We start from the raw sequence: 113397 nt of genomic DNA, 5'->3' as shown, positions 1-113397 counted from the left end.
GACCTGGTGGTCGAAGCGGTAGTCGAAAATCCGAAGGTCAAACAGGCTGTTCTGGCGGAAGTGGAAAACCACGTTCGCGAAGACGCCATTCTGGCTTCCAACACCTCGACCATTTCCATCAGCCTGTTGGCCAAGGCCCTTAAGCGTCCGGAAAACTTCGTCGGCATGCACTTCTTCAACCCGGTGCACATGATGCCGCTGGTTGAAGTGATTCGTGGCGAAAAGTCCAGCGACCTGGCTGTTGCAACTACCGTTGCTTACGCCAAGAAAATGGGCAAAAACCCGATCGTGGTCAACGACTGCCCGGGCTTCCTGGTCAACCGCGTGCTGTTCCCTTACTTCGGCGGTTTCGCCCGACTGGTCAGTGCCGGTGTCGACTTCGTACGTATCGACAAGGTCATGGAAAAATTCGGCTGGCCAATGGGCCCGGCGTACCTGATGGACGTGGTCGGCATCGACACCGGCCACCATGGTCGCGACGTTATGGCTGAAGGCTTTCCGGATCGCATGAAAGACGATCGTCGTTCAGCGATTGACGCTCTGTACGAGGCCAAGCGCCTGGGTCAGAAGAACGGCAAGGGCTTCTACGCCTACGAAGAAGACAAGCGCGGCAAGCAGAAGAAAGTCGTTGATTCGAGTGTGCTTGAAGTCCTCAAGCCTATCGTTTACGAACAACGCGACGTGACCGATGAAGACATCATCAACTGGATGATGATCCCGTTGTGTCTTGAAACCGTGCGTTGCCTGGAAGACGGCATTGTTGAAACCGCAGCCGAAGCCGACATGGGCCTGGTCTATGGCATCGGCTTCCCGCTGTTCCGTGGCGGCGCCCTGCGTTACATCGATTCGATCGGTGTTGCAGAGTTTGTAGCACTGGCTGATCAGTACGCTGAACTGGGCGCGCTGTACCACCCGACTGCGAAGCTGCGTGAGATGGCCAAAAACGGCCAGAGCTTCTTCGGTTAAGCGCCCCATTAGAGTGAGAGTGAAATTATGAGCTTGAATCCTAGAGACGTGGTGATTGTAGACTTCGGTCGCACCCCGATGGGCCGCTCCAAGGGTGGCATGCACCGCAACACCCGTGCCGAAGACATGTCTGCGCACCTGATCAGCAAAGTGCTGGAGCGCAACAACAAGGTTGACCCGGGCGAAGTGGAAGACGTGATCTGGGGCTGTGTGAACCAGACCCTGGAACAAGGCTGGAACATCGCGCGCATGGCGTCGCTGATGACTCAGATCCCGCACACCTCCGCAGCACAGACCGTGAGCCGCCTGTGCGGCTCGTCCATGAGCGCCCTGCACACTGCTGCGCAAGCGATCATGACCGGTAATGGTGACGTATTCGTGGTCGGTGGCGTCGAGCACATGGGGCACGTGAGCATGATGCACGGCGTCGACCCTAACCCGCACATGTCGCTGTACGCGGCAAAAGCCTCGGGCATGATGGGTTTGACCGCTGAAATGCTGGGCAAGATGCATGGCATCACCCGTGAGCAGCAGGATGCATTTGCTGTGCGTTCTCACCAGCTCGCGCACAAGGCGACGATTGAAGGCAAGTTCAAGGACGAAATCATCCCGATGCAGGGGTATGACGAAAATGGCTTCCTGAAGATGTTCGACTACGACGAAACCATTCGTCCGGAAACGACCCTGGAAAGCCTGGCAGCACTCAAGCCTGCGTTCAACCCGAAGGGGGGCACTGTGACAGCGGGTACTTCCTCGCAAATCACCGATGGTGCGTCATGCATGATCGTGATGTCTGCCCAGCGCGCAAAAGACCTGGGTCTTGAGCCGTTGGCAGTGATTCGTTCGATGGCGGTCGCGGGTGTGGATCCTGCAATCATGGGCTATGGTCCAGTACCGGCTACGCAAAAAGCGTTGAAGCGTGCAGGGTTGAATATGGCCGATATCGACTTCATTGAGCTCAACGAAGCTTTCGCCGCACAGGCCCTGCCAGTGCTGAAAGATTTGAAAGTGCTCGACAAGATGAATGAGAAGGTTAACCTGCACGGCGGTGCCATCGCACTGGGTCACCCATTTGGATGCTCAGGTGCTCGTATCTCCGGCACGTTGCTCAATGTAATGAAGCAAAATGGCGGCACTTTTGGGTTGTCCACCATGTGCATTGGTCTTGGCCAGGGCATTGCCACCGTCTTCGAACGCGTCTAAGCGTTGCGTTGATGGAAGCCGGGGCCTTGTGCCCCGGTTTTTGTTTTTAAGCGTGTTTATTTTTTTATTTTGCAGAGGGTCCGTAACATGCCGCTACAACCTGGGCTCTATCAGCACTACAAAGGTCCTCAATATCGGGTATTCAGTGTGGCTCGCCACTCTGAAACCGAAGAGGATGTGGTGTTCTACCAAGCCCTGTATGGCGATTACGGCTTTTGGGTGCGCCCGCTGAGCATGTTCCTGGAGTCAGTCATCGTTGAGGGCGAACACGTCCCGCGATTTGCCTTGATTCAGGCCGAACCCAGCCTTTTTTCCCGGCTATAAGGCAAGGTCGTGCAGAACCCTGTGCTTGACCTCACCTTGTAGCCACTATATATAGCGGTGCCGCGTCAGGCGCGAACCGCCTTTCACTTCTAGAATTCAGGAATTTTCTGATCCATGGGCAAATCGCTGGTCATTGTGGAATCCCCGGCTAAGGCCAAGACCATCAACAAGTACTTGGGTAACGAGTACGTGGTGAAGTCGAGTATCGGCCATATCCGAGACCTGCCCACCAGCGGTTCGGCTAGCGCCAGCAAAGAACCGGCTGCCAAGCGTGGCAAGGCAGCGGCAGGCGAAGCGCCGGCCCTGTCGCCAAAAGAGAAGGCTCAAAAGCAGCTGATCTCGCGCATGGGCGTCGATCCCGAACATGGCTGGAAAGCCAAGTACGAGATCCTGCCCGGCAAGGAAAAGGTCATCGAAGAGCTGCGCCGGCTTGCCAAGGATGCTGACACCATCTATCTCGCAACCGACTTGGATCGCGAGGGAGAAGCCATTGCCTGGCACCTGCGCGAAGCCATCGGCGGTGATGACAGCCGCTACAAGCGCGTGGTGTTCAACGAAATCACCAAGAAGGCGATTCAGGAAGCTTTCTCCAGGCCTGGCGAACTGGATATCAACCGCGTCAACGCCCAGCAGGCGCGTCGTTTCCTCGATCGCGTGGTGGGCTACATGGTTTCGCCACTGCTGTGGGCAAAAGTTGCCCGTGGCCTGTCGGCAGGCCGTGTGCAATCAGTAGCCGTAAAGCTGGTGGTTGAGCGTGAGCGCGAAATTCGTGCCTTTAACCCTGAAGAGTACTGGGAAATTCACGCCGACCTTGGCACTGCCAAGGGCGCCAAAGTGCGTTTCGACGTCGCCCGTGAAAAAGGCGAGGCGTTCAAGCCGCTGAACGAAGCTCAGGCCATGGCTGCGCTGGAGAAGCTCAAGGCTTCCAATTACAGCATCGTCAAGCGTGAAGACAAACCGACCAGCAGCAAGCCGTCGGCGCCATTCATTACCTCCACCCTGCAACAGGCCGCGAGCAATCGCCTGGGGTACGGGGTGAAGAAAACCATGATGATGGCTCAGCGCTTGTATGAAGCGGGCTACATCACGTACATGCGTACCGACTCCACCAATCTGTCGGCCGATGCCGTCGAGATGGCGCGCACCTACATTGAAGGTGAGTTCGGCGCAGACTACCTGCCGCCGGCCCCGAACGTGTATAGCAGCAAGGAGGGTGCACAGGAGGCTCACGAAGCGATTCGTCCTTCAGATGTAAACATGCACCCAAGCAAGCTGTCGGGCATGGAGCGCGACGCTGAGCGCCTTTATGAGCTTATCTGGCGCCAGTTCGTGGCTTGTCAGATGCTGCCTGCCAAATACCTGTCGACCACCGTCAGCGTCGCGGCTGGCGATTTTGAGCTGCGAGCCAAGGGCCGCATCCTGAAATTCGACGGTTACACCCGCGTGATGCCACAAATTGCCAAGCCGGGCGACGACGACGTACTGCCAGATATGGCACAGGGCGATGTGCTGAAACTGATCGAGCTTGATCCAAGCCAGCATTTCACCAAGCCACCTGCGCGTTACTCCGAAGCCAGCCTGGTAAAAGAGATGGAAAAGCGCGGTATTGGTCGCCCATCGACCTATGCAGCGATCATTTCGACTATTCAGGATCGTGGTTACGTGGCGCTGCATAACCGCCGCTTCTACTCCGAAAAAATGGGCGATATCGTCACCGAGCGCTTGTCCGAGAGTTTCTCTGATCTGATGGACTACGGCTTCACTGCCGGCATGGAAGAGAACCTCGATGACGTGGCGCAAGGCGAGCGTGACTGGAAAAACGTGCTGGACGAGTTCTACGGCGACTTCAAGAAAAAGCTCGAAGTAGCCGCTGCGCCGGATGGCGGGATGCGTGCCAATCAGCCTGTGATGACTGATATTCCGTGTAAAGAATGTGGTCGTCCAATGCAGATTCGCACGGCTTCGACTGGCGTGTTCCTGGGGTGCTCGGGTTACAGCCTGCCGCCTAAAGAGCGTTGCAAGGCCACGGTCAATCTGGTGCCAGGCGACGAAATCGCAGCGGACGATGAAGGCGAGTCCGAATCGCTGGTGTTGTTGGGCAAGCACCGTTGCCCGATTTGCAGCACGGCCATGGATGCTTACCTGCTGGATGAGAAGCACAAGCTGCACATCTGCGGTAACAATCCGGATTGCGTCGGCTATGAAATTGAAGAAGGCAACTACCGTATCAAGGGCTATGAAGGTCCGAGCCTGGAGTGCGACAAGTGCGGCAGCGAGATGCAGCTAAAAACCGGCCGCTTCGGCAAGTTCTTCGGTTGCACCAACGCCGAGTGTAAAAACACCCGTAAATTGCTGAAGAGTGGTGAAGCCGCACCGCCGAAAATGGACCCGGTGAAAATGCCGGAGCTTAAATGCGAGAAGGTTAACGACACGTATATCCTGCGTGACGGTGCTTCAGGGTTGTTCCTGGCCGCGAGCCAATTTCCGAAAAACCGTGAGACCCGTGCTCCGTTGGTGATCGAAATTGTGCCGCACAAGGACGAGATCGATCCCAAGTATCACTTCCTGTGTGAAGCGCCGAAGAAAGACCCTGATGGGCGTCCTGCGGTGATTCGCTACAGTCGCAAAACCAAAGAGCAGTACGTGCAGACTGAAGTTGAAGGCAAGCCGACTGGCTGGCGTGCGTTCTACGACGGTAAGAGCTGGAAGGTTGAAGACAAGCGTAAAGAAAAAGACGCTTGATCTGAACTGAACGCTGAATAAAAAACCGCGCAAGGGTTATGCCTTGCGCGGTTTTTTTTGGCAGAAGCGCCCGTGAATATTCTTTTACGGATTGAACGGGGGGAGGGCCATTCCTCGTAGCAGCTGCCGAAGGAACGAGGCTGCGTTCGGCGACGAAGTCGTCGTCTAACCAGATGCCGCTGTCCACCTGAAAGACCGCATGCTCCAGTTTTGCGACCGCTTCGCGCTCGAACGCAGCCTTCGTTCCTCGGCAGCTGCTACGAGACATATGTGCGACGCTTGCGCCAGCACCGCCTGATCCCTGAGACTGCACAAACTGCCATCACTCATTTGCTGTGGAGCGCCCGCATGGCTCACGAACTTTATACCCGCACCAATCAGAAGATCTATTTCGCTGGCCTGGCCCTTGAGGCCATGAACATGGCGGCTGACGGTCGTGCCATGAATGCTCAGGCGTTGGTTCAGGCTGAGCGCGAATCCGCGGTCTTTCATTTGTATGGGGCGCTGCTTGGCTTGTGTCACGAGATAGCAGGCTTTTATCGGTTGTCACAGGCCAGTGCGCCTCGAGTCGAGTTGCTGCTCACCCAGCAAGTGCTGGACGAGAAGGCCATTCCTGAGTTGGCAGAGTTGGTTGAGCTGGCGCAGGCGCCGCAGACATGGCTGGCGCAACTGGTTGCGACCCACGCGGCCCTGTATCAGCCGCTACAGGCGCCAAAAAAGATTAAGGCGGATGTGTTCCAGCCCTTGATCGTTGCGGTCAATCTGGAGGATGAGGCAACCCAGGAGTTGAGTCGCGACACACTGGAAGAGTGGCGTCAGAACTTGAAAAGGCTGGCCATTCGGTTCCGTGATGGACTCAATGAGTGCTAAGGGTCTAAACCGAAACGGTACAGTCATTCATCAGTCTGTCAGCGAAAGCGCTACAGATCCTGGGAAATTTCCACGGGATGGCTGATATACTCCCGCGCTTTCGTGGAGAACAAATTTATATGCCAACGTCTTTTCTAGAAATTGTCGAGTTGCCAGACGGCCGTATCGAGTTGCGCCGAGCTGAGGACGAAGGGACTTTGGTAACGCTGAATTTTTCTGAAGATGCCAAGGCCTTTCTTCAGGGGCAACACGTAGAGGTGGCGAAAGCCATGCTTAGCGTTGGCGTACAAATGGCGGGCCGACTGGCCGAAGGCGAGCTCGAAAAAGACGATGGGCCACGCATTCTTCACTAAGCGCCCCTGACTGCTGCGCCACAGCCAGGCGAGTGCGTTCTGCACTGGCCCTGTGGCGGCATCAACGGTTTAACCCAAGCGAATATTCAAGCTCTGCCCGTTGCCGGTGCGTGCTGCGCTGATCAGTTGATGGCGCGCAGCGCTGGTCAGTGGGTTGATCCAGCTCACCACGGTGTGGCTACGTCCCAGCCGCAGCGCTTCGCAGGTCAGTTGCAAGGCGCTTTTATTGCCGTTGGGTTGCAGCAAAAGAATACGTTCGCGATTCAATCCTGCGTCGCGTAACCAGCTTTGGGTCAGGCTCGCAGGCGGTGCAATCAGCGTCAGCCAACGGGCATTTTGATGCTCGCTCAGTTCGCGCAGCATAGGAGCAAGCAGGTTCAGGCAGTTTCCGGCGGCACCGCGTAGCGACAGTTCGCTGAACACTTCAGGCTCGGCGCTCCAGGGGGAATCGAGCACGTCCTTGATCGCGGGTGTCATGGGTTGTGCCATGAACGCCTCGAACAGGGTGAGTTGTGCTGGCAGCGGTGTATGTGGGAACTGCATGAAGCCTCCTTTAGCGGCGAATGACGCCGACACTCAAGCCTTCAATGACCAGTTCCTGGTCTTTGAGGTTGACTTCAATCGGGGCGAATTCAGGGTTCTCGGCGATTAGCCATACCTTGTTGCCTTCACGCTTGAAGCGTTTGACTGTCACTTCGTCGTCGATACGGGCCACGACAATCTGGCCGTTACGGGCTTCGCGACAGGTATGCACAGCAAGTAAATCGCCATCAAAGATGCCGACATCCTTCATGCTCATGCCTTGTACCCGCAGCAAGTAGTCGGCTCGAGGGTGGAAGAAGGTCGGGTTGATGTTGCATGACTCTTCGACGTGCTCCAGCGCAAGAATCGGGGCGCCAGCAGCCACTCGGCCAATAATGGGCAGGGTTGATTCGTCAGACTTGGCTTCGAAGCCAGGAATGCGAATGCCGCGCGAGGCGCCGGGGGTCATCTCGATCGCACCCTTGCGGGCAAGAGCCTTGAGGTGTTCTTCGGCGGCATTGGGGGATTTGAAGCCCAGCTCCTGTGCGATCTCGGCACGGGTGGGCGGGTATCCGTTGTCATCCAGGCATCGCTTGATGAAGGCCAGGATCTCAGCTTGGCGTGGCGTCAGTTTTAGCATGTTGATCGCTCTGTCTTTTTATACAGTGACTGGGATTATATACAGTGAAGGCTTATTGGCAATCATCCATTTCCAGCAGTCCGCTGGACGGTCATTAACACGTTGGGCGGCCCGTACTTTATCAGGTGGGGCCTTGCTGGCCGAGGCTGTGGTTAAATGCAGAACTGCTCGGTCCTAAAGCGAATACGTGATCTTGACTTTTTACAAGCTGAAACGTATGTTTCAAACAAGTGTTTAAATGTTTGTCAGGCGGAGTAGTCATGGCACAGTCGGAAACCGTTGAACGTATCCTTGATGCTGCCGAGCAGCTGTTCGCGGAAAAAGGGTTTGCCGAAACCTCATTGCGGCTGATTACCAGCAAAGCCGGGGTTAATCTTGCGGCGGTCAATTACCATTTTGGTTCTAAAAAGGCGCTGATTCAGGCTGTGTTTTCGCGCTTTCTGGGGCCTTTTTGCGCCAACCTGGATCGCGAACTCGAGCGTCGCCAGGCCAAACCCGAGAACCGTCCCAGCCTTGAAGAGTTACTGGAAATGCTGGTCGAGCAGGCGCTGGTGATTCAGCCGCGCAGTGGTAATGACCTGTCGATTTTCATGCGCTTGCTGGGGTTGGCATTCAGTCAGAGCCAAGGTCACTTGCGTCGCTATCTTGAAGACATGTACGGCAAGGTTTTCCGCCGCTATATGTTGCTGGTCAACGAAGCGGCCCCGCAAATCCCGCCTCTCGAGTTGTTCTGGCGTGTGCACTTCATGTTGGGTGCTGCGGCCTTCAGCATGTCCGGGATCAAGGCGCTACGTGCCATCGCCGAGACTGATTTCGGTGTCAATACCTCGATCGAGCAGGTGATGCGCCTGATGGTGCCATTTCTCGCGGCAGGCATGCGTGCGCAAAGCGGCGTCACTGATTCTGCAATGGCCAGTGCCCAGCTTCGTCCGCGCAGTAAAACCCCTGCGGTGACCGCCAAGGTTTGACCTGCTGCGGGTGTGCGCGGCTGCTTTGTTCCGCTAAGCTAGTTGCCATGCCCAGCCCTGACTTATTCCCGTCTGTCGATTCGTCGCCGCCTCTCTGGAGTGCGGCGCGCAGGCGCATGCCTGAGGATCCGGGCGGGGTAATGAACGCTCTCTTTTTAAAGGATTTCCCATGAGTTCTGCCTTGCAAGGCTCCTTGATGGTGGACGTCGCCGGTACTTGGCTGACGGCTGAAGATCGGCAATTACTTCGCCAGCCTGAAGTGGGCGGGTTGATCATCTTTGCACGCAATATCGAGCACCCGCGCCAGGTGCGTGAGTTGAGCGCCTCGATTCGTGCGCTGCGTCCCGACCTGCTGTTGGCGGTCGATCAGGAAGGCGGCCGGGTTCAGCGTCTACGTCAGGGTTTCGTGCGTCTGCCAGCGATGCGTGCCATTGCCGACAACCCCAACGCCGAGTACTTGGCTGAGCAGTGTGGATGGATCATGGCCACTGAAGTACTGGCCGTAGGGCTGGACTTGAGCTTTGCCCCGGTACTGGATCTGGACTACCAGCGCAGTGCTGTGGTCGGCAGTCGTTCGTTCGAGGGCGACCCTGAGCGCGCAGCCACATTGGCCGGGGCTTTTATTCGCGGAATGAACGACGCAGGCATGGCGGCGACCGGTAAGCACTTCCCGGGTCACGGATGGGCCGAGGCTGATTCCCACGTTGCCATTCCTACTGATGAGCGCAGCCTTGAGCAGATTCGCGCCCATGACCTCGTGCCATTTGCCCGCTTGAGCAAGCATCTGGCTGCCGTCATGCCGGCGCACGTGATTTATCCGCAAGTGGACAGCCAACCAGCCGGATTCTCACGTCGCTGGTTGCAAGATATTTTGCGCGGCGAGCTTCAGTTTGACGGCGTGATCTTCAGTGACGACCTGTCGATGGCCGGTGCGCATGTGGTGGGTGATGCCGCTAGCCGCATTGAAGCTGCATTGTCAGCCGGTTGCGACATGGGGCTGGTGTGCAACGACCGCGCTGCAGCAGAGCTAGCACTCAGCGCCGCTCAGCGATTGAAGGTCAGCCCTTCGCCAAGGATTGCGCGCATGCGCGGTCAGGCCTGGGCGAGCACCGATTATCGTCAGAGTCCGCGCTGGCTGGTGGCGATGGGTGCGCTCAAGGATGCTCAATTAATAGATTGAGCACATCGATGCCGCTTTGACGCTTGGCGAAGCAGAAAGACCGTATCGCCTGAATCGCAGGCATGCCAGCTCCCACAGAAATCGAGCCCGACCTCAGATTTCGCAAGTACCCCAACGCCCGTGGGAGCGGGCTTGCTCGCGATGGCATCAGCGCGAAAGACCGCGCTGCCTGAGTGGCAGCCAAGCCAGCTCCTGCGGTTAATCAAGAATTTGGATGTCTCAGCGCTTCTCTGTTTTGGGCGGCAGCGGCGCAAACAGCGCATCGATGTCGTCGTCCTGAAGCTTCCAGTCGCCAGCGACTCGTCCGTCAAGAACGCCTGCTGCCAAATCCGACTTTTCCTGCTGCAAGTGCTGGATTTTCTCTTCCACGGTGCCGCGGGCAATCATCTTGTACACAAACACCGGTTTTTCCTGGCCAATGCGGTAGGCGCGGTCAGTGGCCTGGTTTTCAGCCGCCGGGTTCCACCACGGGTCGTAGTGAATCACTGTGTCGGCCTCGGTGAGGTTCAAGCCGACACCACCCGCCTTGAGGCTGATGAGAAATATCTGCAGCGTGCCGCTCTGGAAGTCTTTGACCGGGGTGCGCCGGTCACGGGTTTGCCCCGTCAGGATGGCGTAACGAACCTTGCGTTTTTTCAGTTCGATTTCGATCAGGCTGAGCATCGAGGTGAACTGTGAAAACAGCAAGATGCGTCGACCTTCGGCAAACAGTTCTTCGAGCATCAGCATCAAGCTGTCGAGCTTGCCGGAAGTACTGCCCTTTTTCGGCGGGGTGTCGCTGACCAGGCGCAGGTCGCAGCACACCTGACGCAGTTTTAGCAGCGCCTCAAGGATAATAATCTGGCTGCGCCCGACACCTTTACGGGTGATTTCGTCGCGCACTTTTTTGTCCATCGCAAGGCGCATGGTTTCGTATACATCGCGCTGCGCCTCGTTAAGCTCAACCCAATGAATGATCTCGGTCTTGGGTGGTAGTTCGGTAGCGACCTGTTCCTTGGTGCGGCGCAGTAAAAACGGCTTGATGCGTGCATTGAGGTGCTGCAGGCGCTCGTTGCTGCCCTGGCGCTCGATGGGGATGCGGTAATCGCGGTTAAAGGTTTTAACGTCGCCCAACCAGCCAGGGAGCAGGAAGTGAAACAGTGACCACAGTTCTCCCAGGTGGTTTTCCAGGGGGGTGCCGCTCAGGCACAGGCGTTGCCGCGCAATCAGTTCGCACGCAGCCTGGGTAGCCTTGCTGCCAGGGTTCTTGATGTACTGCGCTTCGTCCAGTACCAGCAGGTGCAAGGGCTGTTTGACCAGATGCTCGATGTCCTTGGGCAACAGGGCATAGGTGGTCAGGATTACGTCGTAGTCAGCGAGGTGTGCAAAGTGTTTTTTGCGGGTGGCGCCAAACAACGCCAGCACCTTGAGCTGCGGGGTGAAGTGCGCAGCCTCGTCCAGCCAGTTGGGGATCAGGCTGGTGGGCATCACCACCATGGCCGGGAGATCCAGGCGGCCGGCATTCTTTTCGCACAAAATATGCGCCAGTGTCTGCAGGGTTTTACCCAGTCCCATGTCGTCGGCCAGTACGCCGCCCACCTCGAGCTGGCGTAACGACTGCATCCAGCTCAGGCCTTCAAGCTGGTAGGGGCGCAGGTTGGCATTGAGCCCTTCAGGGGCCTCTACGCTAAAGTCTTTGATGTCGCGCAGGCGCTGGGCAAAGCCGCGAATCTGCTCGCCACCTTCCCAGCGCAAGGGCAGGGCATCGAGTGCGTTGAGGCGCGGTGCATCAGCGCTTTTGATTCGCAGCGAGGTGGCATCCGGCTCGCCCAGGTAGAACTCGTCCAGAGTAGCCAGTACCGGTTTAAGCCGTCCGTAAGGCAGGGCAACCTGCAGCGGGCCATGGTTGCTGGCAGGGTTGGCCGGGATATTCACCAGAATCAGTTCGTCATCCCGGCGTCGGGCGAGTTTCTCGGGATTGAGGATATCGCTGTGGGAGCGCATCAGGTTCAGCAGTATCGGTAGCAGGCTCAAGTGCCGGCCGTTGACGATAATCCCCAGCTCCAGGTCGAACCAGTCGCGCTCAGGCGCCTCATCGACATTGGCATACCAGTCTTCGACCGGGGTCAGGTCAAAGCCGAAACCCTCATCGATCTGCAGCTCCCAGCCTTGTTCGCGCAGGCCTTGCATCTGGTTAAGAGTGAAATTCAGCCAGGCACTGTCATTGACCAGTTCAAACAACTCGCCCGCGCTTTCGGGCAGCGCTTTGCTCTGACGGGTGGCAATTTTGAAGCCAAGGCTGCGCAATTGCTCGCGATAGAGGTTTTCCAGGTCTGGATGGCGCTTGATCCGCAGGGTCTGCTGTTCCTGGCGCAGCAGGATGTCGGTGTTTTTTTGCCCGCTGACGTACTGGTCCAGGTAGTTGAACGACAGTGCGGCGCGGTGCTGGATGTAGCGTTGCATCTTGCCGTTGCGCGGCTCGAAGGCGCTGAACTCGGCGCTGGCCAGCCACAGGCGTGGCACCGGCTTTACATCGTCGACTTGAAGTTCTGGCAAGTTGTTGGGGCGACGTGAGTCGAGTACGGCCTGGAGCTTTTCCAGAAGCTCGGCATCTTGAGCGGCGGCGGGGTAGTTCAAGGTTTCTTCAATCTTCAGTAAGACGGCAGCGGTGTGCTTGCAATGGGTGCGTACCGGACAGGTGCAGGTGGCGTCCACCAAAAGCAATGTGCCTTTGGCGGATTCACGCAGGTGTATGGTCTGACGGTAGGTGTTTTCGCCTGAGCCCTGGCAGCTGGCGGTGATCATGCTGTCGCCGATCTGGACGATCCTGACGCGGTTTTCCTTCGCGTAGCGGCGGCCACGCTCAAGGCTTTGCTCTTTGAAGCGGCTGGTCCAGGTCGGTGCGAGCGGCTTGGTCAGCCGGGGTTTCTGGCTCAGGGTCATGGGTAGTTCATTTAGGAAGACTTCGGCGTCAGACGCTCAAACAGCGCCTCAATGTTATTGAAGCGTTCTTCCGGGCGTTCCATTGGCACCATGAACTTGAACAGGGTTGCACCTTCGAATTTGTAGCGGTTGGGTTGGCCTTGGATCAGTTTGATCAGCACCATCGGATCAACCGGTGTGTCTGCTGCAAATTCGATTCGCCCGCCTTGTGGGCCAGCATCGACCTTTTTGATTCCCAACTGCTCGGCCTGCAATTTGAGCAGGGTGATGCGTACCAGGTTCTTGGTGGGTTCTGGAAGCAGGCCAAAGCGGTCGATCATCTCGACTTGCAAGTCCTTGAGGCCTTCTTCGTCGGTGGCCGAGGCAATGCGCTTGTAGAGAATCAGGCGGGTATGCACATCTGGCAGATACGCCTCGGGAATCAGTGCGGGCACCCGCAAGTTGATTTCCGGACCTCCACCCAACGGTTGGTCGAGGTTCGGTTGCTCGCCCTTGCGAATCGACTTGACCGCCCGTTCGAGCATTTCCATGTACAGGGTAAACCCAACGGCCTGGATCTGGCCGCTTTGGCCGTCACCCAGCAGCTCACCTGCACCACGGATCTCGAGGTCGTTGGTGGCCAGGACAAAGCCTGCCCCCAGATCCTGGGTGTTGGCGATGGCTTCGAGACGTTTTTGCGCATCCCCTGTGATTTGCTGGCGAGGGGGGGTTAGCAAGTAAGCGTAAGCCTGGTGGTGACTGCGCCCCACGCGGCCGCGCAGCTGGTGCAATTGTGCCAGGCCGAATTTGTCGGCGCGCTCGATGATGATGGTGTTGGCGCTCGGCACGTCGATGCCGGTCTCGATAATGGTCGAGGCGATCAGCACGTTGAATCGCTTGTGATAGAAGTCGCTCATCACCTGTTCGAGTTCGCGTTCGCGCATCTGCCCGTGGCCGATGCCGATCCGCGCCTCCGGTACCAGTTCGGCCAGGTCTGCGGCGCATTTTTCGATGGTTTTAACATCGTTGTGCAGGTAGTAAACCTGCCCGCCGCGCAGCAGTTCACGCAGCAACGCCTCTTTAACCGTGCTTTTGTTCTGCTCCATGACGAAGGTGCGCACCGACAACCGGCGTGCCGGTGGCGTGGCGATGATCGACAGGTCGCGCATGCCCGACACCGCCATGTTCAACGTGCGCGGGATAGGCGTTGCGGTAAGGGTCAGAATATCGACTTCACTGCGCAGGGCCTTGAGCTGTTCTTTCTGGCGAACCCCGAAGCGGTGCTCTTCGTCGATGATCACCAGGCCAAGGTTTTTGATTTTGACGTCGTCTTGCAGCAACTTGTGGGTGCCGATCACGATGTCGATCTTGCCTTCGGCCAGGTCGGCCACGGCGGCATTGATCTCTTTGGCCGACTTGAAGCGGCTCATCACCTCAACGGTTACCGGCCAGTCGGCAAAACGGTCGCGGAAGCTGTTGTAGTGCTGTTGGGCGAGCAGGGTGGTGGGGACCAGAATTGCGACCTGACGACCGCCATGCACGGCAATGAAGGCTGCGCGCATGGCCACTTCGGTTTTGCCGAAGCCCACGTCGCCACACACCAGGCGGTCCATCGGCTTGGGCGACAGCATGTCGGCGCGCACGGCTTCGATGGTGGTTTGCTGGTCCGGGGTTTCTTCAAACGGGAAGCCGGCACTGAAGGTCGCGTAATCGGCTTTCGGGTCCGCAAATGCATGACCTTCGCGGGCGGCGCGGCGAGCGTAGATATCGAGCAGTTCGGCGGCCACATCACGCACTTGCTCGGCAGCTTTGCGCTTGGCCTTTTGCCAGGTTTCCGAACCAAGGCGGTGCAGCGGTGCCAGTTCATCATCGCTGCCGGTGTAGCGGGCGATGAGATGCAGATTGGCCACCGGTACATAAAGCTTGGCGCCCTCGGCGTATTCAAGGGTCAGGAATTCGGCCACCTGATTGTCGACTTCCAGCGTCGCCAGGCCCTGATAGCGACCGACACCGTGGTCAATGTGGACAACGGGTGCGCCTTCGCGCAATTCGGTGAGGTTCTTGATGACGGCATCGTTGTTGGCATCGGCGCGTTTCTCACGACGCCTGCGCTGCATCACCCGCTGGCCGAACAACGGGCTTTCGGCAATCAGTGCCAGTGCCGGGTCGTCCAGCAACAGGCCTTCGTCCAGCGGGGCAATGGTGATTGCCAGGCGATGTTTGCTGGTGACGAAATCGGGCCAGCTATCGACGGTTTTTGGGCGCAGTTTCAGGCGCTCAAGCAACTCGAGGAGCACTTCGCGGCGACCGGCCGATTCGGCGGTAAACAGCACACGGCCATCAAACTGCTCAAGAAACCCGGACAAGGCAGCCAGTGGCTGATTGGCCTTGGCTTCAATTGCCAGGTTGGGCAGCGGTTGTGCGGGGAAGCGTTCACGACTGCTGCCGGTATCTACGTCATCTTGGCTTGCGACCACGCGCGGCCAGCTTTTCAGGCGGGCGAAACAGTCTTCAACCGGCAGAAACAGCTCGGCTGGCGGTAACAGCGGGCGCGAGGGGTCGACGCGGCGTTCTTCGTAACGATTGCGCACGTCAGACCAGAAGTTCTCGGCCGCCTGCTCAATACCTGGCAGCGAGAACACCTGGGTGTCGGCCGGCAGATAATCGAACAGGGTCGAGGTTTCATCGAAAAACAGCGGCAGGTAGTACTCGATGCCTGCAGGTGTAATTCCGCTGGTCAGATCCTGAAAGATCGGGCACCGACGGAAGTCGACATCAAAGCGTTCCCGGAAGCGGGCCTTGAAGCGGGTTACGGCGTCTTTTTGTAACGGGAACTCGCGAGCGGGCAGCAGCCTTACCGATTCGACCTTGTCGATCGAGCGCTGGTTTTCCGGGTCGAAGGTGCGCAGGGTCTCGATTTCGTCGTCGAACAGGTCGATCCGGTACGGCAGCTTGCTGCCCATCGGGAACAGGTCGATCAGGGCGCCGCGCACCGCAAACTCACCATGCTCGTAGACGGTGTCAACGCAGCGATAACCACTGGCCTCAAGCCGGGTGCGCATCTGGTCGACGTCCAGCTTCTGGCCGATATCCAGCACCAGGCTGCTGCCGAGCAAAAATTTGGTCGGTGCAAGGCGATGTAGGGCGGTGGTAATCGGCACTACCAAAACGCCATGACTCAGCTCCGGTAGCCGGTACAGGCTGGCGATACGCTGGGAGATGATGTCCTGGTGCGGCGAGAACAGATCGTAGGGCAGGGTTTCCCAGTCGGGAAAGTGCAGCACCGGTAACTGGGGCGCGAAAAACCTCAGCTCTTGCTCAAGGCGTTCGGCGCTTTGGCTGTCGGCGGTCAGGAGCAGGGTGAAGCGCTTGGCGGCGCTGGCGGCCTCGGCAATTGCAAGGCTCAGGGCGGCACCGGGCAAGTTGCTCCAGTGCTGTTTACCTGCCGTAGCAGGGAGTTTCGGTAGACGCAGGACGGGCACGGAAGGTTGAGCTCCAAGCGTTGCGACAAAGTCGGCAATTGTAACGGGCCTAGGGGCTGGCTGTCAGTTGCCGTCTTTAACAGCATTGAAATCAGCGTGAGTAATCGAACATGGGGGGGCCAGAGGGGCAGCTCAAGGGCTGCAGACCCATAAAAAGGCCAGTGTTAAAAAAATATTCGCCTATATTTACGGGTGCTTAATCGTTTCAGTAGCTGCGTGTGACAGGCGTGCATTGCCCCTGCATGGGTGCAGCGGCATAATGTAGCCCCTTTTTTCAGCCCCTACATGTGGAAGGTTCCCGTGACTCAGAAGCCCGACCAGTGTCTTGGTGAATGGATCGACCGTGAAGCACTCGCAGAAGCGATGATTCCGCTTATCGGTCAGCTATACCGCAATAACAATGTGGTTAGCTCGATCTATGGCCGCAGCCTGATCAACCGTTCAGTCATTGCGATTCTCAAAGCTCACCGTTTTGCTCGCCATCGTCAGTCCGATGATATCGAATTGTCCGTGCACGAAACTTTCCCTCTGCTCAAGGCAATGAGCGAGCTCAAGCTCGGCGCTGCCTCGGTAGACCTGGGCAAGCTGGCCGTCAAGTTCAAGGCCGAAGGCAATGGCCGCACGGCTGAGCAGTTTGTACGCGAAGAGTTGGCCGATGTAGTGGGTCAGCAAAACGCTTCTGCACGCAAAGGCACTGACGTTGTTCTGTACGGCTTCGGTCGTATCGGTCGTCTGCTGGCACGCATCCTGATCGAGAAAACCGGTGGTGGCGACGGTCTGCGTCTGCGTGCCATCGTTGTGCGCAAAGGCGCCGACAACGATCTGGTCAAGCGTGCAAGCCTGCTGCGTCGTGACTCGGTACATGGCCCGTTCGATGGCACCATCGTTGTCGATGAAGCCAACAACACCATCACCGCCAACGGCAACCTGATTCAGGTGATCTACGCGAAGAACCCTACCGAGGTGGATTACACCCAGTACGGCATTCAGAACGCGCTGCTGGTGGACAACACCGGTGTATGGCGTGACGCAGATGGCCTGGGCCAGCACTTGCAGTGCCCAGGTATCGACCGCGTTGTCTTGACCGCACCGGGCAAGGGCAAGCTGAAGAACATCGTTCACGGCATCAACCACGGCGAAATCACTGCTGACGACAAGATCGTTTCGGCGGCATCCTGCACCACCAACGCCATCGTGCCGGTGCTCAAGGCTGTCAACGACAAGTTCGGCATCGTCAACGGTCACGTTGAAACGGTTCACTCGTACACCAACGACCAGAACCTGATCGACAACTTCCACAAGGGCGATCGCCGTGGTCGCAGCGCTGCGCTGAACATGGTTATCACCGAGACCGGTGCTGCTACCGCTGCTGCCAAGGCCCTGCCTGAGCTGGCCGGCAAGCTGACCGGTAACGCGATCCGCGTTCCGACGCCAAACGTGTCGATGGCCATCCTCAATCTGAACCTTGAGAAGCCGGCTACCCGTGAAGAAATGAACGAGTACCTGCGCCACATGGCGTTGCACTCCGATCTGCACAAGCAAATCGACTACGTGAGCTCGCAGGAAGTGGTTTCCACTGACTTCGTAGGTTCGCGTCACGCTGGTGTTGTGGATGCTGAAGCCACTATCTGCAATGACAACCGCGTTGTGCTGTACGTTTGGTACGACAACGAATTCGGTTACAGCTGCCAGGTAGTACGCGTGATGGAAGATATGGCCGGGGTTAACCCGCCAGCGTTCCCACGCTAAGCAAGCGCCGCAATTGAAAACGCCCCGACTGGTTCGGGGCGTTTTTGTTTGCGCGAATATTCACGTCCCGTAGCAGCTGAGGAGCGGAGCGAGGCTGCGTCCGGCGGCAAAGCCGTCGCAAGATCGTAAACCGCGGTGTGCCAGTTACTACTGGTACTCAGGGTTTACGACGGCTTCGCCGCCGGACGCAGCCTCGTTCCTTCGGCAGCTGCTACGGCTTTTGTGTCAGGCGTTACTCGGTATTGCCGATTGCGCCGTACGCAACTGGTGCTGATTGCCACGGAACAACACCACGGTTGCAATCAACCCCAGCACTGCCGCACCGGTCAGCCACAGGCCGGGAGCGGCCTTGTTGTCCAGTACGTGGATCAGGTAGGTGCAGGCCGCCGGGGTAAAGCCGCCGAAGGTCGCAGTCGCCAGGCTGTAAGCCAGTGAAAACCCGGTGGTGCGCACTTCAATCGGCATGATTTCGGTCAGGGCAACCACCATTGCACCGTTGTACGAGCCATACAGGAAGGACAACCACAGCTCTACAATCAGCAGGTGGCTAAAGCTTGGGTTGGCCACCAGCCATGACAGTGCAGGATAGGCCGTCAGGATCGCAAGGATGGTTGCGCCCAGCAGCAGCGGCTTGCGCCCAATCTTGTCTGACAGCGCGCCCATGACCGGCAGCCAGAAGAAGTTCGACAGGCCAATGCACACCGTCACCAGCAAGGCTTCAAGGTCGGTGAGGTGCAGCTCTGCCTTGCCGAATGTCGGGGTGTAGGCGGTGATCAGATAGAACGACACGGTCGTCATTACGACCAGCGCCATGCCACCCAGTACCAGACCAAAATTCAGCCTGATAGAGCGCATGATTTCCCCCAGGGTAGGGTGATGTTTGCGAGCTTCGAACTCAGGGGTTTCTTCCATTGAACGACGGATTACAAAAATCACCGGGACGATCATGCAACCCAGCAGAAACGGGATGCGCCAGCCCCATTCACCCATCTCTTCGGGGCTCAGCCAGTGGTTTAGGCCAACCCCGAGCAAACCGGCAAATACCACTGCCGCCTGCTGGCTTGCAGATTGCCAGCTGACGAAGAAGCCTTTGCGCCCCGGTGTGGCAATTTCAGCCAGGTACACCGACACGCCGCCCAGTTCCACGCCAGCCGAAAAGCCTTGCAGCAAGCGACCGAGCAATACCAGCAGAGGAGCCGCCACACCCAGGGTGGCGTAGCCCGGCACGCAGGCAATCAGCACGGTGCCCATGGCCATCAGTGCGAGGGTAATGATCAGCCCTTTGCGGCGGCCATGACGGTCGATGTAGGCGCCGAGGAAAATCGCACCCAGTGGGCGCATCAGGAAGCCAGCACCGAAAGTCGCCAGGGCGAGCATCAGTGAGGCAAAAGCGCTATCGCTTGGAAAGAAGGTTTTGGCAATGGCCGTGGCGTAAAAGCCAAAGACCATGAAGTCGAACATCTCTAGGAAGTTACCGCTGACAACGCGAAAAATCGCCTTGCCTTTGCCCGTACTGGAGGCCATCTGAAATCACCCGCTATTATCTGTTTTTATGCGCAATCCGTGTTTTTACTCGTCCTCACTGCAAGTTCAAGGCGTACGCCATTGTGCAAAACAGTTTTGTAACCATATGTGTATCAAAATATGTAGGCAACATTTGTCGTCGCTACACGAGCGGGCTAGGGCTGTTGCGCCAGTAAAGCGAGGCGAAGGTTGTCGGGCAAACCTTCGGGTGCGAGCCAGATTCCCAGATAGGCTTTGGCCAGTTCATGGTTTTGGCTGTTGAAAATAACGGCGCCATTACGTTCGACGTTAAGTCCACGGCGGGGGTTGTAGTCCAGGGCATAGCGATCGCCGCGCTTGATATTGCCAAAGCTGGCCTGCAGTTTTTTTAGCCCGGCATCGAGGCTGGCCAGGGTGGCGGCGGGGTGTTGGCGCTCGAGGATAGTGGAGGATGCCTTAGTGATATCGCTGTGATCCAGATCGCGTAAATAGAACAGCTCAAGGCGCAAGTCGCGCTGTTCGTTGAAGGCCTGTTGCGGGCTTGTGTCGGGTTTAGTGAACAGCGCGGCGGCGTAAATGTCGGCCCACAGATAGGTCAGTACGATCTGGCCTTTACGCTCCATCACCTGCGAGTCATCTCGCCATTGGGTGGGGAAGTTAGCTTCTTTCAATCGTTCAGCCTGGTCTGCCAGGCTGCTGGCGCTGTACATCAGTAAAAGTACGATCAACATCTGGCGCATGATGGATGGGCTCTGATCGGTGGGTTGATAGAGGTTATGCCAGTTTTACGATTAATGCGGTTTTGCCCGACCCGTAGCCGTTAGTCACCCTGCGCAAATCGATGTAGTGAATGCAAAAATAGGCAACGACCAGACCAAGGGTTAATGTTCGCGGCGTTCAGGCTTCTATAGACTGTGCCCCACGTTTTGATCCTTCATGGCGCTGGCCGCGACATGATTTAGCCGCAGGTGCCCATAGGGGTGCCACGGCCTGTTCTGAGGAGTACGCATGGCTGTCTACAACTACGACGTAGTGGTACTGGGTTCCGGCCCGGCAGGAGAAGGTGCGGCAATGAACGCCGCAAAAGCAGGGCGCAAGGTAGCGATGGTCGATAGCCGACGTCAGGTCGGCGGCAACTGCACGCACTTGGGCACTATCCCGTCCAAAGCCCTGCGTCACTCGGTTCGCCAGATCATGCAGTTCAACACCAATCCGATGTTTCGGGCCATTGGCGAACCGCGCTGGTTCTCGTTTCCGGACGTACTGAAAAGCGCCGAAAAAGTCATCTCCAAGCAGGTCGCCTCGCGCACCGGCTACTACGCCCGCAATCGCGTAGACCTGTTCTTCGGCACCGGCAGTTTCACCGACGAGCAAACCATCGAAGTGGTCTGCGCCAATGGCGTAGTCGAAACCCTGATGGCCAAGCAAATCATCGTTGCCACCGGCTCGCGTCCTTATCGCCCGGCCGATATCGATTTCAGCCACTCCCGTATCTACGATAGCGACACCATCCTGAGCCTGGGCCACACCCCGCGTAAGCTGATTGTTTACGGTGCCGGCGTGATCGGTTGTGAATACGCGTCGATTTTCAGTGGTCTGGGTGTGTTGGTCGAGTTGGTGGATAACCGCGAACAACTGCTGAGCTTCCTCGACTCCGAGATCTCCCAGGCGTTGAGCTACCACTTCAGCAACAACAACATCACCGTGCGCCACAACGAAGAGTACGAGCGTGTTGAAGGTGTCGAAAACGGCGTGATCCTGCACCTCAAGTCGGGCAAGAAGATCAAGGCCGATGCCTTGCTCTGGTGTAACGGCCGTACCGGCAACACCGACCAGCTGGGGTTGGAAAACATTGGCATCAAGGCCAACGGCCGTGGCCAGATCACGGTTGATGAGAACTACCGCACCACCGTGCCCAACATTTTTGCCGCGGGCGATGTGATCGGCTGGCCAAGCCTGGCCAGTGCTGCGCACGACCAGGGTCGTTCGGCTGCGGGTAGCATCGTGGATAACGGCAGCTGGCGTTTTGTCAATGATGTACCCACCGGGATTTACACCATTCCGGAGATCAGCTCGATCGGCAAGAACGAGCAGGAGCTGACCCAGGCCAAGGTGCCGTACGAAGTGGGCAAGGCTTTCTTCAAGAGCATGGCGCGGGCACAGATTGCCGGTGAGCCTCAGGGCATGCTGAAAATCCTGTTCCACCGTGAAACCCTGGAAGTACTGGGTGTTCACTGCTTCGGCTACCAGGCTTCAGAGATCGTGCATATCGGTCAGGCGATCATGAACCAGCCGGGTGAACTCAACACCCTTAAGTACTTTGTGAACACCACGTTCAACTACCCGACCATGGCCGAAGCCTATCGGGTAGCTGCTTATGATGGCCTCAACCGGCTTTTTTAAGCGGCTCCGGCCGGTGGCCTGAGCCGGCCGGGGAGACCGATTTCAGCCATTCCCAAGGGTGGCAGTGGCCAAACCGGGAAAGTCTGTAATCAGGCTATCTACGCCGAAGTCGGCGAGCCTGCGCATCAGCGCAGGTTCGTTGACTGTCCACACCGACACATGCAAACCCTGGCGCTGCGCCTTCTCAAGGCGTTCAGGCGTACAGAGTGTCCAATTGAGCGCCAATATCTCGCAGCCATAACTCTGGGCGACCTTGATCGGGTCGAGCCATGCGTATTCGGCTACCAGTCCGCGTGACAGGTCCGGGGTCAATTCCAGAGCGGCCTTGAGAACTTCCCGCGAGCTTGATGTGACGGTGACTTTGTCCATGAGGCCGTGACGTACCGCCATTTCACGAATCGCCAGCACGGTAGTTGCTGCGCGGGTGCGTGAGGCGCTTTTGACTTCCAGTTGCCAGTGTTCGAAATCGCACTTTTCAAACAGCTCTTCAAGACGCGGGATCGGGCACGGGTGCATCCAGCCCGGGCCGCCCTTGCGTGCGTCATAGGTCGCGAGGTCGGCGGCAGTGTGTTCGATCACCTTGCCGCGCCGGTCGGTGGTGCGCTTTAGAGTGGGGTCGTGGATAACCATCAACTCGCCATCTTTGGACAAGTGCAGGTCGAGTTCACAGCGACGGACACCATGCTTGAGGCATTGCTCAAAGCTGGCAAGAGTGTTTTCCGGTGCTTCGCCCTTGGCGCCGCGATGGCCATAAATCAGAGTCACAATTGCTCCTTGTAAAGAGTGCTCACGGCCTGGTGCTTATTCGGCCGCAGATTCGTTTTGTTCGCGGGCCAGGCGCCGTGCCTGAGCCTGTTTTTGCAAAATATAGCGCGCCAGAAGCTGGCGCTGGGTATCGGTGATGGATTCAAATTCGGCGATGATTGTGTAGCGGTCACCCTGTGCCCGGCAATCGATGACGCGGGCTCGCAGCAGCAAGCCCAGGGCTTGCGGCATCAGAACCAGCTTGATCGAAAGGTGATTGCCCGCCGGGCAGGCCAGCGGATGATGAAACTCGATATCACCTTCGGACAGTTTGACCGGCTGCAGTTCGCCGATCTTGCCCATTACGGTTTGCGCGACAATCTGGCTGAGCAGTTCGACACGTTTGTTCAGGGTTTTAAGGTAGCTGGAAAGTGTACGGTCACGTTCGCTGATCTGGCGCAGCAGGTGTTGGGACTCAAATTCGCTCAGGTGCAATTCACTGAGCAAATTGAACAATGGCGACGCATCCTGCAACACTTCGCTGCTCGCAGCTTCGAGGGCTGACAGCGGGGTTATTTCCAGTGCGATCATATCCTCGATACGGTAGTATTCGCGGCGATCTGCGTCATTTAATGTCGACATGGCGAACCCGTGATGGCGGCTGTGGTCTGAGTGTAAAGCTGCTTATCAGGCCCCGCCACAAGGACGTCTTCTTTTCCCTCGAACAAGCCCCGACATGTTCAGACCTCTCTCTTTATTTATCGGCACGCGTTATACCCGTGCAAAGCGCCGCAATCATTTTGTGTCGTTCATTTCTCTGACTTCAATGATCGGACTCGCCCTCGGCGTGGTCGTGATGATTGTGGTGTTGTCGGTGATGAACGGCTTCGATCATGAGATGCGCACCCGCGTGCTGGGCATGGTGCCCCACGCGACTATCGTCGGCGATCAACCGATCAGCGACTGGCAAAGCCTGGCCGCCAGGGTCAAGCAAAACCCGAAAGTGGAGGCCGTGGCGCCTTTCACCCAGATGCAGGGGCTGCTGACCAACGACGGCAATGTGCAGAAGGTACTGCTCAATGCCATCGATCCGGCGCAGGAGCACAATGTCTCGATCATTGATCAGTTCATGCAGCAGGGGCAGCTCGATTCGCTGACCCCCGGCAGCTTTGGCATCATCATCGGCGACAAGGCCGCGAAAAAGCTCGGTGTGGCCATTGGCGACAAGCTGACCTTTGTCGCGCCGGAAGTCACCGTGACCCCGGCTGGCATGTTCCCGCGGATGAAGCGATTCACCGTGCAGGGCATTTTTCATGTCGGCGCCGGTGAGATCGACGGCTACCTTGGCATCACCAATTTGCAGGATCTGGCACGCTTGCAACGCTGGAAGCCCGATCAGGTGCAAGGGCTGCGGTTGAAGTTCGATGACCTGTTCGAGGCGCCACGCACCGCGTGGGAAATCGCCCAGCAGCTGGGCGAAAGTCAGTATTACGCCCGTGACTGGACCCGTACCCACGGCAATCTGTACCAGGCCATCCGCATGGAAAAAGCCATGATCGGCCTGCTGCTGTTGCTGATCGTGGCCGTGGCCGCCTTCAACATCATTTCCACGCTGGTGATGGTGGTCAATGACAAGAAGGGCGATATCGCGATCCTGCGCACCCTGGGTGCGACACCGGGCACGATCATGGCCACCTTTATGGTGCAAGGCACTGTGATCGGTGTGGTCGGAACCGCGATCGGTGCGGTGGTCGGCATGCTTGCGGCGCTCAACGTCAGTGCGGCAATCTCCGCGCTCGAAGGCCTGATCGGGCACAAGTTTCTCAATGCCGACGTGTATTTCATCGACTACCTGCCGTCGCAATTGCAGGCGCAGGACGTGTTGATGGTGTGCGGTGCGGCATTGGTTCTGAGTTTCCTCGCGACCTTGTACCCGGCCTGGCGTGCTGCGCGCACCCAGCCTGCGCAGGCGCTTCGTTATGAGTGAGTTGGGCATGAAAGAACAAGCAGTGTTGAGTTGCCGCGACCTTGGCAAGTCCTACGAGGAAGGCCCTGAGTCGGTGGTTGTACTGTCGGGCCTGCAGCTTGAGCTGCACCCCGGTGAGCGTGTAGCGATTGTCGGCACCTCGGGCTCGGGCAAGAGTACGTTGCTCAATATGCTCGGCGGCCTCGATACCCCGACCACCGGCAGCGTCTGGCTGGCAGGTGAAGAGCTGTCGGCGCTGGGCGAAAAGGCCCGAGGCCTGTTGCGTAATCGTTCGCTGGGTTTCGTTTATCAGTTCCACCACTTGCTGCCTGAGTTCACCGCTCTGGAAAACGTCTGCATGCCATTGTTGATCGGCAAGACGGCGATCCCCGAGGCGCGCGAACGTGCGACAGCACTGTTGACCCGTGTTGGCCTGGGTCATCGACTGGAGCACAAGCCATCGGAACTGTCGGGTGGCGAGCGTCAGCGTGTGGCGATTGCCCGCGCACTGGTCAACAAGCCGGGACTGGTGATGCTCGATGAGCCTACGGGCAACCTTGACTCCCACACCGCCCAGGGTATCCAGGACCTGATGCTGGAACTCAGCACTTCGATGCGCACTGCGTTCCTGGTGGTGACTCACGACATGAATCTGGCCCGCCAGATGGACCGCGTGTTGCACCTGCAGGACGGTCGTCTGACCCCGATCTGATCGGCCAGAACCCGACGCCTGCAAGCGGGTGTCGGGTATTCAATTTTTATACGGTGCCCGCGAATGTTCAGACCGTTATCGATTTTTATCGGCACGCGCTATACCCGCGCCAAGCGCCGCAATCGTTTTGTTTCGTTTATCTCCATGACTTCGATGATCGGCCTCGCCCTGGGCGTGCTGGCGATGATCGTGGTGTTATCGGTGATGAACGGTTTTCAGCGCGAAATGAGTAACCGCATCCTTGGCATGGTGCCGCACGCGACCATCGTTGGCGTAAAGCCGATTGATGACTGGCGCCCGGTGGCCGATGCCGCGATGAAGAACCCCGAGGTCACGGCGGCCGTACCTTTTACCGAATTAGACGGCATGCTGTCCTTTAAGGGTTCGATGCAGCCGATCCAGATCAGCGGCATCGACCCGGCGCAGGAAGGCAAGGTCTCGATCGTGACCCAGCATATTGCGCAGGGCAGTCTTGAAGACCTGAAGCCTGGTGAGTTTGGCGTGGTGCTGGGCGACCTCACCGCTCGGCGTTTTCGCCTGACTGTGGGCGACAAAATCACCTTGATCGTGCCTGAAGCCAGTACCGCGCCAGGCGGGATTACCCCGCGTTTGCAGCGCTTGAATGTGGTGGGCATCTTCAAGGTAGGGGCCGAGCTGGATGGCACCATGGGCTTGATCCATATGGCAGATGCTGCAGCCATCCAGCATTGGGAGCCCAATCAGGTGCAAAGCGTGCGCCTGGCGGTCAAGGACTTGTACGCGGCACCGCAGGTATCACAGCAAGTCGCTGGGGGCTTGGGGGCCGCTTACAAGGCAGATGACTGGACCCATACCCAGGGCAGTCTGTTCAGTGCCATGAAAATGGAAAAAACCATGATCGGCCTGTTGCTGCTGATGATCGTTGCCGTTGCTGCGTTCAACATCATTGCCACGCTGATCATGGTGGTGAACGACAAGGGCGCGGACATCGCGATCCTGCGCACCATCGGTGCTACACCGCGTCAGATCATGGCCATTTTCATGGTGCAGGGCACGGTGATCGGTATCGTCGGAACCTTGATCGGCGGAGTGCTTGGGGTGATAGCAGCGTTGAATGTCAGCGAACTGGTGGGCTGGATGGAGCGGGTTTCCGGGCAGCATATCTTCAGTTCCGACGTGTACTTCGTCAGTAACCTGCCGTCTGAGTTGCAAGGCGGCGATGTCGCGCTGATCTGTGGTGCGGGCTTTGTGTTGAGCTTTCTGGCGACGCTGTATCCTGCGTACCGGGCGGCCAAAATCCAGCCGGCCCATGCTTTGCGCTATTCCTGACAGGTGGGAGCGGGCTTGCTCGCGATGCAAGCTGCGCGGTGTTTAAGTCACACCGCGTCGATGCCATCGCGAGCAAGCCCGCTCCCACAGTTAAGTAAACCGGTCAGACAGGCAACTCAATCACAAACCGCGTCATCCCTTCCTGCGACTCACACCTGATCTGCCCGCCGTGGGCGCGAATGATCGATTGGGTGATCGCCAGTCCCAACCCTGCATGCTCGCTACTGCCTTCACGGCGGGCAGGGTCTGCCCGATAAAACCGGTCAAACAAACGCGGCAGCAGTTCTGCAGGAATCCCCGGCCCAGTGTTCTCAATGCTGATGCGCACACTGCTGGGCACAGCCTCAATCAGTACCTTGATCGCACCGCCTCCCGGCGTATAGCGCAGTGCGTTGTCCAGCAGGTTGGACAGGGCGCGCCGCAACATGCTGCGGTCGCCTGCAATGTGCGCGTTGCCCTGGCGGGTCAGTTCGATCTGAGAGTCTTCTGCCAATAGTGCGTAAAACTCCAGCAACGCATCCACTTCATTGCCAAGGTCCAACGGTTCGCGGCGGGGTGTGAGCAAGCCATGATCGGCCTTGGCCAGGTACAACATGTCGTTGACCAACTGCGCCATCCATTGCAGCTCCTCAAGGTTGCTGTGCAGTGCCTCGCGATACTCTTCAATGTTTCTTGGGCGGGTGAGGGTGACTTGGGTGTGGGTCAGCAAGTTGGACAGTGGTGTGCGCAACTCATGCGCAATATCGGCGGAGAACGCCGACAATCGTTGAAATGAACCGTCCAGACGCTCCAGCATGGCGTTGAAAGCTATTGCCAGGTCTGCCAGCTCAGCCGGCATCTGCTCCTGGGGCAGGCGAGCGTTAAGTGAGTCGGCCGAAACGCTGGCTGCAATCGCACTCATGCGGCGCAAGGGGCGCAAGCCGCTACGGGCCGCCCACGCACCGAGAATTGCCGTGGCCAGCGCTGAGAGGCCGACGGTCATCCAGATCAGGCGCTGCATGCGTTGAAGAAAGTGCTGGTGGTGAGTGATGTCCAGTAGCAGCGTCAGATGTGGAGTGTTTGGGGTGTCGTTTTGTGGCACCAGCACACGGTAATCGGTGCCATTAATTTGCAGGCTGCCCAACCCGGGCTGGGTCGCAAGTTCCAGCGGCAGGCGCGGTGAGCTGTCAAACCACAGGTGCCCGTCTTGACCGCGAACCCTCACTGCAAGGTCCGGCTGGTGGGCCAGGTCCTGCAGCAGTGCCGGTAGGCGCTGGGTGAAGCGTTCCAGGGTGTCCGCCCCTTGCAGTGTACTGCGCAGGACCGCCAGGCGGCTTTCCATCAGTTGCTGATCAAGTTCAACGAAGTGCACTTCACTGGCCCGTCCGAACAGCACCCCGGCAAACAGCGACACCACCGCGGTACAGCCAGCAAATAACAGCGCCAGGCGGCTGCTCAGTGACAGGTTGCGCATCAACTGCTGCGCTCTTCGAGTACGTAGCCCATGCCCCGTACGGTATGGATCAGCTTTTGCTCATGGGTGTCGTCGATTTTCAGGCGCAGGCGGCGAATCGCGACTTCGATGACGTTGGTGTCGCTGTCAAAGTTCATGTCCCACACCTGTGAAGCGATCAGGGATTTAGGCAGGACTTCGCCCTGGCGACGCAACAGCAACTCCAGCAGGGAGAACTCCTTGGCGGTCAGGTCTATGCGCTGGCTGTTGCGCTCTGCGCGACGGCGGATAAGGTCCAGACGCAAGTCGGCCAGCTGCAGGCTGGTCTCCTGGGGAGCGTTACTGCCGCGGCGCAACAGGCTGCGCACCCGTGCCAGCAATTCAGAAAATGCAAATGGCTTGACCAGGTAGTCGTCAGCCCCAAGCTCCAGTCCGTGAACCCGGTCGTCGACAGCATCCCGTGCGGTCAAAAATAAAACGGGCAAGGTCAGGCCGGCACTGCGCACTGCTTGCAGGATCTGCCAGCCATCGCGGCCCGGCAGCATGACATCGAGAATCAGCAGCGAGTAATCGCCGGTCAATGCCAGGTGTTGTCCGGTAATGCCGTCGGCGGCCAGTTCGGTGGTAAACCCGGCCTCGCTCAAGCCCTGGCGCAAGTACTGTCCGGTTTTGACCTGGTCTTCGACAATCAGCAGTTTCATGGTCGACTCATCGTAAAAATTAACCTCAGACTTATACCTTGGTGCTCGTTATGTAGGTTCAAGCTGACAAATTTGTAATCTTACGGACAGTTGAATGCCAGTACCGGGATATTAAAGTGGCGGTAAGCCTCACCTATGGTTTCTGGGAGTAAGTATGACTGTACGTAACCGTTTGTCGCTCGCGGGCTGTTTGTTGGCCCTGAGCTTGCCAGTCATGGCATCACCTGCAGATCACGCTGAGTTTGGCCAGCCAGCGCCTGCCGCCAGTGCTACCCGCACGGTTGAGATCAACATGACCGATATCGCGTTCGCGCCCACATCCCTGGACGTGAAAGCCGGTGAGACCGTTCGTTTTGTACTGGTCAACAAAGGGCAGTTACTGCATGAGTTCAATCTGGGTGATGCGGCGATGCACGCGGCGCATCAGAAGGAAATGCTCCAGATGCAGCAAAGCGGCATGCTCACCCCAACGGGTATGGGGCGAGGGGGCATGGATCACTCATCCATGGGCCACGGCTCGATGGACATGCCCGGCATGAAGCATGATGACCCCAACAGTGTGCTGGTCGAGCCGGGTAAAACCGCTGAACTGACCTGGACCTTCGCCCGGGCCGACAACCTGGAATTCGCCTGTAACGTGCCCGGTCACTACCAGGCGGGCATGGTCGGCAAGGTCAACGTTGCGCCTTAAAACGTTCTGATCGTCAGTGAGCGCTGAAAGCCTGGCTCAAACCCGATAGAATTACCGGGTTTTTCTAGCCAGGTTTTTGTCATGCATCCCGCCGCCGAACATTCCCCGCTGGGCAAGTCCAGTGAATACATCAGCACCTACACCCCGTCCTTGCTGTTCCCTATCCCGCGTGCGGCGAAATGGGCCGAGCTGGGACTGAGCGCCGAAACCCTGCCTTATGTCGGCGTGGATTTCTGGACCTGCTTCGAACTGTCGTGGCTGTTGCCATCGGGCAAGCCGGTTGTAGCCATTGGCGAGTTCTGCTTTGCCGCCGATTCGCCGAATATCGTCGAGTCCAAGTCCTTCAAGTTGTACTTGAACTCGTTGAATCAGAGCGTTTTTGCGGATACACCAAGCCTTGAAGCGACATTGCAGGCGGATTTGTCAGCAGCATCCGGCAAACCTGTGAGCGTGCGTGTGCGCAGCCTGAATGATGTTCAGGCTGATGGCGTAGGCGTTTTGCCAGGCGTATGCATTGATGACCTGGATATCACCGTCAGCGATTACGAGCAGCCGCGTCCTGAATTGCTCAAGTGCGATGACTCACAGATTGTTGAAGAGAGCGTCTACAGCCACTTGCTCAAATCCAACTGCCCGGTTACCAGCCAACCTGACTGGGGCACGGTAGTGGTGGAGTACCGTGGCGCAGCGCTGGATCACGCCAGTTTGCTGGCGTACCTGGTGAGCTTTCGCCAGCATTCGGATTTTCACGAGCAATGTGTGGAGCGGATCTTTCTCGACTTGCAGCGTTTACTCAAGCCCGAGACGCTGACCGTGTATGCGCGCTACGTGCGCCGTGGCGGGCTGGATATCAACCCGTACCGCAGCACCGAAGCAGTCGAGTTCCAGAATGTGCGGCTGGTGCGTCAGTAACAGCAAATCCTGTAGATACTCTGTTGTAGGTCAGGCCCTATTGTGGGAGCGAGCCTGCTCGCTCCCACAGTTGCCGTTTTCCTGTAGCCGCTGCCGCAGGGTGGCGTAGCTACCCTGTTTTGAAGGCCCTTCGGGCCTTATCGCAGCCTTCGGCAGCGGCTACACAGCAGTTGGGACTTCAGCGCTGATTCAGCGCCTTGGCCTGTTCCAGCACCGCCTCGACATGGCCCGGTACTTTTACGCCGCGCCACTCCTGACGCAACACGCCGTCCTTGTCGATCAGGAATGTGCTGCGATCAACGCCCATGTACTCCTTGCCGTACAGCTTTTTCAGCTTGATCACATCAAACAGCTGACACAGGGCCTCGTCCTTGTCGCTCAGCAACTCAAACGGAAAACCTTGCTTGGCCTTGAAGTTCTCATGGGACTTGAGGCTGTCGCGGGACACACCAAATACTTCGGTGTTGGCCGCCTGAAACTCAGCGTAATGGTCGCGAAAACCCTGGCCTTCAGTGGTACAGCCCGGGGTGCTGTCCTTTGGGTAGAAGTAAATCACCACCTGCTTGCCTTTGAGTCCCGACAACGTGACGGTTTGCTCGCTGGTAGCCGGGATCTGGAAGTCGTCTACGGGTTGGTCAATTGCAACGGCCATTGAGTCGGTTTCCTTACATCGGGTTCTGTGGGCGCCACGGTTCGATCAGGGCATCCAGGTTCAGCGCATCGGCGAAGTCCAGGAACTGATCGCGCAGCCAGCTGATTTGTATGCCGGCCGGCAAGGTCACGGTGAACGTGGCATTAAGCATGGTGCCGCCGGTTTGTGGGGCCTGATAGGTGTCGCATGTCAGGTTTTCCAGCTCTACGTTGTGGTCCATGAAGAACTGGCACAGCTCGTTGATGATGTCCGAGCGGTAGGCCGAGCTCACATAGGCTACATAGGGCAGTGCTTGCGGGCGGGTTTCGAGGGCGGCACTGCGCACGACATTCACACTGAAAGCATGTTTTTTGGCGAGGGTGGGCAAGCCGGCTTCAAGGCGCGCCAGGGCGTCCCAGCTGCCTGTTATTTCCAGGATCAGCGCACTGCATTCGCCGTGGCGAGTCAGGCGCGAAGTTACGACGGCGCAGCGATTTTCATGGCTGGCGCGACACAGGACGTTAGTCAGCTCCATTGGGTTGGCGCCAAGGGCACTGATGACAAGGAATTGTTCGCGGACTGTGGGGGTGGACATGCAGCCTTCCTAAAACGATGAGCGGTCAGTACGGTCGATAGCGAGCGAGTTGAATATCAGGCAACACGTCAGCGCCAGAGGCCCGCCAATACAGCGTTACAGGCGGTTTGCAGGCTCTGCAAACCGCGCTTGGCGGCGTTTGGGCGGGGCTTTGGGCGCTTGCTGAAGGCCTGTGAAACAGACTTGCGCGCACATCAGTACCAATCAAAGGCTGAAGGGTAGCGAAAAGCAACGCTAAGGGGAATGCTCATCGGGCGCGCTGTTGCTTGTGCAAGGGTCATGGCGCCAGTACCATTACGGCTCTCTTTTTCCGGCAGGAGCGGTTGCATGATTGCGGGCAGTATGGTGGCACTGGTCACACCCATGGATGCACAAGGTCGTCTTGATTGGGACGCTCTGAGCAAACTGGTGGACTTTCACCTGCAAGAGGGCACCAACGCCATTGTTGCCGTTGGCACCACAGGTGAATCGGCAACTCTGGATGTGAACGAACACATCGAAGTGATTCGTCACGTTGTCAAACAGGTTGCAGGGCGTATCCCGGTGATCGCCGGTACGGGCGCCAACTCGACGCGTGAAGCGATCGAGCTGACCACCAATGCGAAGGCCGCTGGCGCCGATGCATGTCTGCTGGTGACTCCGTATTACAACAAGCCGACCCAGGAAGGCTTGTATCAGCACTTCAAGGCCATCGCCGAAGCGGTCGATATCCCGCAGATCCTTTACAACGTCCCGGGCCGTACTGCCTGCGACATGCTGCCGGCAACCGTTGTGCGCCTGTCGACTGTGCCGAACATCATCGGCATCAAGGAAGCCACCGGCGATCTGTCCCGCGTACCGGCCATCCTGTCAGGTGTCAGCAGTGACTTCCTGGTGTACTCCGGTGACGACGCGACTGCAGTCGAGCTGATCCTGCTCGGCGGCAAAGGCAATATCTCGGTGACCGCCAACGTTGCCCCGCGAGACATGAGCGACCTGTGCGCCGCTGCGATGCGTGGCGATGCCGTCACTGCCCGCGCGCTTCACGAAAAGCTGATGCCGCTCAATAAAACCCTGTTTATCGAATCCAACCCTATCCCCGTGAAATGGGCGCTGCATGAGATGGGCTTGATGTCGGACGGTATCCGTCTGCCTCTCACCTGGCTCAGCGAGCCTTGCCACGAACCACTGCGTCAGGCAATGCGCCAGTCCGGTGTCTTGGTTTAATTGAGGAAGCACTACGCATGAAGCGATTGGCCGGACTTTCCGCACTAGCCGTGATTATTTCCAGCACCAGCGGTTGCGGTTGGCTGTGGGGTCAAGATGGGTATTTCCGTGACCGTGGCAGCGATTACCTGGAAGCGCGTCAAACCCCTCCCATGCAGTTGCCACCAGGTGTCCATACTGACAAACGCCTAGTACCGCTGTTGCCGATCCCGAGCAACGTGCCTGACGACAACGTCAAGGGCGAGTTTGAGGTGCCGCGTCCACAACCATTGGCTGTGGCCGCCAATGCCAGTGACTTCAGCCTTCAAAAAAGCGGCGACAGCCGTTGGGTGATGGCGCAACGCTCCCCGTCAGAAGTCTGGCCGGTGGCAATGCAGTTCTTCCAGGACAACGGTTTCAGCATTGATGAACAGCGCCCGCAAACCGGGGAGTTCACAACGACCTGGCAGCGTGCTGACGAGCTTTCGGCTCCGATGGCCCGCCACGTTGGCAGCAGCGGCCTGGCCGCCGACAGCGAGACCCGCCTGCGGGTTCGCATCGAGCCGGGTGTTCAGCGCAACACCAGTGAAATCTATGTCGTCAGTGCCAACCGTCCTGCAGGCAGCACTGCCAACGTCGACTTCGCCGCCCGCTCTGTCAACACCGGTCTGGATGCAGCCCTGGTTGATGAAATGCTGATCAGCATGAACCGTGATGCCGAGAAGGGCGGTTCGGTTTCGCTGCTCGCAGCGCGTGATTTCGACACCCCGGCGCGCGTCAGTCTGAACGAAGACGGCAGCGGCAACCCGGTACTGACGCTGACCGAAGACCTCGATCGTGCCTGGTCCAGTGTGGGTCGTGCGCTTGAACAAGGCGAATGGCGCGTTGAAGACATCAACCGTACCTTGGGCCTGTACTACATCAACCTCGCCGAAAAAGCCGAGAAGAAGGACGAGAAACCTGGTTTCTTCTCCGGTCTCTTCGGCAGCAAACCGGACAAGGAAGAAGTTGAAGCCCGCGCCCAGCGCTATCAGGTACGCCTGAGCAAGGTCGGTGACAGCGTGCAAGTGACTGTCGAAGAAAACATCAACACCGTTGCCTCGCCAGAAGTGGCGCGCAAAGTGTTGGGCGTCATCCAAGACAACCTGGGCTGATTCCATGCGCTTTGCCGTTCTCGGCAGTGGTAGCCAAGGGAATGGCACGCTGATAACCAGCGACAAGACTTATGTACTGGTCGATTGCGGTTTCTCCTTGCGAGAAACCGAGCGTCGCTTGGCCAGGTTGGGCGTTAGCCCGCACCAGCTGAGCGCGATTCTGGTAACCCACGAACATGCCGACCACGTGCATGGCGTGGGTTTGCTGTCTCGGCGCTACAATTTGCCGGTGTACATGAGTCGGGGCACTCATCGCGGGATGCGCAAGCCCCTGGAGCCGGCCGGATACGTTGCCGGTGGCCAGACATTGCAAGTCGGGGCGTTGACTATCAGTGTGACCCTTGTGGCCCATGATGCTCAGGAACCCACCCAATACGTGTTCAGTGACGGCAAACGGCGGTTTGGCTTGCTGACCGACCTGGGCTCGTACTGCGCGGGTGTGCTGGACAGCTACCGCAACCTGGATGCACTGATGATCGAGGCAAACCATTGCCGCGACCTGCTTGCCCGTGGTCACTACCCTGCTTTTCTCAAGCAGCGGGTAGGGGGCCAGGAAGGACATTTGAACAACCATCAGGCTGCAAGCCTGGTGGCCGAGTTGGGCTGGCAAGATCTGCAACACCTTGTACTGGCACACCTCAGCAGCAAGAACAACCTGCCGCAGCTGGCCCGGCAATGTTTTGTCGACACCCTTGGGTGCGACCCGGACTGGCTGCAACTGGCCGATCAAGATTCAGGGCTCGACTGGCGCACAATCGCCTAGCCCACCTACTTAGCATGCGGAGCCCATCATGGAAAAACGTGAAGAACTCTATCGCGGTAAAGCGAAATCGGTTTACAAGACCGACGACGAAAACCGCTTGATCCTGCTGTTTCGCAACGACACCTCGGCGTTCGACGGCAAGCGTATTGAACAGCTTGATCGCAAAGGTATGGTGAACAACAAGTTCAACGCCTTCATCATGCAGAAACTCGAAGAAGCCGGCGTGCCGACCCAATTCGACAAACTGCTGGGTGACAACGAGTGCCTGGTTAAAAAGCTCGACATGATCCCTGTCGAATGCGTTGTGCGTAACTACGCGGCAGGCAGCCTGGTCAAGCGCCTGGGTGTCGAAGAGGGCATGAAGCTCAACCCGTACACCTTTGAACTGTTCCTCAAGGACGACGCCAAGGGCGACCCGTTCATCAACGAATCCCACGTCGTGGCATTCGGTTGGGGCACTGCCGAGCAACTGGTTCGCATGAAAGAACTGTCGCTCAAGGTCAACGATGTACTGAACAAATTGTTCGACGACGCTGGCTTGCTGCTGGTGGATTTCAAGCTTGAATTCGGCGTATTCCATGACGGCTCGATCGTTCTGGGTGACGAGTTCAGCCCGGACGGCTGCCGTCTGTGGGACAAGGCCACTGGCAAGAAAATGGACAAGGACCGCTTCCGTCAGGGTCTGGGCGACGTCATTGAAGCCTACGAAGAAGTTGCCAACCGCCTCGGCGTCCCGCTTTAAGCTGTAAAGGCGCGCAAGCAACTGATAGCACGCGGTTTTTTTGAAAAAAGGCTTTGCCATAATCAGAAACCGCGTTATGATGCGCGCCGTTGGAGAGATGCCAGAGTGGCCGAATGGGACGGATTCGAAATCCGTTGTACTGGCGACAGTACCTAGGGTTCGAATCCCTATCTCTCCGCCATTATTACGAAAGCCCCGCAGATGAAGGTCTGCGGGGCTTTTTCGTATCCGGCATTTGACCACTCCTATCCCCTCGGAAATCCGCTTGGCACTTTCCGATCAGTCTTGCGGGTTGGTAGGTGAAAAATCCTCGGGGTAGCGCCAGAGTTAAGCTTGTAGCCGTGATATTAAGCGGTATCCACTTCATTAAAAATGAAATCCCCGCCAGTTTAATTTCGGCACAACGGTCAACTGGCGATTGGCTGATTTGGTTCTTTGGCGAAGCTCCAACGCTCAATTCGACGTTGTTGTAGATTGGGGTGCTCCGAGGGAACGCTGCGCAGAGTCGGCTGCAACGATTGATGCATTGGCGTAACGGATGACTTGCGAACAGGGAACAAGTAATGCTCAACAGTTCTAAAGGAATGTATTTCAGCCTGTCCTCAGACGACTATGGGATGCATTACTTTCCTGTCGAACCTCACAGTGATCTAACCCAATGGCTTACCTGGCACGTCGTCGAATCAAACAAGTGAGTGGTTTTGTGCGTGACGGCGGATATTCCCCGCCAACTGCCTCTGCATAGAAACCATTCTCAGAGCGTCCCACTCGCCCGTTACTCATTGGGCGAGCGGTACCGAGGTGTGCCTCACGGCATCTGCGGCAATTCCTGCGCCCGCAGATCGAACACCAACACTTCGGCGTCACTGCCATTGCTCAAGGTCAACCGTTGCTCCTTGCGTACTCGCACGCCGTCACCTTCCTGCAGGGCCATGCCGTTGAGTTCGACGCTGCCACGTGCCACATGCACATAGGCGTAGCGGTCGGCGGCAAGTTCCAGCGTGGCGCTTTCGTTGCCGTCTATCAGGGCAGCGTACACCCGGGCATTCTGGCGTACGTGGAGCGAACCATCGGCGCCATCGGGCGAGATGATCAGTTGCAGTCGCCCGCGTTTCTTCTGCGTGTCGAAATGCTCTTGCTGATAGCGGGGTTTGGCGCCAGCCACCTCAGGCACGATCCAGATTTGTAAAAAGTGCACAGGCTCACTGTGCGAGTGGTTGTACTCGCTGTGTGCCACGCCGCTGCCGGCGCTCATCAATTGCACGTCACCCGGGCGGATTACCGAGCCGGTGCCCAGAGTGTCCTTATGCTCCAGCGCACCGTCGAGCACGTAGGAGAAAATTTCCATGTCGCGATGGGGGTGCTGGCCGAAGCCTTTACCCGCTGCCACGCGGTCGTCGTTGATCACCAGCAGGTCGGAGAACCCTTGCTCATCCAGGTTGCGATAGTTGGCAAATGAGAAGGTGTGGAAGGATTTCAACCAGCCATGGTTGGCGGCGCCGCGATCAGATGCTTTGCGAAGGGTAAGCATGATGACATCTCCTGTGTGGACGTTGATTCGTCCGAATGGAGAGAAGCTTAATGGTTGATCTTGGATGAATTAAGTAGATGGAAACTGAAACACTGTCTCTTCACGGTTGACAATTTTTTCGGATTTATCACGTATTATTTTCCTGCGTTCGCTCCTGATCTGCGCTTAAACATCAGGCGGTAAGCAGCGCAACATTGGTAAGCCCACAGGGAAATTCGTTCATGCAACTGCTCACAGTGATACCTGACCTATGAAAACCGTGGCCATCGTGTTGTTTCCAGATTTCCTGCTATTGGACATGGCGGGTCCCATGGAGGTGTTCTCCATTGCCAACCGCTATCTACCGCCGGATCAGCAGTATGTGTTGACCACTCTGGGGGCCGAGCCAGGTTTGATGCGCGCCTCGAACGGCGTGTGTCTGCAGGCAGATCTGCCCATAGATCAGGCCAGCGGGCACTATGATTTGCTGCTGGTGCCCGGTGGTCCGGGGGCCTACAACCACAAGCCGCTGGCTTTGCTGGAGTGGCTAAAGGGCGCCGTCACACGGGCCGGGCAATTCGGTTCGATCTGCACCGGGGCATTCGTGTTGGGCTTCGCCGGTTTGCTCGATGGCTACCGCGTCACTACCCATTGGCATTACACCGAGCGGCTGATCAAAGCCTTCCCGAAGGCCGATGTCGAGATCGATCAGATTTTCGTGCAGGACCGTAATCTCATTACGTCTGGCGGCGTCACGGCCGGTATTGATCTTGCGCTGTCGGTGGTCGCCAATGACCACGGCAAAAAAATTGCCCTGGACGTGGCCAAAGTCCTGCTGGTGGTCATGAAACGTCAGGGCGGCCAGGCGCAGTTCAGTCCACTGATGGCCTCGGTTGGGCCCCAGGAAACCCCCATAACCCGGGTTCAGAACCATATTCTCGAACACCTCGATCACGCCTTCAGTATCGACTCCATGGCCAGGATGGCCAGTATGAGTCCGAGGCACTTTGCCCGGGTGTTTGCCCGGGAGGTCAACATGACACCTATGGAATTTCTCCAGGGTGCGCGTATCGATCGAGCGAGAAACTTATTGGAAACCAGTGAGTTGCCACTAAAGACCGTGGCCTTCAAAAGTGGCTTTGGCAGCGTCAGGCACATGCGTTTCCTGTTCACTGAAAAACTCGGCTTGACCCCCGCGCAGTACCGGGAACAGTTCAGCTAACCTCAATTGTCCGTGGTGCGCACCGATATGGCCGTAACGCTCCTACCAGAGCAGTTGTGCTGTCATCGATGCCTGCCAAGATAGATGAGAACTCTTTGCACTTGCACAAGGATGACCGCCCCATGAGCACTTTCACCACCCGTGATGGCACCGAGATCTACTACAAGGACTGGGGCACGGGGCAGCCCGTGGTTTTCAGCCATGGTTGGCCGCTGAACGCCGATAGTTGGGAATCACAGATGCTGTTCCTGGCGTCCAAGGGCTATCGGGTCATTGCCCATGATCGCCGCGGTCATGGCCGTTCCAGCCAGCCGTGGGCAGGCAACGACATGGACACCTACGCCGATGACCTGGCGCAGTTGATCGAGCTGCTGGACCTGCAAGATGCCGTGCTGTTCGGCTTTTCTACCGGCGGCGGTGAAGTGGCGCGCTATATCGGCCGCCACGGTACGGGGCGGGTGGCGAAGGCAGGGCTGATTTCGTCGGTGCCGCCCTTGATGCTCAAGACCGAGGCCAACCCCGGCGGCCTGCCGCTTGAGGTCTTTGACGGTATTCGCAAGGCATCGCTGGCGGACCGCTCACAGTTGTACATCGACCTCGCCAGCGGTCCTTTCTTTGGTTTCAACAAGCCGGGGGCCAAACCCTCCCAGGGCATGATCGACTGGTTCTGGATGCAGGGCATGACCAGCGGCCACAAAAACGCCTACGACTGTATCAAGGCGTTTTCGGAAACCGACTTCACCGAAGACCTGAAGAAATTCGACATTCCGACCCTGGTGGTCCACGGCGATGCCGACCAGGTGGTGCCGATCGAAGCCGCCGGCATCGCGGCGGCGGAATTGGTCAAAGGTTCTACGCTCAAGGTCTACCCCGGTGCGCCCCACGGCCTGACTGACACCCACAAGGATCAGCTCAACACCGATCTGTTGGCGTTCCTCAAGACCTGAACGCAGTGCTTCACTGAAACCCTGTCGCTGTCCGCCGTGGGAGCGAGCCTGCTGGCTCCCGCGGTGGAAGTCTCGCCAGGGAATATTTGTCTGGATGTGGTTGGAGCTTTTTGTGATGTCTGAATCCACTGAGATCGACCCGCCAGCCCGGGGAGTCGATGAGGTTGTGACCCTGGTGGTCAAGCATCGGGTCAAGGCCGGTTTTGAAGTGCCCTACAACGAATGGCTGCGCAAGATTGTGCGGATCGCCGGGCAGTGGGACGGACATCTGGGCGTTGACGTCGTACCTGGCAAGAGTGCTGGCCTGGACACCTACACCTGTGTGCTGCGTTTTTGCTCCACCGATGCCATGCAGCGCTGGCTGGACTCGCCGCAACGACGTGAACTGGTCAACGAAGCCACGCCCATGCTGGCGGACGGCGACCAGACCGAGGTCAACCCGGCCAACGAGTTCTGGTTTGCGCCTCACACAGAATCCCGCCCGCCGCCGCCCCGCTGGAAGCAGGCCGTGCTGACGCTGATGGTGATATTCCCGCATACGTTGCTGGTGCCGCTGCTCTGGAAGCCCTTGCTGGGTTTGAGCCCCTTTTTCTCCCATTACGTGGTTGCCACCTTTGTGATCACGCTGACCATCGTGGTCTCGGTGGTCTATCTGTTTATGCCAATGGCGACGCGTGTATTCGCGCCCTGGCTGACTGCCCCCACTGAGCCCAAGGAAACGCGATGAACGCCGATCTGATCTTATTCAATGGCCGATTTCATACTGTCGATCGCGACAACCCGCAGGCCAGCGCCGTTGCCATTCGCGAGGGCCGCTTTGTGGCGGTCGGCACCGATGCTCAGGCGATGGCCCTGCGTGGTACGGACACGCGGGTTATTGACCTCAAAGGTCGCTGTGTCATTCCGGGTCTCAATGACTCGCACCTGCACCTGATCCGTGGCGGGCTGAACTACAACCTCGAACTGCGCTGGGAAGGTGTGCCCTCGCTGGCCGATGCGTTGCGCATGCTCAAGGAACAGGCCGAGCGCACACCAACGCCGCAATGGGTGCGCGTGGTGGGCGGCTGGAACGAGTTCCAGTTCGCCGAAAAACGCATGCCCACCCTGGAAGAACTCAACCAGGCGGCCCCGGACACCCCGGTCTTTGTTCTGCACCTGTATGACCGGGCCTTGCTCAATCGGGCCGCGCTGCGAGTGGCAGGTTATACCCGTGATACCCCGAACCCGCCGGGTGGCGAGATCGTACGCGATGCCAACGGCAATCCGACCGGCATGCTGGTGGCGCGGCCCAACGCGATGATTCTCTACTCGACCCTCGCCAAGGGGCCGAAGCTGCCGTTGGAGTATCAAGTCAACTCCACCCGCCAATTCATGCGCGAACTCAACCGCCTGGGCCTCACCAGTGCAATTGATGCCGGCGGGGGTTTCCAGAACTATCCCGACGATTATCAGGTCATCGAACAGCTGGCCAAAGATCAGCAGTTGACCATCCGTATCGCTTACAACCTGTTTACGCAAAAACCCAAGGAAGAACTGACTGACTTCAAGAACTGGACCAGTAGCGTGAAGCTGCACCAGGGCGATGACTTTCTGCGGCACAACGGTGCGGGAGAAATGCTGGTGTTCTCGGCAGCGGACTTCGAGGACTTCCTTGAGCCGCGCCCCGACTTGCCGCACACCATGGAAGACGAACTGGAGCCGGTGGTGCGCCATCTGGTGGAGCAGCGCTGGCCGTTCCGCCTGCACGCCACGTACAACGAGTCCATCAGTCGCATGCTCGACGTGTTTGAGAAGGTCAATCGCGATATCCCGTTCAATGGCTTGCCGTGGTTTTTCGACCATGCCGAAACCATCACACCCCATAACATCGAGCGGGTGAGGGCGCTGGGCGGCGGCATTGCGATTCAGGATCGCATGGCGTTCCAGGGCGAGTATTTCGTCGAGCGTTACGGCGCCAAAGCGGCCGAAGCCACGCCACCCATCAAACGCATGCTGGCCGAAGGCGTGCCGGTGGGGGCGGGGACCGATGCCACCCGCGTATCCAGCTACAACCCGTGGACTTCGCTGTACTGGATGGTCAGCGGTCGCACCGTCGGTGGCCTGGAGTTGCACCCCGAAGGCCTGCCCCGGCTGACCGCACTGGAGCTGTTCACCCACGGCAGCGCCTGGTTTTCATCCGAGCAGGGCAAGAAGGGGCAGATCAAGGTTGGTCAACTGGCCGACGTCGCTGCCCTTAGCGCGGATTTTTTCAGCGTCGACGAAGAAGCCATCAAATGGATCGAGTCGGTGTTGACCGTAGTGGGCGGCAAGGTGGTGTACGCCGCCGGCGACTTCGAAAAGCTTGGACCGGCCCGTGTACCGGTGTTGCCCGACTGGTCGCCGGTGGTGACAGTTCCTGGGCACTGGCGCCCGGGTGCGCCGTTGCAGGCTCAGGTTCACCTCTGCAGCGGGCCGTGCGCGGTGCATGCCCATGGCCATGAAAAAGCACGTTTGTCGAATGCACCGGTCAGCGACTTTGCCGGTTTTTGGGGCGCCTTTGGCTGCTCGTGTTTCGCATTTTGATCCTGTAACACCTATCTCTCGAGGAGTTTCACATGAGCAATGTTCCGTACAAGCGCCTGAACAAAGATGATGCTGTGGTGTTGCTGGTTGACCATCAAACCGGTCTGATCTCGCTGGTCCAGGATTTCTCGCCGAACGAATTCAAGAACAACGTGCTGGCGCTGGGGGATGTGGCCAAGTTTTTCAAACTGCCAACCATCCTCACCACCAGTTTTGAAAACGGTCCCAATGGCCCGATGGTGCCGGAGCTCAAGGAACAGTTCCCGGACGCCCCGTACATCCCGCGTCCGGGCCAGATCAACGCCTGGGACAACGAAGATTTCGTCAAGGCGGTCAAGGCGACCGGGCGCAAGCAGCTGATCATTGCGGGCGTGGTGACGGATGTATGTGTGACCTTCCCGACACTGTCGGCGCTGGCTGAAGGTTTTGACGTGTTTGTGGTGACAGATGCCTCGGGCACCTTCAACGAAACCGTGCAACAGGCCGCCTGGGCGCGGATGACGGCAGCGGGTGCACAGTTGATGAACTGGTTCTCGGTGGCGTGCGAGCTGCAAGGGGATTGGCGCAATGACATGGAAGGCCTGGCCAACCTGCTGTCGCCACGCATCCCCAACTACCGCAACTTGATGAACAGCTATTCGGTATTGACCGCCAAGTAATCTCCCTGGATGGATCAACCCCCGTAGCAGCTGCCTCGTTCCTTCGGCAGCTGCTACGGGGCGAGTGGTATCCGCTCAGCGCCTGTGCAACCAACTCAAAAAACCGCCTTTGATGGCCGGTGCCGGCGCGGCCATCAGCGCCATCCGGCTACTTTGTTCACGCACGGCCTGCAACCTGTTCAACGCCCGTCCTACCTCTGTGCGCTGCGCCATGCATTCGCGGGTCACCGACTTGTCGAGCCGATAAATGATGCTCGAAGTCAGCGTGGTAAAGGTCGCCTGGGACGGCGAATCCGTGAGGATGCTTTCTTCGCCCATGATCTCACCGGGCCCCATGCGTCCGGCTTCGACAGGCCCTGCTTCGTCGGGTACGGTCACGCTGACCACGCCGGTGGCGATGACCATCAGGCTGTCCGGCACCTCATCCAGAGCCAGCACCACCTGACCGGCCGCGTATTGCTGGGCAACCATGGAGTGGGCGATCTGGTCCCGTTCTTCTTCACTCAGCGAGCGGAAGATTTTCACCTCGTCGAGCAATGCCCGTGCCCGGCCCGCGGGTTCGATCACCGCATCAGGCTGGCGCGAAATACCCGCTGCCTCCAGATGCCGATGCGCCAGGTCGAACAGCTGGTTGCGCACCTCACTTTTTTTAGCCAGCTCGGCAATAAACCCGCTGGCCACGTATTCGGACATGGTCTCGCCTGCCTCCTTGAGCACCGCTTTGGGCGCAGGGTTAAGCAGCAGGCTGCTGCTGCCCTGCAACGTACGCTCCAACGCATCGAGCACTCGGCGCGGGCGGACATGGTTGGGCACCTGGATGCTAATCGACACGCCGTGCAGATGGGTGGGGCGACTCAGGTTGACGATCTTGGCCTTGGCCGCTACCGAGTTCGGCACGACCGCCGTGCTGCCCGCGCTGGTCAGCAGATGGGTGGCGCGCCAGTCGATATCCAGCACCTTGCCTTCGACACCATCGATCACTATCCAGTCATCCACCTGATACGGCTTGGTGGTGTTGAGCACGATGCCGGAAAACACGTCGCTCAAGGTGCTCTGCAATGCCAAACCAACCACAATCGCTACCACCCCGGAGGTCGCCAGCAAGCCTTTGACCGGCAACTCCAGTACGTAACCGGCGGCCGCCACGATGGCCGCCAGAAACACCAGTGCGCCGATCACATCCTGCAGCAGGCGGCCGCTGTGACCGATGCGGCGCATCAGCACCAGGCCAATCACTTCGGTAAGCACCCGCGCCGCGTACAGCCACCACACAATTCCCAGCGCAGTAGCCCCTAATAACGCCACCCGGTCATCGCTAAACAGCGGTGCCTGCAACGGGCTGATCCCTGCGTTGATGATGATCGTGCTGAAGACCGCAAACAGCGCCAGACGCACACCCACCCGCGTGACACGCTGCCTGAACGGCGCCAGATGCCAGAGTGCGGCATCGATCACCAGCAGTACGGCAGCCCAGGACAATGGGTGATCGAGGAGAAAGGACATGGGCAAACTCCGAAATGATTAAGGCAAATGAGTGGGAGCGAGCTTGCTCGCGAAGGCTCTAAAACTGAAGGGCTTCACGAGCAGGCTCGCTCCCACGAATACACCTGCAGCGAACAGAGAATAGACGGGTGTTGAAAAGGGAAAAAGCCGCTATAAAGGGTTTAACTGTCCACCAGGTCATGACAATGAACCCGTTCGAAGATATGCGTATTTTTTGCCAAGTCATGGACTCTGGCAGCTTCACGGCGGCGGCCGACCAATTGGGGCTGTCCAAGCAATTCGTGAGTCGGCGGCTGATGCAACTGGAGGCGCGGCTTGGGGTGCGTCTGCTCAACCGTTCCACCCGGCGACTGGATGTCACGCCGCTGGGGCAAACGTATTACGAGTCGGCCATGCGCTTGCTCAACGACGTCGAGCACATGGAGCAGGGCATCGCCGGGCAGACCAGCGAGCCACGGGGCACCCTGCGCGTCAGTGCTCCGTTGTCCTTCGCCATGGCGCATCTGGGCTGCCTGCTGCCGTTGTTTTTGCAGCGCTACAGCGGCGTGACCGTTGAAGTGGACCTCAGCGACCGGCCGGTGGACTTGCTCAGCGAAGGCTATGACCTGGCTTTGCGCATTGGCGTGCTTGAAGACTCCACCCTGATTGCCCGCCGTATCGCCAGCATCGAGCGGGTGTACTGTGCCAGCCCTGCCTACCTGGCCGAACGCGGCACACCGCTCAAACCCCAGGACCTGCACGAGCATGATTGCCTGCCCTATGGCCATGGCCGGCAAGTGCAGTGGCGCTTCGAAGGGCAGGGCAAGCCCCTGACCATCAACGTCAGCGGGCGCATGCGGGTCAATAATGGTGAGGTGCTCAGAGATGCGGCCGTCGCCGGATTGGGCGTTACCTACCTGCCGACCTTTATCGTCGGCTCGGCTCTGGAAAGCGGGCAACTGATACGGGTGCTGGACGATTACCGCTGCGCGCCGCTGGCGTTATCAGCGGTGTATCCACAGCATCGCCAGCGTTCGCTGCCGGTGCAGGCATTGATCGAATTTTTGCGCGAGCGGCTGGACCAGGTGCCTGGGGGGGTGTAGGGGGAGCCTGGCTCCCCCCGGTCGCTCATCAAACGATGGCGGGGTAATCGGCCATTGTGTCGGGCCACGGGCTCAACACTTCAAAGCCGTCGTCAGTCACGGCCACCATGTGCTCCCACTGAGCCGAAAGCGAGCCATCCTTGGTGACCACGGTCCAGTGATCGGGCAGGGTTTTCACATGGCGCTTGCCGGCGTTGAGCATGGGCTCGATGGTGAAAATCATGCCGGTTTTCAGTTTCATGCCCTGGCCCGGGTAGCCGTAGTGCAGCACCTGCGGTTCGTCGTGATAGACCTTGCCAATACCGTGGCCGCAATACTCGCGGACCACACTAAAGCCTTCTTTCTCGGCGAGGGTCTGGATGGCATGGCCAATGTCACCCAGGGTCGCGCCAGGGCGCACCATCCGGATACCGGCGCACATGGCGTCGTAGGTGGTCTTCACCAGATGCCGCGCTTCAGGGCTTGGCTCGCCGACGAAGTACATGCGGCTGGTGTCGCCGAACCAGCCATCCTTGACCACTGCGATATCGATATTGACGATGTCGCCGTCCTGCAGCACACGGCCAGAAGGAATGCCGTGGCACACCACCTCATTGACCGACGCACACACGGTTTTCGGAAAGCCGTGATAACCCACGTTGCCGGGGATGGCCTTTTGCACATTGACGATGTAGTCGTGGCAGATCTGGTCGAGCTGGTCGGTGGTCACGCCAGCCTTCACGTGCTCGCCGATCATGGCCAGCACTTCGGCTGCCAGCTTGCCCGCGACCTTGGACTGGGCGATTTGCGCCGGGGTATTGATAACAACGCTGGTTCTCATCAAACCGCTCCCGCAGTGGCGTCAGCCAGTTCGCACAATTGCTTCAAATCGAGGCCGCCCTGCAGTTCAGCCCGTATCAGCAGGCGGCAGATCTGGTTGTGATCCAGGTCGGGATGCAGTTCGGTCAACATGCCGATACGCATCCAGTGCTCTGCCTGCGCATTGATTGAACGGTTGAGTGCGTTGCTGGCGACCCGCAAGTTTTCATGGGTGGCGTCCGAAATTTTTACGATGCCCATCTGAGTGCTCAATATGAAATGTATATGAAACGTATATTAATCGAGTGCGGTACCGGATCGCAACTCAAAGGTCTGTTTGTCATGGACAGCGCGCAGGGTCGATCCCTATGCTGGGGCCATTAAAAAAACAATCAGAATGCCATGACCCTCAATGCCTCCCTCCACGCGTTGCTCCATTGGCTGGCCCGGCCGCACCGCAGCCTGGTAGCGCGCTATACCTTGCTGTCGGTATTCGTGATGAGCATTGCCCTGATCACCCTTGCCGTTCTTTATGAGCAATTGGCCAAGGACCTGCTCAACCGTCTGACCGGGGAGCGGCTTGACGCTCAGGCGCTGTCGACGGCAAACCGCTTGTCGTCATTTCTGGATGACCGCTTTTACCAGCTCTCGGCCCTGTCGAATCATCCCAACATGCCGGACTTCATCGTCGACCAGTCACCCCTGATCAGTGATGTGGACTCGCTGCTCAAGCTTGAGGGGGACTTGCCCTTTATGTACGGGGTGCTGTTTTTCGATGAGCAGGATCGGCTGGTCAAGGTGTTGCCGGGCCAGTCTGCCTCCGGGGAGCCTTACTGGGGCAGTGAGCACTGGTCCATCGCGGGTTTGCCGGTGCAAAAGGTGGGTGATGTCGAGGTCATTGGCCCGCTGCTGCCAAAAGCGGGGGGCTCGGGCAGCTTTCTGATCCGCAAGAGTGTGCGCAGTGGCCGTACCAATCAGCGGGTGCGGATTGCGCTGCATTTACGCCTGGCGTCCTTGACCGAGCTGCTGGTCAGTGCGGGCATGAGCGGTGTGGTTGCGCCGCTGTTGCGCGTACCCGGCGCAGCGTTTGTCGACCCTACTGGGCGACAGGTCAAGGCGCCGGTCCAATGGCATGAAGGGCCGGTCATTCTGCCGGGCTGGCAGTTAGTGTTCAGCGTTGAACCGGGGGCGATCCTCAAGCCGCTCAACGATGCCCGATGGTGGCTGTACTGGGTCGCTGCGGGTTTCATCGGGTTTATCCTGGTCGTATTTTTCACCCTTTCCCGGCAATTGCGTTCACGGGTCAGCACGCTGTTACAGGGCGCCCATCAACTGTCCATGGGCGACCTCACCTATCGTCTGGCCCAGCAACCCCGGGATGACGAAATCAGCCATGTCGCCCGGGCGTTCAACGTGATGGCCGAACGTCTGGCCCAAGTGATGGAAAAAACCGTACGCACAGAAAACCTCGCGGTGCTCGGTACCTTTGCCACCGGTGTTGCCCATGAGGTGCGCAACCCGCTGGCAACCATGAAAACTACCGTCCAGGCCCTGCTGCGCCGTGAGCAAGAGCCGCAACGGCGCCTGTTGCTGAGTGATCTGGTCCAGGAAATCGACCGCCTGTCACGGGTGACCAATGACTTGTTGGAGTACGGCAGACCGCGCCCGGCCATGCCGCGAGAGGTGGCAGTGGCTCAACTATTTGCGCAGACCGCTCACTTGGTGACGCCGCAGATGCAGGCGCGCAACATCGATTTCCAGTGCACTGCGCCACCTGACTTGCGGGTGTTTATCGACCCGGATCAGGCCCAGCAGGTGTTGCTCAATCTATGCCTGAACGCCCTGCAAGCCAGCAGCGAGGGGCAAACAGTCAGGCTCGACGCCGAGCAGTGGCAAGGGCGGGTACGTATCGTGATCACGGATCAGGGGTGCGGGATTTCCGCCGCCGACTTGCAGAATATTCGCCAGCCCTTTTTTACCCTTAAAGCCCGTGGCACGGGGTTGGGGCTGAGCATTAGCCAGCAACTGCTGGAGGCCAACGGCGCCCGAATGGAAATCGCCAGCACCCTGGGCGAGGGCACTCGGGTGGTACTGGATTGCCCGGCTGCTGCGAATGACACAGGCGATGAGCATAATTCGTAGCAGTTGCCGAAGGAACGAAGCCGCGTCCGGCGTGATGCGGCACCCCGACCAAGCTGTCATAAAGTCGGGGCATGCGCGGAGTCAGGTAAATCACACGTTCAGGTTTTACGATCGATTCGCAATCGAACGCAGCCTTCGGCTACTGCTATGGGTTTTGTATCGGCCTGAAATCTACAGAGAACGAATTGAAGTGAGTCGCTGATGCCCGATGTTCACGTTTTAATCGTCGATGATGAAGAAGCGCTGGTGCGCTCGCTCAGCTATGCATTGCGCGAGGAGGGTATGCGCATCAGCACGGCCAGCAGTGGTGAAGCGGCACTGCAACATCCCCTGGATGACATCGACATTGTCCTGCTCGATCTTGGCCTGCCGGGCATTGATGGCATGGCCACCCTGGACGGCTTGCGCCAGCGCAGCCCGTTGCTGCCGGTGATCATGATTTCAGCCCATGGTGACACTCGGGCCGCGGTGCAGGCAGTCAAGGGCGGGGCAACGGATTACCTGACCAAGCCATTTGAGCTGGATGACTTGCTTGCCACCATCAGCAGCACTCTGGCCCTTGATGTGCCGGAACCAATCACCAGTGGCGAGTTGGCGGCAGGCCTGCAAGGGCAGAGCGCGGTGATGTTGGCGCTGCATGGGGCCGTGCAGCGTATTGCCCGCAGTTCGGCAACGCGAATTCTGCTGCTGGGCGAATCCGGCACTGGCAAAACGCTGGTGGCCCAGGCCCTGCACGGCTACAGCTCGCGCGCTGGCAGCGCCTTTATCGAGGTTAACTGCGCGGCCTTGCCGGAGCAGTTGATTGAGGCTGAGCTGTTCGGCTCCGAAAAGGGTGCCTACACGGGCGCCCACCAAAAGCGGGCCGGGCTGGTCAGTCAGGCCAATGGCGGGACGTTGTTCCTGGATGAAATTGGCGAGTTGCCCCTGAGCCTGCAAGCCAAGCTTTTGCATTTTCTGGAGAACGGCAACTACCGCGCCGTGGGTGCCAGTCAGGCCAGCAGCGCGGATGTCAGGGTTGTGGCCGCCACTAATCGGGACCTGGCCGACGATGTGCGCCTGGGGCGGTTTCGTGAAGACCTGTTCTATCGTCTGAACGTGATCACCCTGGATATCCCGGCCTTGCGTGAACGTGAAGAAGATCTACTGCTTCTGGCCCGGTATTTTGCCCAGCGTCAGGCGCTTGAAGAGGGCGTGAGTCCGATCCGGTTCTTGCCTGACAGCGTCGAGCGGCTGCGCCGTCATCGCTGGCCCGGCAACGTGCGCGAGCTGAAGAACCTGGTGGAGCGTCTGACTATTCTTTTGCCGGGGCAGGGGATCAGTGCCGCGATGCTGCCCGTGCAGTTGCAAGAGTCTGTATTGCCCGACAACACGGCGCTGGTGCTGGGCGATCAACTCGAACGTGCCGAGCGTGAGCTGGTCACCGATGCCTTGACCCGTACGGCGGGCCACAAGGGCCTGGCCGCGCAACTGCTGGGGATTTCCCGGCATGCACTCAAGCGTCGCCTGCAACGCCTGGGCATTGAGCGCTCGCCCGAGCGCTAACCGCTCAGGGTTGCGCGCATGTTGAGCGGTTAGCGCTCAACATGCACGCCAGACGCCAATTTGTCGCCGCGGCCGCAGGCTGCGTCCGGCGTTCATGATTTTCGGTCGCTTCGCAACCGGGCGCAGCCTGCGGCAGCGGCTACAAGGCCGTGTTCGCTCTGGTTTACCGGCTTGGCACACCCTTTGCTCTATCCCTCTCGCTGCTTAACAAGAGGCGTTTTCAACGCCCAAAGGAATTTATGCACCCGATGCGTTCATGGCATTTTTGCGTCCTGGCTTTGGCTGGTCTGCTGATGGGTTCGCCTGTGTGGGCCGAGGTCGGTCGACTGGAGCTCGGCGTGCCGGCGGCCCAGGCCGACCTGACAATGGGTTGCCTGTATCCGATGACCGAACGTGCGGCCATCTACGGGCGAGACAGCATTGCCGGGATTCAGGTTGCCCTCGACGAATTGCAGGCCCGCCAGCAGGCCGGTGAACCCGTGCCGCGCTTGCGGGTGATCATTGATGATGACCAGTCCAAGGCCTCGTACGGGGTCAGCCTGGCCAAAAGCTTCATCCACAAGGATGGTGTGCAGGTGCTGTGCGGCATGGTCTCGTCCGGGGTCGCGCTGGCAGTCAGCCAACTGGCCCGCCAGGAAAAAGTGCTGATGATCGGCACTGATCATGCGTCTTCGCGCATGACCCTTGAAAACGGTCACCCCTATTATTTTCGCGTGACCAACGATACCTGGACGTCCATGGCGGCCGGTGCCCGTTACCTGCAAGCACTGCAGAAAAAAACCGGCTGGAAGCGCCTGGCCTTTATCGGCCCCGATTATGAATACGGTCACGTGTCGCGGGATGACCTGCATGCCGCCCTGAACCAGCTGGGCGTGAAATTCGACGATGTGATTGAGCTCTGGCCGCGCCTGTATGAGCCTGATTACTCGCCCTACATCACCGCGCTGGAACAGTCGAAACCCGACATTATCGTTTCGGCCATCTGGGGCGGCGACTTCCATGCCTTCGTCAAACAGGCTGCGGGTTCCCGCTTGCTGGAAACCTCGCGACTGGCGAACTTCGACACTGGGGCCAATTTCGATTTTCTGGTTGCCCTGGGCGACAAGGCCCCGGCGGGGCTGATCCTGTCTGCCCGGCATCACAACAATTGGCCGGACACCGAGCGCAACCGCTCGTTTGTTGAGCGCTTTCATCGGTTGAACGGGCGCTATCCAACCTATGCCGCCCAAGGCGCCTACACCGGCGTCATGGTGTTGGCCAAAGCCTTTGAAAAGACCGGGGGCGTAACTGACAGCCAGGCGTTGATCCGTGCACTGGAAGGCCTTGAAATCGCCTTGCCGGAAGACCCGCCCGGCACGTACTCGCGCATCGACCCTGTGACCCATCAGATCCAGCAGAGCCAGGCCATTGGCTCGCCGGTCCCCACTACCGCTTACCCGCCTGCCCAACTGATGCTGGGTGACTGGTCGGTGTATTCGGCGCAAGAGCTACAGCTCGACAGCGCCACGCTGAAGCGGCGACTGGCCGCACGAAAACCCGTTGACGAGCCTTAGCCGCTCACTCATCCATCGAGAACCAAGCATGAATAATTCCAAGAAAAGCATGTTGAAACACCCTTTGGCATTTGCCATCACTGCTGCCGGTCTGGCCCTGTCCTTGAGCGCGGGTGTGCAGGCCGCTGAAAACGGCAAGTTCCGCATTGGTATCGTGACCTTCCTGTCCGGTCCGGCGGCCGGTCCGTTTGGTGAGCCGTCGGCCAATGCCGCCAAGGTGCTGGTCGAAGGCCTGAATAAAGGGCAGTTGCCTGCACCCTACGACAAGCTGGGGATCAACGGCGCTGAAATCGAAGTGGTGATCATCGATGAGGCAGGCGGGGCCGCCAAGCAGGTCGAGGAATTCCGCAACCTGGTGCAGCGTCAGAAGGTCGATGCGGTGGTGGGGTACATCTCGTCCGGCGACTGCCTGGCCATTGCGCCGGTGGCTGAAGAGCTGGGGGCGATGACGGTGTTCTACGATTGCGGCACGTCGCAACTGTTCAAGGAAGACAAAACCCCGCAGTACGTATTCCGTACCAGCCTTGATGCGGCAGTGGACAACATCGGCGCGGCGCGATACCTGGCCAAGGTTCGTCCGGATGCGCAGAAGGTCGCCGGCATTCAGCAAAACTACGCCTGGGGCCAGGACAGCTGGAACGACTTTACCCATTCCATGGAGCAGTTGATGCCCAAGGCCAAAGTGGTTGAGTCGCAGATGCCCAAAGTGTTCCAGGGCCAGTACGGCGCTGAAATCTCGGCGATTTCGGTCAAGCGCCCCGACATCATTCATTCCAGCTTCTGGGGTGGCGACATGGAAGCGCTGGTGCTGCAAGCCAACGCCCGAGGTCTGCTCGAAGACGCAACGGCCGTCCTGACTTGCGGCGAGTCGGCCATCGACCGCTACAAGGATCAGGCACCCAACGGCATGATCATTGGCGGCCGTGGCCCGTTCGGCGCCTTTGCCCCGGATAACGAACTCAACCGCTGGTTCAAGGACAAGTACGTAGCGGCTTACAAGACCGCGCCGACTTACCCGGCCAGCAAAATGGCCCAGGCGATTCTCGGCCTCAAGCACGCGGCTGAAAATGCCAAGGTCGAGTCCGGAAAAATCCCGACTCCGCTGCAAATCGCCACGGCGTTCAAAGGCTCAACCTTCGAGTCGGTGTCCGGCACTGTGCAAATGGCTCGAGCCGATGGTCACCAGGCCATGCAGGGCATCGCCTACGGCGAGTACCAGTACGACCCGGCGAACAAAAAAGGCAGCGTGCAAAACGTCATCGCCTTTTCCGGTGAGTGCGTGACCCCGCCGGATGGCACCACTGCGCTGGAGTGGATCAAGGCCGGTTTCCCTGGCGCTCAGTGCAACTGACCACTCTCGGGGATGTGCGTCCTGAACCGATTTTGTAGCAGCTGCCGAAGGCTGCGTCCGATTGCGAAGCGATCGTAAAACCCCGCTCCGGGTTTTGACTGAATGATCGCGTGCGCGGGTTTAAGACGACTGCGTCGCCGGACGCAGCCTGCGGCAGCTGCTACGAGTTATCGGGGCGCCTCACGTCCTCCTGCAGAATCAAAGACAAGGTAGGACCTCTATGATGAGTCTTTTCGCGGTGCTGATTGACGGCACCATCTATGCCTCGTGGCTGTTTCTGGTTGCGGCAGGGCTCACGGTGATTTACGGGGTGATGCGCATCCTGAACATGGCCCACGGCAGCTTCTATGCCATTGGCGCCTACACCGCTGCGTCGCTGGTGGGCTGGTATTTCAACAACGGCATTGGCCCGGTCTGGGCTGGCTATTTGCTGATGCTGGGCTGCGCGCTGGTAGCGGGCCTGATCGTCGGCCTGATCATCGAGCGGGGCCTGTTGCGCTTTATGTACGGGCGCGACGAAGTGCTGATGGTGATCATCACTTACGCGCTGCTTCTGGTGCTTGAAGACACCATGAAGATGATCTGGGGCGTGAACCCTTACTTCGCTTATCAGCCTTACGCCGAGATGGGCCGCAGCGCCCTGGCCGGACTCAAGGTCTCCAATTACGACCTGATGCTGGTGGGGGTTTCCGCCGTGCTGGGGCTGTGCCTGTGGCTGTGGCTGGAGCGCACGCATCAGGGCAAGGTGCTGCGCGCCGTGATTCACGACCGCGAAGTGGCAATGGCCATGGGGGTCAATGTGCGGCGCATGTTCACCCTGGTGTTTGTGCTGGGCACCATGCTCGGCACGCTGGCGGGCGCGCTGACTGCGCCGGCTATTTCGGTGGTGCCGGGCATGGGGGTGGAAGTCATCGTGCTGGCATTTGCCGTGGTGGTGATCGGCGGTATGGGCAGCATCGAAGGCGCCGCGGTCGGTGCATTACTGGTGGGCTTGAGCCGGGCCGCGGCGGTGCATTACGCCCCGGAGTTCGAACTCTTTGTGATTTACGGGGTAATGGCGCTGGTGCTTGCAGTGCGTCCTCAAGGGCTGTTCGGCCGTGTACTGGCGAGGAAAATTTGATATGCGCCTGAGTAAAACCGAATTGATTCTGCTCGGCGTCGCCGTGCTGCTGGCCGCCGGTGGGTTTATCGCGCCGCAATGGCTGGTGTTCCTGCTGACGATGGCGCTGGCCAAGGCCATGGTGGTTCAGGGCGTGGTGATGCAAATGCGCGCCGGTCTGGTGACCTTCGGCCAGGGCCTGTTCTTCTGTGTGGGCGGTTACGCCGTGGGCATGAGCGGGCACTTTCTGGACATCACCGATCTGGCCGTGTTGTTGGTGATCGGGGTGGGCGCCGCGGTGCTGTTGGCCATGCTGCTGGGGCTGTTGATGACCCGCTACCGGGAGATTTTCTTCGCCATGCTGTCCTTGGCGTTCTCGATGATCCTCTACGGCGTGCTGGTAAAAAGTTCGGCGCTGGGCAGCACCGATGGCTTTAACGTCAAGGCCTGGACCTTGTTCGGCTGGACCCCGGCCTCAGGGCAAGCGCCGCTGGCGTTGTTTGTCATCATCGTGGCCTGCTCGGGATTGCTGGCGGTGTTGCTGCATCGCTACAGCCGTAGCAGCGCCGGGATGATGTGCGAAGCCATCCGTGAAAACGAAGTGCGGGTTGAATACCTGGGCCAGTCCCCACGCTGGGTGCTGTACATGAACTACGTTGCAGCGGCAGCGGTGTCGGCATTGGGCGGTGGTTTCATGGCCCTGTCTGCCGGGCATATCGACCCTGAAATGGCCTACTGGATCACCTCGGGCGAGTTCGTCTTTATCGCGCTGCTGGGCGGCACAGCCCATGTGGCGGCGCCGTTTATTGCGGCCATTTTGTTTGCAGTGGTGCGTACCTACGCCATCGAGCTGGTGCCACACAGCTGGCAGATGATTTTGGGCTTCACCTTGTTGGCAATCATCATCTTTCTGCCTAAAGGCTTATGGAGCCTGTTCACCGGGCAAGCACGGAGAGCAAAAGCATGACTTGCATCCTCGAAACCAAGGGCCTGTGCAAGTCGTTCGGCGCAGTCACGGCTGCCAAGGATGTGAATGTTCGCATCCATAAAGGCGAAGTGGTCGGCGTGATCGGCTCCAACGGCGCGGGTAAAACCACCTTTATCAACATGGTCACCGGCTACCTGAAACCCAGCAGTGGCGAGATTCTGTTCAACGGTCAGTCGATCATTGGCCATACGCCCCGGGCAATCACCCGTTCCGGAATGGCCCGTTCGTTCCAGGTGGCGCAGTTGTTCCCGCAACTGAGCGTGCTGGATAACCTGCTCATCGCCGTGTCGGCCGCACAAAGTCCGTTTCCATCGTTACTGGCACCGATGCGTAATGCGTCCCGCATCGCCCAGGCGGATGCGATCCTCGCCGAGTTCGATATCAGCCGCTGGCGCGATACGCCGGTCACGGCTGTGCCGCAAGGCGTGCGCAAACTGATCGACATTGCCATGGCGCTGATCGGCGACCCGCAAATGCTGCTGCTTGACGAACCCACCAGCGGAGTCAGCGCCGAAGAGAAAACTGCGCTGATGGACACCGTGATGCGGGTTGTCGCTCAGCATCAGGTCACGGTGTTGTTCGTGGAACATGACATGGACGTGGTTCGCCGCTATGTGTCGCGGATCATGGCTTTCTACAGTGGTGAAGTCCTGGCCGATGGCGCCCCCGAGGACGTGCTGGCCAACGCACGGGTGCAAGAGTTTGTGACCGGTGGCCCGAACGCTCACAAGAGGGCAGCGCAATGAGTCTGGATATTCGCAATCTGCACGTTTCGATCGAAGGCGTGCCCATCCTCCATGACGTCTCCCTGCAGGTGGGAAGCGGGCAGATGGTGGGCCTGATCGGCCACAATGGTGCGGGCAAAACCACCCTGATCCGCGCCATCATGGGTCTGCTGGACGCCGATTCAGGCTCGATCACCTTTGCTGGTCAGGACCTGCGCAGCCTGGCCGGTTTCACCCGCGCCGGGGCGGGTATCAGCTACCTGCCCGAAGACCGGCGCCTGATCCCGTCGCTGACCGTGGAAGAAAACATCCTGCTGCCAGTCTGGGCCAACAAATTGGCTGACAGCCAGCGCCGCCTGGAATGGGTCTACAGCCTGATTCCGGAAATCGCCCAGTTCCGTGACCGCAAGGCCATGCAGCTGTCCGGCGGGCAACAAAAGCTGGTGGCACTGGCGCGTGCATTGATGCCGGGCAACAAGTTGCTGCTGCTCGACGAGCCTTTTGAAGGTGTGGCGCCGGTGCTCTCCCGCCGCTTGAGCGAAGTGATCGCCAAGCTGGGTCAGGAAGGACTGTGCGTGCTGATTTCTGAATCTGATGACACTCACTCTGCCGATCTGGTCGATGCGTTGTTTCGCATCGAGCGCGGCAGTGTGACCGTAGGGTAGGGGCCACCATGTCAAAATTTATCTTTGAAACCACTGCGCGGGTGATCTGCGAAATCGATGGTGCGCTGCGCCTGGGCGCCCTGTGTCGCGAATTGAAAGCCGAGCGCGTGCTACTGATCAGCGACCCGGGACTGCTGCGTGCGGGGCTGCTGGATGCGCCGTTGCAAGCCATGCGCGACAGCGGTTTGCAGGTCACGTTGTACAGTGACGTGCAGGCCGATCCGCCTGCGGCATCGGTGCAGGATGCGGTTGAGGTTGCGCGTCAGTGCCGGGCACAGGTGGTGATCGGCCTGGGTGGCGGCAGCTCCCTGGACACGGCCAAGCTGGTGGCCTTGCTCTGCGGCCAGACGCAGTTTTTGGAGGACATCTACGGTATAGGTCTGGCCAAGGGGCCACGCTTGCCGCTGATTCAGGTTCCGACCACGGCAGGAACGGGTTCAGAGGTGACGGCGGTAGCAATTGTCACCACCCCCAGCCATGAGAAAAAGGGCGTGGTCAGCCCCTTGCTTTATCCCGACATCGCTTTGCTCGATGCCCGGCTAACGGTCGGCTTACCCCCAGCGGTCAGCGCCATGACCGGGGTCGACGCCATGGTGCATGCCATCGAGGCGTACACCAGCGTGCACAAAAAGAACGTGTTATCCGATGGTCTGGCCGTGCAGGCCCTGACCCTGCTGGCCGCCAACATGGACCGGGTACTGGCCGAACCGGACGACTTGCAGGCGCGTTCGGACATGCTGTTGGGCTCGATGCTGGCCGGCATGGCATTCGCTAACGCGCCAGTGGCCGCGGTGCACGCGCTGGCTTATCCACTGGGCGGGCATTTTCATGTCCCTCATGGGTTGAGCAATGCCCTGGTACTGGTTCCCGTACTGAACTTCAACCGCTCAGCGGCCGAACCGCTGTATGCGCAACTGGCCGCGGCGGTGTTGCCGGGGCAGCGGTTTGCCAGTGCAGCTGAGGCTTGCGATGGCTTTATCGATTTCATGACCCGCCTCGTGGCACGCATGCCCTTTGCCCAGCGCCTGCATGAAGTGGGCGTCACGCCTGAGGACCTTGACCGGTTGACCGATGACGCACTGAAAGTTGAGCGGCTGCTGATCAACAACCCGCGTCCCCTCGATCGCGACGATATCTACAGCATCTACGCCTCGGTGCTGTAAGCACGCTCACTCCAGGAGTTAAGCATGAACCATGAATTCAGAAGTGTGCCGCGCATCATCTGTGAGGCCGGAGCATTACAGGAAGTCGGCTCCGTATTCAGAGGCCTGGGTGCACAGCGCGTGATACTGGTGTGTGATCCGGGCATTGTCAGCCTGGGTTTTGCCGGGCAGGCTCAGGCGGTGCTTGAGACTGCGGGTTGCGAAGTGGCAGTGTTTGATCAGGTCGCGCCCGATCCGTCATCGACGCTGGTCGAGCAGGCAGTCAAACAGGCGCAAGGTTTCAAGGCCGATGGCGTGCTGGGGCTGGGCGGTGGCAGTTCGCTGGATGCGGCCAAACTGGTGGCATTGCTGATCAACAGCGAGCAATCCCTGGAAGACTTGTACGGGACCGACAAGGCTCAGGGCCAGCGCACGCCGCTGGTGTTGATGCCCACCACCTCGGGCACCGGTTCTGAGGTGACGTGGGTCTCAGTGATTACCGACGCTCAACAGCGCAAACAGGCGGTTTACTCGCCCCAGTTGCTGCCGGACGTGGCGATTCTCGACCCGCAACTGACCCTTGGCCTGCCAGCGAAAGTGACTGCGGCTACGGGGCTGGATGCGATGGTGCATGCCATTGAGGCCTACACCAGTCGCACCCGTAAAAACCCGATTTCTGATGGGCTGGCAACATCGGCCTTGGCGCTGCTCGGTGCCAACCTGCCCAAGGTTCTGGCCAACGGTCGGGACCTGGAAGCGCGTACCGCCATGTTGCAAGGTTCATTGATGGCTGGCATGGCGTTCGTCAATGCGTCGGTAGCGGCCATTCATGCGTTGGCCTACCCGCTGGGTGCACGGTTTCATATCCCTCATGGCCACGCCAATGCCCTGGTCATGGCGCCGGTGATCCGTTTCAACCTGGCCAGCGCTCAGCGCCACTACGCCGAACTGGCCGGGCACCTGCTGCAAGGCCAGCATTTTGACAATGAGGCCAGCGCCGCCGAAGCGTTTGTCCAGGCCGTTGAGGGGCTGGTCAAAGACAGTGGTCTAGAGCAGCGCCTGTCGAATTTGAACGTGGATCAAGCGTCACTGCCGGTGATGGCCAGCGAGGTGGTGGTGGGTATTCGTCGGCTGATCGACAGCAATCCCTGTGACATGACCGAGCAAGACGTGGAGGCCATTTACCGAAGCATTTACTAGTGGAACCCGTCGCAGCCTCGCTTCGCTCCTCAGCGACTTAGTTTCGACGTCAACTACGCGTCGTAGCAGTTGACGAGTAGAACGAGGCTACGTTCGATCGAGAAGCGGTCGCAAAGCCAGTACATGCGGTATGCCTGATAAACCGTGAAAGCTGATTTTACGACGGCTACGTCGGGGTACCGCATCACGCCGGACGCAGCCTCGTTCTACTCGTCAGCTGCTACAAAAACCCTTCCGTCATTGAGCAATGACGCGCCTGTCGCCAATCAGGCGCGTGCTGCTTCAGTGCGTTGCCAGTGTGTCCAGCGACTTGTCGACATACCCCTTGGCCAGCTCCACCAAGTGCATGACCGACAACACCAAATCGCGCGCAGGCCCGCTCAGGCCATTCCCCGCCTCATTCGCGCAAGCACCCGCACAGCGCAACAAGTCTGACGCCTGGGCCAAAGCCGCTTCTGAATTGACACTGTGCGGGATGGCCAGCATGGCCGTGCCTATAGGGCGATAAGGCTTATGGTTTTGCAGGTAGTAATTGAGCGCACGTTCGACGGCGGCACGGTCCAGCAACGGGTCGTGACTGTCAGCAGCATCGAGGGGTAAAGCAGGGGGATCGGGGGTGATTTTTTTCATGGCGTAACTCCGATTGTACTCAAGGAGCTGCCAGCACTCGCGACTAAGCAAATGGGAGGCAGCCGTGCGCAGGTTAGTCGACCGGTACATTCGGAAAAACCGGCGCGCTCGAAGGCGCCCTGCGCACGGCCACCATAAAACGCAGGCCGTAAAAAAGCGCCTCGCGGAGGTGGCGCCTTGCGCCGAATGTACACGTCGGGCGACTAAACCCAACCGCTGTTTTGCAGCGATTGGCCGAGACTATTCCCCGAAATGGACAGGCGCAAGCGAGCGGAATCTTCTCGGATGTTTCACAAGAATGAAAGCGAAACGTCGTACGAAATGACTGATTTCCAAGGCCTGAACACCCCGTATAGTCGCTGCCGCAGGCTGCGATAAGGGCCGAAGGACCTTCAAACAGGGTCGCTGCGCAACCCCTCGCAGCCTCGCTTCGCTCCTCAGCGACTACAGGTTTCGTCGTCAGCTTCTACGGATCGCGAGTACCACCCACCTCGCCCCAGGGGCGAAATCAATATTTCAGTTGGACACAAATGCTGGATATGTAATCGAAATACCTGTTTTGCGCGCAGCCACTAGAGGCGCGCGTTTGACCGGCATCAGAGTACCTACAGAATTGCTCAACGCCACAAATTGACTTTGGCCAGATCGATCAGCTCCCGTGCGCGGCCGTCCATCACTGTTTTGAGCATAAACAGGCCGAAACCCTTGGCCTGTTCGAAGGTTTTGGTCGGCGGCATGACCAGCTCCTGACGAGCGCTGACCACGTCCACCAGCACCGGGCCATCGTGGCTGAGCGCTTCACGCAACGCCGCTTCCAGCTCTGCGGGATGCTCCACCCGAATCCCTTTCACGCCCATGGCCTGGGCCATTGCCGCAAAGTTCGGGTTTTTCAGATCGCAGCCTACATCCGGGAAGCCCGCTGCTTTCATTTCCATTTCCACAAAGCCCAGGGTGCCGTTGTTGAGCACAATGACCTTGATCGGCAAACCCACCTGATTGAGGGTCAGAAAGTCGCCCATCATCATGGTGAAACCGCCATCGCCAGACATTGAAATGACTTGGCGATCAGGGAATGTGGCTTGCGCACCGATGGCCTGCAGCATGGCATTGGCCATGGAGCCGTGGTTGAACGAGCCGATCAGGCGACGTTTGCCGTTCATCTTCAAATAACGAGCAGCCCACGCGGTGGGCGTGCCGACATCGCAGGTGAAAATCGCATCCTCTGCCGCCAGCTCACTGACCAGACGATTGAGGTATTGCGGATGGATGATCGAACTGTCGGGGCCGCTTTCAGCCAGTGCATCGAGGTCGTCGCGGGCTTTTTTGTAGTCATCGCGGGCAGCATCGAGGTGGGCGCGATCCGGGTTTTGCATCACTTTGGGCAGCACTGCTTCAAGCGTCAGCTTTACATCGCCCAGCAGCCCCAATTGCAGCGGGCAACGGTTGCCCAGTGCTTCAGGGCGCAAGTCAATTTGTGCGATATAGCTGTGCTGCGGGTAAAACTGGCGATACGGAAAATTGGTCCCGAGCATCAGCAAGGTGTCGCAGTTCATCATCGCCTTGTACCCCGAGGCGAAGCCGATCAGGCCGGTCATGCCGACGTCATAAGGGTTGTCGTATTCGACATGTTCCTTACCGCGCAGGGCATGCACGATGGGCGCTTGCAAGCGTTCGGCCAGTGCCAGGATTTGCGCATGGGCGCCGGCACAGCCTGCGCCGCACAGCAGCGTGACTTTCTTGCCATCATTGAGAAACGACGCCAGCCGGTCGATATCGGCCGGGGCAGGGCAAATCATCGGCTGGGCAGGCTTTAGCCATTGCGGCACCTTGGCCTCGGTGGCTTGCAGCGCCACATCGCCGGGGATTACCACCACCGCCACTCCGCGTTTGGCAATGGCCATGCGCATGGCCCGCTGCAGAATCTGCGGCAACTGCTCGGCGCGGGACACCAACTCGACGTAGTGGCTGCATTCCTTGAACAGGCTTTCGGGGTGGGTGGCCTGGAAGTAATCGATACCGATTTCACTGCCGGGAATATGGGCGGCCAGTGCCAGCACCGGTACACCGCTGCGATGGGCGTCGAACAGGCCATTGATCAAGTGCAGGTTGCCTGGTCCGCAACTGCCGGCACATACCGCCAGCTCGCCGGTCAGATGGGCCTCGGCCCCGGCGGCAAAAGCGGCGGACTCCTCGTTGCGCATATGGATCCACTCGATCTGCTCCTGGCGGCGCAGGGCATCGGTAAACCCGTTGAGGGAATCGCCCACCACGCCAAACACGCGTTTTACGCCGGCTTGCTGCAGGGTTTCGGTGATGAAATCGGCAACCGTTCTGGTCATGGGGCTGGCTCCTCGAAGCAGTAAGGTGGATCAAGCAGGATAGACACTGCATGCGACCTTGCCGGTCTTTGAAACGTTCACCGGCCTTCGGGATGGGAATGTTTAGCGCAGGTGTAACCAAAGGTATAAAACTCTGCATTTAAACAAACGGGCCTGCCGTGTGAGGCTGGGTTCCCTTTTTGGCAACGGTTGCAGGTATGAGGCGTGGTCTGAGCAGTATTCAGTGCCAACGGCAGTCGCGCGCTCCTGCCGTGCGGCGTGTGCCATGCCTACCCTCAGAACTGGCCTTCTGGGCCCTGTTTCACTGCCGCCATGCCCGCCCGCCGGATGCTCGTTAGCCGTTAAATCCTGACTGTCGCGTACCCTCAAGGGGGGCGCCTGCCTGATACGAATCTACGAGTATTGCCATGAGTGCCTCAACCACGTTTGCCCCGCTCCAAGACGCCCTGGATTTTCTGGAACAGCACCCGGACATCGAGATGTTCGAGCTGTTCATCATCGATAACAACGGCGTGCCCCGTGGCAAGTTGCTGCACCGCGACGAACTGCTGGCGGTGTACGAAAGCGGTCGGCCGCTGCCGAGCACAATTTTGGGGTTGAGCATCAATGGCGATGATGTGGAAAACACCGGGCTGGTCTGGGATGTGGGTGATATCGATTGTCGCGCTTACCCCATCAGCGGCAGTTTGCAGCGCATGCCGTGGCGCTTGATTCCGACAGCCGCGGTGCAAGTCAGCATGCACCCGCAGCAGGGCATGCCCGCCACCGTGGCAGACCCCCGGCACCTGTTGGCCAAGGTGATCGACGGCCTCAAGGCCGATGGTTACTACCCGGTGATGGCGGCAGAGCTGGAGTTTTATCTGCTCGATCAACAGCGTGACAGCAACGGTCGGCCGCAACCGGCGCGCGATGCCGATGGTCAGCGTCCGCGTGCCACTCAGGTCTACGGGTTGCGTGAGCTGGAGCAAATCGAGCCGTTTTTGGCCGATCTTTACAGCGCCTGCAAGTTGCAAGGGATTCCGGCCCGTACGGCGATTTCCGAATACGCACCGGGGCAAGTGGAAATCACCCTGGAGCACCGCAACGATGCGTTGCAAGCGATGGACGAGGCCGTGCGCTACAAACGCCTGGTCAAGGGCGTGGCGCACAAGCACGGGATGGTTGCCTGTTTCATGGCCAAGCCCTTTGATGATCTGGCCGGCACCGGCATGCACATGCATGTGAGCCTGGCCGACAAGGAGGGCAACAACCTGTTTGCCAGTGAGGCCCCGCAGGGTACGCCGTTACTCAAGCAGGCGGTGGGGGGGATGCTCAGTACCTTGCTCGATTCGTTATTGATGTTTTGCCCGAATGCCAACTCGTATCGCCGTTTTCAGAGCAACAGCTATGCCCCGCTGGCAGCGACCTGGGGCGTGGACAATCGCACTGTCAGCTTGCGGGTCCCGGGCGGCCCTGCGTTTTCGCGGCACATAGAACACCGTATTTGTGGTGCCGACGCCAACCCGTACCTGGCCGCCGCTGCCATTCTGGCCGGTATTCATCGTGGTATTCGCGAGCAGATGGATCCCGGCGCTCCGATTGAAGGCAATGGTTATGCCCAGGCCACCGAAATGCTGCCGACCGACTGGCTGACCACCTTGCGCGCGCTGGAGGGTTCGCAGTGGGCGAAAGAGGCATTGGGGCCAGAGTTCTTGAAGGTGTACCTGGCAGTCAAGAACTCCGAATACCGGCAGTTCATGGGCGAGGTCGGTGAACAGGACTGGCGTTGGTATTTGCAGCAGGCGTAATGACTGACCACGAATCCGCGTAGCAGCTGCCGTCGGACGCAGCCTCGTTCCTACGGCAGCTGCTACGAGGTTTTGGGTGATCAAATGGTTTTCATGCTTGCGTGACAATTTTTTCACTGGTGCCCCGATAATCTCTGCGTCGATCATCATCAAACACAAGAGTTCGCGGGCCATGTCATCGCAGCCACCTTCTACCCATATTGAGCATGAGTTCGCCGAGCGTTATGACCGCGAGCATGCGAAGGTCTGCCTGCAAACACAGCCCCTGGGGGTTGTTCGCCGGCTGGCGTTGTGGCGCGAAAAACGTTTGGTCCGTCGTGCCCTGAAGGTGGCGGGCGAACCGGGGCTGGTACTGGATCTGGCTTGCGGTGCAGGACTTTTCTGGCCCGTGTTGGCCGAGCACGGCAATCGGGTGATCCTGGCCTCGGATTCGTCGCAAGCCATGCTCAATCATGCCCAGACCCACCACCCGGCCAGCTTGCTGGCGCGCATCAAGCTGTTTCAAAGCTCGGTGTTCTCCATCGATATTTCCGAGAACGCGGTGGACTGCATTTTTTGCATGCAGCTGTTCCACCATGTGCGTGACGCAGATCATCAGCTGGCTATTTTGCGTGAACTTCACCGGGTCAGCCGTGACAGCCTGATTTTGTCAGTGCCGATTGGTAGTGAGGCGCAGCGGGTCAATGACCCGCAACGCATCGTGGTAAGCAAGGGCGATATTGAAGCTCAGTTCAAACGGGCGGGTTTCAGTATCTTCAAACAGTACGAAGTGCTGCCCGGTTGTGGGATGGGCAGCATCTACATCCTGCGTAAGGACACTTAATTCAAGGCTTTCAAAATGTCGTACGCCAATTCGACACGTGCGTCGTTCGGGTAGTTTTTGTTGGCCAGGATGACAATCGATTTTTGCTCTGAAGGCACGAAAACCGCATAACCCCCGAAACCGTTGGTTGAGCCGGTCTTGTTGACCCACACCGCTTGTTGTGGCGCCAGTGGCGGGTTGAGGGCGATGGCGCCGTTGTTTTCGTAGGCCATTTTGTTCGAGTTGCCCACCCGCAATGACTTGAGTTCGACGGGATAAGCGTACTGCTCCCAGATCAGGTCCTGAGTCATGGGCCCCACGCGAAAATAACCTGTGCGGGTATCGGTCAATGCCCTGCGAATCAAAGGGCTGGCGTTGCCCTGTCCCAGACTCAGCTCGGTGAAGTGGACAAGGTCACGGGCAGTGGTCTTCACGCCGTAGGCTTCGTTGCCGAGTACACCCGGGTTCAGCCTCACCGGTTCATCGTCCTTGTTATAGCCTTGGGCATACAGTGGCATTTTGCTCGCGGGCACCGTCAGGTAGGTGCTGTTAAGCCCCAGCGCCGGGAACAGGTGTTGTTCCATGGCCTGGGTAAAAGGCATGTTCATGCTTTTGGCGGCAATCACGCCGAGCATGCCGATGCTCGGGTTGGCATAGCTGCGTTGTGTGCCCGCCGGGAACACCGGCTTCCAGGCTTTGAGGTAGTCCATCAGTTGGCGTTCGTCCTTCACGCTGTCAGGCACCTGCAAAGGGAATCCGCCTGCCGTGTGGGTGGCCAGATGGGTCAGCGTCACCTTGCCAAAAGGCGTGCCCTGGAGTTCGGGCTCGTAGGTGGCGACCGTATCGTTGAGCGAAAGCTGCCCCTTGGCTTGGGCATAAGTGGCCAGGGTGGCAGTAAATACCTTGCTGATGGAACCGACCTCAAACAGCGTGTCGGGGGTGACGGGTGCTTGGGTCGCCTTTGACGCCACGCCGAAATTATAAAAGTGTTGCTTGCCGTTGACGCTGATTGCGATGGCCATGCCGGGTACTGCGTACGCTTGCATAACGTGTCTGGCGCCGTTTTGCACTACGGCATCGAGTTCGGGCTCAGGGGTTTGAGCCAGGGCAGCATTGGCAAAGGCACAAAGACCTACCAGCGAGAAAGTCATTGCTGACAGCTTGCAGGACATTTTCATTGGATCTTCCTCGGTTTTTATAGGGCGCAAATCTACTCGTCTCGACACCGTCTAGTCCGATCGGCTTGTCACATAATGTGTTGTAACAAATCGTATGAAGCCTGAAGTCAGGCAACCTACCGGTAATAATGGCAAGTAGATGCAGGATTTTGACTCAACTTTCGTAGGTTTTTTCGCGTACAACATGACGAGTCGATGTCCGGAAATCCATGAGGGCGATATATACTGCGCGCCATTCTTCAAGGGAGAGCCGTGTGGCCATCGATATTCACTGGATTCGCGACAACGATAGCCTCGGCCAACATTGCGCCGAATGGCAAAAATTGCCGTTCGTAGCCCTCGACACCGAATTTATGCGGGTCGACACCTTTTATCCCATTGCCGGCCTGATCCAGATTGGCGACGGTACACGGGCTTATCTGATTGACCCGTTGACCATCGACAACTGGCAGCCACTGGCTGACCTGCTGGAAGACACATCGGTTGTTAAAGTCCTGCACGCGTGCAGCGAAGATCTTGAGGTTTTGCTGCGCCTGACTTCCAGCTTGCCGGTACCTTTGTTCGACACCCAACTGGCAGCGGCCTACCTGAACCTGGGCTTCTCCATGGGCTACTCGCGCCTGGTCAAGGAAGTGCTGGATATCGACCTGCCCAAAGGCGAAACCCGCTCTGACTGGCTGCAACGTCCGCTGTCTGAAACCCAGATCAGCTACGCCGCCGAAGATGCCGTGCATCTGGCTGAAGTCTACAAATTGCTGCATCCGCGTCTGTCTGCAGAAAAATACAGCTGGGTGCTGGAAGATGGCGCCGAACTTGTCGCCAACCTGCGCCGCGAAGTTGACCCTTACGAGGTGTATCGCGAAGCCAAGTTGGCGTGGAAACTGTCGCGGGCTCAGTTGGCTGTATTGCGTGAGATTTGCGCTTGGCGCGAGCACGAAGCCCGCGCCCGGGATCTGCCGCGTAACCGTGTGATACGTGAGCATGCGCTATGGCCGCTGGCCAAGACGCAGCCCGACAATCTGGTCGCGCTGGCTCGTATTGAAGACATGCACCCGCGCACCGTGCGTCAGGATGGTGAGTTTTTGCTTGATCTGATCAAGCGTGCTGGCAGTCTACCGCCAGACGAGTGGCCGCCCGCTGTACCCGAGCCTTTGCCGGTCGAGGCGGCGCTGCAGATCAAGCGTCTGCGTGCCATCGGCCAGGCACAGGCCGAGCGCCTGAACATTGCGCCGGAACTGATGCTGCGCAAGAAAACCCTGGAAGCCCTGCTAAAAAGCGGCTTCCCCAATGGCCCCTATCAATTGCCGGAATCACTGCGCGGCTGGCGCCGTGAGCTGATGGGCCAGGCCTTGCTCGATTGCCTGGCCACCGCTGGAGAACTGTCTTGAAACGTATTTGTTCTATTTATCGCAGCACCAAACGCAACGAAATGTATCTTTATGTGCTCAAGGCCGATGCTCTGGAGCGCGTGCCGGAACCTTTGCTGGCAGCCTTTGGCAAGCCATTCCATGCCTTTGACCTGGTACTGAGTCCGGAGCGAGCCCTGTCTCGCGAAGACATTCACAAGGTGCTGGAGAACCTGGAGACCCAGGGCTACCACTTGCAAATGCCACCGGCCGAAGACGAATATATCGAGCACTTGCCCGAAGAGCTGCTACGTCGCAACGACCCGATGTAAGTGCAGCGCCAGGTGTCCGGCTCCGGGCACCTGTCTTAAACGGACTCATTTTGATTGGCGGTGGCCGAACGCTCCGAGGCAAACCTCGGCGACGGGTGCTGGCAGTGGTTTAGAAAGGTTAGAAACATGCGCATCCTGATCGCCGAGAAAGACTACCCGCTCTACACCCAACTTCTGCAACGTATCGCACCGGATCTTGAGGTGCACTCCAGCGGGGACTCCGAACAACTGTCGCGCCTGGCTGGCGAGTGCCAGGTATGGCTGGGGCAACCGGATCTGTTGGCCACCCTGTTGCGTCAGGGCCATACGCCGGACTGGTTGCAGTCGACCTGGGCGGGGATTACGCCGTTATTGGCTGACGGTTTGCCACGTTCATACCGTCTGACCCGTGCGGTCGGTATTTTTGGCCAGGTGATGGCCGAATACGTGTTGACCTACATGCTCGGCCACGAGCGTGAAGTCATGGCCCGTCTGGTCAGCCAGGTCGAACGCAAGTGGGACAACCGCATGGGCCAGAGCCTGGTGGGGCGCAAGGTATTGATCGTCGGGGCCGGAGATATCGGCCAGACCGTGGCTCAATTTCTGCTGCCCTTTGGCGTTGAGCTGTATGCCATCGCCACGACCGCGCGAGAATTGGCGCCGTTCAAGGAAGTAGGCGTGTTGAACGATTTGCCGCGCATGGTGGGGGAGATGGATTACGTGATCAATCTGCTGCCCAATACGGCCGACACCCATGACGTCTACGATGCGCAGCTGTTTGCACAATTCAATCCCAATGCCGTGTTTATCAATGCCGGGCGCGGCGTTGCGGTGGTGGATGCCGATTTGGTCGAGGCCTTGCGAGTGGGGCATCTGGCGGGTGCGGTGATCGATGTTTGCCGTCAGGAGCCACTGCCGGCCAAACATCCCTTCTGGACCGCCTGGGGGTTGCTGCTCACAGGCCACAGCTCGGCGCCAACCTCGCCACCGATGATGGTGCAGCTGTTTGTCGACAACTTGCGGGCGTTTCAGGCGGGCGAGGCACTGCGTGGCGAAGTGGATTTCGAACGCGGTTACTAAACCGGTAGTCGCTGCCGCAGGCTGCGAGCTTTTGATGTTGAAAAGCTCGCAGCCTGCGGCAGCGACTACCGGGTTTGCACCAAGAGGTGCATTTACAGGCTGAAATCGCCTTCAGCCACCAGCTTGCTCAGTGGCTCGCGCTGGCTTGGCACTTCCTTGGCCTGCAGGTAATCCACCAACGTCGACTTGTCGCCGATCTTGCCGATGGCAACCATGGCCTGCACCGCGTAACCCTCAGGGATTTTCAGCTCTTTACGCGCCCGCTCGAAATCCAGACCGCTCATGCCGTGGGTATGCCAGCCGCTCAAATGCGCCTGCAGTGCCAGATGGCCCCAGGCCGCGCCGGTGTCGAACGCGTGGGTGGGTGCAGGTTTTTCTTCGGTGGTGCCCGGTGCGGCATAGGAGGTTTTGGAAACAATCACCACCAGTGCGGCGGCGTGCTTGGCCCAGCCCTGGTTGAACTCCACCAGCAGGCTCAGGTAACGGTCAAAGTCCGGAGTGCCGCGAAGGGCAAACAAGAAGCGCCAGGGTTGCGCGTTGTAGGCCGAAGGCGCCCAGCGCGCCGCTTCGAAAAAGCTCATCAGGGTCGCTTTGTCGATGGTCGCGTCGGTAAAGGCGCGGGGTGACCAGCGCAGGGTAAATTGCTCGTCAATCGAGTGATCGGCTTTACGGCTGTTAGCAGGCATGGCGGTTTCCTGAGGTAAATGTTACGTATTAATTCAGGGCCTAAAACTACTGTGATGTCGTCAAGGTGACAAGTCTGACGACAAGCCCTTGGCCCCAAGGGCCTTGGGCACTAGACTGGCGGCCTTTTCCACTCCCTGATGTTGATGTTTGAGCCATGGCCGCAATCGTTGAACCGTTCTGGATCCGCAAAACCCTCGATCAACTTGATCAAGAGGAATGGGAGTCGCTGTGCGACGGCTGCGGGTTGTGCTGCTTGCAAAAGCTCGAAGATGAAGACGACAACAGCGTCTACTACACGCGCATTGCCTGCAAACTGCTTGATCTGAAGACCTGTCAGTGCACCGACTACCCTAACCGTCGTGATTCGGTTCCGGACTGCATTCAGCTGTCGCCGGGCAAGGCCGAGGAATTCAAATGGCTGCCACCGACCTGCGGCTATCGTCTGGTCAGCGAGCGCAAGGACTTGCCGCTCTGGCACCACCTGGTCTGCGGTGACCCGGACGCAGTACACCATGAACGCATTTCGCAGTCGGGGCGCATGCTTGCTGAAGGCAGCGTGCCTGAAGACGACTGGGAAGATCATCTGATTTTCCGCGCCGGTTAAGTGCCGCAGCGCAGCAAAGGAGTGTGTATGGCGCTGCATTACAAATTGCCCCGGGGCTTGAGTCTGCTGCTGATACTGGCCTGCGGTCCGCTGTGGGCTTCGCAAAAAGTCGATCTCAACTACCACGTGCGACTGTTGCCCAAAAGCGATCAGGCCGAGGTACGGCTGACCCTTGGCGAAGGGGCGGCCGTGCGCAGCCTGGATTTCGACCTCGGGGAGCAGGGCAGTTACACCGATTTCAAGGCCGACGGACAATGGCAATTGAGCGCCGACCCTGCCCACGGTCGCGGCGTGTGGCGTCCCGCACCGGGTAATGCCAGCCTGAGCTACCGTGTGCGCTTGAACCAGCCGCGCAAGAACGGCAGCTTTGACACCCGGATAACACCCGATTGGGCATTGTTTCGCGGCGAACAGCTGGTTCCGCCCGCCAACCTCGATCAGCAAGATGGCGTCGAACTGGTGTCTCGCCTTGAGTTCGAGTTGCCCAATGGCTGGAAAAGCGTCGAAACCGCCTGGCCGCGTATCGGCAAGAACCGCTTCCGCATCGATGATGTCTCGCGTCTGTTTGACCGTCCCACCGGCTGGATGCTGGCGGGTAACCTGGGCAGCCGTCGCACCACAGTGGGTGAAACCGAAGTCACGGTAAGTGCGCCCAAGGGCCAGGGCATGCACCGCATGGATGTGCTGACCTTGTTGACGTTTGTCTGGCCGCAAGTTCAGGCCGTGTTCCCGCGCAACCCGCCCAAGTTGCTGATTGTCGGTGCGGGCAACCCGATGTGGAAGGGCGGTGCTGCGGCGCGCAACTCGATTTACCTTTACAGCGGACTGCCGCTGGTCAGTGAGAATGGCACCAGCACGCTGTTGCGTGAAGTGGTGCAGGTATTCAGCGGCATCAATGACGAGCCGGGCCACGACTGGATCGGTGAAGGCTTGAGCGAGTACTACGCCATCGAACTGATGCGCCGTGCGGGCGGCATGAGTGACGAGCGCTATCAAACCCTGCAGCACAAGCTCACAGCAGCCGGTAAAACCGTCACCCGACTGCGCGGCCAGCAGGCCGGCCCGGCAATGGTTGCGCGGGCCGTCACGCTATTGCAGTCGCTGGACCGCGAGATTCGTTTGCAAACCCATAACAAACGTTCGCTGGATGACGTCAGCCAGGCGCTGATGCGCATGGACAAGGTCAATACCGCGAGTTTTATCCAGTTGAGCGAAAGCGTGCTCGGTGGCCACTCCGAGGTGCTGGACACCCCGCTGTTGCGCTGACCCCAACCTCTGGTGTGGGAGCGGGCTTGCTCGCGATCGGATCGCTGCGGTTTAACTGGCACATCTCGTCGCCGCCATCGCGAGCAAGCCCGCTCCCACCGTGTTTTGCCAGCTTCTTTACGCCTTCTTTACGCCCCCGCATCCCTCTCGATCTCGATCCTTTACGCCCTCACTCCCCACACTCTCTCCCTACGCGGCAAGTGCCGCTTCGGGAGAGTTGCCATGGGCGTTCTGGATGGGGTGTCACTGCTGTTGGCAGTGTCGCTGTTCGTTTATCTGCTGGTTGCGCTGTTGCGCGCAGACCGGAACTAGGAGCGGGTATGCACAGTTATGACTATGGGCTGATCCTCGCCTTTTTTGCCTTGGTACTGTTGCCGGCGCCGTGGCTGGGACGCTTTTACTACAAGGTGATGGAAGGCCAGCGTACCTGGCTGACCCCGGTAATGGGCCCCGTCGAAAAAGTCTGCTATCGCATCGCCGGGGTAGACCCGGGCATTGAGCAAAGCTGGCAGAAATACACGTTGGCCCTGCTGGTCTTTAACCTGATGGGCTTTGTGTTGCTGTTTGCGATTCTGTTGCTTCAGCAGTATTTGCCCCTTAACCCGCAGCAGCTGCCGGGCCAGGAGTGGACGCAAGCGTTCAACACTGCCGTCAGTTTTGTCACCAACACCAACTGGCAGAGCTACAGCGGTGAAGCGACCCTGAGCTACTTCAGCCAGATGGCCGGCCTGACCGTGCAGAACTTCGTCAGCGCGGCCACCGGTCTGGCCGTGCTGGTTGCGCTGTGCCGTGGCATCAGCCGTCGCTCGGCGCATACCCTGGGCAACTTCTGGGTCGACATGACCCGTGCCACCCTCTACGGCTTGTTGCCACTGTGTGTGGTGCTGGCGCTGTTTTTGGTCTGGCAGGGCGTGCCGCAAACATTCGCTCATTACGTCAATGCCGTGACCCTGCAAGGCGTGGATCAAGTGATTCCCCTTGGGCCTGCCGCCAGCCAGATTGCGATCAAGCAATTGGGCACCAACGGCGGTGGCTTCTTCGGGGTGAACTCCGCGCACCCGTTCGAGAACCCAACGGCCTGGAGCAACCTGTTCGAGCTGGCCTCGATCATTCTGATCCCGGTGGCGCTGGTGTTCACTTTCGGCCACTACGTCAAGGATCTGCGCCAGAGCCGGGCGATTGTGGCCTGCATGCTGGCCTTGTTCCTGATCGGCGGCGGCACGGCGCTGTATGCCGAGTATCAGCCGAACCCGGCGCTCAACAGCCCGCTGGTTGAGCAGACGGCACCGCTGGAAGGCAAGGAAGTGCGCTTCGGCACCACCGGTACGGTGCTCTGGACCGAAACCACGACGTCGGCCTCCAACGGCTCGGTCAATGGCATGCACGACAGCCTCAACCCGCTGACCGGGATGGTGGCGCTGGTCAACATGATGGTCGGCGAAGTGATCTTCGGCGGCGTGGGCGCAGGGCTATACGGCATGTTGCTCAACGTGTTGATCGCGGTGTTCCTCGCCGGTCTGATGATTGGGCGAACCCCCGAGTACCTCGGTAAAAAGCTGCAAGCCAAGGAAGTCCAGTTGCTGGTGGTGACCTTACTGGTGATGCCGGTGGGCGTGCTGGTACTGGGTTCGATTGCCGCCGTGCTGCCCAGTGCTGTGGCCTCGGTCAGCAACCCAGGGCCCCACGGTTTCAGCCAGGTGCTTTACGCCTTTACCTCGGCCAGTGCCAACAACGGTTCGGCGTTTGCCGGGCTCAATGCCAACACGCCGTTCTACAACCTGATGCTGGGGCTGGGCATGTTGATCGGGCGCTTCGGTTACATCCTGCCGGTGCTGGCGTTGGCCGGTAGCCTGGCGCAGAAGAAGTCCGCGCCCATCGGCCAGAACAGTTTTCCAACCCACGGCCCGCTGTTTGTGGCGCTGTTGACCATGACCATTTTGCTGGTGGGCGGCTTGACCTTTTTGCCGACGTTGGCCCTTGGCCCTATCGCTGAACAACTGACCCCGGGCTTCTAAGGAGACGATGATGACAATGCCTGCTCCTGTTTCAAAGTTGACACCCACTCCTGAGGCCAAGGCGCCCGAATCACCCAAAACCTCGTTCGCCGACATCTGGCGCCCGGCGCTGCTGCAAGCCTTCGTCAAGCTCGACCCGCGTCAGCTCAAGCGCTCGCCGGTCATGCTGGTGGTTGAACTGACGGCGATTTTCACTACGGTGCTGTGCTTTATGCCAGAGCCGGCAGTGCCCACCGCAGTGGCCGTGCAAATCGCCCTGTGGCTGTGGTTTACCGTGTTGTTCGCCAACTTTGCCGAAGCGTTGGCCGAGGGCCGGGGCAAAGCCCGGGCCGACAGCCTCAAGGCTGGCAGCGTAGGCTTGAGTGCTCGTCGGCGTACCACCACGGGCAGTTTTGAAGGGGTGCCCGCCACCCGTTTGCGCAAGGGCGATGTGGTGCGCGTCGAAGCGGGGGAGATGATCCCCGGAGACGGCGAAGTCATCGAGGGGATTGCCGCGGTCAACGAAGCGGCGATTACCGGTGAGTCTGCGCCGGTGATCCGTGAGTCGGGCGGTGATCGCTCGGCGGTGACCGGCAACACGCGACTGGTGAGTGACTGGCTGCTGGTGCAAATCAGCACCAATCCCGGCGAGTCGACCTTGGACCGCATGATCGCCCTGGTCGAAGGTGCCAAGCGCCAGAAAACCCCCAATGAAGTGGCGCTGGATATCCTGCTGATCGGCTTGACCCTGATCTTTCTGATCGTGGTCGTGACCTTACAGCCGTTTGCCTACTTCGCCGGTGGCAGCTTGCCGCTGGTGTTTTTGGTGGCGCTGCTGGTCACGCTGATCCCGACCACCATTGGCGGCTTGCTGTCGGCCATTGGCATTGCCGGGATGGACCGTCTGGTGCGCCTCAACGTGATCGCCAAGTCAGGGCGGGCGGTTGAAGCAGCGGGTGATGTACATGTCCTGATGCTCGACAAGACCGGCACGATCACCTTCGGTAACCGTCGCTGCACGGCGTTGTATGCATCCCCCGGGGTGACGGCCAAAGAGCTGGCCGAAGGCGCGTTGCGGGCCTCGCTGGCGGACGAGACGGCCGAAGGCAAATCCATCGTTGAGTTCATCCGGGGCCAGTACGCCCTGCCTGAGCTGCCGGGGTCTGACTTCAGCGCGGTACCGTTTACGGCTGAAACGCGCTTGTCGGGGATCGATTACAACGGCCAGGTGTACCGCAAAGGGGCTGTGGATTCGGTGCTGGCGTTTGTCGGTCTCAAGCGCGGCGAACTGTTGCCCGCCCTGTCGCGGGAAATCGACAAGATTGCCCAGAGCGGCGGCACCCCGTTGCTGGTGTGCGCCCAAGGAAAGTTATTAGGTGCGATCCATCTCAAGGACGTGGTGAAACCGGGAATTCGCGAGCGCTTCGCTGAATTGCGCACGTTGGGGATTCGCACCGTCATGGTCACGGGCGACAACCCGCTGACCGCCGCAGCGATTGCCGCCGAAGCGGGGGTGGATGACGTGCTGGCAGAGGCCACACCGGAGAAAAAACTGGCGCGTATTCGTCATGAACAGAATGACGGGCGGCTGGTGGCCATGTGCGGTGATGGTGCCAACGACGCCCCGGCCCTGGCCCAGGCTGATGTCGGCATGGCAATGAACGACGGCACCCAGGCTGCCCGCGAAGCGGCAAACATGGTCGACCTCGACAGCGATCCGACCAAACTGCTTGATGTGGTGCAAATCGGCAAAGAGTTGCTGGTGACCCGTGGCGCGTTGACCACGTTCTCGATCGCCAACGACGTGGCCAAGTACTTTGCGATCCTGCCCGCGTTATTTGCTTCGATCTATCCGCAATTGGGCGTGCTGAACGTGATGGGGCTGAGCAGTCCGCAGAGCGCGATTTTGTCGGCCATCGTGTTCAACGCATTGATTATCGTGGTGCTGATCCCGCTGGCATTGCGTGGCGTACGTGTTCAGGCGGCCAGTGCTGCGCACTTGCTGCGTCGCAACTTGCTGATCTATGGCGTGGGCGGGCTGGTGGTGCCGTTTGTGGGCATCAAGCTGATCGACATGCTGCTCACGGCGCTGCATCTGGTTTAAGCATTGGAGGATTTCCCCATGACTACTTTTCTACGTCCGGCCCTGAGCCTGATGCTGTTGATGACCGCCATCACCGGCGTGATCTACCCGCTGACCGTCACCGGGATTGCGCAACTGGCGTTCCCGGAGCAGGCCAATGGCAGCCTGGTGCGCGACAGCGCTGGCAAGGTGCTGGGCTCGGCGCTGATCGCTCAGGACTTCAGTGGCGACACCTGGTTTCACCCCCGGCCATCGGCGGGGACCTATGCCACAGTGGCCAGTTCGGCCAGTAACCTGGCGCCGAGCAACCCGGCACTGGCCACGCGGGTCAAGGACAGCGCCACCCAGCTCGCCGTGCCGGGGCAGGGCCCGGTGCCACTGGCTTTGCTGACCACCTCGGGCAGCGGGCTGGACCCGCACTTGCCACCAGAGGCAATACGCTATCAACTGGCCCGTGTAGCTGCTGCGCGCAATGTGCCGGTGCAGTCCGTCGAGCAGCTGGTGGCTGAACATACCGAGCAGCCGCTGGTGGGGCCGCCGGTGGTTAACGTCTTGCTATTGAATCAGGCGTTGGCGCAGCTCAACAACTGACACCTTCATGTGTGGGAGCGGGCTTGCTCGCGATGGCAGCACTGCGGTTTATCTGACGACCGCATCGTTTGCATCGCGAGCAAGCCCGCTCCCACAGGTCACATACACACACCCGATTTACAGGTAAACCCATGAGTCATTCCGGTCGCGCCGATGCGCTGTTAGCTGATTTGCCACGCGCAGGCCGTGGCCGGCTCAAGGTGTTCCTTGGCGCGGCACCCGGCGTGGGCAAGACCTACGCTATGTTGCAAGCCGCTCACACTCAGTTGCGCCAAGGGGTTCAGGTGCTGGCCGGGGTCGTCGAAACCCATGGCCGGGCCGAGACCGAGGCGTTGCTCAATGGCTTGGCGCAGCAGCCGATGCTGCGCTCGGAATATCGCGGCGTGCAGCTCGAAGAAATGGACCTTGATGGATTGCTCGCGGCCAGGCCCAAGTTGGTGCTGGTCGATGAGCTGGCCCACAGCAACGCCCCTGGCAGCCGGCATGCCAAGCGCTGGCAGGACGTGCAGGAACTGCTGGCTGCCGGAATCGATGTGTACACCACGGTCAACGTCCAGCACCTGGAAAGCCTTAACGATCAAGTGCGCGGTATCACCGGGGTGCAAGTGCGTGAAACCCTGCCGGACTGGATCGTGCAGGAAGCCTACGAACTGTTGCTGATCGATCTGCCGCCCCGTGAACTGCTGGAGCGTTTGCGCGAGGGCAAGGTGTATGTGCCGGAACAGGCGCGGGCGGCGATTGATGCGTTTTTCAGCCAGACCAACCTCAACGCCCTGCGTGAACTGGCGATGCAGACGGCGGCCGTGTACGTCGACGATGAACTGGACAAAGGCTATCGCCAGCAGGGGCAATCGGCCCCGGCGTTGCGCGGCCGGTTACTGGTCGGGATCGATGGCGATGAGCATGCCGAGCGTCTGGTGCGTCACGCCAGCCGGGTTGCCGAACGTAGGCATTTGCCCTGGAGCCTGGTGCATGTCGACAACGGCACGGTACGTGACGAGCAATCACGCCTGCGCCTGCAAAGCGCTCAGCAACTGGCGGAGCGCCTTGGCGGCGAAGTGGTGTTGCTGCGTGCCGGTGAAGTAGCCAAAACCCTGATCCAGCACGCCGGTGAGCGCCGTGCCAGCTTGCTGCTGGTGGGCCAGTCGCGTTTGACCTGGCGCCGGCGGCTTTTGGGTGGCGGGCTGGCGGCGCGCTTGTTGCGCGATTCCCATGGCCTGGAAATCAACGTGCTCGATAACGAGCAATCTCCAGCGCCGACCGTCAGCCGGCGTGAACATTCGCTGGTGTGGTTTGACTACGGGCTGGCGCTGGTTGCCACGGTATTGGCCAGCGCCCTGGCCTGGGGGGTGTCCAGCGTGCTGGCGCTGCCCAATATCTCCCTGGTGTTCCTGGCCGCTGTGTTGCTGGTGGCTGTACGCAGCAGTCTGGGGCCGTCACTGGCCTGTGCGGCCATGTCATTTCTGGCCTATGACTTCCTATTCATCCCGCCCAATTTTTCTTTCAGCATTCAGCGCGAAGAAGACGTGCTCACGCTGGTGTTCTTTTTGCTGATGGCGGCGTTGACCGGCAACCTAGCGGCCCGTCAGCGTCGGCAATTGCAGGCCTTGCGCGATACCCAGCAAGAAACCACCGAGTTACTCGATCTGTCGCGCAAGCTCACCGCCGCCACCGATCGCAAGGCCGTGGTCAGTGCGGCCGGTCAGCACTTGAGCGGCTGGAAAGAGCTGGATGTGTGCCTGCTCAATCGCAATGACAATGGCGGCTGGGACGTTGAAACAGGCGGGCCGTTGCAGTTTTCCGAAGCCGAGCGCGCCGCTGCGGACTGGGCCTGGACCCATGACCAGCCCGCAGGCAAGGGTACGGGCACCTTGCCGATGGGGCGTTGGTGGTGGTGGCCGATAAGCGCCGAGGAAGGACCGTTGGCCTTGCTCGGGGTGTGCCCCAAGCAAGGGCAGCAACTCAGCGGCCAGCGACGTCGTTTGCTGATGGCTTTGAGCCAACCCCTGGCTCAGGCGCTGGCTCGCGCACGTTTGGCCCAGGACCTGGAAGCCGCCCGCCTGCACGGCGAAACCGAGCAGTTGCGCAGTGCGCTGCTGGCGTCGGTGTCCCATGATCTGCGCACGCCGCTGACCAGCATGCGTGGCAGCATCGACACCTTGCTGGCATTGGGAGAGGCAATTCCCTTGGCCGACCGGCGCGAATTGCTTGAGGGCACGCGTGATGAGGCGGAGCGGCTGGATCGCTATATCCAGAACCTGCTGGACATGACCCGGCTGGGCCACGGTGCATTGAAGCTGGCCCGTGATTGGGTATCGCCCGCCGACATTGCAGGCAGTGCGCTGAACCGTCTGCGTGCGGTGCTGGCGCCCTTGCAGGTGCAGGTGGATGTGCCGCCACAATTGCCGCTGCTGCACGTACACGGTGCATTGATTGAGCAGGCGCTGGTCAATGTGCTGGAAAACGCCGCGCGCTTTTCACCGCCCCACGGGCATTTGCAACTGACGGCAGGCGCGGACGAAAGTGAGCTGTGGTTTGCCGTCGGTGATCAGGGACCGGGAATCCCGGAGGAAGACCGGGCGAAGATTTTCGACATGTTTTACACCGCTGCCCGTGGCGATCGTGGCGGGCAGGGCACGGGCCTTGGTCTGGCAATCTGCCAGGGCATGGTGGGCGCCCACGGCGGGCGCATCACTGTCGGCGACGGCATCGGCGGGCAGGGCACGTGCATCACCTTGTATTTGCCGGTCAGCGTGCAGCCGGGCCTCGAGAATGAAGGGCCGGAACGTGAAGACTGATATTCTTGGGCCACCTCTTTGCCACGATCAGAAGCCATGAGCCACAGCGCGACTATTTTGGTCATCGACGATGAACCGCAAATTCGCAAGTTCTTGCGTATCAGTCTGGTATCCCAGGGCTACACCGTGCTTGAGGCTGCGACAGGCGCCGAAGGGTTGAGCCAGGCGGCGCTGAAGCGACCCGATGTGCTGGTGCTTGACTTGGGCTTGCCGGACATGGACGGCCAACAGGTACTGCGCGAATTCCGCGAGTGGTCCAGCGTGCCGGTGCTGGTACTTTCGGTGCGCGCCAGCGAAGCGCAAAAAGTCCAGGCACTGGACGGCGGGGCCAACGATTACGTGACCAAGCCTTTCGGTATTCAGGAATTTTTGGCGCGGATCCGTGCGTTGCTGCGTCAGGCGCCTGCGGGCGAGGTTCAGGCGTCGGCGCTCGAGCTCGGTCCGTTGACCGTTGACCTGGCCTTTCGCCGGGTGTTGCTCGAAGGCGTCGAGGTGGCCCTGACACGCAAGGAGTACGCCGTGCTGGCGCAACTGGCGCGCCATCCCGGGCGGGTCATCACCCAGCAGCAATTGCTCAAGGATATCTGGGGCCCGACCCATATCGAGAACAGCCATTACCTGCGCATCGTTGTCGGCCATTTGCGTCAGAAGCTGGCGGATGACCCGACCCGGCCCCGGTTTATCGTGACCGAGGCCGGGGTCGGTTATCGGTTGTTGGACGCCACGTCCTTTTCATAACGGTCCAGGGTGTCCTTGGCGATCATTCTGCCCAGTGCGATCAGCTCCGCAGCCTTGTAGAACTCAAAAAAACGGCACACCCGCTTGGGCACGTTGATCAGAATGTCCGGCGGGTAACCGGCAATCTTGTATTGCGCCAACGAGGTCTGCATCACTTCGAAACTCTGGTTGATCAAGTCCAGCAGTGAGGCCGGGCCCACGTTGTCGATGATGACTGAGCCGGTAGCCGACTTGGGCGAACCCTCTCCTGAACCGGGCCTGGCAGGTTGGCCCGAGTCAAGCCAGGGATTTGGCTGTTCCTGACTCAGCGGCTCGACCAGTGGCTTGAGCATTTCTTGCTCAAGGTTGAGCAACTGCTCGGCGTGTTTGTTACGAAACGGTATGCGCGAGCCCAGTGATGTCATCAGGTTGTCAAAGCGCCCTTTAAACGCGGCCGGGCGCTGGATAACGGGCAGTTGGTAATTGCTTTGATGGGTTGAGTTGAGGTTGACGGCGATGATCAGGTCGCAATGGCTGGAAACCACCGGCACGATAGGGAGCGGGTTGAGCAGGCTGCCGTCGACCAGCATGCGGTTGCCTTGCATCACCGGGGTGAACAGGCTGGGAATTGCCGCCGAGGCACGCATGGCCTGGTGCAGGCAGCCCTCCTGAAACCAGATTTCCTGCTGATGGGTGAGGTCGGTGGCGACAGCCGTGTAGGGGATGCGCAGGTCTTCGATGTTGATTTCACCGACGATGTTGCGGATATGGCCGAAGACTTTTTCGCCGCGAATCGCGCCCAGTCGGAAGCTGACGTCTACAAGGCGCAACACGTCGAGGTAGTCCAGGCTTTGAATCCAGTCGCTATACAGATCAAGCTTGCCGGCCGCATAAATTCCGCCGACCACCGCGCCCATCGAACAACCGGCGATACAGGCAATGTCATAGCCCCGACTCTCAAGCTCTTCAATCACGCCAATATGGGCATAGCCCCGTGCACCGCCGGAGCCCAATACCAATGCAATACGTTTTTTCATGAGCCCCACCTTTGCCTGACAGTGACCCACAATGCCTTTTTGTGAGTCGTAGGGACAGCTTTTGACATGAACCCGTATCTAGAGGCTAGGCTAGGCTCTGTTGATGTTTTGATCTTTGCGTTGTGGCACTTTTGTGCAGGTTGTTCGTCTGAGATTGCACTAAACATTTAATTTTGAGGAAAAAACCATGAAAGCATGGATGTGTGTGCCGTTGATTGCACTGGCATTGGCAGGTTGTGCGGGAACCAAGGCTTATCGCGATACCTGTGCCACGAACCTGGATGCGGCCTGGCATGAGCTGGATCTGGCCAAGGCAGAAGGCTTTGCCGGCACCGTCAGCTACTCCAAGGCGTTGTCCTTGTTGACGGCGGCCAAAACCCAGCAGCAGTTTGAAGCCTTTGAGGGTTGCACCAAGAAAGCCGAAAAGGCGCGTTTCTATATTCGTGAATCCCGCGCCGGACGTTGAGCCGGCGCAGTGAGGGTGGAGGGTGAGGATGTCTGAGCTGGTTGACCGGATAGTTGCAAACGTTGTGCGCCTGGAGGTCAGGCTGCTGGCCTGTCAGGCGCGTCTTGAAGCCGATACGGACCCTGAGGCCCTGCATGATCTGCGCACCACGGTGCGTCGTTTACGCAGCCTGTTGCGACCATTGCGTGGCTTGCCGGGCGTGGTGCAACTGGAAATGTCGGCGTCCCAGGTGGGCGTTTTGACTACCCCCTTGCGCGATCTTGAAGTGCTTGCGGCGCACTTGCAGGACAAGGGCTACCCGATTCAGGCACAACGTCGTCTGCAACAGTTGTCCGGCAGTTATGCCCGGGTGGCTGACAGTGAGCAGTTGGCTCAGCTGTTGATGATCCTCGATATGTTTCCACGCTTTCTGCGGGCCGCCGAGCGTGAAGGCTTGCTGCGCGGTTTGCGCAAGCGGATCGAAAAGGTCCTGGAAAAGCAGTGGCAAACCCTGGAAGCAGCCCTCAATGATCCGGGCCATGACCGCCATCGCGTCAGGCTGTTGATCAAGCGCGTGCGCTATGCCGCTGAGGCCTACCCTGAGTTGAATCAGTTGCCGCCTCTGGTTGTGACGCGGCTCAAGGGCGCGCAACAGGCCTTGGGCGAGTGGCACGATGCCTGGCAGTGGTTGTTGCAAGCCGAACAACAGGCCGATTTGCAGCCTTGTGTCGCTCAATGGCAGGCGACCCTTGAACGGGGTGAGAAACGGGCTGACAAGGCACTGGTCAAATTGAGTGCGGCTTGCTTCCACTCCTGATCTTTGGCCGATTCAGCGCTGTGCAGAGTCAGATGGATGGGTAGTATCCCGTCATATTTTCTGTTTTTGAGGTGCTCATGCAGTTTTGCGAATTGGTTGCGGCAGTGCGCAACACGCCCCTGAACGTAACAATCCCGGCAGACTGGGGGCAGGGACGTGCCAGCTTCGGTGGTTTGGTGGTGGCCTTGCAGTACGAAGCCATGCGCGCTCATGTGTCTGACGAGCGTGCGTTGCGTTCGCTTGCGGTGAGTTTTGTCGGCCCTGTCGAGGCGGATGTGCCGATCAGCTTTGAGGTCGAAGTGTTGCGTGAAGGTCGGGCCGTCAGCCAGGTAGTGGGTCGCGCTGTGCAAAAGGGTCAAGTAGTGACCCTGGTACAAGGCAGTTTTGGCGCATCACGGGAGTCAGCGGTGAGCGTCGACAGCGTGCCAGCTCCTGAGATGAAGGCCCCGGCCGAATGCCCGCTATTGCCCTATATCAAGGGCGTAACCCCTGAGTTCATGCGTCACCTGTCCATGGCATGGGCCGTTGGCGCCTTGCCGTTTACAGGCCGCGGTACGCGGGAAATGGGAGGGTGGATTCGTCTTGCCGGGGATGTGCAGGACGAACCTCTGACAGAAACCCACTTGCTGGCACTGGTGGATGCCTGGCCACCAGCGCTGTTGCCGCTGCTGAACAAGCCTACAGCGGGCAGCACGCTGACCTGGACCATCGAGTTCGTACAGCCATTGCCCCAAGCCAGCACGCTGGAGTGGTGCAAATACCTGGCGGTCATCGAGCATGCCCGTGACGGCTACGGTCATGTGGCTGCCAATTTGTGGACGCCGGGTGGCGAGCTGATAGCAATCAGTCGTCAGACCGTAGCCGTCTTCGGCTGATCAGAAGGTCTGGCTGTTATCCGTCTTGCTGTCGAGCTTGCGGCCCTGGTGTTGCAGGATCAGCGCCGCAAACAAGGCAACCAGACCGATCACCGCGCTCGTGGCGTTCTCACTGAAAACCCCCGACACCAGCAGCAGAAAAGCCACTATCAAGATAGGTATCGCGATCAGGTTGATTGCCTGATGCGTGCTGCCCTGATGGCTTTGAGGGTTGGAGCGCCATTGCCAGGCCGGTAAGTTTGGATGACGTTTGCCCATGATTGCTCTCCTTGTTCGAGGGTTCAGCTGTCGCTGAACCGGATAAACAAATCATAGATTTATGGCCGTCCTGCGGCGAATCAACAATGGCTATCAGCCTTATAGCTTTAACTGTCCAATGGCTTTATTCAGTTGGGCGGCCAAGGTTGCCAGCTCATTACTGGTAGTGGCCGAGTCGACGGTTTGTTGCACAGTGTTTTCGGTGACATCACGAATGCTCACCACTGCGCGGTTCATCTCTTCCGCCACCTGGCTTTGCTGTTCGGCTGCCACGGCAATCTGCGTGTTGCTTTCGCGCATCTGCGCCACGGCATGGGTGATTTCGGCCAATGCCACGCCCGCTTCCTGAGCTTGTTGTACACAGTCGTCGGCTTTGAATGAGCTTTCCTGCATAAAGTCCACTGCGTCACGGGTACCCGCCTGCAAGGCCGAGACCATTTTGGTGATTTCGTCGGTGGAGGTCTGCACCCGCTTGGCCAAGTGCCGCACTTCATCGGCGACCACCGCAAAGCCCCGGCCCATCTCGCCTGCGCGAGCGGCTTCAATGGCGGCGTTCAACGCCAGCAGGTTGGTCTGTTCAGCAATGCTGTGAATCACACCGACCACGCCATTGATTTTTTGGCTGTCTTGCGCCAGCTGCTGAATCATCTCGGCAGTGGTTTGCACCCCGGTGGACAGGCTGGCGATGGATTGCTGTACGCGGCTAACCACCTGCTGGCCGCTACCGGCCAGGTTGTCTGCCGTTTGCGACAGGTCGCGGGTGGCGCCTGCGTGTTGCGCAATGTGATAGACCGTGGCCGACATTTGATTGATCGCGGTAGCGGCCTGGTCGGTCTCGCTTTGCTGGCCGAGCATGCCGTGGCGTACCTCGTCCATGCTGCTGGCCAGGCGGGTGGCACCGGCGTCCAGTTGCGCCGCAGTCTGGGCCACGGTGTTGACCACGCGCTGATAGCCGGCCTGCATGGCGTTGAAGGCGCTGGCCATCTGCCCGACTTCATCGGTACAGGCCAGAGGAACCCGAGCAGACAGGTCGCCGGTTTTCTCGACATGCAGCATCACGTCCTTGAGGGTATTGAGCTGGCTAAGCAGGAAGCGGATCAGCAATTGCGAGGCGCAGAGCATGGCCAGCATCAGGATCAGCACGGCGGCGGCATAGTTGGGCAGTCGCTCGACAAACACCTGCGCCAGACTTGGCGCATAGGCCAGCACTGCAATCTTTTGCCCGTCATCGCGGGTCACCACGTCGGCGCCCAACAGCAGATCGTGGCCTGACAGCGGCATGGGATTGATCGAAACCCAACCGTTGGCCTGATTGAGCTGTGGCAGGGCTTGATCGTTGACGTTGGGGATCTGGTTGGGCTCGAGGCGCAGCAAATGCCTGGCCTCAGGCAGGGGTTGCCCGGAGGGCCATGCTTTGAGCAATTGAGCCTGGTCCCGGGCGCCGACCTGAGCGGCGGCACCGCGCGATTGCTGCTCAAGCTGCACGGCGTAGAGCACCAGCAGCAGTGTGGTGACAAAAGCCACCGCATTGACTGCCCAGAATTTGTATTTGAGCGAGATGTTGCTAAGCCAGGTACCCATGGGAGGTCTTCTCTGATTTGGCGCAAACAATGTTGGCAAGGTGCCATCATTGTGCCGCTATTCAGTGAGGATCTTGTTGATGTGGGTCAAGAGAGCAAAGCTCTTTGTAGATACTCTGGTGTAGGCCAAGCCCTATTGTGGGAGCGAGCCTGCTAGCGAACGACCTTCGCGAGCAGGCTCGCTCCCACAGTTGCCGTTGTCCTGCTGCAGCCTCGTTCCTTCGCCAGCGGCTACGAGTTCTGGGCCAGTACCGGCAACCCATAAAATGCCCGTGCGCAGGCGGTCGTGTGTTCGGCCAGGTCCTGTTCGCTTTCACCACGATGCACGGCCACTTCGCGCAGCACGTCGGTCAGGTAAGCCGGTTCGTTGCGGCCATTTTTCGGTTTGGGTCGCAGAGTGCGTGGCAGCAAGTAGGGCGCGTCACTTTCCAGCATCAGGCGACCCCGGGGGATGTCCCGTACCAGCGGGTGCAAGTGGGTGCCGCGACGCTCGTCGCAGATCCAGCCGGTAATGCCGACGTGCAGGTCCAGATCGAGATAACTGAACAGCGCCTTTTTTTCGCCGGTGAAACAGTGCACGACAGCGGCCGGCAAGCGATCACGGAAGTCGCGCAGGATTTCGAGCAGACGCTGATTGGCATCGCGCTCATGCAGAAACACCGGTAGTTGCAGGTCAACGGCCATTGCCAGGTGTTCTTCCAGCACTTTCTCTTGCTGGGCACGGGGCGAGAAATCGCGGTTGAAATCCAGGCCGCATTCACCGACGGCACACACACCGGGCTCCTTGAGCAAGGCGAGCAACTGGCGGGCGCTGTCGCCGTTCCAGTCACTGGCCGAGTGCGGGTGAATGCCGGCGGTGGAGAACAGTCGCTGACCGCTTTCATCCAGGTCGCGGCAGAGTTGCAAGGCCTGTTCGCTGCCTTCAACGCTGGTGCCGGTCAGCACCAATTGGCACACGCCCGCCGCGTAAGCACGGTCCAGAACGGCCTGGTGCTTGCCGTCGAAGCTTGGGTTGGTCAGGTTGACGCCGATATCGATGAGTTGCATGGTGCTACCTCAGGCCACAAGCCGCGAAGCATATCAGAGCTGTAGATTTATAAGAAAAACCAAGAACTACAGACAGTTATGGTTGTCTTTGAATGCCGCAACAACGCAATGCCCGGTTTTCCACAGGACGCATTGACTGTTTTGCGCGCTGTTTCCAGCGCTTAAAAGTCCCAAATGGGGCAACCGGTTGTCGGGTAATCCGACAGGGTGCTGGGCTGTATTCTTTCCGGAGAACGGATGACAAGACCGACGCTATTGATTGCGCTGTGCCTGCTGCTACTGCCACTACCGGCACTGGCACGATTGGCCGGACCCTTGCAGGTCGGGCAGCCGAGTCAGGTCCGCGATCTGGCGCAAATCCGCAGCAGTCAGGTGCTGCGGGTGTTGGTCAACCAGAGCCGCAACAGCTCGGGAGAAGTGCAAGGCCAGGCCATCGGCGTTGAATACCATCGTCTGCGTGCGTTCGAACGCTTCCTCAACAGCCATGCCCGTGATGGCCAGGAAATTACTCTCAAGATCATTCCCAAAGCCAAGGACCAACTCCTGGGCGCCTTGTCCCGTGGTGAAGGCGATGTGGTTGCCCCGGGGGAGTTGATTGATTTCAAGCCCAGTCGCGCCATCAGCGCCAGCGAGCCGATCGTCGACGATGTGCCATTGCTGTTGGTGGGGGTCAAGGGCGAACGTCGCTTCACCCGTCTTGAACAGCTGTCGGGCCGAACGGTGGCGTTGACCACGGGCAGCGCGGCTGGCGCCTCGGTCAATTTGATCAATCAAAAACTCGCATTGCGCAAACTGCCGCCGGTGAAGATCGAATGGGTAGACCCGACTCTGGCGGTGGAAGATGTGCTGGAGATGGTGCAGGCCGGCATTTTTCACCTGACCATCGTTGAGCGCCCGATTGCCGAGCGTTGGGCCACCTTGATGCCCAAGCTGCGGTTTGACCGTAAGGTGCTGGTCAGCGAACCCGACGCGATGCGCTGGTATGTGCGTCGCGATGCCTCGATGTTGCGTGCCAGTATCGACCGCTTTCTGGACGGCTATAAGGCACCGGCCGATCAGGACGTGGCGTTTGAGCGGGTGTATCGACGTTTGTATCGGGTGCATTACCCCTTGGCCCGAGCCGACCGCCAGAAGCTTGAAAAGCTGCGTCCGGTGTTGCAAAAGCATGCTCGCCAGCAAGGCATGGACTGGTTGAACCTGGCGGCGCTGGCATTCAAGGAGTCAACCCTGAACCCGAATGCCAAGGGCGTTGGCGGAGCGACAGGGCTGTTGCAAATTACCCCCTCTGCAGCGCAGCGGGTGGGGGTCAACAACATTCAAAACGTCGATAACAATGTACAGGCCGGTGCCCGGTACCTGGCTCTGATCCGCCGCAAATTCTTCGCCAGCCCCAAACTCAACGAGCGTGAGCGCATGGCCTTTGTCCTGGCGGCGTACAACATGGGCCCCGAGCGGGTACAAGGCATGCGCGCAGAAGCCAGGCGACGGGGGCTGAACCCTAATCAATGGTTTTTTCAGGTGGAACGAATTGCCATGGAGCAGGTGGGAATGGGCGCTGTCAGCTATGTTAATAGCGTGAATAAATACTATTTGGCCTTTGATCGGGTGCGCGACTCTCTGGAGCCCGCAAAAGCTGAGCTGGCCTCACGAAAATAATCGAAAAAACTGATTGTTATCTTGGGTTTATTCGACTTTTCACATTCTAAAAACTGATTAGTATGGCGGGCATTCCCCAACTGATTACCTAAAGGACTTCACCATGAGCAAATTGATCCATACCGTACTGGGCAGCCGCGCAGGTTATGGTTTGACTGTTTTGCGTATCTTCGTAGGCATCATCTTTGCAGCTCACGGTTCGCAGAAACTTTTCGGCTGGTTTGGCGGTGGCGGGTTGGCCGGCACGGCGCAATGGATGGAAAGCATCGGCCTGGCACCGGGTACGTTGATGGCGGTGCTGGCGGGCGGTACCGAGTTTCTGGGTGGTCTGGCGCTGATCGTTGGCCTGCTGGCTCGACCTGCGGCATTAGGCCTGTCGTTTACCTTGCTGGTGGCGATTTTCTCGGTGCATATCCATAACGGTCTGTTTATGGCAAACAACGGTTATGAATTTGCCTTGGCTCTGTTGGGCGGCACCCTCGCTGTATTGTTCGAAGGTGCAGGCAAGTTGTCCCTCGATCGTGCGATTACCGACTGAAAATCGAATGTTCGTAAAAAGACCCGCCCAGAGCGGGTCTTTTTCGTTTTACATGATTGTTGACAGTTGTAAGCAGGTTTATCTAGGATGTTTCTTGCGCCGATTTAAACAGCTACTTGCGGGGCGCCAGAGGGTCTAGAGACCGTCTAAGAGGCTTGAAGCACGCCTCGAAATACCGCTAAAGCGCTGGTTCGGTGTTGCCTCTCACCTGCCACGCAGAATCTTGAGGCGGAGAACCGATACAGATGAGTCACCCACGTCCCCTGGTACGTCTTGCGCCGATCTCGGCCAGCCCTGCTTTGCGCAATCCAAAAATCCTTCTTGGCGGTAAACACCAGCCCACATTATTGCGCTGTCTGGACGGCTGGCCGCGTCGAAAGGGCCGGGCTACGGCATTTCTGATCCAGTTTGTCGAAGAGGGTGATCCGCTGGCGCGCTTTGCTGCTGACAGTTTTGACCTGGCAGTGATCCAGTCCCCCGATGCCGACAATGCCGAGCAGGTGATTCATAACCTGACCCGCGTTTGCCGCCAGGGGCTGATTACACTGCGTTGAGGCTCCAGCACCGTAGCAGCTGCTACGGATGGGATCAGAAACGGTCCAGCCGGTACGGGTGCAACTCAGGTAGCGCATGGGCACTGGTTGCCCCCGCCAACTGCGCAATCAATTCCGCAGTCACTGCTGCCTGTGTCAGGCCAAGATGTTGGTGGCCAAAGGCAAGTAGCACCTTGCCGTCACCTACCTTGTCGATAATCGGCAATGAGTCTGGCAGCGACGGCCGAAAGCCCATCCACGGCGTGGCGGCTTGCGCGTTCAGGTCACGACGGAACAACCCTTTGCTCAGCCGATGTAACTGCCAGGCGCGCTCCATGCTAGGTGGCGCCTGCAATCCTGCAAACTCAACAGTACCCGCCAGTCTCAGACCGTCAGTCATCGGGGTCATGATGAACTTGCGCTCCAGCGAGGTGACGGCAAAAGGCAGCCGGTCATGTTCGTGGGGCAGCATCAGGTGGTAACCGCGCTCGGTATCCAGTGGGACCTTTTTGCCGGTCAGGTCGGCGGTGAGTTTCGCCGAATGGGCGCCGCAGGCAATCACTACCCGCCGGGCCGTCACACGGCCCTGAGGGGTGACCAGACTCACACCAGTCTCGTTCAGGTGCCCGCCCGTGACCTGTTGCGTGAGGAACTGCACACCGCAGGTTCTGGCGGCGTTCACCAGTTCGCATACCACGCGGTAGGGGTCGATAAAGTGCCCGGTCGCCGGGAAAAACAACCCGCCCTGAATCTGCTCGCTGAGTTGCGGCGCGGTCTCGTGTACCGCCTTGGCCTCCCAGAACTCAACCGGTACCTGTTGCTGACGCATGCGTGCCTGTAGCGCTTGGAGCGCGGGGCGTGATTCAGGTCGCTCGTAGACCAGCAATGAGCCGTCTTCGCGCATCAGGCCGGGGCAGTCAATGCCGTCCAGCAGCCGGTGCCAGGCATCCAGGCTGCTTTCATTGAGGGCTCGGATACCGGCCACGGTGCGCTGGAAAGGCGCCGGGCGCAGGTTCAGCAGCAGCCGGGTAAACCAGGGCAGGGCACGGGGCATGTATTTCCAGTCCAGGCGCAGGGGGCCCATCGGGTCCATGAGCATGGCCGGCAACCGCTTGAGGATAGACAGGTCGGCAATCGGGAACACCTGTTCGGTTGCCAGATGCCCTGCATTGCCAAACGAGGCCCCCTGGCCCGGCTCCTGCTGGTCGATGACCACTACCCGCAGACCCTGTCGCGCCAACTGAAGGGCGCAGGCGACGCCGATAATGCCGGCGCCGACCACCGCAATGTCAGCGTTCTGGTGCGCGCTGTTTGAGCTGAAATGATCAGGCATTTTGTTGGGCTTCTCTGTGGCCATCGAGCAGGCGGCGCAGTTGCAGAGGATTGTCGTGCTTGAGTGCGGTGGGCAACAAGCTGTCCGGGAAGTCCTGATAGCAGACCGGGCGCAGGAAACGCAGGATAGCCGCGGTGCCGACCGAGGTGGTTCGCGTGTCGGAGGTGGCCGGGAATGGGCCTCCGTGGACCATCGCATCACACACCTCAACACCGGTGGGCCAGCCGTTGACCAGCAGGCGTCCGGCTTTGCGTTCCAGAGTCGGCAACAAGGCCCTGGCACTTTCCAGGTCTGCGTCATCCAGTTGCAGGGTGATGGTCAACTGGCCTTCCAGATGCTCGAAGACCTGGCGGATCTCTTCATCATCGGCGCATTGCACGACCAGCGACGCGGCCCCGAATACCTCGGCCTGCAACGCCGGATCGGCGATAAAGTCCCGGGCCCGGGTGACAAACAGGTGGGCCTGGCATTGGTTGGGCGTATCGCCTTTCAAGCCTGCTGCGGCTTCTTGCGCGCTGCTCAGTTCGTGCAGCGCGCCGACGCCAGCTTCATAAGCCTGGAAAATCCCGGGAGTGAGCATGGTCTGCGCCGGGCTGCGCTGTATCAGTGCGGCAGCGGCGTTGATGAAACGATCCAGGGCGGGGCCCTGGCGGGCAATGACCAGTCCCGGGTTGGTGCAAAACTGGCCAGCCCCTTGAGTCAGGGAGGTCACGAAGCCTTGTGCCAGCGCTTCACCGCGAGCCTGCAAGGCCGCGGGGAAGAGTAACACCGGATTGATCGAACTCATTTCTGCATACACAGGGATGGGTTCAGGGCGTGCCTGGGCCGCCTTGCACAAGGCCAGACCACCGCTGCGTGAGCCGGTAAAACCGACGGCTTTGATTCGTGGGTCGGTCACCAGGGCAATGCCCACCTCGCGACCGGAACCGAACAGCAGCGAAAACACGCCGGCATGCAGTCCCGATTTTTTCACCGCCCGGGCCACCGCGTGGCCGACCAGTTCGCTGGTGCCGGGGTGTGCGCTGTGAGCCTTGACCACAACCGGGCAGCCGGCGGCGAGAGCCGATGCGGTGTCGCCACCTGCGACGGAGAAGGCCAGCGGGAAGTTGCTGGCACCGAATACGGCTACTGGCCCCAGCGCCACCTGGCGTTGACGCAGGTCTGAACGGGGCAGGGGCTGACGTTCAGGCAAGGCGCTGTCGACTCGCACATCAAGCCATTCACCCGCGCGCACGGTGCGGGCAAAGGTGCGCAGCTGCTGGCAGGTCCGGCCGCGCTCACCGAGGATGCGTGGGCGTGGCAGGCCAGATTCGCAGACTGCACGGTCGATCAACTCATCGCCGATGGCTTCGATTTCATCGGCGATGGTTTCAAGGAAAGTGGCACGAGCGGCCAGTGGCGTCTCGCGAAAGCTATCAAAAGCCTCCCAGGCCAAAGCGCACGCCTGCTCGACATCTTCGCCGGTGCCGCCGAGGTAGGCCGGTTCCAGCGCTGTGCCGGTGGCGGGGTTGATCGCCCGGATCGCTTCGCGGCTACCGGTGATGGCTTGCTGACCGATCAGCATGTTGCCTGTCAGAGTCATGGCGTGTTCCTGGAAAAAATTGGGCTGGGGGGGTGTGGGAGCGAGCCTGCTCGCGAAGCCTTCGCGAGCAGGCTCGCTCCCACAGAAGCACCGCTCGTTTAAGGGAACGGAGTTGAGCGATCAGGCCACGTTCTGTTCGGCTGACCAGTTTTTGTACCACTGACGGAACAGGGCGTACTGGTTCTCGGCGTAGTGACGCTGAGCATCGCTGAGCGCATCGGTCTCGTTGAAGTGCAGGGTGTATTCGGTGTCGCCATTGAGCACCATCAGGTGCTTGTAGTAGAGCACCAGGTCGGTGCCTTCATCGAATGACGAGAGCACGCTCAGTGCAGCTTCCAGCTCGCGGGCCAGACGGCGGGCCTTGGGGTCGCCCAGGGCCGCTTGCTTGCTCAGGGCGACCAGTTGCAGCACTTCGCGTGGCAGGGCGTTACCGATACCGGTAATGGCACCGGTGGCGTTGCAGTTGACGAAGCCATGGACCACTTGGGTATCGACACCGACCATCAGGGTTACGTCATCGTCCTTGGACGTGATGTGCTCAGCGGCGTAACGCATGTCGGCGGCACCGCCGAACTCTTTGAAGCCGATCAGGTTCGGGTATTCGCGACGCAGTTCAAAGAACAGGTCGGCGCGGGTGGCGAAGCCGTAGTAAGGGCTGTTGTAGATCACGGCCGGTAGCTGTGGAGCTGCTTGCAGGATGGCGGCGAAGTGTGCTTTTTGCGCAGCAGGCGAGGCCGCACGGGACAGCAGGCGAGGAATCACCATCAGGCCCTGGGCACCGACTTTGGCGGCGTGTGCTGCGTGGGACACGGCTTCGCGGCTGTTGACGGCGCCGGTGCCAACGATGGTCGGAATACCGGCAGCCACCAGGCGTGCCACGCCTTCCTGACGCTCGGCTTCGGTCAGCAATGGCCAGTCACCCATGGAGCCGCAGTACACGACGGCGCTCATGCCGATATCGATCAGTTCGCGGCCCTTGGCGACCAGCGCGTCGAAGTCCGGTTTGCGATCGGCGGTGCAAGGGGTCATCAGTGCAGGCATGCAACCGGTGAAAATGTTATCGCTCATTGTTGTAACTCCTGGAGTCGTTTATTCAGAGGTGTGTGGAACTGGGGGCTTAAATGCCCCACGCGAACGGATCTTTTTCGTCGATCAGCAACGTGCTGTCGGCGGTCATGAAGGCTTGGCCGGTAATGAACGGGCGAATGCGCTCGCCTTCCCATTGGTAGCTGCCAACAAACTGGCTGGCGGTAATGCTGGCTTGCACCCAGGGCTGGCCGGGGGCCAATTTGCCATCGGCCGCCAGACACGCCAGTTTGGCGCTGGTGCCGGTACCGCATGGCGAGCGGTCGTAGGCCTTGCCCGGGCACATGACAAAGTTGCGGCTGTCGGCCTTGTCGTCGTCGGCAAACAGTTCGATATGGTCGATCAGGGCGCCGTCTTCGCCGTGGATACCCTGGGCCTCAAGGGCTTTAAGCATCGCCCAGGTGTACTCGGTCAGGGCTTCTACGTTGTCCAGTTGCAGCGCATGGCCGTGATCGGACACGAGGAAGAACCAGTTGCCGCCCCAGGCGATATCGCCATACACCCGGCCGTGTCCCGGTACTTCAACGGCGACCTGTTTGCGGTAGCGGTAGGCGGGCACATTTCCAACGGTCACGCTGCCGTCTTCATGCAACGTGGCGCTGACCGGGCCGACCGGGGTGTCGATCTTGTGCTCTCCGGTCTCGATCATCCCCAGATGGTGCAGCGAAGCGACCAAACCGATGGTGCCGTGGCCGCACATGCCCAGGTAGCCGGCATTGTTGAAGAAAATAACGCCGCAGGTGGCATCCGGCGACACCGGCTCGCAATACAGCGCGCCCACCAGCACATCGTTGCCACGGGGCTCCAGCAGGCAGGCGCGGCGCCATGGGTCATGCCGGTCGCGCAGTTCATCGCGCTGCTCGACCATGGTACGGCCGGCCAGTTGCGGAAAGCCTTTGATCACCAGGCGGGTGGGTTCGCCGCCGGTGTGTGAATCAATGATATGTACGTGCTTCATAAACTTATCCCTTGGAAGAGAACAGCGGCTGGGAAGACGGTGGCTAACGGTGTCTCAGGACGAAGTCTGGATAAACGCCCCCGTGGCGTGCCGGGATGGCGTCTGGCTGGAAAGTTCCGGGGTGTCTTCGCTTTCCTCGTCGTCTTCCAGGCGGACCATGTGTGCCGGTACGCCGGTGGCGGCCCCCCAGTAATAGATACCCGTGGCGCACGCAGCGACGACCAGGGTGTCGAAAGGGTGAGCGAGCACGCCCAGGCCACCGAAGGTGCCGAGCTTGGACAGCACGATGGTCACGGCATAGAAGCCGATCAGCCACAAGGAAGAGCGTACTTGCTGGGCCAGGCTCAGGTGGTTGGTCGGTACAAAGCGGGCGCACAGCAGGTACACCACAAACATCACGATCTGCAGGCCGAGCAACCAGGACACGGTCTTCCAGCCTGACCAGTAGACGATCAGCGCAGCGACGATGAATGACAGCGGCCCCAGCACGGCCATCCACTTGACCCTGAAAGGGCGCGGCATGTCGGGTGCATTGCGGCGCAGTGCGGCCACGGACACCGGAGCCACGGCGTAGCTCAATACCAGCGCGGCGGATACCACGTTGATCAGGGCTTCCCAGGAGGGGAACGGCAGGGTCCAGAACACCGACAGGCCAAAGGTCAGCCACAGCGCCGGGCGCGGGATGCCGGACTTTTCATCGATGCGGGTGAACACTTTGAAGAACGTGCCGGTTTGCGCCCAGCCATAGATCACACGCGGTGTAGCGTTCATGTAGATGTTGCCGCAGCCGCTGGGGGAGATCACCGCATCGGCCACCACCAAATAGGCCAGCCAGCCCACACCCAGTGCCAGGGCGATGTCGCGATAGGGCAGGGCCAGTTCCTTGGTCACACCGGCCCAGCCGTTGACCAGCATCTCGGTCGGCACGCCGCCGAGGAAGGCGACCTGCAACAGCACATAAATCACAGTAGACAGCAGAACCGACAGGATCAGGGCAATCGGGATGGTGCGTTGCGGGTTCTTGACCTCGCTGGCCACCGAAATGATCGGGGTCAGGCCCAGGTAGGCAAAGATAATGCCGCCCGCGGAAACAGCCATCTGCACGCCCGACAGACCGAAGGGAGCAAAGCCCTGGGAATAGAGGTTTTCCGGCTTGAAGAAGGTGAACAGTACGCCGATGACCAGCAGCGGCACGATGAACTTGAATACGCTGACCAGATTGTTGGCCATGGCGAAGGTCTTCACGCTGCGATAGTTGAGCATGAAGAACAGGCACAGCAGGCCGAACTGCAGGAGCCAGCCCAGGATCGAAGGATCACTGGAGCCTGCCTTGGTCAGCTCGGGGAACCATGCTGCGGCGTATTGGCGAGCGGCGACCACTTCAATCGCCACCAGGCTGGAAAATGCGATCAGGGTGATAAAACCCATCAAGTACCCGAGCAGCGGGCCATGGGAGTAAACCGGGTAGCGGATAACGCCACCGGCGCGCGGCAGGGCAGCGCCCAATTCACAGTAAACAATGCCCAACAGCAGCACAGAAAAACCGCCCAGCAGCCAGGAAAATATCCCCGCGGGCCCCGCAATTGCAGAAACGTGGCTGGCTGCGAACAACCAGCCGGAACCGAAGATGGCACCCAGACCGATAAAGGTCAGGTCCATCAGTGAGAGCTGTTTCTTGAATTTGCCTTTACCTGACATGGAGTCGCCTTATTGTGAGTTTTTGGTTAGGCAGGTGTGATGTCATTTGCCATTGCGCCAAAACCACTGGCGGGTGTGCAATGGCGCTAGATTGAACGTCCGGGCGGATTTGCGATTGATGTTTTCCATTGAAGCCGATGACGAAATCAGCACAATATGCACAGGTGGGTTGAGCCTGCTCGAGTAGTGGGGGAGTGAAATTCATGACGCAGAATGCGTTTGCAATCCTGAGCCAGGGGAGCGAGCTGAGTCGTCCCGAGAGCCTTGAGCAGTTGCTGTCGGGTGTGGCGCTTTTGTTGCCGATGCTGGATGTGATTCCCAATGCCGCGATCTTTATCAAGGACATTCAGGCGCGCTATGTCCTGGCAAATCGCACGCTGGTGCAGCGTTGCGGGCTCAAGCAGCTGCAACCCTTGCTGGGCAAAACCAGCGCCGAGGTCTTCCCTGAGCAATTGGGGCCTGGCTATACCGAACAGGATCGACGCGTGCTGGAGCAGGGGCTGGTGCTGGAAGATCAGCTGGAGCTGCATTTGTACGGCAGTCGGGAGCCGGGCTGGTGCCTGACGCACAAGCGACCTCTGTATAACCGTGACGGTGTAATCATTGGCCTGGCCGGGATCTCGGTTGACCTGCAGTCGGCCAGTGACACCCATCCGGCCTATCAGCGGCTGGCGGCGGTAGACGAGCACATTCGCACGCATTTCAATCGTCGCGTCACCCTGGGCGAGTTGACGCGCATTGCCGGGATTTCAGTGGCGCAACTGGAACGCTACTGCAAGCGGGTGTTCCACCTCACGCCGAGGCAGATGATCCAGAAGGTACGTCTGGAGCACGCCCATCGCCTGTTGCTGACCGACATTCCCATTACTGAAGTTGCACTGCAGTGCGGCTATACCGACCACAGCGCGTTCACCCGGCAGTTCAAGGCATTGACCGGCTTTACGCCGCGTCAGTACCGACAGGCCACGGCACCCTGAGGGCAAGGGTTACGGGTAATCAATCGCGACGATGTACACCCACTGCTCCCCGGTGGGTGTTTGTACTTGGACTTCGGCATCCAGTGACTTGCCGATCAGCGCCCGGGCCAGGGGTGAGTCGATGCTGATCAGCCCTTTCTTGAGGTCAAGCTCATCGGGCCCGACGATGCGGTAGCGCGACTGCTTGCCGTCTTCATCTTCAATGGTGACCCAGGCCCCGAAATACACCTTGTTCGGATCGCTGGGTTTTTCGCTGACCACCTTGAGGCTTTCAAGGCGCTTGGTCAGGAAGCGCACACGGCTGTCGATCTCGCGCAGCATTTTTTTGCCGTAGGTGTATTCGGCGTTTTCCGAGCGGTCGCCCTGGGCTGCGGCTTCGCTGACAGATTGCGTCACCTGCGGCCTGCGAACGTGCCACAACTCGTGCAGCTCTGCGCGCATCCGCGCTTCACCTTCAGGGGTGATCAGCGCGGTGCCGGCAGGGCGGGGAGGGCGATAGCGGCTCATGGGCAATCCGTGTGCAGAGAAGGGCGCGAGTCTATCAGCCCTCGCGCAGCACTGTCAGCGGGCTGGCATTGAGCGCCCTGCGCGTACCGAATACACCTGCGCCACCTACCATCAGGGCGCCCAGCACGGGTAGCAGCAGCAGCCACGGGTGCGGGGACCACGGCAGGTCAAAGGCAAAGCGGTAAAGCACCAGGCTGACCAGTTCGGCACCCAGCGCTGCGAGCAAGCCGCTGGTGGCACCCAGCAGGCCGAACTCGATCCTCCTGGCCTTGATCAGCAGTTGCCGTTCGGCCCCCAGTGCCCTGAGCAGGGCCCCCTGGCGAATCCGTTCGTCCAGAGTGGATTGCAGGCCGGAAAACAGCACTGCCATGCCTGCTGCCAGGACGAACAACAACACGTATTCCACGGCAATGGTCACTTGCGCAAGGATGCTGCGCAGCTGCTCAAGCAGGGCTTCGATGGGCAGAATGGTCACGGCCGGGAAGCTGCGCGACAGATCGATGATTTCCTTGTCGTGCCCCGGTGCCAGGTAAAAGCTGGTGAGGTAAGTAGTCGGCAGGTCCTGGAGGGTGCCGGGTTGGAAAATCATGAAGAAGTTGGGTTGGAAGTTATCCCAGTTGATGCTGCGCAAGCTGGTGACACGGGCTTCGCGATTAACCCCGGCAACGGTGAAGGTCAGGTGATCGCCCAGTTTCAGTTTCAGGCTTTCAGCAACCTTGGCTTCTACCGAGACGCCCGGTATATCCCCGGCAGGTTGTTGGGTCCACCAGGTGCCTGCGGTCAGTTCGTTGTCGGCTGGCAGGTCGGCCGCCCAGGTCAGGCTCAAGTCACGCTGAATGGCTTTGTCGCCGCTGGAGTCCTTACTGACGATATCTTGCGCCGGCTCGCCATTGATACTGATCAGGCGCCCCGGAATCACCGGATACAGCGGCGCAGCCTGGGCCTGAAGGGTCATCAGGTGGGCGCCGAGAGCGTCCTTGTCCGCCGGCAGGATGTTGAGTGCAAAGTAGTTGGGCGCGTTTTTAGGCAGCTGGTTTTGCCATGTGTCGAGCAACTCGCCGCGCAGCAGGGCAATCAGGCCCATCGATAGCAGGATCAGGCCAAAAGCCAAGGCCTGGCCCGCTGCCGCCAGCGGGTGACGCAGTAATTGGCCCAGCCCCAGGCGCCAGGGCAGAGAGGCCCGTGCCAGCAGGCGGCGCAGGCTTTGCAGGCCCAGCAGCAGGATGCCGCCCAGAACCAGCGCAGCAATCACGCCACCCCCGAGCAGGGCGAAGGTCAGCACCAGGTCCAGGCTCATGCGCCACATGATCAGCCCCAGTGCCAGCAGTGCAGCACCGTAGACGGTCCAAGTGCTGGCGGGAATCGGCAGCATGTCGCGCCGCAAGACTCGCAGTGGTGGTACGCGGCCCAATGCCGCCAGCGGCGGCAATGCGAAACCCGCCAGTGCCACCAGCCCGGTGCCCATCCCGGCGATCGCAGGCATCAAGCCTCCAGGCGGTACGTCAGCGGGCAGCAAGTCGTGCAACAAGGCGAATAGTCCAAGCTGCGCGAGCCAGCCAAGCACGGCACCCGCAAGGCTGGCCAGCAGACCGAGCACTGCCAGTTGAAGGGTAAACAGCCACAGGGTTTCGCGCCGCGACAGGCCCAGGCAGCGCAGCAGGGCGCTCGCATCAAAGCGTCGATTGGCAAAGCGCGTCGCTGACAACGCCACGGCTACGCCCGACAGCAGAACCGCCACCAGGCTGGCCATATTCAGGTAACGCTCGGCCTTGCCCAGCGCGCCACCGATCTGCTGGTTGCCATCACGGCCGTCCAGCAGGCGCTGGTTGGGGCCCAGGCCGGGTTTGATTGATTGGCGATAGGCTTCAAGGGCTGGGGCGTCACCGCGCCATAGCTCGCGATAGGTGACCCTGCTGCCCGGTTGCACGATGCCGGTGTCAGCCAGATCGTCCAGGTTGATCAGTACCCGTGGGGTCAGGCTGTAAAGATTACCGGCACGATCAGGCTCGTAGGTCAGGACGCGGGTGATGCGCACGGTTTTTGAGCCGACATCGATTTCATCGCCGATCTTGAGATCCAGCGCGGTCAGCAGTCGGGCTTCGGCCCACGCTTGCCCAGGCTCTGGGCCGCCACCGGATTGTTCTTCGGCATAGGGTTGGGCGGCGCTTTTCAGTTCGCCGCGCAACGGGTAGGCATCGTCTGCCGCCTTGATGCTGGACAGCTGAATGCCGTTGTCGGTAGCGATCACGCTGGCAAACTCAACCACGCGAGCGTGTGCGAGTCCCTGATCGATACCGACCTTGATTTGTTCTTCACGGGCCGGGGAGCTGCCATCCAGCACCAGGTCGGCGCCCAGGAACTCGGTGGCGCGCAACAGCATCGCACCATTGAGGCGGGCACCGAAGTAGCCGATGGCGGTGCTGGCTGCGACCGCAACCAGCAGGGCAAAGAACAGCACGCGCAACTCGCCTGCGCGAGCATCGCGCAGCAATTGGCGTACGGCAAGGCTTAGCAGGCGCAACAGCGGCAGGCGTGCCATCAGGGCTCCAGAGGGCCGACCAGATGGCCAGCTTCAAGACGGATCAGGCGCCGGCACCGATGGGCCAGGCGTTCGTCATGGGTCACCAGCACCAGGGTGGTGCCGCGTTCCTTGTTGAGTTCGAAGAGCAGGTCGGTGATGCGCTCGCCGGTGTGACTGTCCAGGTTGCCGGTGGGTTCATCGGCAAACAGCACATCCGGGTTGGCCGCAAACGCCCGTGCAATGGCGACTCGCTGCTGTTCACCGCCGGAGAGCTGGCGCGGCGAATGGCTCAGGCGTTGGCCAAGGCCGACGCGATCCAGCAGATGGCGGGCATGTTCGCGGGCATCTTTTCGGCCCTCAAGCTCCAGGGGCAACATGACGTTTTCCAGGGCGTTGAGGCTGTCGAGCAACTGGAATGACTGGAACACGAAACCCACGTGTTCGGCCCGTACCCGAGCGCGCTGGTCTTCGTCCAGCGTGCTCAGTGCGCGACCGGCCAGAATCACTTCGCCCTGACTGGGCAGGTCCAGGCCTGCCAACAAGCCCAGCAAGGTGGACTTGCCCGAGCCGGATGCACCGACAATCGCCAGGCTGTCGCCCTTGTTCAATTCAAGGCTCAAGGGGTGCAGGATGGTTAACTCGCCTTCCGCGCTGGGAACCACTTTGCTAAGGTTCTGCGCGGTGAGAATACTTTCGCCCATGGAGAATCCAATGCGTGTGTGGTTTTTAAGTGCTGCTCTGGCCCTGATGTGCATGGCGCAGACGGCAACGGCGGGAACAATCTTGATCGTTGGCGATAGTATCAGCGCGGCTTTCGGCCTGGATACCCGTCTGGGATGGGTGTCGTTGCTCGAACAGCGGCTCAAGGAGCAAGGATACGACGATAAGGTGGTCAACGCCTCAATCAGCGGTGACACCAGCGCTGGAGGGCTTGCGCGGCTGCCTGCACTGCTTGCAGAGCATAAGCCAGAGGTGGTGATTGTAGAGCTGGGCGGCAATGATGGCCTGCGTGGCCAACTGCCTGCTCAATTGAAACAAAATCTTGCAGGGATGATCGATGCCTCTCAACAGGCGGGTGCCAAGGTGCTGCTTTTGGGAATGCAATTGCCGCCCAATTACGGTGCGCGTTATACCCAGTCCTTTGCTGCGGTTTACGCTGAGTTGGGCAAAGAAAAAAAGGTCACTCTGGTGCCGTTTTTCCTTGAGGGCGTAGGGGGCAAACCCGAGCTGATGCAGGCTGATCGCATTCACCCGGCGGTCGGGGCACAGGGGCTTTTGCTGGATAATGTGTGGCCGGCGCTAAAACCCCTGCTTTGATGCTTTTCTAGTGGCAGTGTTTCGGCTAAGGTGGCGCCCCCCCGATTTGGAGCCCCCGATGTCGCGTCCTGCCTGGTCTTTATATGCCTATCAACTGATCGAGCCTGACGAACAGCTCGATTTGTTCGCCTGCCAGGAGGTACGGGTGCATCTGGTGACGCGTCAACTGGAGCTGGGAGGCACCATTGACCGTACCTTGTGTGGCTCATTGCTACCTGCACAACCGCGTTGGTCGGATGTCACTCGCAAGGTCTTTCAGGATCATCGGTTATGCCCTCTGTGCCGGGCAATTATCGAGTCGCAGCGACGTGGCACGGAGCCTATCTGGCCAGAGTTGCGCTTTGAACTATGATGTTACCTGTTTGATGCCCTAGCCGGCTCACGCTCCCCGTGGGCGCGGTGTACACTCCCTTTTTTGTCCCCCGTTGATTATGCGAAGGATGTTCCGGATGTTGTCGCGCCTACCTGCCGTCACCCGCTACCTGTCAGTTGCCGCACTCTGTGTTGCGGGTCCCGCTGTCGCGCTTGAATTCCCGCTGCCACCGCCTGGCGAAGATGTTGTCGGCGAAGTGCAGGTCATCAAGGGCAAGTACGAAGACTCCTTTGCTGATCTGGGAAACAAGTACGAGCTGGGCTATTCGGAAATGATCGCAGCGAACCCGGGAGTGGATGCCTGGTTGCCGGTCAAGAAGAACCTGGATGGAACGATAGTCGACACCGATATTGTGTTGCCAACCCAGTTCATTCTGCCGCCGGGCAAGCGTGAAGGGATCGTGATCAACCTGGCCGAGTATCGTTTGTATTACTTCCCGAAGGATCAGAACAAGGTCTACACCTTTCCGCTGGGGATTGGCCGCGAGGGGTGGGGCTCGCCTTTGGGGCAGACCAAAATCACTGCCAAGACGCCCAATCCGACCTGGACGCCACCGGCTTCGATCAAGGCCGAGCACGCCCGAAATGGCGACCCGCTACCGAACGTTGTGCCTGCCGGGCCAGATAACCCATTGGGCCCTTTCAAGTTCACGCTCGGCATGCCGGGCTACTTGATCCATGGTTCGAACGCCAAGTTTGGTATTGGCACGGGGACCAGCCATGGCTGCTTCCGGATGCTTAACCAGAACGTGCTTGAAATGTCGCGCATGGTGCCTGTCGGGACGCCTGTGCGAATCATTAACGAGCCGTACAAGATTGGTGTCAGCGGCGGGAAGGTCTTCCTTGAGGTGCATGAGCCCCTGAACGTCAAGGATGGCTCCCTGTTGGCTGTCAGCGACAAGTCCCACTTGACCCCTGAAGACTTGCAGAACAAATACGCTGCATTCATGAACTTTTTGCTCAAGCACAAAGACCTGGAAAACAGCATCCAGATCGACAAGGACAAAGCGTTCCCTGTTGTGGGTGCCGAGACGGGTATACCTGCAGAAATCGGCATATCCAATTCCACAGTGGTGGGTGGCCAGTCTTTGGACTACGTGCAGTAAAACGCACTAAAAACGCACTAAAAACGCGCATTAAAAAGCCGCCGCGGTTAATACCTTCGGCGGCTTTTTATTGACTGCTTAGTAACCGGCAGGCAATAAAAAAGCCGACCTATAAATAGGTCGGCTTGATAATAATCCCGAAGGACTATTACTTGCGGCTTGCTTTTTCAAGCATGCGCAGAGCGCGCTCGTTTGCTTCATCAGCAGTCTGTTGTGCTTTTTGAGCAGCAGCCAGAGCTTCGTCAGCTTTACGGTAGGCTTCGTCAGCACGAGCCTGGGAGCGAGCTGCTGCGTCTTCAGTTGCAGTCAGACGGGCTTCAGTTTCTTTAGATACGCTGCTGCAACCGGTAGCCAGAACTGCGGCCAATGCCAGAGCAGAGAATTTCAGAACGTTGTTCATCGTGTTCCCCTTCAAGGACTTTCTAATTAAAGCTGCTCCTTCAAAGTGAGGAAACAGCCGGCGTACATAGTACCCATTACTTGTAGTAAGTAAAATGACCTAGCGCAAGAACCAAAAAAAATATTTGGCAAGCATTGTTGATCGGCTAGATTTAACTGATTGTGCTTGTAAAACAGTCAGTTTGGAGTGCAGTCAGCGGCATGCTCGTGATGGCACAACGTGACTTTAAGTGTGGTTCTACGTCATAGCCTCAACCTTCCGAAAAATGTTCAGGGCTTCTTTAAGGTTGTCGGGCTGAAGAAACGTTTGAGCTGGCTTGATTTGCTGGCAGCAGCCGACCCCATGAACTGAACATTTGTATTGAGAGTGACTACTCTTCCATCAGGCCTGTTCACACATTCTGTGCTGGCAGCTCGTGCGTGACGGCGTAGTAGTTCCCTCGGCGGAAAAACAACAGTAAGGTAGGGGTCACGGTTCAAGACCCGCGAAGGAGCAATGATGAGCGAGGCGTTGTCTATCCACCATGACCAGGCAGGTCACCAGTTTGAGACCACTGTCGACGGTCATCGTGCTTACCTGACCTACATGGATCTGGGCAAGCAGACTCTGGATATCTATCGCACGTTCGTGCCCAATGCCCTGCGTGGTCGGGGTATAGCGGCAGCATTGACGGAGCAGGCGCTCGATTACGCCGACAAGATGGGATATGAGGTGATTCCTTCATGTTCGTACGTCGAACGTTATATGGAGCGTCACAAGCGCCCTCAGGCCAATACCTGAAACCAGACTCATGAAAACGCCGGGCTTGCCCCGGCGTTTTTGTGTGCGCCTACAACTGCACGGTAATGGCGCTGGTGGGGCGTGTGCAGCACAGCAGGATGTCGCCGGGTTGCGGTGCATCCAGTGGTTCCTCCAGATACTCCACAGTGCCTTCCTGCAGTCGGACCTGACAGGTATTGCATAGGCCCGCCCGGCAGTTGAACGCCGGTTCAAGCCCCGCCTGTTCGGCCAACTCCAGCAGCGAGTTACAGCTTTCATTCCACATCACCCGAGTACCGGACGGCATGAAGCAGACACTCAGGGTGTCGTCATCCGTGCCCGCAGCAGTCTGGACGATGGCGGGTTTTGCAACCGCACTGGCTTCATCTTCTTCCAGCACCGCAGCGGGCCCAAAAAACTCATAGTGAATACGCTCCCTCGCCACCCCAAGGCTGCGCAACAGGCGCCAGTTTGCCTGCATGAACGGCCGGGGGCCACACAGGTAGACATCGTAATCGTCCAGTGGCAGCAGCTGTTGCAGGGTTTGACGCGTGATCAGGCCCTCACTGTGATGGCGGCCCCCGTCGTCTGCCCCGGGGTTGCGGTAGCAAAAATGCACGGCAATGCCCGAGCGCTTGTCGGCCAGGGCCAGGACCTCCTCGCGTAACGCGTGCACCGCCCCGTTCTCACAGGCATGCACAAAGTGCACGGTCCGGCCCGGCTGCTGGCTCAGGGTGTGGAGCATGCTGACCATCGGTGTCAGACCGACCCCGCCGCTGAACAGCAGCACAGGTCGTGTACTGATCTCGTCCAGTACAAACGTGCCGGACGGGCCCGCAACGTCCAGCAGGTCCCCGACCTGCACGCAGTCGTGTAGATGGCTGGAGCCCAGCCCGGATGGCAAATGGGGTTGGTCGAAGGGCGCAGGTTCGCGCTTGACCGAAATCCGCACCTGGCGCCCATTGGCAGCGCAGGCACTGAAGCTGTAATTGCGTATCACCGTGCTGCGGTCTGTCAGTGTCAGGCGCAGCGTGAGGAATTGGCCGGGGCGGAAATCAAGCTGGCTGATTCCGTCTGCGGGCGTCAGGACGAAGGACGTGATGATTGCGCTTTCAGGTTGCTTGTCGATCACCCGCCAGGCTTTAAAACCCGGTGTTTGAGTGCTCATCTCAGGCCTCCACGGTATTCGGCTTGGCGGGTACCAGCGGGATCAGCTCCTGGGGTTGTTCCAATGCAATCAGTCGCGCCAGATTGCGTCGAAACCGCAACGGCCCCGCGTCTGAAGCCAGGTCAATATTCGGGCTGCGCTTGTGGGCCATGCCCTCATGCACAGCGCTAAGTACAACCCGGTCCTCGGCAAACGCGTGGCGCACGTCTTCGTCAAACTGACGGGAAATGTCCTCGTTGTCCTGATCGAAATTACGCACTTGAAACCAGTAATAGCGCGTGTTCGAGTCGTCGATAGGGGTCATGAAATTGTAGGAGTTCATCAGGAATACCTGTTCATGCAGCGCGCCGTCATCGCTGCCTGTGCCCGCCGGGGTGAAGATGGCCTTGATGATGGCCTGGGCCGGATAGTGGACTTCGTAGTGTTGCTTGCGATCACAGTGGCCGCTGAATTTGACGAACTTGGCATAGAAGGGCGCGACTTCAACGTCACGCATCCAGCGCGAAACGATCACGCCGACATCGGTAACCGTGGTTTGCAGCGGTTCCTGGGCACAGGCAGCGTTGCCGAACGAGGACTGATGGACCCAGGCCACATGGGACGGATCAAGCAGGTTGTCGGTCATGTACAGGTAGTTGCAAGGAATGATCATGCTGTCGCCACGATTCAGGCCCCAGTCAGGATCGCCCCACTCGGGTACGTGACAGATCTTGTCGGCATCGGCCAGTTCGGCGTCGCCCATCCAGATCCAGATCAGGCCGTAACGCACCTGCAGCGGGTAGCTGCGCACTTTGGCGCCTTTGGGCACATGGCTGCTGCCAGGGGCTTTTACGCAACTGCCGGAGCAGTCGAAGGTCAGGCCGTGATAGCCGCACTCGATGTCATCGCCTTTGCGTCGGCCCAACGACAGCGGCAGCTTGCGGTGCGGGCAAGCATCCTCCAGGGCTACCGGGGTGCCATCCTCCTTGCGATACAACACCACCGACTCATTGAGCAGCTTGACCGCAAGCAACTCCTCACCCAACTCGGTTTCACTGGCTGCGACATACCACGCGTTGCGCATAAACATGCGGTCTCTCCTTATTATTCTGGTGTGTGCCCTGTGCGAGGACGTGACCAGAATAAGAGGCATCGCATGAGTAAGAATAGAGGTCTAAAACTGTTGTGTGCTTTAGTTTTTCTTAACTAAAAGACATCGGATACGAAAAAAACTGTGGGAGCGGGCTTGCACGCGATGCAAGCAACACGGCACATCCGGCACGCTGCGCTAATGCCATCGCGAGCAAGCCCGCTCCCACAGGACAAGGGGCTACTGGGTAAGGGACGCTAGCGCCCGCTCCCAAATCTGCCGTGTACGCACCCATACCAGCTCTTGCCAGTCAGGGTCGGCCGGGAAAAATTGCTCCAGCAGTTTGAGCTTGATCTGCCGGGCTTGCGGGCTGAACAGGTCGCCGTGCAGGTGCAGCCACTGGTCGTCGCGCAACACCGTATGAATCTGCTCGCCCGGATAGGTCCCGCACTCGATCACAAACGGCATCAACCGCACGCCGGGCAGGGCATTGATGATGGCTTGCGAGGTGTACCCGGTTGCCGTGGCGGCAACGCCCGTATCACTGTGGCTTCCAGCGCCGGTCATCAGGGTGAACAGCCATGGGCCAAACAGCCGCTGAGCATCCTCCAGTGCCGGATAAGGCGCTTGGGCGATGGTCATCAGCATCGGATGGCCGTAATCACCGGCACCGGTGTGCAGATCGAAACACATGACGCTGCTGGCGTGCGCCACATGCTCCTGGAGAATGCGGTGCAGGGTCCGGTTCGACCAGCTGGCGCCGTCGCCACCGTAAAACAGCCCGTCGGGATGGCGATACTGCCCCCCTTCAACAATCGACATCACCGCTGACCAACCTTCGCGTTGAACCCGCTCATTGAGCAGGGCATCGGCCTGTTCCCGTTGCGGCCCGCGCAGTTGGTCGCAGGCGTAAATCCCGTGCAACGCTTCGTACGCCTGGTTATCAGGGGGGGGCTGGTTGAAGTCCAGATAGTTGCGATTGAGGTCGATATTGTCTTCGTTGACCCGGCGCATCCAGGCCGTGCCCCACGGATTGATCAAGTGAATCAACAACACGGCCACATCATCGGGCAGGCTGCGCTCGCGCAAGGTGTGTAGCCACTGGCGCTGACTGTCCGAACCGTAAAAACCCTCTACACCGTGGGTGCCGCTCAGGGCCACCAGCAAGTGTTTTGCCTGGGGGTTTCCGAGCAGAGCGACGTCGGTGCTCAGGGCCTCGCCAAACGGGCCGCGAAGTGGATGTGGGTACTCGTAAAGCTGTGCGCCTGCCTCGTTGGCTGCAGCCAAAAACTGCTCACGCTGGCTGGCAAAACTGCGGTGCGAAGGGAAACCTGTGGTCATGCTGTGCTCCTGCTGAACTGCCTGACTGTTCACTTCAAGCGCCCTGAAAGAAACTGGGTCAAGCGCTCGCTCTTGGGGTTGACCAGCACTTCGCCCGGCGGGCCTTGCTCCTCAACCAGCCCCTGATGAAGGAACATCACATGGTTGGAAACATTGCGTGCAAAGCCCATTTCATGGGTCACCACCACCATGGTGCGGCCCTCTTCGGCCAAGGCTTGCATGACCTTGAGCACTTCACCGACCAGCTCCGGGTCCAGAGCCGAGGTGGGTTCGTCGAACAGCATGACTTCCGGCTCCATCGCCAAGGCCCGGGCAATGGCCACGCGCTGTTGTTGACCGCCGGACAGGTGGGACGGGTATTTGCTTTCGACCTCGGGTGCCAGGCCCACCTTGTGCAAGTACTGGCGTGCGCGCTCGATGGCTTCCTTGCGCTTGATGCCGAGCACATGCACCGGGGCTTCGATGATGTTTTCCAGCACGGTCATGTGCTGCCATAAATTGAAATGCTGAAACACCATTGCCAGCTTGGTACGTACTTTCTGTAATTGGCGCGGGTCAGCCACACACAGCGCCCCGTTCAGATCCTGTTTGGTGCGGATAGGCTCGTCGTTCACCGTAATGCTGCCGGCGCAGGGCTGTTCCAGAAAGTTGATGCAGCGCAAAAAGGTGCTTTTACCTGAACCGCTGGAGCCAATAATGCTGATCACGTCACCGGCCTTGGCCTTCAGGGACACGCCCTTGAGGACCTCGTGATTACCGTACTTCTTGTGCAGCCCCTCGATACTGAGTTTGTACATGCTCGATGTTCTCCAAGTGATGCCGGTTCAATGGGCCTGCGGTTGCAAGAAGGCTAGCCAGCGGTTTTCGCAGCGGCGAAACAACCAGACCAGGGTAAAGACCATCACCGCGTACAACACGGCGGCCAGGCCAAAGGCTTCAAACGAGGAGTAAGTGGCCGAGTTCACATCGCGCGCGACCTTCAACAGATCCGGAACCGTGGCGGTGAATGCCAGCGTTGTGGAGTGCAGCATCAGGATCACTTCATTGCTGTAGAACGGCAGCGAGCGGCGCAACGCAGAAGGCAGGATGATGCGTCGGTAGAGGGTAAATTCAGACATGCCATAGGCGCGTCCGGCTTCAATCTCGCCATAGGGCGTGGCGCGGATGGCTCCGGCGAAAATCTCCGTGGTGTAGGCGCAGGTGTTGAGGGCAAAGGCCAGCAGCGTGCAGTTGATGCCTTCTCGAAAGAAAGCATCCAGCGTCGGTTGGTCACGCACCACCTGCAAGCTGTAGATCCCGGTGTAGAGAATCAGCAGCTGGATGTACAAGGGGGTGCCGCGAAAAACGTAGGTGTAGAACCACACAGGAAGGCGCAGCAGTGGATTGCGCGATACACGCGCCACCGCCAGTGGCACGGCCAGGGTGCCGCCGATGGCGATGGAGGCGACCAGCAGCCATAGGGTCATGGCGACGCCCGAGAGTTGATAGCCATCGAACCACAGGTAGGACTTCCAGTATTCCTGGATGATTTCGTTCATAGCTGGGCACCTCTGACGCCGACCGAGTAGCGGCGCTCAAGCCACATCAATACACCGTTGGACACTGTGGTCAGGGCCAGATAGATCAACCCGCCGATCACGCTGAAAAAGAACAGGTCCATCGAGTTCTTGCCGGCATCCTGGGTGACTTTGACGATATCGATCAGTCCGATGATCGACACCAGGGCCGTCGCCTTGATCAGTACCTGCCAGTTATTGCCGATGCCCGGCAGCGCGAAGCGCATCATTTGCGGGAACAGCACGCGCATGAAGACCTGGCGCCGATTCATGCCGTAGGCCACGGCTGCCTCAAGCTGGCCAGCCGGTACGGCCTGAAAGGCACCGCGAAAGGTTTCAGTGAAGTACGCCCCGTAGATAAAGCCCAGAGTCAGCACCCCGGCGGCGAACGGGTTGATATCGATTTGCTCGAATTGCAGCCATTCGGTGAGGTTGTTCAGCCAGATTTGCAGGCTGAAGAACAGCAGCAACATGATGACCAGATCCGGCACGCTGCGGATCAGCGTGGTGTAGCCCGCTGCCAGGTAGCGCACTGCCGGTTGCTTGGACAGCTTGGCTGACGCGCCGATCAGTCCCAGCGTGACGGCCAGCAGCATCGACAGCAGTGCCAGCTGGATAGTCGCCAGCGTCCCATCGACAATCAGTGAGCCATAGCCCTGTAAGAACATGTTCTGTCGCTCCATGGGCAACGACGGTCCGCAGACCGGTTGCACGAAAGTGAACTGCAAGGCACCGGATCGCCTTCATGCAGGCCATCCGGCACCGTTCAGACGCGGGCTTCAGTTATAGATGTCGAAGGTGAAGTACTTTTTCTGGATCGTGTCGTAGGTGCCGTCCTGATGCATGGCAGCCAATGCCCGGTTGATGGCTTCGAGCAGTACCGGGTCGTCCTTGCGCAGGCCGATGGCGATGCCTTCGCCCAGGATCTCAGTGTTGGTAACCGCGTCGCCGGCAAAGGCGAAGCCGTTGTTTTTGCTGGTTTGCAAGAAGCCGATATCCGCCACTGCTGCATCGGTCAGGCTGGCATCAATCCGGCCGCTGACGAGGTCGGGGTATAGCAGGTCCTGGTTGGGGTAGGTGACCATGATCACCCCTTGCGGTGCCCAAATGGCCTTTACGTAAGCCTCTTGAGTGGTGCCTTGGGCGACGCCTACGCGCTTGCCTTTGAGCGACTCGGGGGTCGGCAGCAGGCCGCTGTCTTTTTTGGCGATCAATCGGTTAGGCGAGTTGTACAGACGATCCGAGAACGCGACGTTCTTTTTACGCTGCTCGTTGACGGTCATGGCCGACAGCACAGCGTCGAACTTCTTCGCCCGCAAGGCAGGGATGCTGCTGTCAAACGGGGTCTCGACCCATTTGCACTTGACCTTGAGCTCGGCACAAATGGCATTGCCCAGATCGATGTCAAAGCCTACCAGCTCGCCTTTTTCGTTTTTGGATTCAAAGGGGGCGAAGGTCGGGTCAACTCCGAAGCGAATCTCGGTCAAGTCCTTGGCCAGGATGCCGGTGGATGTCAGGGCTAAGACAGCTGCGAGGACAAGTTTTTTCATTTTTATTTTCCTTTGTCTGACGGGTTCGGCGTGAGGACCGTTCAACAGATACGTCGCGCATTGATCGTACCTGTATATACATGATGAGCAAATTACAGGCCAATTCAGCTGGATAGCGTGCCAGAGCAGTTGGCTGGATAGGTTAGGGCCAGGAATGCACTGGTTTTGTCACTCAGCAGCGGTGTGTCGTTACGTAGAGTTACATTCGTGTGGGAAATTTCCTCGTCCTGTTGAGGGGGAGTGGCTCTACCAGAATACGAGGCTTTCATTTTTCTAAAAGAGGGTGAAAGCTGTGGCTTCCTATAGCTCAGCTAAAGTATCAATCCGTCAATTTGCATCAGGAGATGCTGATGAACAGCTTGCCTTCCCTGCGTGCCTTGCAGGTTTTTGAAGCCGTTGGACGCTTCGGCGGGATTGTTGAGGCGGCCAGGCGCCTCGGGATTTCGGCAGGAGCGGTGAGCCAGCAGATGAAGTTGCTGGAGGACACCCTGGGTTTGAGCCTGACCCACAAGGTCGGCAAGCGCATCCGCCTGACCGTTGCCGGGCAGCGTTACCACGAGAGTTGTGCTGCGGCGTTTGAAAGTTTGCGCGTCGCCCAGACCGAGGTCGAGCGTTCGAAAAATGCCAGCAACCTGCGCATCAGTGCGTTGCCGTCGTTGCTTTCGCAGTGGCTTGCCCCCCACATCTATGCCTGGCAGGACGAGCACCCACAGCTCAATGTATTTCTCGACGCCAGCCATGCCGAACCGTCGACAGAGGGCTATGACATCGATTTTCGTTTCACCTACGGCGATTACGTGGCGGGCGAAAACGCCATCGAGTTGTACCGCGATTGCGTGGTGCCGGTGCTGAGCCCGCACATGTTGCGAGCCGATGCTGCACTCAACAGTCCCGGGGATTTATTGGCGTATCCCTTGTTGTCGATTGACTGGCTGCCCAAGTTTGCCTCGCCGCCGTCCTGGCGCGACTGGTTCAAGTCACGGCAGGTGGACTGTGAAGGCCTGCGCGATGGTTACCGGGTCTATTCACTGTCGTCCATGGCGATCCATGCGGCGCTGGCGGGGCAGGGCGTGGTGCTGGCGCAGTATTCGATGGTGGCGGATGAGTTGGCGCAGGGGCGCCTGATCATGCCGTTCGCCCACGGCTTGCCATTGCCTTCGGCGTATTTTCTGGTGGGGGCAAAGGGGGCGTTTGACCGGGCGCACTGTCGCGACTTTCATCGCTGGATGGTGGCCAGGGGGCGGGAACAGATGGTGGCGAGTCAGCGGTTGCTGGAGAACACATAATCTGAAACCAACGTGGGAGCGGGCTTGCTCGCGATGCCGGCGACACGGTCATTCAGCCAGACCGTGTAGCTGCCATCGCGGGCAAGCCCGCTCCCACGTGTTAGTGCGTTTTAGCCGCGATCACGCTTTGGTAGCACATCCTTGAGCTTGGCACGCATGCTGCGCAGGGTGCTTTCGGTAGATGCCCAATCGATGCAGGCATCGGTAATCGACACGCCGTACTGCAGGTCTTCGAGGTTTTTAGGGATTGCCTGGCAGCCCCAGTTCAGGTGGCTTTCGACCATCAGGCCGATAATCGACTGGTTGCCCTCGACGATCTGGTTGGCCACGTTCTCCATCACCAGCGGTTGCAGGGCCGGGTCTTTATTGGAGTTGGCGTGGCTGCAGTCGACCATGATGTTCGGGCGGATTTTCGCCTTGTTCAGTGCCTGCTCGCAGAGCGCAACGCTGACCGAATCATAGTTCGGCTTGCCGTTGCCACCGCGCAATACCACGTGGCCGTAGGCGTTACCCTTGGTGGTCACGATCGACACGCCGCCTTCCTGGTTGATACCCAGGAAGCGATGCGGGCTGGAAACCGACTGCAGGGCGTTGATCGCAACGGTCAGGCCGCCATCGGTGCCGTTTTTGAAGCCTACCGACGAAGACAGGCCAGAGGCCATTTCGCGGTGGGTCTGCGACTCGGTGGTGCGAGCGCCAATGGCCGACCAGCTGATCAGGTCCTGCAAGTACTGCGGGGAGATCGGATCGAGGGCTTCGGTGGCCGTTGGCAGGCCCATTTCAGCCAGATCCAGCAGCAGCTTACGGCCGATATGCAGGCCGTCCTCGATCTTGAACGAGTCGTCCAGGTACGGGTCGTTGATCAGGCCTTTCCAGCCTACGGTGGTGCGTGGCTTTTCAAAATAAACGCGCATGACCAGATACAGCGTATCGCTGACTTCTGCGGCGAGCACTTTCAGACGCTCGGCATACTCGTGGGCAGCCTTGATATCGTGGATCGAGCAAGGCCCGATGACAACGAACAGTCGATGGTCAGTGCCATCCAGGATGTTGCGAATCACCTCGCGTCCTTTGGTCACCGTCTGCAGAGCAGCTTCACGCAAAGGCATTTCGCGCTTGAGCTGTTCAGGTGTGATCAGGGTTTCGTTGGAGGCAACGTTTAGGTCGTCGATCGGTAAATCAGCCATCGTGTTACTCGTCAGGTCACGGGTGCCGGCCGCCAGCGATCCCCGTGCGGCGGAGCACAGCTTGATTGAGCGCATCGGGGAGCCGAACCTTAACGCGTTATCCGGTTATTCGACAATGGGCAGGCGCAGCTTTAATCCAGTACTGCCTGCGCCATCGCGTGATCCAGGGTTGCCTGAGAGAATTCGGTGGCGTGATGACTGACCCATTCCAGGGCAAGGGCTTCCAGGTCTTGCGGGCATGAGTTTTGTCGTTGCTGGAGGCGTGAATAGTGTTCGATCTGGCATACCTGTTCGCCCATGCGCGCGCCGAACAGTGTTTGTTCGTCGATCAGGGCAACGCCTATGCGGTAGCCCTTCGGCTGTTTCTCGCACCAGGCTATATAGCCCGGGTAGTGTGCGCTTTCCCCCAGGGTGGGCATGTACATGTCGACGGCGGTACCCCGTCGCCAGGCTCTATCGCTGTTGCATGACACGCCTGCGAGGCTGATAGAGTGCAGCTTGTGGCGCGAAAGTGAAGGTTGTTTGCGTCGCGTTATCTCAACGGGAATATCGTCAGGGTGAGGTAAAAAACGACCCATGAAAGCTGACTCCAAGTGCCATCAAATTAGTATTGTCTTTTGAGTATAGTGACTGAAATGGAACTGACAGACTTTGATGCCGATCAGCGCCTGCTGGCGTTGCCCGGGACTTCGCTGCTGATCTTCACCGGCGCGGGCTGTTCGGCATGCCGTACGGCCCGCCGCCTATTGCCCGATATGCAGTTGCCTGTTGATCGGTTGTGCTGGATCGATGCCGGTGACAATGGTGGCCTGGTCGAGCGTTACGAAATTTTCCATCTGCCAACCCTGTTTGTGGTGCGTGACGGGGCCTTTTACGGTGAGTTGAAGTCCCGCCTGAGCGAGGGCGAACTGGCGCACCATGTCCGACTGGCCTTGATGCATGAGCCTGACGAGCTACCGTGAACCGATGTCCGAACCCGCTTGAACCTGTGGAGGCAACATGAGCAAAGGCTTAAAGGGCAAGCTGGTGCTGGCCATTTCTTCTCGAGCCCTGTTCGATTTGAGTGATAGCCATCAGGTATATCTGAGCAAGGGGATCGAGGCGTACCGGCAATATCAGATTGAGCATGAAGATGAAGTGCTGGCGCCGGGGGATGCCTTCGCGCTGGTCAAAAAGCTCCTCAGTTTTAACGCAAGCCTGGGGCGTAACCGGGTTGAAGTGGTTCTGGTCTCGCGCAACAGTGCCGACACCGGACTGCGGGTGTTCAATTCAATCCAGCACTACGGCCTCGATATCTCCCGTGCAGCCTTCAGCGGCGGGCGCAATCCCCATCCGTATCTCAATGCCTTCGGCTGTGATCTGTTCTTGTCGACTCATGCCGAGGATGTGCGCAGCGCACTGGATGCGGGCTTTGCAGCGGCGACGATCCTGTCGGGTGGCGCGCTGCGGGCCGAGAGCAACGAGCTGCGCATTGCCTTTGATGGTGACGCGGTTTTGTTTTCCGATGAGGCGGAACGGGTTTTCCAGTCTGGCGGCCTGGAGGCTTTTCAGTCTCTAGAGCGCGAATCTGCTCGCAATCCACTGCGTGGCGGGCCGTTCAAGGGCTTTTTGGAGGCGCTTAACCTGCTGCAACGCGAGTTTCCTGACGACTCTTGCCCGATTCGAACCGCGCTTGTCACTGCTCGCTCGGCACCGGCCCATGAACGGGTTATTCGTACACTGCGCGATTGGGATATTCGTCTGGATGAGTCGCTGTTTCTCGGTGGGCTGGACAAATCGGCGTTCCTGGAAGCGTTTGCTGCCGATGTGTTTTTTGATGATCAGGCAGGCCATTGCGAACGGGCGCGTCAAGTTGTCGCTACCGGTCATGTCCCTCACGGCATCAGCAATGAATCCCGGGACTGCGCCCCTGAGTAAGCGCCACATGCAAGTTGTCGAGCGGGTCTTCGCAGTTGTCCGGGCGCTGCTAAGCTGAATCTACCTCGTCCATTAAAGCTGTCGGGAAGGTCGCATGATTCGCTCAATTCTGTACGCCACTGACCTTGGCGTTTATGCGCCCGTTGTAATGCAGCATGCGTTGGGGCTTGCCCGCAGCTTCGGCGCAGACCTGTTTGTGGTGCATGTGGTCGAACCCATGGGGTTGTTTGCCGAGTCAGTCCTGCAGAGCTACCTCGATGAACAGGCGTTGAATGAACTGCATCGCCAGGGCATGCACACCATGCTTTCGAATATAGAGTTGCGTGTGCTTGAGAATCTTCGTGAAGAGTTGGCGGGGTGGGAGCCGGAACTGGCCTTGATTCGATCGGTCAAGGTGATTCAGGGTGAACCTTCGCAGGTCATTCTGGAGCAGTCACAAAAGTTGTGCGTAGACCTGTTGATCCTGGGCAGTCACGCCCAGCCCACGGGAGGCGAGTCGCATTTGGGGCGAACCGCAACCCGGGTTATCGAGCTGGCGCAGGTGCCGGTGTATCTGGTGCCGCTGATACAGCGTCGGCGCAGCGCTGATGTGTAAGGCTGATGAATCGATAAAAACGATAAAAAGTTCTAGATTTCTTATTCCAACCTTCCATATAGTTATATATCGCCGCCGATA

At 59.2% G+C, this 113397-nt stretch carries 104 protein-coding genes, 1 tRNA gene and 1 pseudogene (1 of these 106 running past the window's edge); 64 read left to right on the top strand and 42 right to left on the bottom strand.

The features are described from left to right. The 6 genes from fadB to TU76_RS01000 all read left to right on the top strand — a co-directional run. Positions 1-966, top strand: partial view of a fatty acid oxidation complex subunit alpha FadB gene (gene fadB, locus TU76_RS01025; protein ID WP_019827479.1) — the end only. It extends 1182 nt beyond the left edge of the window; only the last 966 of its 2148 coding nucleotides appear in the window; the start codon falls outside the window, past its left edge; its stop codon occupies positions 964-966. A gap of 27 nt (positions 967-993) precedes the next feature. Next, positions 994-2169 carry an acetyl-CoA C-acyltransferase FadA gene (fadA, locus tag TU76_RS01020; protein WP_019827480.1) on the top strand — a complete coding sequence of 392 codons (1176 nt, stop codon included), beginning with the start codon at positions 994-996 and terminating at the stop codon, positions 2167-2169. 87 nt (positions 2170-2256) lie between these two features. Then, positions 2257-2493, top strand: coding sequence for a DUF1653 domain-containing protein (locus TU76_RS01015; RefSeq protein WP_046809664.1), 237 nt, complete (start codon positions 2257-2259; stop codon positions 2491-2493). Positions 2494-2607: 114 nt separating this feature from the next. Next, positions 2608-5235, top strand: a complete 2628-nt coding sequence (gene topA / locus TU76_RS01010) for a type I DNA topoisomerase (RefSeq protein ID WP_048350874.1) — start codon at positions 2608-2610, stop codon at positions 5233-5235. A gap of 348 nt (positions 5236-5583) precedes the next feature. Beyond that, positions 5584-6105, top strand: coding sequence for a DUF6586 family protein (locus tag TU76_RS01005; RefSeq protein ID WP_046809673.1), 522 nt, complete (start codon positions 5584-5586; stop codon positions 6103-6105). Positions 6106-6224: 119 nt separating this feature from the next. After that, positions 6225-6458: a hypothetical protein gene (locus tag TU76_RS01000; protein WP_019827484.1), complete on the top strand. Its 234-nt coding sequence runs from the start codon at positions 6225-6227 to the stop codon at positions 6456-6458. A 69-nt stretch (positions 6459-6527) separates the two neighbouring features. On the opposite strand, the gene sulA is transcribed toward TU76_RS01000, so the two are convergent. Next, positions 6528-7001, bottom strand: coding sequence for an SOS-induced cell division inhibitor SulA (gene sulA / locus TU76_RS00995; protein ID WP_019827485.1), 474 nt, complete (start codon positions 6999-7001; stop codon positions 6528-6530). A gap of 10 nt (positions 7002-7011) precedes the next feature. Then, positions 7012-7620 (bottom strand): transcriptional repressor LexA, encoded by a 609-nt coding sequence (lexA, locus tag TU76_RS00990; protein WP_019827486.1) that lies wholly within the window; start codon positions 7618-7620, stop codon positions 7012-7014. 260 nt (positions 7621-7880) lie between these two features. On the opposite strand from lexA, the gene TU76_RS00985 reads away from it, so the two are divergent. Further along, positions 7881-8588 (top strand): TetR/AcrR family transcriptional regulator, encoded by a 708-nt coding sequence (locus TU76_RS00985; protein WP_019827487.1) that lies wholly within the window; start codon positions 7881-7883, stop codon positions 8586-8588. A 181-nt stretch (positions 8589-8769) separates the two neighbouring features. Then, positions 8770-9768: a beta-N-acetylhexosaminidase gene (gene nagZ, locus TU76_RS00980; protein WP_173667424.1), complete on the top strand. Its 999-nt coding sequence runs from the start codon at positions 8770-8772 to the stop codon at positions 9766-9768. A gap of 219 nt (positions 9769-9987) precedes the next feature. Here nagZ and TU76_RS00975 read toward each other — a convergent pair whose 3' ends face one another. Next, positions 9988-12690 carry a DEAD/DEAH box helicase gene (locus tag TU76_RS00975; protein WP_048350873.1) on the bottom strand — a complete coding sequence of 901 codons (2703 nt, stop codon included), beginning with the start codon at positions 12688-12690 and terminating at the stop codon, positions 9988-9990. 11 nt (positions 12691-12701) lie between these two features. Continuing rightward, a complete protein-coding gene (gene mfd, locus TU76_RS00970; RefSeq protein WP_048350872.1) occupies positions 12702-16151 on the bottom strand; it encodes a transcription-repair coupling factor in 3450 nt (1149 codons plus the stop codon). Positions 16152-16436: 285 nt separating this feature from the next. Here mfd and TU76_RS00965 point away from each other — a divergent pair, with 285 nt between their 5' ends. Further along, positions 16437-17900: a glyceraldehyde-3-phosphate dehydrogenase gene (locus TU76_RS00965; protein WP_037032646.1), complete on the top strand. Its 1464-nt coding sequence runs from the start codon at positions 16437-16439 to the stop codon at positions 17898-17900. A gap of 225 nt (positions 17901-18125) precedes the next feature. On the opposite strand, the gene tcuC is transcribed toward TU76_RS00965, so the two are convergent. After that, a complete protein-coding gene (tcuC, locus tag TU76_RS00960) occupies positions 18126-19424 on the bottom strand; it encodes an MFS transporter (RefSeq protein WP_019827492.1) in 1299 nt (432 codons plus the stop codon). A 155-nt stretch (positions 19425-19579) separates the two neighbouring features. Beyond that, on the bottom strand, positions 19580-20143 hold the full coding sequence (locus tag TU76_RS00955; protein WP_046809670.1) for a chalcone isomerase family protein: 564 nt from the start codon (positions 20141-20143) through the stop codon (positions 19580-19582). Positions 20144-20411: 268 nt separating this feature from the next. Between TU76_RS00955 and sthA the strand changes: the two genes are divergently transcribed. Continuing rightward, complete coding sequence (gene sthA, locus TU76_RS00950) at positions 20412-21806, top strand: Si-specific NAD(P)(+) transhydrogenase (protein WP_048350871.1); 1395 nt, start codon at positions 20412-20414, stop codon at positions 21804-21806. Between the two features lie 42 nt (positions 21807-21848). Here the strand turns inward: sthA and TU76_RS00945 are convergent, their stop codons facing one another. Continuing rightward, on the bottom strand, positions 21849-22571 hold the full coding sequence (locus TU76_RS00945) for a glycerophosphodiester phosphodiesterase (protein WP_046809671.1): 723 nt from the start codon (positions 22569-22571) through the stop codon (positions 21849-21851). Between the two features lie 36 nt (positions 22572-22607). After that, a complete protein-coding gene (locus tag TU76_RS00940) occupies positions 22608-23192 on the bottom strand; it encodes a PilZ domain-containing protein (protein ID WP_019827496.1) in 585 nt (194 codons plus the stop codon). Between the two features lie 94 nt (positions 23193-23286). On the opposite strand from TU76_RS00940, the gene TU76_RS00935 reads away from it, so the two are divergent. From TU76_RS00935 to TU76_RS00925, 3 genes are all read left to right on the top strand, one after another. Next, the gene (locus tag TU76_RS00935) at positions 23287-24537 is read left to right on the top strand and encodes a lipoprotein-releasing ABC transporter permease subunit (RefSeq protein WP_019827497.1); all 1251 of its coding nucleotides are present in this window, start codon (positions 23287-23289) and stop codon (positions 24535-24537) included. Positions 24538-24544: 7 nt separating this feature from the next. After that, positions 24545-25228: a lipoprotein-releasing ABC transporter ATP-binding protein LolD gene (gene lolD, locus TU76_RS00930; RefSeq protein ID WP_162207949.1), complete on the top strand. Its 684-nt coding sequence runs from the start codon at positions 24545-24547 to the stop codon at positions 25226-25228. Positions 25229-25291: 63 nt separating this feature from the next. Next, entirely contained in the window at positions 25292-26536 is a 1245-nt protein-coding gene (locus TU76_RS00925; RefSeq protein WP_048350870.1) for a lipoprotein-releasing ABC transporter permease subunit, read from the top strand. A gap of 103 nt (positions 26537-26639) precedes the next feature. Here TU76_RS00925 and TU76_RS00920 read toward each other — a convergent pair whose 3' ends face one another. Together TU76_RS00920 and TU76_RS00915 are read right to left on the bottom strand one after the other, a co-directional pair. After that, entirely contained in the window at positions 26640-27989 is a 1350-nt protein-coding gene (locus tag TU76_RS00920; protein ID WP_019827500.1) for a heavy metal sensor histidine kinase, read from the bottom strand. Further along, positions 27989-28669, bottom strand: a complete 681-nt coding sequence (locus TU76_RS00915) for a heavy metal response regulator transcription factor (protein ID WP_019827501.1) — start codon at positions 28667-28669, stop codon at positions 27989-27991. The genes TU76_RS00920 and TU76_RS00915 overlap by 1 nt, the downstream gene beginning before the upstream one ends. A 154-nt stretch (positions 28670-28823) precedes the next feature. On the opposite strand from TU76_RS00915, the gene copI reads away from it, so the two are divergent. Together copI and queF are read left to right on the top strand one after the other, a co-directional pair. Next, complete coding sequence (copI, locus tag TU76_RS00910; RefSeq protein ID WP_048350869.1) at positions 28824-29360, top strand: copper-resistant cuproprotein CopI; 537 nt, start codon at positions 28824-28826, stop codon at positions 29358-29360. 81 nt (positions 29361-29441) lie between these two features. Further along, positions 29442-30272, top strand: coding sequence for an NADPH-dependent 7-cyano-7-deazaguanine reductase QueF (gene queF, locus TU76_RS00905; protein ID WP_048350868.1), 831 nt, complete (start codon positions 29442-29444; stop codon positions 30270-30272). Positions 30273-30450: 178 nt separating this feature from the next. On the opposite strand, the gene TU76_RS00900 is transcribed toward queF, so the two are convergent. Beyond that, on the bottom strand, positions 30451-30924 hold the full coding sequence (locus tag TU76_RS00900) for a peroxiredoxin (protein WP_019827504.1): 474 nt from the start codon (positions 30922-30924) through the stop codon (positions 30451-30453). Positions 30925-30937: 13 nt separating this feature from the next. After that, positions 30938-31498 (bottom strand): glycine cleavage system transcriptional repressor, encoded by a 561-nt coding sequence (locus TU76_RS00895; RefSeq protein WP_019827506.1) that lies wholly within the window; start codon positions 31496-31498, stop codon positions 30938-30940. A gap of 327 nt (positions 31499-31825) precedes the next feature. On the opposite strand from TU76_RS00895, the gene dapA reads away from it, so the two are divergent. The 5 genes from dapA to TU76_RS00870 all read left to right on the top strand — a co-directional run bounded on the left by dapA (position 31826) and on the right by TU76_RS00870 (position 35523). Further along, entirely contained in the window at positions 31826-32704 is an 879-nt protein-coding gene (dapA, locus tag TU76_RS00890) for a 4-hydroxy-tetrahydrodipicolinate synthase (protein ID WP_019827507.1), read from the top strand. A 17-nt stretch (positions 32705-32721) separates the two neighbouring features. Next, positions 32722-33837: an outer membrane protein assembly factor BamC gene (gene bamC / locus TU76_RS00885; protein WP_019827509.1), complete on the top strand. Its 1116-nt coding sequence runs from the start codon at positions 32722-32724 to the stop codon at positions 33835-33837. Between the two features lie 4 nt (positions 33838-33841). Continuing rightward, positions 33842-34600 (top strand): MBL fold metallo-hydrolase, encoded by a 759-nt coding sequence (locus TU76_RS00880; RefSeq protein ID WP_046809678.1) that lies wholly within the window; start codon positions 33842-33844, stop codon positions 34598-34600. A gap of 28 nt (positions 34601-34628) precedes the next feature. Then, on the top strand, positions 34629-35342 hold the full coding sequence (gene purC / locus TU76_RS00875) for a phosphoribosylaminoimidazolesuccinocarboxamide synthase (protein WP_019410660.1): 714 nt from the start codon (positions 34629-34631) through the stop codon (positions 35340-35342). Between the two features lie 91 nt (positions 35343-35433). After that, positions 35434-35523 (top strand) — tRNA-Ser (locus TU76_RS00870). A gap of 627 nt (positions 35524-36150) precedes the next feature. Here TU76_RS00870 and TU76_RS00865 read toward each other — a convergent pair. Continuing rightward, a complete protein-coding gene (locus TU76_RS00865) occupies positions 36151-36873 on the bottom strand; it encodes a pirin family protein (RefSeq protein WP_019827511.1) in 723 nt (240 codons plus the stop codon). Between the two features lie 250 nt (positions 36874-37123). Between TU76_RS00865 and TU76_RS00860 the strand changes: the two genes are divergently transcribed. The 5 genes from TU76_RS00860 to ycaC all read left to right on the top strand — a co-directional run bounded on the left by TU76_RS00860 (position 37124) and on the right by ycaC (position 42242). After that, positions 37124-38074: a GlxA family transcriptional regulator gene (locus TU76_RS00860; protein ID WP_048350867.1), complete on the top strand. Its 951-nt coding sequence runs from the start codon at positions 37124-37126 to the stop codon at positions 38072-38074. A gap of 122 nt (positions 38075-38196) precedes the next feature. Beyond that, entirely contained in the window at positions 38197-39021 is an 825-nt protein-coding gene (locus tag TU76_RS00855) for an alpha/beta fold hydrolase (RefSeq protein WP_046809422.1), read from the top strand. A gap of 115 nt (positions 39022-39136) precedes the next feature. Continuing rightward, the gene (locus TU76_RS00850; RefSeq protein ID WP_037032651.1) at positions 39137-39748 is read left to right on the top strand and encodes a putative antibiotic biosynthesis monooxygenase; all 612 of its coding nucleotides are present in this window, start codon (positions 39137-39139) and stop codon (positions 39746-39748) included. Continuing rightward, positions 39745-41583 carry an amidohydrolase gene (locus TU76_RS00845; RefSeq protein WP_048350866.1) on the top strand — a complete coding sequence of 613 codons (1839 nt, stop codon included), beginning with the start codon at positions 39745-39747 and terminating at the stop codon, positions 41581-41583. Before TU76_RS00850 ends, TU76_RS00845 begins: the two co-directional genes overlap by 4 nt. 32 nt (positions 41584-41615) lie before the next feature. Then, positions 41616-42242, top strand: a complete 627-nt coding sequence (gene ycaC / locus TU76_RS00840; protein WP_019827519.1) for an isochorismate family cysteine hydrolase YcaC — start codon at positions 41616-41618, stop codon at positions 42240-42242. A gap of 75 nt (positions 42243-42317) precedes the next feature. Here the strand turns inward: ycaC and TU76_RS00835 are convergent, their stop codons facing one another. After that, entirely contained in the window at positions 42318-43745 is a 1428-nt protein-coding gene (locus tag TU76_RS00835) for a mechanosensitive ion channel family protein (protein WP_048350865.1), read from the bottom strand. A 185-nt stretch (positions 43746-43930) separates the two neighbouring features. On the opposite strand from TU76_RS00835, the gene TU76_RS00830 reads away from it, so the two are divergent. Then, positions 43931-44827, top strand: a complete 897-nt coding sequence (locus TU76_RS00830) for a LysR family transcriptional regulator (RefSeq protein ID WP_019827521.1) — start codon at positions 43931-43933, stop codon at positions 44825-44827. A 28-nt stretch (positions 44828-44855) separates the two neighbouring features. On the opposite strand, the gene map is transcribed toward TU76_RS00830, so the two are convergent. Both map and TU76_RS00820 read right to left on the bottom strand, forming a co-directional pair. Then, positions 44856-45647 (bottom strand): type I methionyl aminopeptidase, encoded by a 792-nt coding sequence (gene map / locus TU76_RS00825; protein ID WP_019827523.1) that lies wholly within the window; start codon positions 45645-45647, stop codon positions 44856-44858. Continuing rightward, entirely contained in the window at positions 45647-45886 is a 240-nt protein-coding gene (locus TU76_RS00820; RefSeq protein ID WP_019827525.1) for a ParD-like family protein, read from the bottom strand. The genes map and TU76_RS00820 overlap by 1 nt, the downstream gene beginning before the upstream one ends. A gap of 141 nt (positions 45887-46027) precedes the next feature. Between TU76_RS00820 and TU76_RS00815 the strand changes: the two genes are divergently transcribed. The 10 genes from TU76_RS00815 (at position 46028) to TU76_RS00770 (ending at position 58032) form a co-directional block, all read left to right on the top strand. Next, entirely contained in the window at positions 46028-47767 is a 1740-nt protein-coding gene (locus tag TU76_RS00815) for a sensor histidine kinase (RefSeq protein ID WP_048350864.1), read from the top strand. A gap of 201 nt (positions 47768-47968) precedes the next feature. Continuing rightward, complete coding sequence (locus tag TU76_RS00810) at positions 47969-49309, top strand: sigma-54-dependent transcriptional regulator (RefSeq protein WP_048350863.1); 1341 nt, start codon at positions 47969-47971, stop codon at positions 49307-49309. A 248-nt stretch (positions 49310-49557) separates the two neighbouring features. Beyond that, complete coding sequence (locus TU76_RS00805; protein WP_019827530.1) at positions 49558-50862, top strand: ABC transporter substrate-binding protein; 1305 nt, start codon at positions 49558-49560, stop codon at positions 50860-50862. 28 nt (positions 50863-50890) lie between these two features. Then, the gene (locus TU76_RS00800) at positions 50891-52213 is read left to right on the top strand and encodes an ABC transporter substrate-binding protein (protein ID WP_019827532.1); all 1323 of its coding nucleotides are present in this window, start codon (positions 50891-50893) and stop codon (positions 52211-52213) included. A gap of 220 nt (positions 52214-52433) precedes the next feature. Then, positions 52434-53333, top strand: coding sequence for a branched-chain amino acid ABC transporter permease (locus tag TU76_RS00795; protein WP_019827534.1), 900 nt, complete (start codon positions 52434-52436; stop codon positions 53331-53333). Between the two features lies 1 nt (position 53334). Further along, positions 53335-54279: a branched-chain amino acid ABC transporter permease gene (locus TU76_RS00790; protein WP_046809425.1), complete on the top strand. Its 945-nt coding sequence runs from the start codon at positions 53335-53337 to the stop codon at positions 54277-54279. Further along, positions 54276-55046 carry an ABC transporter ATP-binding protein gene (locus TU76_RS00785; RefSeq protein ID WP_048350862.1) on the top strand — a complete coding sequence of 257 codons (771 nt, stop codon included), beginning with the start codon at positions 54276-54278 and terminating at the stop codon, positions 55044-55046. Before TU76_RS00790 ends, TU76_RS00785 begins: the two co-directional genes overlap by 4 nt. Next, positions 55043-55690, top strand: coding sequence for an ATP-binding cassette domain-containing protein (locus TU76_RS00780; protein ID WP_019827539.1), 648 nt, complete (start codon positions 55043-55045; stop codon positions 55688-55690). Before TU76_RS00785 ends, TU76_RS00780 begins: the two co-directional genes overlap by 4 nt. Before the next feature lie 8 nt (positions 55691-55698). Further along, the gene (locus TU76_RS00775) at positions 55699-56853 is read left to right on the top strand and encodes an iron-containing alcohol dehydrogenase (protein WP_048350861.1); all 1155 of its coding nucleotides are present in this window, start codon (positions 55699-55701) and stop codon (positions 56851-56853) included. A gap of 24 nt (positions 56854-56877) precedes the next feature. Continuing rightward, positions 56878-58032 (top strand): iron-containing alcohol dehydrogenase, encoded by a 1155-nt coding sequence (locus TU76_RS00770; protein WP_048350860.1) that lies wholly within the window; start codon positions 56878-56880, stop codon positions 58030-58032. Between the two features lie 282 nt (positions 58033-58314). Here the strand turns inward: TU76_RS00770 and TU76_RS00765 are convergent, their stop codons facing one another. Both TU76_RS00765 and poxB read right to left on the bottom strand, forming a co-directional pair. Beyond that, positions 58315-58662 carry a DUF6124 family protein gene (locus TU76_RS00765; protein WP_019827542.1) on the bottom strand — a complete coding sequence of 116 codons (348 nt, stop codon included), beginning with the start codon at positions 58660-58662 and terminating at the stop codon, positions 58315-58317. Positions 58663-59279: 617 nt separating this feature from the next. Then, on the bottom strand, positions 59280-61001 hold the full coding sequence (poxB, locus tag TU76_RS00760) for a ubiquinone-dependent pyruvate dehydrogenase (RefSeq protein ID WP_048350859.1): 1722 nt from the start codon (positions 60999-61001) through the stop codon (positions 59280-59282). Positions 61002-61408: 407 nt separating this feature from the next. On the opposite strand from poxB, the gene TU76_RS00755 reads away from it, so the two are divergent. Together TU76_RS00755 and TU76_RS00750 are read left to right on the top strand one after the other, a co-directional pair. Continuing rightward, entirely contained in the window at positions 61409-62788 is a 1380-nt protein-coding gene (locus TU76_RS00755; RefSeq protein WP_048350858.1) for a glutamine synthetase family protein, read from the top strand. A gap of 172 nt (positions 62789-62960) precedes the next feature. Beyond that, positions 62961-63611: a class I SAM-dependent methyltransferase gene (locus tag TU76_RS00750; RefSeq protein WP_048351238.1), complete on the top strand. Its 651-nt coding sequence runs from the start codon at positions 62961-62963 to the stop codon at positions 63609-63611. On the opposite strand, the gene ampC is transcribed toward TU76_RS00750, so the two are convergent. Further along, positions 63608-64768, bottom strand: coding sequence for a class C beta-lactamase (gene ampC, locus TU76_RS00745; RefSeq protein ID WP_072022796.1), 1161 nt, complete (start codon positions 64766-64768; stop codon positions 63608-63610). The two genes, TU76_RS00750 and ampC, sit on opposite strands and share 4 nt — an antisense overlap. A 254-nt stretch (positions 64769-65022) precedes the next feature. On the opposite strand from ampC, the gene rnd reads away from it, so the two are divergent. The 3 genes from rnd (at position 65023) to TU76_RS00730 (ending at position 67505) form a co-directional block, all read left to right on the top strand. Beyond that, positions 65023-66156, top strand: a complete 1134-nt coding sequence (rnd, locus tag TU76_RS00740; RefSeq protein WP_048350857.1) for a ribonuclease D — start codon at positions 65023-65025, stop codon at positions 66154-66156. Next, positions 66153-66446, top strand: a complete 294-nt coding sequence (locus tag TU76_RS00735; protein ID WP_019827548.1) for a YcgL domain-containing protein — start codon at positions 66153-66155, stop codon at positions 66444-66446. Before rnd ends, TU76_RS00735 begins: the two co-directional genes overlap by 4 nt. Positions 66447-66572: 126 nt before the next feature. Continuing rightward, positions 66573-67505: a D-2-hydroxyacid dehydrogenase gene (locus tag TU76_RS00730; RefSeq protein ID WP_048350856.1), complete on the top strand. Its 933-nt coding sequence runs from the start codon at positions 66573-66575 to the stop codon at positions 67503-67505. A 92-nt stretch (positions 67506-67597) separates the two neighbouring features. On the opposite strand, the gene TU76_RS00725 is transcribed toward TU76_RS00730, so the two are convergent. After that, a complete protein-coding gene (locus TU76_RS00725) occupies positions 67598-68191 on the bottom strand; it encodes a nitroreductase family protein (RefSeq protein ID WP_019827552.1) in 594 nt (197 codons plus the stop codon). Between the two features lie 155 nt (positions 68192-68346). Here TU76_RS00725 and TU76_RS00720 point away from each other — a divergent pair, with 155 nt between their 5' ends. The 8 genes from TU76_RS00720 (at position 68347) to TU76_RS00685 (ending at position 78266) form a co-directional block, all read left to right on the top strand. Further along, entirely contained in the window at positions 68347-68796 is a 450-nt protein-coding gene (locus TU76_RS00720; protein ID WP_016780096.1) for a YcgN family cysteine cluster protein, read from the top strand. 27 nt (positions 68797-68823) lie between these two features. After that, positions 68824-70062 carry a hypothetical protein gene (locus TU76_RS00715; RefSeq protein WP_048350855.1) on the top strand — a complete coding sequence of 413 codons (1239 nt, stop codon included), beginning with the start codon at positions 68824-68826 and terminating at the stop codon, positions 70060-70062. Positions 70063-70284: 222 nt separating this feature from the next. Continuing rightward, the gene (kdpF, locus tag TU76_RS00710; RefSeq protein ID WP_037032648.1) at positions 70285-70374 is read left to right on the top strand and encodes a K(+)-transporting ATPase subunit F; all 90 of its coding nucleotides are present in this window, start codon (positions 70285-70287) and stop codon (positions 70372-70374) included. Between the two features lie 8 nt (positions 70375-70382). Continuing rightward, positions 70383-72077, top strand: a complete 1695-nt coding sequence (gene kdpA / locus TU76_RS00705) for a potassium-transporting ATPase subunit KdpA (protein WP_046810290.1) — start codon at positions 70383-70385, stop codon at positions 72075-72077. 10 nt (positions 72078-72087) lie between these two features. Further along, on the top strand, positions 72088-74160 hold the full coding sequence (gene kdpB, locus TU76_RS00700) for a potassium-transporting ATPase subunit KdpB (protein ID WP_048350854.1): 2073 nt from the start codon (positions 72088-72090) through the stop codon (positions 74158-74160). Between the two features lie 18 nt (positions 74161-74178). Then, positions 74179-74730: a potassium-transporting ATPase subunit KdpC gene (gene kdpC / locus TU76_RS00695; protein WP_019827557.1), complete on the top strand. Its 552-nt coding sequence runs from the start codon at positions 74179-74181 to the stop codon at positions 74728-74730. 131 nt (positions 74731-74861) lie between these two features. Further along, positions 74862-77528, top strand: coding sequence for a sensor histidine kinase (locus TU76_RS00690; protein ID WP_019827559.1), 2667 nt, complete (start codon positions 74862-74864; stop codon positions 77526-77528). A gap of 36 nt (positions 77529-77564) precedes the next feature. Further along, positions 77565-78266 carry a response regulator gene (locus TU76_RS00685; RefSeq protein WP_048350853.1) on the top strand — a complete coding sequence of 234 codons (702 nt, stop codon included), beginning with the start codon at positions 77565-77567 and terminating at the stop codon, positions 78264-78266. On the opposite strand, the gene TU76_RS00680 is transcribed toward TU76_RS00685, so the two are convergent. Then, positions 78233-79282 carry a patatin-like phospholipase family protein gene (locus TU76_RS00680; protein ID WP_048350852.1) on the bottom strand — a complete coding sequence of 350 codons (1050 nt, stop codon included), beginning with the start codon at positions 79280-79282 and terminating at the stop codon, positions 78233-78235. The genes TU76_RS00685 and TU76_RS00680 overlap by 34 nt on opposite strands. Before the next feature lie 187 nt (positions 79283-79469). Here TU76_RS00680 and TU76_RS00675 point away from each other — a divergent pair, with 187 nt between their 5' ends. The 3 genes from TU76_RS00675 to TU76_RS00665 all read left to right on the top strand — a co-directional run bounded on the left by TU76_RS00675 (position 79470) and on the right by TU76_RS00665 (position 81419). Next, positions 79470-79748 (top strand): hypothetical protein, encoded by a 279-nt coding sequence (locus TU76_RS00675; protein WP_019827565.1) that lies wholly within the window; start codon positions 79470-79472, stop codon positions 79746-79748. Positions 79749-79776: 28 nt separating this feature from the next. After that, complete coding sequence (locus TU76_RS00670) at positions 79777-80544, top strand: CHAD domain-containing protein (protein ID WP_019827567.1); 768 nt, start codon at positions 79777-79779, stop codon at positions 80542-80544. Positions 80545-80621: 77 nt separating this feature from the next. Next, positions 80622-81419: an acyl-CoA thioesterase gene (locus TU76_RS00665; protein ID WP_019827569.1), complete on the top strand. Its 798-nt coding sequence runs from the start codon at positions 80622-80624 to the stop codon at positions 81417-81419. On the opposite strand, the gene TU76_RS00660 is transcribed toward TU76_RS00665, so the two are convergent. The 3 genes from TU76_RS00660 to TU76_RS00650 all read right to left on the bottom strand — a co-directional run bounded on the left by TU76_RS00660 (position 81420) and on the right by TU76_RS00650 (position 84304). Beyond that, positions 81420-81677 carry a hypothetical protein gene (locus TU76_RS00660; protein ID WP_019827571.1) on the bottom strand — a complete coding sequence of 86 codons (258 nt, stop codon included), beginning with the start codon at positions 81675-81677 and terminating at the stop codon, positions 81420-81422. A gap of 99 nt (positions 81678-81776) precedes the next feature. Further along, positions 81777-83258 carry a methyl-accepting chemotaxis protein gene (locus tag TU76_RS00655; RefSeq protein ID WP_048350851.1) on the bottom strand — a complete coding sequence of 494 codons (1482 nt, stop codon included), beginning with the start codon at positions 83256-83258 and terminating at the stop codon, positions 81777-81779. Between the two features lie 230 nt (positions 83259-83488). Further along, positions 83489-84304, bottom strand: a complete 816-nt coding sequence (locus tag TU76_RS00650; protein WP_046810297.1) for a TatD family hydrolase — start codon at positions 84302-84304, stop codon at positions 83489-83491. 237 nt (positions 84305-84541) lie between these two features. Here TU76_RS00650 and TU76_RS00645 point away from each other — a divergent pair, with 237 nt between their 5' ends. The 3 genes from TU76_RS00645 to TU76_RS00635 all read left to right on the top strand — a co-directional run bounded on the left by TU76_RS00645 (position 84542) and on the right by TU76_RS00635 (position 87052). Next, the gene (locus TU76_RS00645; protein WP_037032649.1) at positions 84542-85960 is read left to right on the top strand and encodes an MltF family protein; all 1419 of its coding nucleotides are present in this window, start codon (positions 84542-84544) and stop codon (positions 85958-85960) included. A gap of 103 nt (positions 85961-86063) precedes the next feature. Then, entirely contained in the window at positions 86064-86498 is a 435-nt protein-coding gene (locus TU76_RS00640; RefSeq protein ID WP_019827579.1) for a DoxX family protein, read from the top strand. Between the two features lie 245 nt (positions 86499-86743). After that, complete coding sequence (locus TU76_RS00635) at positions 86744-87052, top strand: hypothetical protein (RefSeq protein WP_046810299.1); 309 nt, start codon at positions 86744-86746, stop codon at positions 87050-87052. Positions 87053-87086: 34 nt separating this feature from the next. On the opposite strand, the gene TU76_RS00630 is transcribed toward TU76_RS00635, so the two are convergent. The 5 genes from TU76_RS00630 to TU76_RS00610 all read right to left on the bottom strand — a co-directional run bounded on the left by TU76_RS00630 (position 87087) and on the right by TU76_RS00610 (position 93688). Beyond that, a complete protein-coding gene (locus tag TU76_RS00630; RefSeq protein WP_046810300.1) occupies positions 87087-88364 on the bottom strand; it encodes an NAD(P)/FAD-dependent oxidoreductase in 1278 nt (425 codons plus the stop codon). Next, the gene (locus TU76_RS00625; RefSeq protein ID WP_048350850.1) at positions 88357-89946 is read right to left on the bottom strand and encodes an aldehyde dehydrogenase (NADP(+)); all 1590 of its coding nucleotides are present in this window, start codon (positions 89944-89946) and stop codon (positions 88357-88359) included. The genes TU76_RS00630 and TU76_RS00625 overlap by 8 nt, the downstream gene beginning before the upstream one ends. 120 nt (positions 89947-90066) lie before the next feature. After that, positions 90067-91014 carry a dihydrodipicolinate synthase family protein gene (locus TU76_RS00620; protein ID WP_019827587.1) on the bottom strand — a complete coding sequence of 316 codons (948 nt, stop codon included), beginning with the start codon at positions 91012-91014 and terminating at the stop codon, positions 90067-90069. Between the two features lie 49 nt (positions 91015-91063). Next, positions 91064-91990 (bottom strand): 4-hydroxyproline epimerase, encoded by a 927-nt coding sequence (locus TU76_RS00615; RefSeq protein WP_048350849.1) that lies wholly within the window; start codon positions 91988-91990, stop codon positions 91064-91066. 54 nt (positions 91991-92044) lie between these two features. Then, positions 92045-93688 (bottom strand): APC family permease, encoded by a 1644-nt coding sequence (locus tag TU76_RS00610; protein ID WP_019827591.1) that lies wholly within the window; start codon positions 93686-93688, stop codon positions 92045-92047. 203 nt (positions 93689-93891) lie between these two features. Here TU76_RS00610 and TU76_RS00605 point away from each other — a divergent pair, with 203 nt between their 5' ends. After that, on the top strand, positions 93892-94665 hold the full coding sequence (locus tag TU76_RS00605; protein WP_019827593.1) for an AraC family transcriptional regulator: 774 nt from the start codon (positions 93892-93894) through the stop codon (positions 94663-94665). A gap of 9 nt (positions 94666-94674) precedes the next feature. Here the strand turns inward: TU76_RS00605 and greB are convergent, their stop codons facing one another. Genes greB through TU76_RS00590 form a run of 3 tightly spaced genes read right to left on the bottom strand, consistent with a single transcriptional unit; the run spans position 94675 to position 98394 of the window. After that, positions 94675-95172: a transcription elongation factor GreB gene (greB, locus tag TU76_RS00600; protein WP_048350848.1), complete on the bottom strand. Its 498-nt coding sequence runs from the start codon at positions 95170-95172 to the stop codon at positions 94675-94677. 34 nt (positions 95173-95206) lie between these two features. Next, entirely contained in the window at positions 95207-97711 is a 2505-nt protein-coding gene (locus tag TU76_RS00595; RefSeq protein WP_048350847.1) for an ABC transporter permease, read from the bottom strand. Then, positions 97711-98394 (bottom strand): ABC transporter ATP-binding protein, encoded by a 684-nt coding sequence (locus tag TU76_RS00590; RefSeq protein WP_019827599.1) that lies wholly within the window; start codon positions 98392-98394, stop codon positions 97711-97713. The genes TU76_RS00595 and TU76_RS00590 overlap by 1 nt, the downstream gene beginning before the upstream one ends. Before the next feature lie 10 nt (positions 98395-98404). On the opposite strand from TU76_RS00590, the gene TU76_RS00585 reads away from it, so the two are divergent. The 3 genes from TU76_RS00585 (at position 98405) to TU76_RS00575 (ending at position 100488) form a co-directional block, all read left to right on the top strand. Beyond that, positions 98405-99010, top strand: coding sequence for an arylesterase (locus TU76_RS00585; RefSeq protein WP_019827600.1), 606 nt, complete (start codon positions 98405-98407; stop codon positions 99008-99010). A 58-nt stretch (positions 99011-99068) separates the two neighbouring features. After that, positions 99069-99362 carry a hypothetical protein gene (locus TU76_RS00580; RefSeq protein WP_003446817.1) on the top strand — a complete coding sequence of 98 codons (294 nt, stop codon included), beginning with the start codon at positions 99069-99071 and terminating at the stop codon, positions 99360-99362. Positions 99363-99459: 97 nt separating this feature from the next. Then, on the top strand, positions 99460-100488 hold the full coding sequence (locus TU76_RS00575) for a L,D-transpeptidase family protein (RefSeq protein ID WP_019827603.1): 1029 nt from the start codon (positions 99460-99462) through the stop codon (positions 100486-100488). A gap of 148 nt (positions 100489-100636) precedes the next feature. On the opposite strand, the gene oprI is transcribed toward TU76_RS00575, so the two are convergent. After that, positions 100637-100888, bottom strand: coding sequence for an outer membrane lipoprotei OprI (gene oprI / locus TU76_RS00570; protein ID WP_003172710.1), 252 nt, complete (start codon positions 100886-100888; stop codon positions 100637-100639). Positions 100889-101386: 498 nt separating this feature from the next. Between oprI and TU76_RS00565 the strand changes: the two genes are divergently transcribed. Then, positions 101387-101668: a GNAT family N-acetyltransferase gene (locus TU76_RS00565; RefSeq protein ID WP_019827604.1), complete on the top strand. Its 282-nt coding sequence runs from the start codon at positions 101387-101389 to the stop codon at positions 101666-101668. 49 nt (positions 101669-101717) lie between these two features. On the opposite strand, the gene TU76_RS00560 is transcribed toward TU76_RS00565, so the two are convergent. The 7 genes from TU76_RS00560 to TU76_RS00530 all read right to left on the bottom strand — a co-directional run bounded on the left by TU76_RS00560 (position 101718) and on the right by TU76_RS00530 (position 108331). Beyond that, a complete protein-coding gene (locus TU76_RS00560) occupies positions 101718-102815 on the bottom strand; it encodes a 2Fe-2S iron-sulfur cluster-binding protein (protein ID WP_048350846.1) in 1098 nt (365 codons plus the stop codon). Between the two features lies 1 nt (position 102816). Continuing rightward, positions 102817-103884, bottom strand: coding sequence for an aromatic ring-hydroxylating dioxygenase subunit alpha (locus TU76_RS00555; RefSeq protein ID WP_048350845.1), 1068 nt, complete (start codon positions 103882-103884; stop codon positions 102817-102819). A 240-nt stretch (positions 103885-104124) separates the two neighbouring features. Further along, positions 104125-105225 carry a DUF2817 domain-containing protein gene (locus tag TU76_RS00550; RefSeq protein WP_019827607.1) on the bottom strand — a complete coding sequence of 367 codons (1101 nt, stop codon included), beginning with the start codon at positions 105223-105225 and terminating at the stop codon, positions 104125-104127. A gap of 29 nt (positions 105226-105254) precedes the next feature. Next, positions 105255-106022: an ABC transporter ATP-binding protein gene (locus TU76_RS00545; RefSeq protein ID WP_019827608.1), complete on the bottom strand. Its 768-nt coding sequence runs from the start codon at positions 106020-106022 to the stop codon at positions 105255-105257. Positions 106023-106049: 27 nt separating this feature from the next. Continuing rightward, positions 106050-106763: an ABC transporter permease gene (locus TU76_RS00540; protein WP_019827609.1), complete on the bottom strand. Its 714-nt coding sequence runs from the start codon at positions 106761-106763 to the stop codon at positions 106050-106052. Then, the gene (locus TU76_RS00535; protein ID WP_019827610.1) at positions 106760-107449 is read right to left on the bottom strand and encodes an ABC transporter permease; all 690 of its coding nucleotides are present in this window, start codon (positions 107447-107449) and stop codon (positions 106760-106762) included. The genes TU76_RS00540 and TU76_RS00535 overlap by 4 nt, the downstream gene beginning before the upstream one ends. Before the next feature lie 111 nt (positions 107450-107560). After that, on the bottom strand, positions 107561-108331 hold the full coding sequence (locus tag TU76_RS00530) for an ABC transporter substrate-binding protein (protein WP_019827611.1): 771 nt from the start codon (positions 108329-108331) through the stop codon (positions 107561-107563). A 350-nt stretch (positions 108332-108681) separates the two neighbouring features. On the opposite strand from TU76_RS00530, the gene TU76_RS00525 reads away from it, so the two are divergent. Beyond that, complete coding sequence (locus tag TU76_RS00525; RefSeq protein WP_019827612.1) at positions 108682-109617, top strand: LysR substrate-binding domain-containing protein; 936 nt, start codon at positions 108682-108684, stop codon at positions 109615-109617. 110 nt (positions 109618-109727) lie between these two features. Here the strand turns inward: TU76_RS00525 and TU76_RS00520 are convergent, their stop codons facing one another. Together TU76_RS00520 and TU76_RS00515 are read right to left on the bottom strand one after the other, a co-directional pair. After that, entirely contained in the window at positions 109728-110804 is a 1077-nt protein-coding gene (locus TU76_RS00520) for a 3-deoxy-7-phosphoheptulonate synthase (protein ID WP_019827613.1), read from the bottom strand. Between the two features lie 131 nt (positions 110805-110935). Next, positions 110936-111382, bottom strand: a complete 447-nt coding sequence (locus tag TU76_RS00515; protein ID WP_037032650.1) for a PilZ domain-containing protein — start codon at positions 111380-111382, stop codon at positions 110936-110938. Here TU76_RS00515 and TU76_RS00510 point away from each other — a divergent pair. The 3 genes and pseudogenes from TU76_RS00510 (at position 111381) to TU76_RS00500 (ending at position 113316) form a co-directional block, all read left to right on the top strand. Continuing rightward, a pseudogene (locus TU76_RS00510) lies at positions 111381-111766 on the top strand (YbbN family protein). The gene TU76_RS00515 and the pseudogene TU76_RS00510 sit on opposite strands and share 2 nt — an antisense overlap. 37 nt (positions 111767-111803) lie before the next feature. Beyond that, positions 111804-112721, top strand: a complete 918-nt coding sequence (locus tag TU76_RS00505) for a 5'-nucleotidase (protein WP_046809564.1) — start codon at positions 111804-111806, stop codon at positions 112719-112721. A gap of 94 nt (positions 112722-112815) precedes the next feature. Beyond that, positions 112816-113316, top strand: a complete 501-nt coding sequence (locus TU76_RS00500; protein WP_019827619.1) for a universal stress protein — start codon at positions 112816-112818, stop codon at positions 113314-113316. Positions 113317-113397 lie beyond the last annotated feature (81 nt).

Origin of the sequence: Pseudomonas psychrophila, assembly GCF_001043005.1 — a bacterium.
Lineage (GTDB): Bacteria > Pseudomonadota > Gammaproteobacteria > Pseudomonadales > Pseudomonadaceae > Aquipseudomonas > Aquipseudomonas psychrophila.
Note: the sequence above shows the minus strand (reverse complement) of the source record. Positions and strands in the feature narration are given on the sequence as shown.

Excerpts from the sequence above, each read along its gene's own strand:
- TU76_RS00915 (WP_019827501.1), bottom strand. The coding sequence starts at position 28,669 with ATGAAACTGCTGATTGTCGAAGACCAGGTCAAAACCGGACAGTACTTG.
- TU76_RS00720 (WP_016780096.1), top strand. The coding sequence starts at position 68,347 with ATGGCCGCAATCGTTGAACCGTTCTGGATCCGCAAAACCCTCGATCAA.
- TU76_RS00925 (WP_048350870.1), top strand. The coding sequence starts at position 25,292 with ATGTTCAGACCGTTATCGATTTTTATCGGCACGCGCTATACCCGCGCC.
- TU76_RS00540 (WP_019827609.1), bottom strand. The coding sequence starts at position 106,763 with ATGAACGAAATCATCCAGGAATACTGGAAGTCCTACCTGTGGTTCGAT.
- TU76_RS00775 (WP_048350861.1), top strand. The coding sequence starts at position 55,699 with ATGTCAAAATTTATCTTTGAAACCACTGCGCGGGTGATCTGCGAAATC.
- TU76_RS00520 (WP_019827613.1), bottom strand. The coding sequence starts at position 110,804 with ATGGCTGATTTACCGATCGACGACCTAAACGTTGCCTCCAACGAAACC.
- TU76_RS00645 (WP_037032649.1), top strand. The coding sequence starts at position 84,542 with ATGACAAGACCGACGCTATTGATTGCGCTGTGCCTGCTGCTACTGCCA.
- TU76_RS00575 (WP_019827603.1), top strand. The coding sequence starts at position 99,460 with ATGTTGTCGCGCCTACCTGCCGTCACCCGCTACCTGTCAGTTGCCGCA.
- TU76_RS00690 (WP_019827559.1), top strand. The coding sequence starts at position 74,862 with ATGAGTCATTCCGGTCGCGCCGATGCGCTGTTAGCTGATTTGCCACGC.
- kdpA (WP_046810290.1), top strand. The coding sequence starts at position 70,383 with ATGCACAGTTATGACTATGGGCTGATCCTCGCCTTTTTTGCCTTGGTA.
- TU76_RS00935 (WP_019827497.1), top strand. The coding sequence starts at position 23,287 with ATGTTCAGACCTCTCTCTTTATTTATCGGCACGCGTTATACCCGTGCA.
- map (WP_019827523.1), bottom strand. The coding sequence starts at position 45,647 with ATGAGAACCAGCGTTGTTATCAATACCCCGGCGCAAATCGCCCAGTCC.
- TU76_RS00615 (WP_048350849.1), bottom strand. The coding sequence starts at position 91,990 with ATGAAGCACGTACATATCATTGATTCACACACCGGCGGCGAACCCACC.
- TU76_RS00900 (WP_019827504.1), bottom strand. The coding sequence starts at position 30,924 with ATGGCCGTTGCAATTGACCAACCCGTAGACGACTTCCAGATCCCGGCT.
- TU76_RS00625 (WP_048350850.1), bottom strand. The coding sequence starts at position 89,946 with ATGACTCTGACAGGCAACATGCTGATCGGTCAGCAAGCCATCACCGGT.
- TU76_RS00650 (WP_046810297.1), bottom strand. The coding sequence starts at position 84,304 with ATGCAACTCATCGATATCGGCGTCAACCTGACCAACCCAAGCTTCGAC.
- TU76_RS00665 (WP_019827569.1), top strand. The coding sequence starts at position 80,622 with ATGCAGTTTTGCGAATTGGTTGCGGCAGTGCGCAACACGCCCCTGAAC.
- lexA (WP_019827486.1), bottom strand. The coding sequence starts at position 7,620 with ATGCTAAAACTGACGCCACGCCAAGCTGAGATCCTGGCCTTCATCAAG.
- TU76_RS00560 (WP_048350846.1), bottom strand. The coding sequence starts at position 102,815 with ATGAGCACTCAAACACCGGGTTTTAAAGCCTGGCGGGTGATCGACAAG.
- TU76_RS00655 (WP_048350851.1), bottom strand. The coding sequence starts at position 83,258 with ATGGGTACCTGGCTTAGCAACATCTCGCTCAAATACAAATTCTGGGCA.
- TU76_RS00585 (WP_019827600.1), top strand. The coding sequence starts at position 98,405 with ATGCGTGTGTGGTTTTTAAGTGCTGCTCTGGCCCTGATGTGCATGGCG.
- TU76_RS00985 (WP_019827487.1), top strand. The coding sequence starts at position 7,881 with ATGGCACAGTCGGAAACCGTTGAACGTATCCTTGATGCTGCCGAGCAG.
- bamC (WP_019827509.1), top strand. The coding sequence starts at position 32,722 with ATGAAGCGATTGGCCGGACTTTCCGCACTAGCCGTGATTATTTCCAGC.
- TU76_RS00805 (WP_019827530.1), top strand. The coding sequence starts at position 49,558 with ATGCGTTCATGGCATTTTTGCGTCCTGGCTTTGGCTGGTCTGCTGATG.
- TU76_RS00895 (WP_019827506.1), bottom strand. The coding sequence starts at position 31,498 with ATGTCCACCCCCACAGTCCGCGAACAATTCCTTGTCATCAGTGCCCTT.
- TU76_RS00605 (WP_019827593.1), top strand. The coding sequence starts at position 93,892 with ATGACGCAGAATGCGTTTGCAATCCTGAGCCAGGGGAGCGAGCTGAGT.
- TU76_RS00755 (WP_048350858.1), top strand. The coding sequence starts at position 61,409 with ATGAGTGCCTCAACCACGTTTGCCCCGCTCCAAGACGCCCTGGATTTT.
- TU76_RS00780 (WP_019827539.1), top strand. The coding sequence starts at position 55,043 with ATGAGTCTGGATATTCGCAATCTGCACGTTTCGATCGAAGGCGTGCCC.
- TU76_RS00535 (WP_019827610.1), bottom strand. The coding sequence starts at position 107,449 with ATGTTCTTACAGGGCTATGGCTCACTGATTGTCGATGGGACGCTGGCG.
- TU76_RS00880 (WP_046809678.1), top strand. The coding sequence starts at position 33,842 with ATGCGCTTTGCCGTTCTCGGCAGTGGTAGCCAAGGGAATGGCACGCTG.
- TU76_RS00595 (WP_048350847.1), bottom strand. The coding sequence starts at position 97,711 with ATGGCACGCCTGCCGCTGTTGCGCCTGCTAAGCCTTGCCGTACGCCAA.
- TU76_RS00680 (WP_048350852.1), bottom strand. The coding sequence starts at position 79,282 with ATGAAAAAACGTATTGCATTGGTATTGGGCTCCGGCGGTGCACGGGGC.
- tcuC (WP_019827492.1), bottom strand. The coding sequence starts at position 19,424 with ATGGCCTCCAGTACGGGCAAAGGCAAGGCGATTTTTCGCGTTGTCAGC.
- greB (WP_048350848.1), bottom strand. The coding sequence starts at position 95,172 with ATGAGCCGCTATCGCCCTCCCCGCCCTGCCGGCACCGCGCTGATCACC.
- TU76_RS00810 (WP_048350863.1), top strand. The coding sequence starts at position 47,969 with ATGCCCGATGTTCACGTTTTAATCGTCGATGATGAAGAAGCGCTGGTG.
- TU76_RS00630 (WP_046810300.1), bottom strand. The coding sequence starts at position 88,364 with ATGCCTGATCATTTCAGCTCAAACAGCGCGCACCAGAACGCTGACATT.
- fadA (WP_019827480.1), top strand. The coding sequence starts at position 994 with ATGAGCTTGAATCCTAGAGACGTGGTGATTGTAGACTTCGGTCGCACC.
- ampC (WP_072022796.1), bottom strand. The coding sequence starts at position 64,768 with ATGAAAATGTCCTGCAAGCTGTCAGCAATGACTTTCTCGCTGGTAGGT.
- TU76_RS00785 (WP_048350862.1), top strand. The coding sequence starts at position 54,276 with ATGACTTGCATCCTCGAAACCAAGGGCCTGTGCAAGTCGTTCGGCGCA.
- poxB (WP_048350859.1), bottom strand. The coding sequence starts at position 61,001 with ATGACCAGAACGGTTGCCGATTTCATCACCGAAACCCTGCAGCAAGCC.
- TU76_RS00505 (WP_046809564.1), top strand. The coding sequence starts at position 111,804 with ATGAGCAAAGGCTTAAAGGGCAAGCTGGTGCTGGCCATTTCTTCTCGA.
- TU76_RS00715 (WP_048350855.1), top strand. The coding sequence starts at position 68,824 with ATGGCGCTGCATTACAAATTGCCCCGGGGCTTGAGTCTGCTGCTGATA.
- kdpB (WP_048350854.1), top strand. The coding sequence starts at position 72,088 with ATGACAATGCCTGCTCCTGTTTCAAAGTTGACACCCACTCCTGAGGCC.
- TU76_RS00815 (WP_048350864.1), top strand. The coding sequence starts at position 46,028 with ATGACCCTCAATGCCTCCCTCCACGCGTTGCTCCATTGGCTGGCCCGG.
- TU76_RS01000 (WP_019827484.1), top strand. The coding sequence starts at position 6,225 with ATGCCAACGTCTTTTCTAGAAATTGTCGAGTTGCCAGACGGCCGTATC.
- sulA (WP_019827485.1), bottom strand. The coding sequence starts at position 7,001 with ATGCAGTTCCCACATACACCGCTGCCAGCACAACTCACCCTGTTCGAG.
- sthA (WP_048350871.1), top strand. The coding sequence starts at position 20,412 with ATGGCTGTCTACAACTACGACGTAGTGGTACTGGGTTCCGGCCCGGCA.
- TU76_RS00845 (WP_048350866.1), top strand. The coding sequence starts at position 39,745 with ATGAACGCCGATCTGATCTTATTCAATGGCCGATTTCATACTGTCGAT.
- purC (WP_019410660.1), top strand. The coding sequence starts at position 34,629 with ATGGAAAAACGTGAAGAACTCTATCGCGGTAAAGCGAAATCGGTTTAC.
- TU76_RS00795 (WP_019827534.1), top strand. The coding sequence starts at position 52,434 with ATGATGAGTCTTTTCGCGGTGCTGATTGACGGCACCATCTATGCCTCG.
- TU76_RS00675 (WP_019827565.1), top strand. The coding sequence starts at position 79,470 with ATGAAAGCATGGATGTGTGTGCCGTTGATTGCACTGGCATTGGCAGGT.
- TU76_RS00635 (WP_046810299.1), top strand. The coding sequence starts at position 86,744 with ATGAGTCACCCACGTCCCCTGGTACGTCTTGCGCCGATCTCGGCCAGC.
- TU76_RS00640 (WP_019827579.1), top strand. The coding sequence starts at position 86,064 with ATGAGCAAATTGATCCATACCGTACTGGGCAGCCGCGCAGGTTATGGT.
- TU76_RS00790 (WP_046809425.1), top strand. The coding sequence starts at position 53,335 with ATGCGCCTGAGTAAAACCGAATTGATTCTGCTCGGCGTCGCCGTGCTG.
- TU76_RS00610 (WP_019827591.1), bottom strand. The coding sequence starts at position 93,688 with ATGTCAGGTAAAGGCAAATTCAAGAAACAGCTCTCACTGATGGACCTG.
- TU76_RS00515 (WP_037032650.1), bottom strand. The coding sequence starts at position 111,382 with ATGGGTCGTTTTTTACCTCACCCTGACGATATTCCCGTTGAGATAACG.
- TU76_RS00940 (WP_019827496.1), bottom strand. The coding sequence starts at position 23,192 with ATGTCGACATTAAATGACGCAGATCGCCGCGAATACTACCGTATCGAG.
- TU76_RS00545 (WP_019827608.1), bottom strand. The coding sequence starts at position 106,022 with ATGTACAAACTCAGTATCGAGGGGCTGCACAAGAAGTACGGTAATCAC.
- TU76_RS00855 (WP_046809422.1), top strand. The coding sequence starts at position 38,197 with ATGAGCACTTTCACCACCCGTGATGGCACCGAGATCTACTACAAGGAC.
- TU76_RS00860 (WP_048350867.1), top strand. The coding sequence starts at position 37,124 with ATGAAAACCGTGGCCATCGTGTTGTTTCCAGATTTCCTGCTATTGGAC.
- TU76_RS00500 (WP_019827619.1), top strand. The coding sequence starts at position 112,816 with ATGATTCGCTCAATTCTGTACGCCACTGACCTTGGCGTTTATGCGCCC.
- oprI (WP_003172710.1), bottom strand. The coding sequence starts at position 100,888 with ATGAACAACGTTCTGAAATTCTCTGCTCTGGCATTGGCCGCAGTTCTG.
- TU76_RS00765 (WP_019827542.1), bottom strand. The coding sequence starts at position 58,662 with ATGAAAAAAATCACCCCCGATCCCCCTGCTTTACCCCTCGATGCTGCT.
- TU76_RS01005 (WP_046809673.1), top strand. The coding sequence starts at position 5,584 with ATGGCTCACGAACTTTATACCCGCACCAATCAGAAGATCTATTTCGCT.
- queF (WP_048350868.1), top strand. The coding sequence starts at position 29,442 with ATGCATCCCGCCGCCGAACATTCCCCGCTGGGCAAGTCCAGTGAATAC.
- TU76_RS00660 (WP_019827571.1), bottom strand. The coding sequence starts at position 81,677 with ATGGGCAAACGTCATCCAAACTTACCGGCCTGGCAATGGCGCTCCAAC.
- kdpF (WP_037032648.1), top strand. The coding sequence starts at position 70,285 with ATGGGCGTTCTGGATGGGGTGTCACTGCTGTTGGCAGTGTCGCTGTTC.
- TU76_RS00590 (WP_019827599.1), bottom strand. The coding sequence starts at position 98,394 with ATGGGCGAAAGTATTCTCACCGCGCAGAACCTTAGCAAAGTGGTTCCC.
- TU76_RS00580 (WP_003446817.1), top strand. The coding sequence starts at position 99,069 with ATGTCGCGTCCTGCCTGGTCTTTATATGCCTATCAACTGATCGAGCCT.
- topA (WP_048350874.1), top strand. The coding sequence starts at position 2,608 with ATGGGCAAATCGCTGGTCATTGTGGAATCCCCGGCTAAGGCCAAGACC.
- TU76_RS00555 (WP_048350845.1), bottom strand. The coding sequence starts at position 103,884 with ATGTTTATGCGCAACGCGTGGTATGTCGCAGCCAGTGAAACCGAGTTG.
- TU76_RS00975 (WP_048350873.1), bottom strand. The coding sequence starts at position 12,690 with ATGACCCTGAGCCAGAAACCCCGGCTGACCAAGCCGCTCGCACCGACC.
- kdpC (WP_019827557.1), top strand. The coding sequence starts at position 74,179 with ATGACTACTTTTCTACGTCCGGCCCTGAGCCTGATGCTGTTGATGACC.
- TU76_RS00865 (WP_019827511.1), bottom strand. The coding sequence starts at position 36,873 with ATGCTTACCCTTCGCAAAGCATCTGATCGCGGCGCCGCCAACCATGGC.
- TU76_RS00730 (WP_048350856.1), top strand. The coding sequence starts at position 66,573 with ATGCGCATCCTGATCGCCGAGAAAGACTACCCGCTCTACACCCAACTT.
- TU76_RS00550 (WP_019827607.1), bottom strand. The coding sequence starts at position 105,225 with ATGACCACAGGTTTCCCTTCGCACCGCAGTTTTGCCAGCCAGCGTGAG.
- TU76_RS00670 (WP_019827567.1), top strand. The coding sequence starts at position 79,777 with ATGTCTGAGCTGGTTGACCGGATAGTTGCAAACGTTGTGCGCCTGGAG.
- dapA (WP_019827507.1), top strand. The coding sequence starts at position 31,826 with ATGATTGCGGGCAGTATGGTGGCACTGGTCACACCCATGGATGCACAA.
- TU76_RS01015 (WP_046809664.1), top strand. The coding sequence starts at position 2,257 with ATGCCGCTACAACCTGGGCTCTATCAGCACTACAAAGGTCCTCAATAT.
- TU76_RS00620 (WP_019827587.1), bottom strand. The coding sequence starts at position 91,014 with ATGAGCGATAACATTTTCACCGGTTGCATGCCTGCACTGATGACCCCT.
- copI (WP_048350869.1), top strand. The coding sequence starts at position 28,824 with ATGACTGTACGTAACCGTTTGTCGCTCGCGGGCTGTTTGTTGGCCCTG.
- TU76_RS00965 (WP_037032646.1), top strand. The coding sequence starts at position 16,437 with ATGTGGAAGGTTCCCGTGACTCAGAAGCCCGACCAGTGTCTTGGTGAA.
- ycaC (WP_019827519.1), top strand. The coding sequence starts at position 41,616 with ATGAGCAATGTTCCGTACAAGCGCCTGAACAAAGATGATGCTGTGGTG.
- TU76_RS00725 (WP_019827552.1), bottom strand. The coding sequence starts at position 68,191 with ATGCCTGCTAACAGCCGTAAAGCCGATCACTCGATTGACGAGCAATTT.
- TU76_RS00685 (WP_048350853.1), top strand. The coding sequence starts at position 77,565 with ATGAGCCACAGCGCGACTATTTTGGTCATCGACGATGAACCGCAAATT.
- TU76_RS00800 (WP_019827532.1), top strand. The coding sequence starts at position 50,891 with ATGAATAATTCCAAGAAAAGCATGTTGAAACACCCTTTGGCATTTGCC.
- TU76_RS00770 (WP_048350860.1), top strand. The coding sequence starts at position 56,878 with ATGAACCATGAATTCAGAAGTGTGCCGCGCATCATCTGTGAGGCCGGA.
- TU76_RS00835 (WP_048350865.1), bottom strand. The coding sequence starts at position 43,745 with ATGTCCTTTCTCCTCGATCACCCATTGTCCTGGGCTGCCGTACTGCTG.
- lolD (WP_162207949.1), top strand. The coding sequence starts at position 24,545 with ATGAAAGAACAAGCAGTGTTGAGTTGCCGCGACCTTGGCAAGTCCTAC.
- TU76_RS00565 (WP_019827604.1), top strand. The coding sequence starts at position 101,387 with ATGAGCGAGGCGTTGTCTATCCACCATGACCAGGCAGGTCACCAGTTT.
- TU76_RS00955 (WP_046809670.1), bottom strand. The coding sequence starts at position 20,143 with ATGCGCCAGATGTTGATCGTACTTTTACTGATGTACAGCGCCAGCAGC.
- TU76_RS00850 (WP_037032651.1), top strand. The coding sequence starts at position 39,137 with ATGTCTGAATCCACTGAGATCGACCCGCCAGCCCGGGGAGTCGATGAG.
- TU76_RS00530 (WP_019827611.1), bottom strand. The coding sequence starts at position 108,331 with ATGAAAAAACTTGTCCTCGCAGCTGTCTTAGCCCTGACATCCACCGGC.
- TU76_RS00820 (WP_019827525.1), bottom strand. The coding sequence starts at position 45,886 with ATGGGCATCGTAAAAATTTCGGACGCCACCCATGAAAACTTGCGGGTC.
- TU76_RS00920 (WP_019827500.1), bottom strand. The coding sequence starts at position 27,989 with ATGCGCAACCTGTCACTGAGCAGCCGCCTGGCGCTGTTATTTGCTGGC.
- TU76_RS00830 (WP_019827521.1), top strand. The coding sequence starts at position 43,931 with ATGAACCCGTTCGAAGATATGCGTATTTTTTGCCAAGTCATGGACTCT.
- TU76_RS00750 (WP_048351238.1), top strand. The coding sequence starts at position 62,961 with ATGTCATCGCAGCCACCTTCTACCCATATTGAGCATGAGTTCGCCGAG.
- TU76_RS00525 (WP_019827612.1), top strand. The coding sequence starts at position 108,682 with ATGAACAGCTTGCCTTCCCTGCGTGCCTTGCAGGTTTTTGAAGCCGTT.